Consider the following 115,343-nt stretch of genomic DNA (forward strand, 5'->3'; position numbering starts at 1 on the left):
TGGTCCATGTCAGCGAAGTTTCGTGGCAACCGCTCAACCCGGCTCGAGGTGATAAGGCACCGAAGGCGGGGACGCTGTGGGGCGATCAGACCAAACCAGGTAAGTCGGGGTTCCTCGTCAAATTCTTGGATGGTTTCTCGTCGCCTCCTCATATCCACAACATCACCTATCGCGGTGTGGTCATCTCGGGAGGCCTGCACAACGACGACCCAGACGCAGAACCGATGTGGATGCCCGTGACATCCTATTGGACTCAACCAGCCGGGGAGGTTCACGTCACGGCCGCTCGCGGAAGCAGTGTGGCTTACGTCGAAATTCAGGAAGGTCCCTATCTTGTCATGCCGCCTGAAAAAGCCTTCGGAAATCAAGAACGCCCGTTGAATGTGGATGCGTCCAACATCGTTTGGTTGACGGCATCGGAGTCGGAGTGGATCGACGAGGCATCATTCAATTCGTCAGCCAGTGCGCCCGCGATTGCCTATCTGTGGCAGATCGCCAGTCAAGAAAATGACGACACGCCACCGGTAAGTTGTTCATTGGTACGGCTGCCCGCCGGATTCGAGGGAACCTTCGTCAATGAACAGGGAGCATTTCGGTCGGTGGTGATCCAGGGTGATGTCTCACTCGAGGGACATGATGTTCAGGGGCCCGAAACGCTTTCACCGGGAGCCTATTTCGGGTTTGAAGGCAAAGCATTTCAAACGGTTTCGGCATCGAAAGATGCAGTGGTTTACGTTCGCTCGGAAGGACCGTTCCGAATCGTACGGTAGCCATCAGGCTCGTTGAGCTTTGCCAGTCAATGATGGTTCGGCTTTCGGTAGCCGCCGGTCACGTCAATTCAACGCGAAGTCGTTGTTCAATCACCAAACGAGAATTACCGAAATGACATTTCACATCCGAGACAGCGTTTTCCTGATTACCGGAGCCAACCGAGGAATTGGCAAAGTGATTTTGGAGGCTGCACTTCAGCGAGGCGCTAAGAAAGTTTATGCCGCGGTGCGTGACGTGCAGACCGCGGAAGACTTGGTCGAGACGCACGGCGATCAAGTGATCCCGGTGCGACTTGATTTGAACGATCCCGGTTCCATCCGAGAGGCCGCGTTGGTTGCGAAGGACGTCAACGTCGTGGTCAACAACGCGGGTGTGTTGCAAGTTTGTTCCGCGTTTGCGGATGAAACCATCGAAACGTTGCAATATGAAATGGAAGCAAATGTGTACGGATTGATTCGAGTTGCACAGGCGTTTGCCCCCGTTTTGAAAGCCAACGGAGGTGGCGTTTTTGTGCAACTGAACAGTGTTGCTTCGCTCAATGCATCTCCTGACTTCGCCACGTACTGCGCGTCCAAGGCGGCGAGCTATTCCATCACTTTGGGATTGAGGAAATCGTTGCAGGAACAGGGCACTTTGGTGGTCAGTGCTCATCCCGGACCCATTCAAACAGACATGGGGAGGTCAGCGGGCTTTGCCGAGTTTGCTTCGCATCCGGAAATCGTCGCACCAGCAATCTTCGACGCGATCGAGCAAGGATATTTTCATGCTTGGATCGGTCCCTTGGCTGAATTGATCAGTGAGCCGTATCAGCCGTTTGTCGAGCAAATTCTAAGCGGCGATATGAAGCAACTTCGGGAGCAAGCCTTTGGTCTGTAGTCAGATCGCGGTTTGGGTTGATGAGCAAGCTTGTGATGAATGGATTGCAGGCAAGATTTCGAGACAGTTTGCAATCAAGTCAGGGTTACGGAATGAGTGTCGGGAATCAGACGCACAATATGACGAGAGTTCAAGGTCACCAGAAGTCGTATGTCTTGGTCGCGGTGTTGGCTCTTGTTGGATGCTTGATATGCTTCGATCGCATGTTGGCTGCGGAGAACGTAGGTCAGGCGACCGCATTGGTCGAAAAGGTTTCTGCGACGAATGCGATGGAATCGACCTCATGGGCCTTGATCGGATTGGTCGCGGTGATTGCCTTCGTGGCTGGATTTGTCCACAGTGGGATTGGCTTCGGATTTGGCATCGTCGCGATTGGCTTGATGCCCTTTGTGATCGACGCTCGGCAAACACATTTGCTGGTCAGCCTTTGTGCGGTTCCGGTACAGCTTGGGACGGTTTGGGCTTACCGCCGAGGAATCGTCTGGAGGCCGTTGCTGATTGCGTTGGCGGGAGCAACGATCGGTTTGCCGTTGGGGCTGTGGTTGTTCCATTCCATCAATTTGGATTGGCTGACGCGTGGGACAGGATTGGCGTTGCTGCTGATGATCGCCTACTCCTTTCGCAATCGCAGTCTGGCTCGCAAGCGAGTGGATGAGGCTAAATCCGGCGTGGAATCGTGCGATGAAGATGTCATGGAGACTGATCGCAACGACACCGCCACCGCCGGAGTTGGGATCGCATCGGGATTTTTGATGGGCGCGGTCACTATGCCAGGACCACCTGTCGTTGCTTACGCCTTGCAACAGGATTGGGACCAGGATCACTTCAAGGCGTTCGTGAACCAGTTTTTGCTGGCGTTGTCGGTCTTCAAGACGCTGGCTCTCTTTTTGACAGCCGATGTCTCACAACAGTCCGTGGTGGAGGCGTCTTTGGTGTTTCCGATGGCGTTGATTGGAATCGCCGTTGGAAAACGATTCAGCCAACGACTTTCCACCGGCGGATTTCGCAACATGGTGGCGATTGGCTTGTTGGTGGTCGCGATTTTGTTGATCGTGAAGGGAGCCGGGTGAGACGAGTTCGGAAGCGGCCCGTTCGGTCGCGGACTGGTCGGTTGCGGCCGGTCTATGCGAAATGGCGTGCGAAGTGGCCATACGAGATGACCATCCGTTGGCCGAAGCACGTCATCTCATGCGACTCACGATTAAAATTTGAAGATCCGGTTCCACGTTTCCATTCAAAGACCGAATGACATGAAATCCGAAGAAAGTCTCTTTGCTGAAGCGATTGAACTGCCAACTCAAGAGCGGAAGGCATATTTGGATCGGGTTTGCGAGGCTGATTCGTCGTTGCGGGAACGGATGGAGCGGTTGTTGCTCGCGCACGAGCAGACCGACCCTTTGCTTGACTTCGAGGAGTCGGCGGAGGACGGCGCTTCGGATCGGTTGAATGTTGATGTCGGCCAAGACATCGGGCCCTATCGATTGCTGCAGAAGTTGGGTGAAGGTGGTTTCGGTGTCGTCTTCATGGCGGAACAGCGTGCTCCCGTTCGGCGGCAGGTGGCATTGAAGGTCATCAAACCGGGAATGGATTCTCGCTCCGTGGTTGCACGGTTCGAAGCGGAACGCCAAGCCTTGGCAATGATGGACCATCCGAACATCGCCAAAGTATTCGACGGTGGGACGGTCTCCGATAGCAATTCGGGTTCCTCAGTCCAACGCCCCTATTTTGTGATGGAGTTGGTTCGCGGCGTGCCCATCACCGAGTACTGCGACGCCAACTCGTTGTCTACCGCGGAACGCATGCAATTGTTTGTGTCCGTCTGCAATGCCGTTCATCATGCTCATCAAAAAGGCATCATTCACCGGGATATTAAACCGTCCAACGTGATGGTTACGCTTCACGATGGCGAGCCTGTCGTAAAAGTCATCGATTTCGGCATCGCGAAAGCACTGCATCAGCGATTGACCGAAAAAACTTTGTTCACTCAGTACGGGATGATGGTGGGAACGCCGCAGTACATGAGTCCGGAGCAAGCGGAATTCAGTGGGTTGGATGTTGACACTCGAAGCGACGTTTACTCGTTGGCCGTGTTGCTCTATGAGTTGATGACTGGTACCACGCCCTTGGAAGCGAAGTCGCTGCGGACGGCGGGGTATCAAGAGCTGCAGCGGATGATCCGTGAAGAGGAGCCACCAAAGCCAAGCCAACGAGTGAGTTCATCGGGGGCAAAGTTGACGGTGTTGGCAAAGCATCGCAGTGTCAGTCCGAGTCAGCTGCCGCGTGAGATCAGCGGGGATCTCGATTGGATCGTCATGAACGGCCTGGAAAAGGATCGTCGGCGACGTTACGACACGGCCAGTGATTTTGCAGCCGACATTCGGCGAGCTTTAAAAGATGAGCCGGTGCACGCGGGACCGCCTTCTGCTCTTTATCGTACCAAGAAGTTCTTGCTGCGACATCGTTCGCAAGTGTTTGCTGCCGCCTTGTTGTTGGCGGTTGTTGGTCTGGTCGGCGGTGCGGCTTGGCAAACCCAACGGCTGAGAAAGGCGACGCAGCAGCAAAACGATTCACAACTGTCGCGGGCCGTGGACGATGCAACCGCGATGTTGTTGTCAGTCAATGATTCGACTCCGACCGATGATCGTTGGGACGGCACGGACTTGTTGGTCTCTCGCGTACGCGAATTGTCGCTCACGACTCAGGTGAGTGCAGTGACCGCTCAACGAACACATCGGTTTTTGAAACGCTATGAAGCGGCACGTCGAGATCGCGAATTTGTTCTGGCGATGGAAGAGTTGCTGGTGCAGCGTGCCACGCAGAATGATCTTGCGAGTTGGACTGCCATGGAAACGGAGTTTCGAGAGGTTCTTCGTCAGCGAGGTTATGATGTGGATCGGGAGTCACCTGCGGACTTGGGAGAGCGTATCCATGATGATCCGACCAACGTCAAACTGACCGATGCATTGGAATTGTGGATCGGAACGCGACAGCATCTGGCGGATCTGGGAGGTCCCGCATTGACCTCGGAGGAGAAGCAGACTTGGATCGATGCGATGTGCGTTTCGGATCCTGACCCGCTGCGTGCCGTGATCCGGCAAATAGTTTATTCGACCGAGTCGAAAGAATTGGCTTCTTTGGACAATGCTGTTACCGAGAGTGATTTGACGCAGGCGTGCGCTCGCAAGCTGTCGTGGTTGTCGGAGTCGTATGCGAAGGTGGGGGATCCTTCGCGATCAGAAGAAGTCTTGCGTTTTGCGTTGGCTCGATACCCTGATGACCTGATGTTGAACTTCGAGCACGCCCAATCACTGATGGGTGAAGAACAATGGGAACGTGCCATTCGTTATCTGATGCGCTGCACCGCGATTCGACCGGAGATTCCGGGGGTGTGGGAAACGTTGGCGGAAGCTTTACGCCAAAATGGTGAACTGGATGCGGCGGAACATGCCTTGCAGGTTGCCGTCGATTGCCGATCGGATTCGTTTCCGTCCAGTCAGGCGATCTCAGTGCGTGATCAAGGTTAAACTGGTTCGGGGCGGTTGATGTTCGCTGTTTTGACGAGTGCATTGATGTGAATCAGATCACCGAAATTCTGGAAGCGTTGGAATCGGGAGATCAACAAGCCGCAACCGATTTGTTGCCGCTTGTGTACGACGAACTGCGACGACTCGCGGCGGCGAAGCTCCATCGTCAACGGCCTGACCACACGTTGCAGGCGACGGCATTGGTGCACGAAGCGTGGATGCGTTTGGTGGGGGACGATGAGGGAAACGCACACAAATGGAACTCACGGGGGCATTTCTTTGGTGCTGCCGCCGAAGCGATGCGGAGGATCCTGATCGATCACGCGCGAGCCAGTTCCGCCGACAAGCGTGGTGGAGGACGTCACGCGATTCAGTTGGAATCGTGGAATCATCCAGCGGCATCAGAACCCGAAAAACTGTTGATGCTTGATGAAGCGTTGGGCCGGTTGGAAGAGCAAGACGCGGTGAAAGCCGAGTTGGTCAAACTGCGTTTTTTCGCGGGCCTGACGATCAAAGAAGCCGCTGCCGCGTTGGATTTGTCGACCGCCAGTTGCGAGCGATATTGGGCTTACGCGCGGGCTTGGTTGAAAGCGGAGCTGGAAGATTGACGTCGTCGCGTCGAGCCTTCGCCTTTAAAAAATCACGGACGCTGTCCATCACGCGCTCGCTGCATTGCCCGTTGTTGATCAAGGATGGCTCGTTCGAATGGTGACACCCGATCGCTCGGGCGGTATTGTTGTTGCAGTTGTTCGTCTGGAACAATCGGTGTCACGCTGCCTTGATTTTGCATCGCACGGGCGGACTGAAAGACGTCGATGGTTTGGTCTCTCAGCTCGGGGCCAGGTGGCAAGAGGAACCGGCCGATGCCTTTGCCTTGCATATTGATGTCTTCGATCCGATTGTTGCCACGAGCAGTTCGGTCAATTGCGACGGATTGAACTCGCCATTCGTGAACAACGATTTCGTACCGCGGTTGCGCCGGGATCGAACGTCGGGTCTCTCGAGTGACCCATTGTCCGTCGGGTGAGAGAAGTTCGTAGGTTTCGACCCACTCGTACCCCGCATCGCGTCGTAGTTTGACGGACTCCGTTTCGCCAGGAGCCAAACGGAACGTCTTCGTCAGCCCGGCTTGACGCGAATCCGACAGTGTGACATTCACATCGCGTTCACTGCTATTCGTGAATTGTATGTTGGCGGGTGCCAAGTCCGGCAAAGGCACTCGGCGAGAGTCGACCGGGACGGGCCCGGGATTCAGTGGGATCGGCGACACGGGAACGGGACCAAGCGGCAAATCAAAGCCTGTCCATCCAAGCGACGGTGCCGGGCCAAACTGAGGCAAGCCAAATCCGCCATAGTTTGAATGCCCCCACACCACTCCATTGACCAGCGGACCTGCCCATTCCACGTAGCCGCCAGCCCAAGGGCCGTAGACGGGGCCAGCAATTGGGCCGAGACCCGCGGGACGCACGAACCGATACGACGATTGTGGGAAAGGAACGAAGTCATCCAGGTCGGCGTACAAGAAGTTCCCAAAACCACTGCGTGGGAATTTAAGGACTCTGGCCAAGAACGTGTTGTAGTAACCTAGGAAGCGCCGATCCGGCGTATCGAAACGTCGGTCCCTGGAGTAGACGATTTGCTGGCCGTCACCGTGACGGTAGATCAAACGGCCGCGGCGAAGGGAGATGCGACCCGTGACAACGCCGTTGGGTTCGACGAGGTCGTATTCATCCGATGGGTTGTCTCCTGGACGGCCACGATACGAATCACCTCGGCGATCGCCCGGTCGGAAAGGAGGTTGGCCAAAGACGTTGCTCGAAAGCGTCAACATCAGTAGAGTCGTCGCGATCCATGTGAACGACGCTCGTCGCTTCAGCAGTTCCGTCCCGCCGAGAGTTGTCGATTCCAACGTTTGTTGATGGAAGCTTCGCATCGTCATGTCCGCCGATTCAGAAGGTTCTGACCAGAAACGCGGTGTCCGACCGCCGGTTCATCGTACCAAGCGGAAGCGTTCGTGCGAGGCGGAAATTTGCAGACGAATCAGGCTTCGTCGCGGGCGTCCGATGTATCGAGCAACCGTCGGTAGACTCCGGCCACGCCATTGGCCATCGTGTGATCGCTGAAGTATTGATGGTGTCTCGTGACGGCCAAGTCCGACATGGATTGCCAATCATATTGCCCGGTGACCAAAGCTTCGATTTGTTCGGCGAGCGAGATGGGATCGCGAGGATTCGCGAGCAGACCTTCCTTGCCGTGGCGAATAGCTTCCGGCGTGCCTTCCACCGAAGTGGCGATGATCGGTGTTCCCGCAGCCATGGCTTCCAACACGACCATTGGCAACCCTTCTCCGTAGAGGCTGGGCAGCACCATCGCGTCCAATCGAGCGAGCTCGGACGGAACGTCTTCGGTGAACCCCACCCAATTGATCAAGTCTCCAACACCGAGGTCGCTGATTTGCGAGTCAATCTGTTGGCGATAGTCGTCTGTCTCGAATGGGCCGATGCACCGCAAAGTGACTTCGGTACCGCGACGGCGAAGTTCCGCCAGCGAATCCAAAACCACTTCCAAGCCTTTCCGCGGACGCATCAATGCGATCATCCCGATTGTCCATCGTGAGCCGACGGACGGAATGCTGTGATGCGGAGGATGGATCGCGGGGACTCCATTGTGCACGACCGTGACTTGGTCTGCGCCGAAACCTTGTTGAATGGTGTCTTCGCGAAGACTGTTGGAGACCGTGATCAGATGGGAGCAGTTGTTGAGCGATCGTCGTTCGATCCAGGCGTTGATGCGATTGGCCCAAGCTCGTTCGCAATCACGGCCGGCGGGACTGTGAACGTGGTAGACCCAAGGTTTGCCGGACCAGCGAGATGCCATGGACGCCAACATGGCCGTGCGAGGTGTGTGCGCATGTAGCAACTCATATTCGCCTTCAGCGATGACCCGGCAAAGTCGTTTCGCGGCGGTCCAATCCAAGCGATTCCGCATCGGCACTCGGTGGCATTGTCCCCAGGTTTCGCCGGGGATGCCCGATTGACGTTCCTCCAGCATGTCCGCGAAGCGACCAGGTTTGACGCATGCGAAGTCTGCCGTGACATTCAGTTCCGGCAAGCATCGCCCCAGGTGCGATTGCACGCGTTCGGCACCGGAGAAATGCTCGCCATTGACCAGATGCAGCACGCGGATGGCTCGAAGCTCTGGCGAACTGCCAGTCGCGGTGACGTGTGTCACCGGTGCTGCGGGAGCGACAGCCGACGGTTCCATGCCGGAGATGGAGGGAACCGGAGAAGGCACGGCGGTTGGAAATGCGTTGTCGGTGGAGGCTTGCATGGGGGCGTATCGGCGTTGTCGGTCGGTAATTCGCTGATGGCGGATCGAGACCTCACGTGACGATCTGGCACCTTGTCGCGATGGGCCTTCGCGGCGTTGGTTCCGGTCGTTTCGAACGTTGACCAAGGGGATCCGTCTTGGCCACATCCGATGGGGAAGTCTCGAAGCGAGCTTTTTCAATTTTGTGTCACGGACGAACCCCGTGACCCCAGCGAATGTTCGGGATCTTAAGCATTGCGCGGTACTTCGCCGGTTGTGCGGGTGGCGACGGTTGCGTGAGCAGGACCCTGGGGCAAACGGCGTGATTCGGCTAAGTTCTGTGCTGAAAATTCATCGTTTCATTCCCCGACCCCCACCCACTCAACCTCGCTGCTGTCCCCATGAATTCCTCCATCGTTTTGTTGCCCGGCGACGGGATCGGACCTGAAATTGTCGAACAAGCTCGTTTGGTTTTGGCCAAAGTTGCGGAACGATTCGGGCACACCTTCGATTTCAGCTCGCACCTGATCGGCGGAATTGCAATCGACGAGACCGGCGACCCACTTCCCCAAGCGACCGTGGACGCCTGCCGAGGTGCCGGAGCGATTTTGCTGGGAGCCGTCGGTGGCCCCAAATGGGACGACCCGTCCGCCAAGACGCGACCCGAAGCCGGTCTGTTGAAAATCCGCAAAGAACTGGGACTGTTCGCCAACCTACGTCCCATCAAGTTGTTCGATGAGCTGGCCGACGCATCGCCTTTGCGTGCGGACATCGTCAAAGGGACCGACATCCTATTCTTCCGCGAACTGACCGGCGGGATCTACTTCGGTGAGTCGGGGACCTCCGGCAGTGGCGAAGAAGAGTCTGCCTATCAGTCGATGACCTATTCGGTCGGCGAAGTGAAACGGATCGTGCGGATGGCAGCTCAAGCCGCACGAGGCCGATCGAACCGATTGACCAGTGTCGATAAAGCCAACGTGCTCGAACCCAGTCGTCTGTGGCGCCGCGTCGCCGCTGACGTGATGGCAAACGAGTTTCCTGACGTTCAGTACGACGTGGTTTTGGTCGACGCGATGGCCATGCACTTGATCAATCGTCCGTCAGAGTTCGATGTGGTGGTCACCGGCAACATGTTCGGCGACATTTTGACTGACGAAGCTTCTATGTTGCCCGGTTCGCTCGGGATGCTTCCAAGTGCATCGCTGGGTGATGATGGCCCAGGGTTGTATGAACCGATTCACGGATCGGCGCCGGACATTGCCGGCAAAGGCATCGCCAACCCGCTCGCGACGATTTTGGCCGCCGCGATGATGCTTCGTCATTCGTTGGGGCTGGCCGATGAAGCCGACGCGATTGAGAAAGCCGTTGCCGCCGTCATCACCGATGGGTTGCGAACACCCGATTTGGCTCGTGGTGACCAGTCCAAGAGCGTTTCGACCGAAGAAATGGGTGCCGCGGTCGTCGCGAAATTGGCGTCCTAGGTTCGTCGGGTAGCGAGTCGCCGGTGTAGGTCCGGTTCCACCGTACGCCTGCCTGCCGATGTAGGTCCGGTTCCACCGTAAGCCTGCCTGCCGATGTAGGTCCGGTTCCACCGGACTTCTACAAACCCACTCCAATACCAATTAAGTATCGCCAGCCAGCATTCACCCAGCTCGACTCCCTGGCTGGCGTCACAGGCTGGTATAGAATTGGGCAGCTTTCTCAGTCCAAGTCTCCTTCGATCGAAGTTCACCTTGCCTGATATCACCACCTTCATTCTGATCGCGGTCATCCTCGCGGCGCTTGGCATCGCAACATTGGTTGCGGCGCTCCTGGGTCGCACGGATTCCGTCTCGGTGGACGCCGCGATTGTGAAGCGTTTCCGTTCGAAGCTGCGTGTGTGGTGGACGATGGTCGCAATCTTTGTGATCGGATCCTTGATCCATCGCATTGGTTTGGTGGTTTTGTTTTCGATGGTGTCGTTTTGGGCGTTGCGAGAGTTCATCTCCATGACGCCCACGCGACGTGGTGACCATCGCACGTTGTTTTGGATCTTCTTCATCTTCACGCCGCTGCAGTACATCCTGATCGGGCTGGGAGATGACTACTATCCGTTCTACAGCATCATGATTCCCGTTTACGCCAGCCTATTCATTCCGGCTCGTGCCGCGATTGCTGGGGACGCGAAACGATTCTTGGAACGGTGCGCGAAGATCCAAGCCGGGTTGTTGGTGTGTGTGTACTCGCTGTCGCACGCACCGGCGCTGTTGGATCTGCAATTGGTGCGAACCGGCGGTGAAGCTTGGAAAGGCAGCAACGTGAACCTACTGATGTTCTTCGTTCTGATCGCTCAGTTGTCGCTGACGTTGGAACGTGTTTGGAGCAACGTTGCCGGCAAACATGTGATCGCGCCGGAGATCAATGCGTCGCGTACCTGGGAAGGCGTTCTGGGGTCGATGATGTCGACCGGAATCATCGCGGCGTTGTTGCGTTGGGCCACGCCATTCTTTTGGTGGGAAGCGTTGTTGATGGGCGTCGTTGTCACCGCGATGGCGAGCATGGGAACGTTGACGATGAGCGCGATCAAACGCGACCGGGGTGTGACGGATACCGGGACACTGGTCCAAGGCCATGCCGGTGTGCTGGACCAAATCGACAACATTTGCTTTGCGGCGCCGATCTTCTATCACGTCACCCGTTTCTTCTTCACTTGATTCCCGCGGCCGGGCAACGAACGCTCGTCGCCATATTTTGATTGAGCCAAGGCATGCAACTCGTCATCAGTTCCAGTCTTCATCCCACCAGTCGCAGTCGAATTCTGGCTCGCTCCGTCGCGGAACGTCTGCGTTCGCAAGACCGCGAAGTGGAGGTCTTTGATCTATCGCAGCAAGTGCTGCCACCTTGTGACGGTGCCACCGCCTATGGCGACGAGAACGTGATTGCTTTGGCGGAATTGATTCGCGAAGCCGACGCGATCTATGTGGCGTCGCCGGTCTACAACTACGACGTCAATGCTGCCATCAAAAACGCCGTCGAGCTGACCGGAAAGGCTTGGACCGGCAAGACCGTGGCGTTGTTGTTGGCCGCTGGTGGACAGGGAAGCTACATGTCCGCCATGGGATTGGCCAACAGTTTGATGCTGGATTTTCGCTGCGTGATTGTGCCGCGATTTGTGTACGCGACTGGCGAATCGTTTGAAGGTGACTCCTTGGCCGACGAAGAAATCGCCCGCCGAGTGGATACGCTGGTGGCCGAAACGCTGAAGCTCAGCGACGCATTGGCAAATTGATCAGCCGAACCGCAGTTCTTTGTCAGGCGTTTGCCCCGATTCGCGTTTACGCTGATAAATGCCCAGTTTCTGCAGCGTCAGCAACGACACGTAGGCTGGGTTGAGATAGAGGTAGCGTCGCCACAGACGGCCTGGTTCTCGCGTGAGTCGAAAGAACCACTCGAGCCCGTTTTTCTGCATCCACGGCGGCGCTTGTTCGAGCATCCCGGCGTGGAACGCAAAGGCGGCTCCCACGGCAATCAACGGCATGGAGAGATGTTCTCGCATCTCGTAGGCAAAGATCTCCTGCCGCGGGCAGCCCAAGCCAACGAAACACATCTGCGCGCCGCTTTCGCGAATTTCCGCTGCCAGTTCGTCGCGTTCCTGCTCGTTGATTTGTCGGAATGCCGAGGCTCGTTTGCCGACGATCCGCAGTCCCTCGAACCGCTCGCCGAGTCGTTCTGCGAATTGCGTCAACATCTCTTCGGTGGCACCGAACAAGAAGATTGGCACATCCTGTTTGGCCGCCTCTTTGCACAATCGCAACGTGAGTTCGGGGCCATAGACGCGATCCTGCAGCGGAGGTCCGTCGAAGCTTTTCTTGTGCAATCGGTTGAGCGCCCATCGCACGGGTTGCCCGTCCGGACACACCAAATCGAATTGGTTCAAACGATAGTGGTGTTCTCGATCGAGGACGCCCGTCATCACGCCGTGAACCGCCAACGCCGTGACGGCCATCGGAGAATGGTTCTTCGCGGCGGTGATGATCCGGTTCACGGCGGCTTCGTAGTCAATCGCATTGACGCCGATGCCCAAGACGTTGTGTTGTCCGTAGTCCAACATGGAATTCAAGTGGTTTCGGGTTGATGTGTTGCAGTTTGTGCCATCGCCAGCGTTTCGGTTTGTTCTTGCATGGTCAGCACGTTGAATTCGTTTGCAAATTTTCCGAGTGCCCAACGCATGAACGAGAGTTTCGCATCGCGAGACATCTTCATACCGGGGAAATAGGCCATGTCCGCATCGTCTTCGCATCCTAAGAAGTCAGGTGGATGCAGCAGCAACGATGGTGCGGTTCCGGTCCAGCGACAAAGGTTGAGTGCTGAGGCGAAATAGAGTTTGGCCAAGGTCACGCTGAACGTTGCGAGGAACGTGACGTAACTGAAGTGAATGGGAGTTCGCAGGAACGGAAGCGTCGAAACAGGGATTTCCCGCAGATGGTGCGTTTGGCCGTCGACTTGTTCCTGGCGAACGAACGGACGGTTGGGGTTTCGCATCGCATCGAAGCCACCATAGAGCTTCTTTGCTTTTTCCCGTTCCTCGCCTTGCAAGTTGGTTCGCGCCAAGAAGACCGCTCGAGCGATGGGAGCCATGGAGGTGGGGAAGATGGACGCGTCATACGAGTAATCGTTGCGAATCAAAACTCGCAGAACCTCCGTCGGGCAACTGAACCCTGGTCCTCGAAAGCCAACCGGGCGGGCGCCAAACCGAGATGAAATTCGATCGTGCGTGGTCATGATCTCCGATTGAATTTCGGAGTCGCTCATCGTGTGCATCCATGGCAAATGGTTCAGCGAATGGTTCGCCGGTTCCCAATGGCCCAGTTGGTCAAAATGGTGGATGGCATCGACATCGGTTTCATCGTCGAGATCGCGACCGACCAAGAACACGGTCAGCGGTAGATTCAATTCGCCAAGCAGATCCACGATCCTTTGCGTCGCCATCGGCAAATAGCTCGAGGCGGTCTTCCAGTCCGCATTGCCCGCGGCACGAAGGTACGCCCATTTGTTGTCGAGATCGATCGACAAGCTTCCAACAGGTTTGTTGCTCATTCGCCGTTCCCCGACATTTCGCGGGAGGCGGTGGGCTTGCGATTGCTAAGAGCGGATCGGATCGCTTGCAATGCACCGTCCGCGGAACGCTCGGGTGTGTAGTCACGAATGTCTTCCCGTGCTTGAACACGCATGTTCGCAATCGTTTCATCGCTCGCCGCGAGATAACGTTGCAGTGCACCGGAGAGACCGCTGATCGCATGCGCCGAGTTGGAATCGGATTCGTCAGCCAGCGGGTCGTATTGCCAACCGTTGCGACCGTCTTGAATCAGCGTGGTGACCGATTGGGCGTAGACGCTGCCAACAATCGGCATTCCCGCATGCATGCCTTCGTTAGTCACGAGCAGCCACTCATCGGCCAAGGTCGGAGCGATGATGGCACCGTGTTGACGCATCAATTCCGGCAATTCCGCGGCGGGGCGATTGCCCAAAACATGGATTGTGAGTTTGGGGTCCGGTTTGGCGATTGATTCGGTGGCCTGGCCGGAGGCGAGTCTTTCAAGTTCCGAACGACAGGGTCCGTCACCGACAAAGGTGATCTTCAGCGATTCGTTATAGGATGCGCAGAATTGGCTGGCTTGTTGAACCAGCGGCAGCACGCCTTTGCGTTGTGTCAGTTGCCCGATGCAAAGCAAACGCCGCCGCACGGAGCTTTCGTCACGCGGTGCGATTTCCTTGGCGATCGTTCGATCGTCCGCAGCGTATGGCAGGTGAAAAAGTTGTTCGGGACGTGCGCCCAGCGAAAGCAGATAGTCGCGGCATGACGGGCCGTTGTACGTGATGGCGTCCGCGGATCGGAGCAAACGTCGTCTGGCCCAACTTCTCATGCGACCACGACCTTGTTCGGTGTGTTCGCTCATGAAGGTTGCCAGCACCAGTCGTGCACCCGACCGTCGGCAATACCGGGCGGCCGCGAGCGAACGGGCACCGAGTTCGTGTGACACCACGACGTCCGGTGATAACCGTTTCAGTTGGCTGATCGTGTCATAGGGGACATGCACAAACAGTGGGTCATCAAAGCCCGCTTTGGCATGTCGCCAACGTCGACGAAGCGTGACCGTCTTTTGCACCTGCACCTGCAGTTCCGACCAATCCAATTCAAAGTTGCGATTGGGTTCGATCGGCGTGCTCAGCAAGATTTGAAAGTCACGGATGCGACGCGTGATCTCTTGCAGAACGCGAACCTGATACAGGGGAATGTAGTGCGTTAGAAAAACGACTTTCGCGTCGAGCCTGTCCGCTGAATTCAGAACTTCCGCAGGATGCGGTCGATCAGCCGAGGGCGATATGTCGCTGCCATCCATGACTGCATCCGTGGGAAGGTCACGTTTTGGAAAGGGCTGCGTTTCCTTCGGTGACGATGAATTGGAGTCTGAGTTGGATGGCAAAACGGCGGACATGTTTTGAATCTATTCGCCGCCACGCCCCGTAACGGGCACAACGACGGTTTGAGCGATGAGGCGTAGATCTTGGAACAAGCCCAATTGGTCGATGTAACGAAGATCCATCCGCATCCAATCGTCGAAGGTGACCGCTTTGGCTTTGTTGACTTGCCAAGTGCAAGTCAGGCCGGGGCGGACATCCAAGCGACGGCGATGCCATCGTTCACAGGCTCGGCTTTCATGCCACGGAAGTGGGCGCGGGCCCACCAATGACATGTCACCTTTCAACACATTAATTAGTTGCGGCAATTCGTCCAAACACGTTGCTCGCAAAAAGTGGCCAACGCGGGTGACACGAGGGTCTCGCGAAATTTTGAACGCTGGTCCATCGCGATGGCTTTCGGCTCGCAGTTCCGCCTGGAATTTCTCCGCATCCACGATCATCGTTCGTAACTTCAAGATCGTGAACGGTTGGCCGTTCATGCCCTCACGGGTTTGGCGGAAGAAGGCTGGGCCGCCATCGGTCATCTTGATGGCTGCCATGGCGGCCAGAATCGCGGGGCCGGTGAGCAGCAGACCCACGCCGGCACCGACGATGTCGATTCCGCGTTTGATCCACATGCCCGGTTGATCCGCGGGTTGCGAAGCAACGCTGAGCGCCACGTCATCAATCGCGGATTGCAGATGATTGTGGGTGAGTGAACTCGATTGCGTGGTATTGGAGGTTTCAGCCGATGTGGATGAGAGCCTTACCCAGTCTGCTTCCGAGTCGGCGGGGTCGTCTTTCCGGCGATTGCCGCTACGGCGATCGTTGGATGTGTCTTCGGCGTCTTGGTCGCTGTCGCCAAAACCGTTGGGGTCATGGACTTGAAGCTTCAAACGCACCTCTAAACCAGCCGCATTGGTCAAACGTGCCAAGCGGTCGAGGACAGCGCGGCCGCCCATTTCCGGGGTGTCAACCAGCAAGATGCCATAGCGGAACGTCGCCAGGATTCCTTTTTCGTCGGTGACCCGAAGGTTGCGGATTAGCAAATCGACCAGTTTGCGATTTTGCTTGGCCGTGTGGCGGCGAGTCGAACCGGCCTTGGTTAGCAGTTCGACCGTCAGCAGGCAGAACGGGATGGAACGACGCGTCGCACGCAATCGTTCGCGAGTCAATTCGCGATCAAATTGCCGCGACGACAGCAGCAGCATGCGGCGGCGGCCGAGCGACGTTTCGTCTCTCCATCGCAGCAAGCTTTCGCGTCGTTCTTTTCTAAAAATCGAAAACAAGTTGTCGTTCCTGGTTGCTCTTGTGACTGCCCCGTCGTGCTTCGTTTTGTTTGGGTGCATCCGGTGCAGATGACGGCGGTGTCGAGGGACTCGAGGTTTCTGGATCCGAGGTCTCTCTGTGAGCCACCGCTGGGGTGTCCGCATGGACGCGGCGGTCTAACGCGGGACGGGAGCGTTGTACGATCCCGAGGTGTCATTCATGGTGAGTGGGTTGGTTCCGGAGCCGGCTGGCACTGGTTCGCTGGATTCCGAATCATCGGTTTCGAATGAATCGGGTGCGTCCAACAGGTGGTCTGGCTCGGAGGTTTCGGCGGGGGAGTCGGAAGTGGTTGTTCGAGCGCGAGCCCGGTCTGCTTTGGAACGCGAAAAGTCTGCACGTGAACCGCCGGTGGATGTCACCGGAGAGTCGCGAAGGATGGCTTGGAGTAAGCCAAGGCTCAGTCCGAGCAGAAGGCCGACCACGGAGAGCAAGCCTCGCATGGGGCCTGATTTCTTTAGGTTCAGCGTGGCGTCTTGGATCACGCTGACGTCGGACATTTGCAGTTCATCCAGCTCCGAATTCACGCGAGCTTCTTCCAAAGATCGTGCATGATCGCGGTAGGTTTCTTCTGCCAATTCGGCTTCCCAGGTCAGTTCGGCCAGACGTGTGGAGTCCGCGTTCAGGCGTTTCAGGTCGGACTGCGTGGACGCCAGACGGTCATTGATCGCGTCGCGGCGGCTTTGCAAACCGACGGCTTTCGCGCGAACCGTTTGAAACTGTGTTTCGAGTTCTTGGTAGACCGGGTTGATGGCTTCGCGGCGTTCTTCCCGTTCGTCTCGCTCGGACTCTGCGAGTTGGGCGCTCTGCTGCATCTTGTCTTGCAGCAGTTTGTATCGAGGGTGGTTGGGGCTGACGCGGGCCAGCTCTTCGCCGTCTTTGATCTGAACGTCGTACAACTGGCTTCGCATTTGGTCACCGGCGGCATTGGCGATGCCCAAGGTGACTTCGATGGGGACCCATTCCTCCGTGCCGTCGAGTTGTCGACGCAGTTCTTCGGCTTGGCTGATCGCTTCCGCCAATTCGCTGTCCGCCGTGCTGAGTTTGGCTTCCAGATCGATGATGCGTTTCCGGAGGGTTTCTTCCGCCGAAGCGGCGCTGAGCCAACCCATCTCGTTGCGGGTTTCTTGAAGCGTGCGACGGGCGGTGAGTGCCGCATCGCGACTTTCTTGAGCTCGTTTTTCAAAGAAGGATTCCGATCCTTCGACGCTGTGAGCTTGAACGTGATAGCGTCCGTACTCGTCCATCACGGCTTGCACGATGGACTGGATGAGCAACGGGTCATCGCCTTTCCCGGCCACGGCGACCGTGTATCCGTTCTTGGCAATTTCCACATTGATCGCTTTGGAAACCTTTTTGATGGCCTGTTCGCGTTCGAGTTGTGCTTCGTATTGTTCCGCCGTCAGTTCGCCAACTGTTTTGCCTTCCGATTTTGGCAACCAAGACACCAGCGCGTGATCGGAGGCCAGGAACTCCTCGACGTCCTTTGCGGCCTGGTCCATCCAGGTTCGTGGTTGATTGATTTGTTCGACGCCAATCTTGTCGACCGCGCGTTCAGCGATTTCGCGGCTGCCAATCATTTCGCCGATGCTGACGACTTCCGCAGTGCGGCTTTCCTGCATCGAGACCGATTGGGTTGCTTTGGTGGTTGGATCCACGGCCAGTGCGCCGCGGCCCAAGCGGACATACATCAATCCTTCACTGCGGTACTGGTTCGGCCAAACAACCAGCAAGGCGACGACGGCAACGGTCACCAACAGGGTAGTGAACACGATCGAGGGCAGTCGGCGGCGAAAGGACCGCAGGACTTCGGCGGGAGTCACCATCGCCCAAGATTCAGCTGGGATCGACGGCGCCCAGTTGCCGGAAGAAAAGTTGGACGAACGGCCGTTCAGGCGGCTTGCTGAACTGTTCGAGTTGGGGTCAGGTTGAGATCGGCTCGCGGATCGGCTCACCATGCAACTCCAGGAACTCAGGGGGGATGGGCGATCAATCGGAGCCGCCCAATGATTAAAATGCTCCCAACCAGCGCAAATCCCCGAATCCTTTCAGCATGCGTAATCCGTTGTGTCGGCGGGGCATCTGACTCAAGTTTTAGTTGCCCGGGCCAAATTTGTGGGGTGGAATTTGGCTTATTTTGTGCAAAGTCTGGGTGGAATCCCCCAGGGCGGTTCTTGGGGAGCGGATTTGCACCCAATCGCGTTTTCGAATTTGCAACCCGATTTTTCCGAAAGTGTCCTGAACAGATGTTAGCTCGTGTCCTCGAACCGGAAGTCGAAGATTTCGCGGCTGATGCTGCGGCCTACCAAGCGATGGATCACCGGGAGGTGAACAGCAAGTTCGTCGACGATCTGCTCACCGGGGGGGCGGTTGGTCCGCGAGTGATCGATCTGGGTTGTGGGCCGGGGGGGATTGTCTTGGAATTGGCGGAGCGGTGGGAACGGGCGGCGGATCCGACCCTGATTGGTTTCGCTCCCGAGCAGCTGGAGATCATGGGCGTTGATTACAGCGTCGACATGCTGGGCATGGCTCAGATGGAAATTGAATTGGCAAGCGCCCAGCACTTGGTGTTTCTGCAGCAGATCGACCTAACAGATCCAGACTGTTTCCAGGAGGATTTGGCACAAACAATCATCAGCAATACGGTGCTGCACCATTTGCCGGACCCCGCGACCGCGTTGGCGGCTGCTTTGAAAGCGTTGATGCCTGGCGGGCGATTGTTCATTCGCGATTTGTATCGTCCCGAGACGGAAGCAGAGATCGAGCGATTGGTCGAACTGCACGCGGGCGATTCTGAATCCGCGGCGGCGGTCAGCGATTCCGGCGTCTCAATTCCGCCAGAGCTGGCACCCTCGCAATTGCTGCGTCAATCCTTGTGGGCTTCGCTCACGTTGGAAGAGGCTCGTCAGGTGGTGTCGAAGTTGGGGATTCCCGAGGATGCGGTGCAGATGACCAGCGATCGCCACTGGACGCTGGACTGGGTGCATGATGGTAAGATCGACAGTGGTGGAATCGAAGGCACCACGGGAAACGGTGGTTCAAAACTGGCGTGATCGCGCAGCCGCGTGAACAGCCAAACTGGTCCACGCAGGGGGGCCGCACTGGGATTTTGCATACGGAATTTTGCATGCGGGAATTTGCGATCGGATTCGTTGCCGTCTCTTTCTCGGATGGTGGGTGGGATGCTAACATCGCGGATCCGCGGGCGGTTCGTTGGCTGATCGGAAATTGCACACCATCGCAGCCAGTTCATTCAGGCTCGCCCGCCATCTGAAGAAACGAGACATTCATGCAAGGTTACCTGCAACTCCTCGACGAAGTCCTGCACAACGGGATCGATCGCGACGATCGAACGGGAGTTGGCACCCGCAGTCTCTTCGGACGCCAAATGCGGTTCGATTTGGCCGATGGGTTTCCGTTGTTGACCACGAAAAAACTGCACATTCGGTCAATTTTGCACGAGTTGTTGTGGTTCCTTCGCGGCGACACCAACATTGGGTATCTGCAAGAGAACAAGGTATCCATTTGGGACGAATGGGCTGACGAGTTTGGCGATCTCGGGCCCGTGTACGGACACCAATGGCGGAGCTGGGAAGGAGCCAACGGCGAGACGATTGACCAGATTGCTTGGGTCGAGAATGAGATCCGTACCAATCCTCGTTCCCGTCGGTTGGTGGTGTCGGCTTGGAATGTGGCCGACGTGCCAAAGATGAAGCTGCCCCCGTGTCATTTGCTGTTTCAGTTTTATGTGTCGGGTGGGCGGTTGTCCTGCCAGTTGTATCAGCGAAGTGCGGACTTGTTCCTGGGAGTGCCGTTCAACATTGCGAGCTATGCGATGTTGACATCGATGATGGCTCGCACGACGGGTTTAGAACCGGGTGAGTTCGTTCACACCTTGGGCGATGTCCATCTCTACAGCAACCATTTCGAGCAGGCTCGTGAGCAACTGAGTCGCACTCCCCGGTCGTTGCCGACTTTTAAAATCAAACGCGACGTTTCGACCGTCACAGAATTTCAGTTCGATGATTTTGAGCTTGAGAACTACGACCCGCACCCTCATATCAAGGCACCGGTTGCGGTCTAAGCGGACATGGCTGATGTGACAACTCGCACCGAACCTGATCCCTCGGGGGCATCCGACGAGACGCTTCGTCAAGGTTTGGAGCATGCGTCCACGGCATCACCGATTCCCGCCGGTGACGAAGCTGCCTCTGTCAACGAAGATTCTTCCGTCAACATTGCCAAGCAACTGCGTAGCCGAGATCTCTTGCCCGCCGATCATGGAGTGGGTTTGAGCATCACCGCCGTGATCGCGGCGACCCCGGATGGCGTCATCGGCGATGATCAAGACATGCCCTGGCGATTGTCGTCAGACCTTCGTCGGTTCAAACAATCGACGATGGGCGGGGCTTTGATCATGGGCCGCAAGACCTTTGAGTCGATCGGTCGTGTGCTGCCGGGCCGCCAAACCATCGTGCTGACTCGCCAAGGCAGTTGGCAATTTCCCGGAACACAAACGGCGTCGGGCAAGAGCGAAGCCATCGCGTTGGCCGCGGACCGCCGGATCTTTGTCGTCGGTGGTGGCCAGATCTATCAACAGTGGTTCCCGCTGTGCACAGAATTGTGGTGGACCAGGGTTTGGGCGAACTTGACAGGCGACACCCGGGTGGATCTGCCACTGGAAGACTTCGAATTGGTTTCGCAGACCAGTTTGCCGGCGACGGCGAAAGACGATTATCCAACCGATTGGCTGAGGATGCGTCGCAAGGCCAGCAGCCTACGTCGATTGGAGTGACCCGCGAAATTCCGGTCGCGAGGGAAAGATTGCCAGCGTCCCAGTTGATTGACAGCCTCCCGGGGATAAGTGCCCTGGGTAAAAGGCCAGTTGGCCACGGGAGTTCACTTCGGAAGACGCAGGATGCCAGAAAAGACGCAGGATTCTAGAAAAGAAGGATCGGGGTTCAGAAGTTGCGATTGAACGCCGATGCTAGCAATTTCAACTTCTGCGGGCTCCGTTCGCTGGCTCATTTTTCTTTGGAGTTGGAAGCTGCAAGTCACCCAGCGTTGAAGCGGGTTGTTAAGACTTAGCGACTTCCCCCAAAAAAATTCCGGATTGCTTTTGTCGCTTCCACTTGAGCAAAAAGGGGGCCGACTGCTATAGTCCGCGATCCGCTGGCGAAGACGCTCTTGCGTTCTGTCGCCAACCCATGTCTGCGTGACATGAAAACGCACAGAAATCTAACATCCTTCGCAGCTGCTCTCGGAGTATCGCCATGCCCCGTCTGATGGGCGTCGACATCCCCAACGACAAACAGATTCAATACTCGCTGACTTACCTGTACGGCCTGGGGCTGTATCGGGCTCGCGAGGTGTGTGAAAAGCTGGGCATCGACCCAGTGACACCTGCCAGCGACATCAGTGATGAAGATGTGGGTCGCATCGCAGCCCTTTTGGAGCGAGATTATCTCGTCGAGGGGCCGCTGCGTCGTCAAGTGACTCAAAACATCAGCCGCATGCGGGAAATCAAATCCTACCGCGGCATTCGGCACCGTGTCAGCTTGCCTGTTCGTGGGCAACGCACCAAGACCAACGCCCGGACCCGAAAAGGGCCTCGCAAGACGGTTGCCGGTAAGAAAGGCGTCAAGGATCTGCGTTGATCGCGGATTGTCCTTGAATCCTTTTATCTTCCTTCCCTCCCATTCATTGATCTGTTTGAGAAGTTTCGGTGGCAAAGACCAACAAGAAAAAACGCATCCGCAGAAATGTCAGCAACGGCGTGGCTCACGTGCACGCGACATTCAACAACACCACGGTGACCATCACGGACACCAAAGGGGACACGTTGTGCTGGGCGAGCGCCGGAACCAGTGGGTTCAAAGGCAGCCGCAAGAGCACCCCGTTCGCCGGCCAATGTGCTGCTCAGCAAGCCGCTGAAAAGGCGACCAAGTTTGGCATGCGTGACGTCGAAGTTCGTGTCAAAGGCCCCGGTTCGGGACGCGAAAGTGCGATCACTGCACTTCAAGCGGCCGGATTGAACGTCAAATTGATCGAGGAAGTGACTCCCATCCCGCACAACGGTTGTCGTCCTCGCAAGAAACGCCGCGTCTAATCCCGCTGACGCTGTTTCGTTTCTGATCAACCCCATCCCGCATCCATCCAAAGGCCCAACATGACCATGCACATCCGCTGGCGCGGCATGGAACTTCCCAGTTCGCTTGAAGTCGACCGCGACTCGCTGACCCAGACCTACGGCAAATTCTCCGCAGAGCCATTCGAACGTGGCTTTGGTGCGAGCATCGGCAACAGCATGCGTCGCGTGTTGTTGAGCAGTTTGATGGGCAGTGCCGTCACGCAGATCAAAATCCGTGGCGCTCAGCACGAATTCACGACGATCCCCGGCGTTTTGGAAGACGTCACCGACATCGTCCTGAACGTGAAAGCACTGGTCGTTAACAGCAACACCGATTCGACTCGAGTCATCACCGTTGAGCGTAACACCGCCGGCGTGGTCACCGGTGCTGACGTGCAAACCGACGCGGACGTTGAAATTGTCAACAAGGATCACGTGATCTGCACGTTGACCGACGACGTTCCTTTCATGATGGAAATGGTCGTCGAGACCGGTCGCGGTTATGTTCCCAGCACGGAACACAGCAGCGTCGATCATGAAATCGGCATCATTCCGATCGATGCCGTGTTCAGCCCCATTGTTCGCGTCCGCTACGAAGTGGAAGCGACCCGTGTTGGCCAGAAAACCAACTACGATCGTCTGATCCTCGAGATCTGGACCGACGGAACAATCAACCCCGAAATGGCGTTGACCGAAGCAGCGAAAATTCTTCGCAAGCACCTCAATCCATTCGTTCAGTATCGCGAATTGGGACCGAGCATCTTCTCCGCGGCCCGCGGTGGAGCTGGTTCCCCGGAAGCACAGTTGGAAGCCAAGCTGAACATGACGCTGGCCGATTTGCGTTTGTCGGTGCGAGCCAACAACTGCTTGGAAAGCGAAAACATCATGACGGTTCGCGATCTTGTGCAACGAACCGAAGATTCGTTGTTGGAAGTTCGCAACTTTGGCGACACAACTCTTAACGAAGTGCGAGAGAAACTTTCGCAGTACGGTTTGCACCTCGGCATGCGAGTGCCAAACCAACCACTGTTCTAGTTCGCATTGGGCTGCACCGCGGTCCGCGATCTCGACTTCAATTACCTTTCATTTCACTCCCATTCAATCTGACGGATTCGCGTCATGCGTCACCGCCGCAAAGGCCGTGTTCTCGGCCGCTCCCCAGCTCACCGCAAAGCTTTGTTGCGGAACTTGTCCAGCGCACTGTTCCTGACGGAGCGTGACGCTAGCTTGGACGACAACGCGCCGAAGGTTCCTGGCCGAATCGTTACCACGCTCGAAAAAGCCAAGGAAGTACGTCCTTTGGTCGAGAAGTGCATCACGATCGCGAAACGTTCGTTGCCAGCCCTCGAGGAAGCTCAGAAATATGAGACTTCCGCCGAGCGTGGTTCGGATGAGTACAAGAAATGGCGTAAGAGCGATGACTGGAAGAAATGGGCTGATGCCCGTGCTCCTTACGTCAACGCCCAACGTCGTGTGTTGCAGTTGATTGGCGATCGCGAAGCCGTTTCGGTTTTGTTCGATACCGTTGCTGAGCGTTACGTGGATCGTCCAGGTGGATACACCCGGATCATGCGTCTTGCAACGCCTCGATTGGGCGATGGTGGAACGCGTGCGATCTTGGAACTGGTTGGCAAGAACGACCGCGTCACCCGGTCGGCTCAGCGTCCTGCATTTGAGCAAGACGCTCCCGAGAGCGATGCGACTCCAGAAGCCGAAGCGACTTCGGAAGAAGAAGCCACTTCCGCTAGCTGAGCTTGCTCAGAATTTGACGCCTACTGATTACAATTGGGCAGTCCTTCGGGGCTGCCTTTTTTCGTGGATTCGCGGGCGTGAAGAGTCTTTCGCGATCCGCTCACTGGGTATGGGAGCTGCCTGCACAAGCACGTCGATACCGAGCGGTTCGGTTCGGAGTGCGGGAGGCAGATAGGTCGCTTGGGCTGAACGGTATTCGATGAGTCGTCCCGCGAAATTTGTCTTGGTCAAACTCGAGTCGTTTTGGCTTTTGCAGAGTTGATGGGATGTTCGGCGAGCTGTGAGACGGTGTTCGAGCACGGTCGGTGCTGGCAACAGGATGCCTCATTGAATCTTTGGCTGACTTGAGCGACGTTGTCGGTGGATTCGCCGCCCGTTTTTGCGGCTTCGACATGATCATTCGCGATTTTCGATTTCATTCATGAACGAACGTTGTCGTCACTCCTTCATACGCATCTTCGGCTTGTTGGGAGTCGCTGCTTCGATGCTGGGCCTGGGCGCAACGGTCGCGGATGAGCCCCCGGCTCGTGTTGCGACCACCGCAACTCGATCACTAAAGAATGTGAGGGTGTCTGGGGCATTTTCCGATGCGCCAATGGTTGAACCGCCGCTTGATGGGCGCGACGGACGAGATTTGTCGCTGCACCATTACAACCCTCAATCGCAATTGAAGACAACAGCGACGCAGTTGTCGCAAGCAGCGTTTCCAGTGGTCGATGTGCACACGCACTTCTTCTATCGATTGCGAATGAATCGCCAAGCGTTGAAGGACTACGTGGCGGCGATGGATCGCAACGGCATCGCGGTGTGTGTCTCGCTGGACGGGAAGCTTGGAAGTCAATTCCAAGAGCAGAAGGACTTCCTTTGGAAAGAGCATCGAGACCGATTCGTGTTTTATGCCAACATCGACTGGCGTGGCGATGGAGCGACCGATGATCCGGCAAGTTGGGCGTGTCATCGTCCGGGCTTTGCGGAGCGAACGGTTCAGCAATTGCGAGAGGCTGTGAAAGACGGTGCATCGGGATTGAAGCTATTCAAGCGTTTTGGGCTCTCGTATCGAAATCCCGATGGTTCGCTGGTTGAAATTGATGATCCGCGATGGGATCCGATCTGGGCCGCGTGCGGTGAGTTAGGGATCCCGATCATCATTCACACGGCGGATCCGGCGGCGTTCTTCGAGCCGATCAACGAACGGAATGAGCGGTGGGAAGAATTGTCTCGTCACCCGGATTGGAGTTTTCACGGAGAGGAGTTTCCAACACGCGACGAGTTGTTCGCGGCTCGAAATCGCATGGTCGCCAAGCATCCAAAAACACAATTCATTGGGGCTCACATCGCCAACAGTCCAGAGGATTTGGAACAGGTCAGCCAATGGATGGATTGTTATCCGAATCTTTGGGTCGAACCAGCTTCCCGGATCAACGAGCTTGGACGTCAGCCACGGGCGGCTCGAGAGTTTTTGATCCGCTATCAGGATCGATTGTTGTTTGGGACGGATGGCCCGTGGCCCGAACAGCGATTGAAGTACTATTGGCGATTCTTCGAGACGGCCGATGAGTCATTTCCGTACAGTGAGAAGGAACCGCCACCTCAGGGACTGTGGCGGATTGATGGGGTTGACCTTCCTCCCCAAGTTCTCCGGAAGCTGTATTATGAGAACGCCGTCAGATTGATTCCTGGCATTCGCGAAAGGATTGAGGCGTTTGCTGATTCGCATCCATTGAAGTGACACCTCCAATATGAGTACCGCCGCACCGGTTTCCCGTGAGATTCCATCGTTGGACGCCACGGATGCAGAAACCTTTTTTCGCGATTATTACGCCACGGAGCAGCCTGTTATCTTTCGTGGGGTCACGCACGCGGATGGTGGGGCGGAAGAGGTTTGCCGTGCGTTGTGCGACAAGATTGCCGTCGACACGTCGGTCACGGAACGGCTGCTTTGGTACGACGTCCGGCAGGAGATGATCGACGATGTCTGCACGACTCCGCCGGTGGTGACTCAGTCGATGGACCCCGACACGGCTTTTCTGCGTGACAACTGCGTCCGTGTTTGGTTTAACTCGGGCGGTCACACGACCCCATGGCACTACGACGGTCACTCATTACACGTCTTCAACCTTCAGTTGAAAGGCAAGAAGCGTTGGACCATCGTGGCCCCGGAAACGCCGCTGCCCAACATGCCGTTTTCCAAAACCTGTTTGTTTGAAGACAACTCGCTGGATGGCAAACGTGTTTATGAGTTTGATTTGAACGAAGGCGACATGGTTTTCTTGCCAAGGTATTGGTTCCACCATGTGCATTCGGTGGGCGAATTGAACGTCAACGTGAACTGGGTGTTGATGCCCAAACAGCAACCAGCGCCCACGAAGATTGCCGCTCGCGAATCCGAGATTCTTTGGTTGCTGCAGAAGACACGTTTTGTCATGCCGTCCGGTGTCAAATGGATGCTGGACAATTTCGCGGGAGCGGGGGAACCGGCTCTGAACACACTGACCAACGAAGTTTCGGTTGGTCGTGGGCTCAGTCGCGTGGCAAAGGAGGTGGTTCGCAGTCCGATGGTGATCTTGGCGATTCCGACGTTGATTCGGAAAGCGAAGACGGTCATGAAGGGGAAGAAAATTTTGAGCGGTCTTTTGCAAACGAGTCAGGCCACGCAAAAGGCAGCCTGAGATCGTTTGCTGATTGATGTGGCGAGCAAGTCAGATCAGTGCTCGTGTTCGAAGACTGGTTTTTTACCTTCGTAAGCTTCATAGAAAGCGAAGATCGATTCTTCCAGTGCTTTGGCCGTCGCGGGGTCGGCCGATTGTTTGGCTTTCATCGCGTTGACCATCACCTTGTGAGCCGCCATCAGTTTTTTGCCGTAGGCTGCGTCGTCCGTTTTGATCCGCTGGGCCATGAAGTAAGCGGCGATCGTGTTTTGGATCCGTGTCGCGTGCTCTTCTTTGGTGGTCACCCAGCGCACCGCTTGGTTGACGGACTGGGCATCTGACTTCCCGGCCAATGAGTTGATTTCAATCTGTGCTTTCGAGATGGTGTGCTCGTCTTCCAGCATCTCTTCAAAGCGGCGTTGGTCACCGTAGATCCCGCAGGGAACCTGGCAATGTGCCGAGGCAATGGTGGCAAACGCCAAAGTCAGAACGGTGCAAGCAAATAGTCGGTTCATGTTCAGTCCAACCTCGAACGGGGCAAATGGCAATCAGAAGACGTTGCTTTGTGGTACCACACCACGCAACACGTCGATTGTACCGTTTCGCTCGGCCCGATTGATTTTGCTTCGTCGCTAGTTGAAGACGCCGCTGAGTTCCACGTCGGAAAGTCGTGCGATGCGTTCGATGGCATCCGCATTCAGCCCGTAGTTGGCAACGGTGGACTGGACCTTTTGGTGGGATTTGGCGGGAGCGATCAACATTTCGAGTGCGACGGCAACCGGAGGAATCAGGCTGAGAGGGTCGTCTCGCCAACGCATCATCTCCGGTTCCGAATCGCGATACCCGGCTCGGTTGCAAATGCGGTCCAGGCATTCTTTCCAAACGGCCCGGCGCGAATGGGTTGTCATCGCCTGGTCGAGCAAAGCCGTCAGGAACTGATGCGTTTTTACACCAGAGCGGCCGGATTGAACTTCAGACGAAGTGTTTCGATTTCCAAGCGAGATCTCAACTAGATGTTGGCAAAGGTTGACGCCGGACAGCATCGCGTTGACCGTTTCACCGATGCGAGGGTTGGCTTCGATGAATTGGTGTTGACCGGTGGTTTCATCAAAGAAGTATTCGAGGAAAAGGGCTCCATGCCAGTTCAGTGCTTGTCCCAATTTTTCAACATCGCCAGCCACCGCTTCGCGATGGGTGCTGATTCGAACGATCGGCGCACCGCCAACGCCCCGTCGCAGGCCAGTGGCGTCGTGCCAAGCCACCAGTTCACCGCGATCGAAAACGGCTTGTAGGATGGACAGTTCGCCGGGTGCAGCGGATTGAACGATGATCTCCTGCCCTGGCAAGCTCGCTTCATTGGTGGTTTGCTCCGTGATCCATTCATGCCACTCCCGTTCGTCGGCGATGGCAACGACGCCCCGTCCGGCGGTGCCGTGGGCTGTTTTGACAAAGCACGGGAAATCGGTTTGCTGGAGACAAGCTTCGCGAAAATCGTGTGGGGTTGTCTCGTTGATGCACCGAGTCGCAGGTTGAGGCAGATTCAACTCCTGCATCACCCGCGCGAAGTTGCCCTTGTTCTGCAACCGGTCGATGGCTTCAAAGCTGGGAACCGCAATGCCGACATGTTGCGAAAGTTGTTCTCGAACACGAGCGAGCAAGTAGGCTTGCTCGTGCGTCGCGACAACAACGTCATAACCATGTTGGTGAATGAGTTGCATCATTCGCCGCAAGTAGGCAACTGGTTCGGCCGAGGAGAGCGGGCAGCGATGCCATTTGCGAACGTGGTTGCTGAACCGACATTGGCTCAATGCCGCCGAATCCATCACATCGATGGTGTGCGATCGGCAGAGACAATGCAGCGTTTGCCGAGCGGAAGTGCTGGAGCCTTCGGTCAGTAGAATTCGAAGTGACGAACTCATCGGCGTCGCTCAGCGAGTCGACAAGGATCGAAAACGCTGGATCACTTCTTCTCGTGTGAGGAATTGTCCCGCTCCGCGAGCTTCAATTTCTTTTGCGAGATCAATCACCATCTGATTGTAGGGGGCAGTGGTGCCGTTGCGTTCGGCAAGGCGTACGATCTCACCCAGGGTGTGGTCGACTTCGGTGCCTTTGCCTTTCAAGAGGTCTTGGTAAAGAGAAAACTGAATGGGCCGGCGATTGAAAATCAGTTTGGCCCCGGTGCTGACGAAAATGCCCAGCAGTGGCGAATCGAGTTTCTTCATGAACCCGTGAAATTTGCGGATGTCCGGCAGCTTTGGAATGTTTGCCAATTGGACGCCTGCCGTGTCGAAGACTCGCAAGCATTCTTCCGCCAAGGGTTTGCCTACGATGTTTCGCCATTCCTTGTGACAGACCGCTTCGGTGATGAAGTTGGATTGAGACAGCGATGCCGCGTATCCAGGTGAATTGATTGCGAGTTTGTTGTAGCGAACGCCTTCCACGTTGCTTTCTTCGAACACGCGGAAGCCGGTCTTTTCCAGCGTTTTGGTTGCTGCGGTTGCTGAGGCTGCGTTGGTGCCTTTTGAGTTGGGGCCAACCACGATCGTGCCTTTGAACTGCAGGCTGGCCGATCCTGGTTCGGGCACGGTCACGTTGGTGGCGGTGATGCCCATCACCAATCGTTCTTCGGCGACGTGTTTCAGCAGTGCTTCGTCGTTGAAACCATTCTGGACTGATACAACAATCGCGGAGCCTACATAGGGAGCCACCGAGGCGATGGCTTCTGCGGTGGCTTGGGATTTGACGGTCACGAGCACCATGTCCGAACCCACTAGGTCGGCCGGATTGTCCGTCGCTTCCACTGGAACTTCACGTGTTGGCCAGGGCCCATGCAGGTGAACGCGTCCGGAATCTTGGATGGTTTGAATGTGTTGGCCACGTCCGAACAACAAGACTTGGCAAGAGGGATCGTTGTCGCGAATCAATCCGCCGAGCATGGTGCCAATGGCTCCGGCGCCGAGAACACTGATTTTCATGGAAGCGTGAGAAGAGGCGGAAAGAGGGCAGGCAAAATCGAAGGCACATGATACGCCGCTTGATGGCGACGTCGAAGGTGTGCTCGGCGACCGCTCACGAGTGGGCGGATCGATGAGCGGATCATTGATGCAGTGTACGCAGGCGTTCGATGAACTTGGGATCGTTGGTCAGGCAGGGGTGTTTGTATTCTTCGAAGTTGCCGCGTTTGGACGTTTTATCGAGACGCAGCTTTTCCCATGTGCCGGATGGGACGCGAGTGACCTGCAATGGATCAATTCGGCCGCTGGCGCACTTGTCAGCGTACTCACAGTTGACACTGGCGAGTTGGTTTTGCATTTCACTGCTGAGTTGTTGGCACAGGTTGGGCAGTGAGTCCTCGTCGAGCACCAAGTGGTAGCGTGGGCGTTGCGACAGAGTCGGCGCCAATGTGAATGTGCAGGACTTCAACCCAAGCGATTGCAGGGTTTGCTGCATCGCCTGCATCACTTGGTGTTCGCTCAGTTTCTCGCCCGTGAAGCTGCAGAAGTTTTTGCCTTTGTTGAGGAACGACAACAGAGGCGTTTGGCCCTGAAAGCCATCGCAGCGAACGAGGTCGTGAATGTCGTAGCGATACAGTCCGCTCGCGGTCGAAAGCACGATGAAGTAGTTTTCGCCTTCGACCAAATCGCAGGCTTCGAGCACTGCAGGATCTGCTGCATCACGTTGCGATTCGGGAATGAATTCAAAGTGGTGACTGCTGTAGTCGAGCATGCCGGAAGGGGTGTTGTTTTGCAGCGGGACGGTCATGCGTCCTTCGCTTGCCGACAGGCCATGATCGCGAATTTGGACGTCGCCGTAATATTCGGGCAGTTGATTCAGGTAGATTCCCACCGACCCGCCCGTCCAAACCGCCAGCAACGTCAGGTCAGGCCACGCATCCTTGGGGTACAGGTGGCCGGTGCGGTCGGCAATTTGTTGCAGTTGTCTGGCTCGGCGAGGGTTGGCCTTCAAACGAGACCGAAGTTGTTGCCGGATCGCGTCGGGAATGGGCTGGTCGCCGGTGAGCGTCCCATCGTGGATGTCGCGAATCAGTGACTCTTTCATTGCGTCGGCGAATTTCGCGACTTCGATCAACGTGCTTGGATTCGCGGTGACGATCTTGCCGACTCGATCCGTCGCCAAGCTCAATCGCAAAGCGGTGTAGTGTTTTGCCAAATGCTCGGTGATCTGAATGACACACGCGGGCAACACGAACAGTGAACCGATGTAGAACGGTCGAGTTTCCGCGGCCAGTCCGCTGATGTTGCCACAGGGAGCACCCGAAGGAGTTTGCGTCACGTTCCAGTGGCTTGAAAACTGTAGCGACTTCATCTGCAACAGATGGGGATAGTCGCGATAGACGCCGGTGCCCCAGTACTGCCAGCCAGCTTTGTATTGCTGGTAGAATTCTTCCGTGACCGGAATCATTTTGGGATGAGCGGTCGTCCCCGACGTGGTCGCGAACATGACCACTTTGGTCTCTCGGGGGAACAGCGCCGTCGTCTCGCCTTGAATGACTCGGTCGACATAGGGCCGGATCGCATCGTAACCCGCGATGGGAACTTGGCGACGGTAGTCTTCCAACGTTCGGATTTCGGCGAACCCGTGATCTCGACCGAAGGCGGTGTCGGCGTGCCGGCGAATTCTTTCCAGCAGATTTTCACGCTGGATCCGACGAGCATCATTGGCTCCATCGAGATAGCGTTGCAGCCGCCCCATCTTGTATCGCAACATGGAGTGGCGAAGCATCGTCATCGGGTGAAGCGACATGATGAAGCGGGCTGCTGCGTGGAAGTGACCAAGGGCTGGGGCTCGTCAGCGTCCGGGCAGTGAGCTTCGCGGAGCTGGAAGAATCGAGGAATGATGGCTTTCCATGCCGCCTCCCGTTCTATCCCCTCTGACGGGCCGTGCCAAGATGGCAGGGGCGTATTCAATCAGAGACGAGTCTCGTGTGAATCGTCGTCAGCCTGATTGCTTCACCGGTCAATCGCAACTTTTCGGATGCGTTTCCGATCTTTCTCGCAGCCGAGGTGGGGGGACGCTGCAGAAGTCCTCGGCTGAATTTCGCGGTGAGGCCGCATTCTCATCGAACGTTTCCGACTGGCCGCGAACTGGTAGGTAGCGTCCTAGCGGCCGTGAGGTTTGAAGCGACGAGGGTTTTGTCAGAACGGCGCTTCGTCGTCGATTTCGCTGAACGCGTCGTTGGCGGCATCGACACCTTCACCGCCACCGGATCCGCCGATCACCTTGAACGACATTGCTTCCACGCTGACGAAGTATTTGACTTCGCTTTGCGGGTCACGTTGCCATTTGCGGCCGTTCAGTCGGTAGGCGACTTCGATTTCGTCGCCCATATTCAGTTCGTCAACGGTGTCGCAGTTGTCGCGCGTGAACTCAACGGGGATGTAGTTGCTGAAGCTGCCTTTGTCTTGTTCCAGCACCACCAAACGTTTGCGAAACCCTTTTTGACCGTAGGTCTTGGTCTCTTCGATCACGTTGACCACGCCCCGAACCGTTGAATCACTCATCTCGCCACTCGTCCGCACATGTCTTGCTAATTCGTTTGCGGGCGTCACTTGGGCCCAGCAATCACAGCGGCGAAGTGTAAACGTTGAGTCCGAAACGCTAAAGGTCTCCGTGGCGAGTTCGTCCTGTTTGTGCGAGGTCGCGAGGCACATGCACCGCCATTCACGACGGGCGCGTTTGCGGGCGAATGGCGGCCGATTGCTGCTGCAGGCGTTCGGATTGAGACTTCATCCGGTGGTTGAGCCGCCGGAGTTCTTCATCGAGGCGGGCGGCAGCCACCGGGGAGAACGAGATTTCGGGAGTCCCCAGCCGGACGGAATCCATGTCTGCGATTTTTCCGGGGGCTTCCGACAGTGATTGCGTGGTCATGGCGTCGACCAGCAAGCACTGCAAATTGCGTTCGTGGATGGGGACCACCGCGGGGGTGTTCCAGTGAAGAGACATCGCTGGCTGGGATCGTTGTGCCAATTGATCGATCTGTTCCATGCGGGCCGGCAGACTGTGGTCGTCCGCATCGAAAGCGCAGACCCAACTGCGTCGCGATGTTCGGTAGGCCAACTCAAACGTGGTCAGCTGATACTGCAGGGCTTGATCGAATCGGTCAGCCATCTCCATTGGGCATTCGTCGTCCGCGGTGACTCGGACCAACGACAAGCGATCCGCGCGGATGGGGCGAGTGGGGCCGCCATGCAACTCAACTTCGTTCCATGAAGTTCGGTTGATCAGCGATTCAATTCGAATGCGTTGTCCGTCGGTCAGTTCTCGTTGAGCCGAATCGGCTTGGCCTTCTTTCCATTGGCGAAGTGAGTGCGGACGTGAACGCTCGCCCCGAAGTTGCGATCGATAGCGAGCAAACGTGGTCGCAATTGCCGAGGGAGATGCAAGTGGCGTTTCGAAGACGGCATCGGTGCCGCTGCCGACTCGACTGCGTAGGGTCAACGAAGAAAAATGCAACGCGGCCATTTGCTGGGCGATCATCAGCCCCAATCCTTCGCCGCCACTGTCCGATGCAATTGCACCCGAACGACCGAGTTGTTTGAGCTTCGCTGGCGACATGCCGCGCCCGCGATCGATGACCGACCACACCGCCACGCCTCGCGCTGGGTTGTCTTCGACTCGAATGAGGATCGGTGACCCTTCTTGGCTGGCGCGTTGTGCGTTCACAATCAAATTGATCAACAATCGCGACAGGATATTCGGATCCACCATCACATCATTCGCGTTGGCGTCCGTGCCGCCCCAGAGCAATTCGATGCGGTGGTTGCTGAGCACCGGACGTGTCGCCAAATCGACCGCTTCTTGAATGGCACTTCGTTTGGTGGCCACCCGGCGCACGCGAGGGGAGCCCGAACGCAAACGTTCGGCTCGTGCCAGTTCGCTGACCAGCGTGTCGATGTATTGGCACTGGTTCATGGCCGCTTGCAGGAATTCGGCCTGCGATGGTGTCACGTCCCCGAGGCTGCCGTCGCGAATCGCTTCCATCGTCGCGGCAATCCCCGCCAGCGGCGATTTCAAATCATGAGCCGTTTCGCTGATCAATCGAACCGCGGCACCCACCGGATCGGAATCCGATCGGTGGTTGTGATTCGGCGGGCGGCGATGAAGGCGGCTGGGACGCGCGGTGCGATCAGCGGCCGATTGAGGGCTCGATGGGGACATAGCAATTCACTTTGGGGCACGACGGGGCAGGCGTGTTGGTGTCGCTTGGCAGGTTGGCGAAATTCTCCGATCAATTGCGGTGGTGATTGAGCCAGTTCGGGCATCGGGTTGGCTTCTTCACTGGGCGCATGCGCGGAGGCGAGATCGCCGGACTGATATCAAATCGACCAAACTTCACGGACGAAGCGGCCAATTCGGCATCAAGCCTCAAGGTGCAACCAAATGGTGCGACGATTAATCCATCGTCACGCTTTCTGACTGAAATAGCTCCTGTCAGAAAAATTGGTGTTTTGCCAGCAATTCATCCTGTGAGTGTCTGAAGGGCTGGTTCGGCCTGGTAAAGCCCACCGGTGCGGCGGATCAAACGGACTTGGCATCTCACTCGGCTCGGCCAATTTGTGAGGAAAGCCGGGGCTGTCTAGAAAGAATGCTCTGAAACGGTCTGTTTGTCTGGAGCAGGATTGCCGATAACACCAATCGAGCGTGCGCCGAAGGAGCGTCCCGGTTTCGGTTATCGCTGGAGACCGGGAACTGGGATGCGTGAGAATCGAGTGATGCAAAGAGACGGCGACGTCTCCTGCCGAGCTTGATTCGCATGCGACTGAACGGACCCGGGCTCGCTGAATTAAAGCCGTCATTTGAGTGTGTTGATTGCCATGTGTGGAATTGTTGGTTACGTCGGTTCGAGCCACGCGGCTGAGTTTCTCGTCGACGGGCTTCGGCGTTTGGAATACCGCGGCTACGACAGTGCCGGCGTTGCAATTCAAGACGGCGACAACATCTCCGTTACGCGATCGGTCGGGCGAATTCAATCGCTGGCGGATCGGTTGGGAACACCGCCCGAGGGAACGCTGGGATTGGGCCACACCCGGTGGGCGACGCACGGTCCCGCAACGGAAGAGAACGCTCACCCACACCTGGGCGGTGAAGGCGAAGTCGTTCTGGCGCACAACGGTGTCATCGAAAACTTTCAGGTTTTGAAAGACGAACTGACCGCCAAGGGTTACCAATTCAAATCCGCCACCGATAGCGAAGTCATCGCTCACTTGATCGCGGAAGGTTTGAAGAGCACGCCCGTCGATCCGTCGCAGCCCAACATGCGATACGTCACCGCGGTTCAATGGGCTGTGGGGCAACTGCGCGGAACCTACGGTTTGGCGGTCGCCTTTCGTGAGAAGCCAGGTTTGTTGATCGCGGCTCGATTCGGCAGCCCGTTGGTCTTAGGTGTTGGGCGCGGCGAGTACTTTGTCGCCAGCGATGCTTCACCCATCGCTGGACGCACCGATCGCATTGTTTATTTGGCCGATCACCAGATCGCGGTGCTGACTGCCGAAGGTTTCACCGTGCTGCATCGCGACAGCGGCAAGGTGCGCGTCAACATCCAACCGTTGGCCGAAGACACCGGCGAAGTCGGACTGAATGGTTATGAGCATTACATGCTCAAGGAAATTCACGAGCAGCCCGATTCGCTTCGCAATGCGATGCGAGGTCGACTGAACGACGAGGACGCGACCGCAGTCTTTGGTGGTTTGAATTTGACGCCTCAGCAGTTGCGAGGTGTGGAGCGGATCATCTTGACCGGATGCGGGACCAGTTGGCATTCCGCCTTGGTGGGCGAATACATGATCGAGGAATTCGCCAGGATTCCCGTTTGTGTGGAATACGCGAGCGAGCTTCGTTATCGAAACCCGCCGATTGAAAACAACACGTTGGTGTTTGGAATCACTCAAAGCGGTGAAACGGCGGACACGCTGGCCGCATTGAACGAGACCAAACGCAAAGGCCATCGCACGCTGGCAATTTGCAATGTGGTCGGAAGTTCGATCGCTCAAGCGGCCGATGGCGGCGTCTACTTGCACGCCGGTCCGGAGATCGGTGTCGCGAGCACCAAGGCTTACTCGAGTCAATGCTGCGTGCTAGCGATGTTGGCGTTGTACTTCGGTCGCATGCGTCACATGAGCTTTGAATCCGGCGGACGCATCATCGAAGAGCTGCGACGACTTCCCGCCGCGGTGGAACAAGCGTTGACCTGTGACTCGGAGGTGCGGCGAATTGCGTCGAAGTATGCCAACGCTTCGAACTTCCTCTACCTCGGGCGACGTTACAACTTCCCGACGGCATTGGAGGGGGCACTCAAGCTGAAAGAAATCAGCTACATCCACGCGGAGGGCTACCCCGCCGCCGAGATGAAACACGGCCCGATCGCACTGGTCGATGAGCAAACGCCCAGCGTCTTCATCATGCCTCGCGGAACCACGTACGACAAAGTGATGTCGAACATGGAAGAGGTCAAAGCTCGCGGCGGCCCGGTGATCGCCATTGCTAGCCACGAAGAGACTCAAATCCGCCGAATCGCGGACGAGGTGATCATGATTCCGGAGGTTCCGGAGTTTCTGCAGCCGATTGTCTCGGTCATTCCGCTTCAGTTGCTTTCCTACCATATTGCCGTTTTGCGGGGTTGTGACGTCGACAAACCGCGTAATTTGGCGAAAAGCGTGACGGTTGAGTAAATTTCGCGTTTGGTGATGCCTGGGCAATAACTAGGGTTTCATCGGAAGCCACCTCGCTTCTACCGTCAGAGCCGGGCTTCACTCGGACCGGGCTTCATTCGATCCGGGATTTCACTTCATTTCCTTTTACACTCGCAGCGGAGCATTCCTGAGATGAACGATCGGGGACTGAGCTACAACTCTCGCAAAGCACTGATGGTCCACATTGGCGAAAACGCCGGGGCGGAAATCGCCGACCTGCTGAACAGCCTGCTGGAGGAAGTCGAAGAGCTGCGTCGCACGAAAGTCAGCATCACCCGCATCGTTCCCGGGCGTCAGCCCGTTCAGGAATTCATCGAAGAGCCTGTTTGAGACGTCCTGAGGCGAGTCGACTGCTCCTCCGAGGCGGATTGAGTTCGCTGAAACAGTTCGGCGACTGGACTCGGTGGACTGACACCGCAATTCGGGCATCGCAACCCGGACACGGCCGCCAGGAAACAGCAAAAAGTCGCCACGAAGCGTTTCTGCCCACGCCGCTCGAGTAGCGTGATTGAGTTGACAGGTTGGCCTTTTGTGTCGACAGTGTCGGGTTCTCGGGAGAAGTCTCCCATGTTTCCCCACCCACGCTCGTCTCGCCATACATGTCTGACGCTTCCTCGACCGCCCCCAGCCAATCGGGGGCCGCTTCGCAATCCACCGGCAGCCGCACGTTGCTGGACAAAATTTGGGACCAGCACGTGGTCCACGCCCCTGAAACGGGCCCCGCGATTCTCTACATCGATTTGCACCTGGTCCACGAAGTGACCAGCCCCCAAGCGTTCGAAGGGCTGCGAATCAACAACCGCAAAGTGCGTCGTCCAGAACGCACCATCGCGACGCCCGACCACAACGTCCCCACGTCCGACCGCAGCCTTCCCATCGCCGACCCGATCAGCCGCAAGCAGATCGAAACGCTTCGCGACAACTGCAAAGAGTTTGGCGTTCCGCTGTTTGATATTCACGATGTCCGCCAAGGGATTGTCCACGTCATCGGGCCTGAAAACGGATACACCCAACCCGGCATGACCATCGTGTGTGGTGACTCGCACACCGCAACGCACGGTGCCTTTGGCTCGCTGGCATTCGGGATCGGAACCAGTGAGGTGGAACACGTTCTGGCCACGCAAACCTTGCTGCAGTTCAAACCCAAAACGTTTGAGCTTCGCGTCGATGGTGAGCTGGCTCGCGGAGTCACCGCGAAGGATTTGGTGCTCTACCTGATCGGCCAAATCGGAACGGCGGGCGGAACCGGTTACGTCTTGGAGTTCACCGGCGACGCGGTTCGAAATCTGACCATGGAAGAGCGAATGACGGTCTGCAACATGTCGATCGAGGCGGGAGCCCGGGCCGGCATGATCGCGCCTGACCAGACGACGTTTGACTACCTGCGTGGTCGTCCTGAGTGCCCGGCTGATTTCGATGCTGCCGTGGAACAATGGAAGCAGCTTCCATCGGATCCCGGTGCCACTTATGACCGCAGCAACGTGTATCGCGGTGAGGACATCCGTCCGCAAGTCACTTGGGGGACCAACCCGGGCCAGGTGTGCAGCGTGGATGCCGTGGTTCCATCTCCCGGCGACAGCACGGACGTCAACATTCAGAAGTCGACGGCTTCGGCACTGCAGTACATGGATTTGAAAGCCGGCACGCCGATCACGGACATTGGGATCGACCGGGTCTTCATCGGTTCGTGCACCAACGCTCGCATCGAAGATTTGCGTGCCGCTGCGGCCGTGATCAAAGGCCATCGCTGCAGCGACAAGGTCAACGCGATGATTGTCCCTGGTAGCGGCAAAGTGAAGTTGCAAGCGGAAGAAGAAGGCCTGCACAAGGTCTTCATCGAAGCTGGGTTCGATTGGCGTGAAGCCGGTTGCAGCATGTGCTTAGCGATGAACCCTGACAAGCTTGCACCCGGCGAGCGTTGTGCCAGCACCAGCAATCGCAACTTCGAAGGTCGTCAAGGAAAAGGCGGACGCACGCACTTGGTCAGCCCCGCCATGGCCGCCGCCGCGGCGATCGAAGGTCACTTTGTTGACATTCGCCAATGGGATTATCGCTGATTTGACAAAGGGCAATTCAGCCAGGATGCCGGCACTTGGTCACTCGTAACTGGTCATGCACTGCCGGATTTTGATTTTTGTCTTCGCGCTAACGATTGGCGTGGAGACTCTCAACTAACAAACCACCTCCCAAAAGCGAATAGCTTGAAAGTCACGAGCTAACAGCTGACGCCGAAGGTTTTCACCATGCAAAATTTCACTGTTCATCAGGGTGTCGTCGCGACGTTGGATCGCGCCAATGTCGATACCGATCAAATCATTCCCAAGCAATTTCTCAAACGCATTGAACGCACCGGATTCGGTCAGTTCCTGTTCTACGATTGGCGTTTTTTGGAAGACGGCGAAACGGAGAATCCCGATTTCGAACTGAACCGAGTGAACGTCAAAGGTGCGTCGATTCTCGTCACGCGTCAAAACTTCGGCAGCGGCAGTAGCCGTGAGCATGCGGTTTGGGCATTGGATGATTACGGCATCCGCGCCGTGATCGCACCGTCCTTTGCGGACATCTTTTTCAACAACTGCTTCAAGAACGGCGTGCTGCCGATTTCGTTGTCCGAGGAGGATGTCGAAGAGTTGTTCCAGCGTGCCGCGAAGGGCAATCCTTACCAGTTGACCGTGGACTTGGAGAAGCAAGTCATCACGGACGGCGAAGGTTTCGAAAAGTCATTCGAGGTGGATCAGAGCCGACGCCACAACCTGTTGCACGGGTTGGACGACATCGCGCAAACGCTGCAGCACGAAGAAAAAATCACAGCCTTCGAAGAAGCCCGCGGTTGAGCCGGCTTCCGCGGGAGTAGCAGTGCCGGTGATTTTGGTGTCACTGGTCGTCGAATCCGAATCAAACCCAAAAGTATAAAAGCCCAGCAGTCCGAGCGACTGCTGGGTTTTCTTTTGGGTGGCTCACGCAGCAGTCACCGCGTGATCGCTCTATCCTCGTTTTGAGGGCGTTAGGTATGACCGATGTGCGATTGGGAAGTTCGGTGCTTGTCCCAAGAATGTTGTAGCGTGCGGAGGTGAAGGATGCCTTGGTCGGACATGGATGCGGCGCGTGAAGGTTTGTCCCTGGCGGGGTCGCTTTTCGCCGTGCTTTCGACATTTTACTTCTGGTTGATCCGGGCGAACCGTGAGCGAGCCAAAGTGGAAGCGTGTGCGGTCAACGGGCTTCGCGGCACCATGCTGATGGCGATGGAGGACACCGCCACGTATCGAAGCGTTCAGCCTTCCGAAAACGAAATCGTGTTGAAGTACTGGTTGGATCTCGCGATCGTCAACAACAGCGAACTGCCCAATGCTTTGTTGGGCATCAAGGTCTGGATGAAATTCGCCGACGGTCGATGGCATGCGATGCAGGTCGGCGCGGTTGAATCCGGCGAGGATTTGTTTCCCATCAATGTGGATCCATTGACCACCGCGGCACTTCACTTAACGCTCGCAACCAAGATCCCGGGCGAAGTCTCCGGCGGTTTTCGTGAACGCGAATGTGCGGCTGGGGACGCGTTGCCATCGGAGGTGCCTATCCGCATCGAGATGCAGGCCTTACGTGACAAGGTCTTCGTCACCGAGTTGGTCGATGACGGTCGCCGTCTGTTGCGAACCGACGCGGAGTCGATGGCTGCTTCCAAGACTGCCGCCTGATTCGTTGCTCAAGGATTGCGGATTCGATTTGCTGCTTGGTCAGGCAAGCACCGCAGATTCGGTTGATCGTGTGGACGACGAGATCGAGCTTTCCACGATCGGGATATGACGTTGGTTGATCTCAGGATTGCGGCGCAAGTTCTCAATCATGGGTTGAGTCAAGCGTCGACCGCCAGTGACAACCTTTGGGCCATCGGAAATGCGAATGTCTTCGTAGGGAATCATGCCGGGACATAGTTCGTCGACCGGGACCATGGTGAGGCAGAGTGTGTCGTGGTTGTCATTCAAACATTCCATTGCACGGATCAGCTTGTCGGAAAGCTCGGGCATGATGGATTGAATGGTCGATGAAGTTGCTTCCACGCACAGGCCCTTCGCGGTCAGGAAGTTCCAGTAGAAGACGACTCGCAACAGCAGAGCCGAGATCTCAATGCGTCGGCCGGTTTCGTTGAGCCGTTGAGCTTTGGGAACGACCAGAAGAAGGTCAACGATCCAATCAAACCGAGGGATCTTTTTCAACATTCCCGCCGATGTTTTGCAGATCTTGCGGAACAGTTCTTGGTGTTCTTCGGTGGTTGGGTCGAGTTGGTCGAATCGTTTGGACTCTTCGGAGTTCAGCATCGCAATGCCAACCAGGAACACACGTGCGGCGATGCGTTCTTCCCAACCAAGTTGCAGCGAAAGATTACGTGAGAGGTCGGTGATGGCTTCGACCATTCGGCTTGTGTCGAGGTGTCGCCCATCCGGCATCTCGATCAAGTCGGTCATAAAGTCTAACGTTCCGGCGAAGGTTCCACTCAGCAGGTCCTTGGTTGAGACTTGCGTGTTGTGTTGTTGTTGAGCGGCTTCGATCGTTGCGATCATCTGATCCGGATCGCAGGGTTTGTTAAGGAACTTGAACACCTTGCCGTCGTTCACGGCTTGGATGGCGGTGTCGAGTTCTTTGTTGGCCGTCAGCATCACGAAGACCGCATGAGGCATCGTCTTTCGCAGTTCCGTGATCGTTTGAATGCCATTCATCTCCGGCATCTGCATGTCGATCACGACCACTGAGAAGTCGCCATTGATCTTGGATTGGGTGATGGCGGCCGCTCCGCCATCGGCGGAATGGATCTCGTAGCTGGGGTCCAGCTTCGTTTTGGCCATTTCCGTCAAGATGTTGAGAAGGACCGGATCGTCATCAACGAACAGAATGTTTTTAGCCATGTTGTGCCCCGTCTAGTTTCTTGGACGCCATCGGCGTCAGCCCGTTGTATCCGCTCGAGAGTCTGCTTTGTGTCGAGGTCGAGCGGTGAACGCCCCCGTTTTGCCCTTGGGGGAGTCTTGTTGCTGCGAACGAACTCAGCTTTTCGATTTCTGAGCAGCTCGTTCAGTGGAACGGTAGCATCCAATTGAGGATCTTTAGTGGAGTGTTCCGGCGCAATCCATTGACCAAGGCCTGTTTTCACGGTTGGGGTTGTTGGATTTGACGATTGTCCGGGGGGTGGGTGTATCTTGAGCGTGCAGAAAGACTGCTTTCTGTTGCGTTCGCTGAGGCGGTCCCTTGGTGAAGTCAGTGAGTGTTGTTTGCCTTATTAAGAATGTGCCGCAGCTCGTTGGTGACGCCGCCCGGATCAAGATTGCATTTCTGCAGACCCGATTGCAGGGACGCTCGACGCGGCAAAAGGCGGCATTTGAAATCCCCATGAGGCTGGGCCGACAATTCGTGGGAAATGAGATAGCATTCCCGCTGTTCAATCTTCAGCTTCCCCCAGGGTGACTTGATGACTTTTGCGACGCAGCTCAATGCGGCCATTTTGCGGACTGGATCGGTAACGTGTGTGGGCTTGGACCCTCGTTTGGAGCAGTTGCCCAAGCCGCTGCGAGAGTCGGTGGTGGAAGGCAAGGCAGATTCCGCCGCGGCCGCCTACACGCAGTTTTGTTGCGAAATCATCGATGCCGTCGCGGACCTAGTCCCATGTGTGAAGCCACAGGCGGCTTTTTTCGAGCAATTGGGCCCGGCGGGTATGGTCTCTCTCGGCGAAGTGATTGCTCACGCGAATCGAGCGGGCCTGTTGGTGATCACCGATGGGAAACGCAACGATATCGGCAGTACCGCCACGGCCTATGCCGACGCTTACTTAGGGTGCTCCGGCCCGGAGCGTTCGCCCTGGGGAAGCGATGCCTTGACCGTCAGCCCGTATTTGGGGCGTGACAGCCTGGAACCGTTTGTGGAGGTTTGCGATCGCCGGGCGGCCGGGATCTTCGTGCTGGTCAAGACATCCAATCCCGGCGGTGGATATCTGCAGGATTTGTCCGTCGATGGAAAGACCGTCTATCAATCCGTGGCGGAGTTGGTGACCGAGCTGAACTCGACGCGGCTGGACGCGGATGGCTATGGACCGGTCGGGGCGGTCGTTGGTGCGACCTATCCTGAGCAATTGGTTGAGTTGCGAAAGGCAATGCCTCACAGCATTCTCTTGGTCCCTGGATTTGGGGCTCAAGGCGGATCAGCCGAAGATGTACGGCCCGCTGTGGATGCAAACGGCGCGGGCGCGGTTGTGAATAGTTCACGGCACATCATCTTTGCCTACAAGCGTGCCGAGTTCTCTGTGGCCGCGGATGAAAGCAATTGGCAAGACGCCGTTCGCGAAGCAACGCTTCAGATGAATGAGCAACTCAAGTTCTGAGAGGTGACTCTGCCTTTCGTTAGCTTGCCTATTTGCCCCGTTTTGGTGTTTTGTCACACCGCTTTCGTGTCTCTGCGAAGCGGTGGATGGTCTTGCACGCGAGCACCGTTCCGGTCATGCCGGCGAAAGAGCAATTTGTTGTGCGACACAATGTCGCTGACGGCGCGCTGGCCTTGCGAGCGTAGGTACTTACGGCTGATAATCCCGGCCCGCGTCGGCAGGAGTTGCGCGGATGCTCTATTACTTTTTCTTGTCTCGTCGACGCGTTCTCGCCCTGTGGCTTGCTGATCGAACCAACGGTTTGCTCAGTGTGCACTTGGTATTTGGGAATGGTTATTTGTTGGCGAGTGATTTGGATCGATCATGAAACGTTTTTTGTTTCCACGTTGGGTCAATCCCTTCTTGGGCGTTCTGGGACTGGCCCTCGTTGGTGGAGGCGTCTTCGCCGCTGCCATGGGAGGTTTGGTCACGGACCCGCAAACACTCAACGTGGGCTACCAGCCGACTCAACCGGTCCCTTTCAGCCACGCGATTCACGCGGGGCAGTTGAAGATGGATTGTCGCTACTGCCACAACACCGTCTTTGATGCGGCTCACGCGGCGGTGCCTCCGACTGCGACCTGCGTGAACTGTCACTCGCCCGCCGGCGACAACGGCCAAACCGCTTTGGGCGCCGTTCATGTCGACAGCCCCAAGCTCGATCCCATTCACGAAAGTTGGAAGAGTGGTCGCAGTGTGGCTTGGAAACGCATTCACAACCTGCCCGAATTCGTTTACTTCAACCACGCAGCACACGTGAATTCCGGTGTCAGCTGCGTTTCGTGCCACGGTCGCATCGATCAGATGGAAGTGGTTTATCAACACGAGCAATTGTCGATGGCATGGTGCATCACCTGTCACCGAAATCCAAACGAACACCTTCGCCCGGTTGAGTTCGTCACCAAGTTGGATTGGACGCCGCCCGAAGATTGGGACCAAGAGGCGTTCGCCAAGGCTCATCGCGAAGAGAACAACATCAATCCACAAGTCCATTGCGCGGTTTGCCACCGATAGTTTCGCAAACCCAGGATTGCCTGCGGGCGATTCCGAGAACCCAGGCCTGCTGATCTGATCGGCTGACTCACCGCAAACTGAACTAAGAAGACTTTCCTCCATGACCACTTCGACCCAAGACGCCGGTTTCGATTCTTCCGAAGCCTCCCCATCGTCCGCTGCTGGCAAGCCGCAGTATTGGCGGAGCTTGTCGGAATTTCGTCAGGATGAGTCGTTCGTGAACGACTTTCTACACCGCGAATTTCCCGTCGCAGCGTCGGAGTTCCCCGAAGGCGTTTCGCGTCGTCGTTGGATGCAAATCATGGGTGCGTCGCTGGCGATGGCTGGAGCCGCTGGATGTCGTTACCCCGAGGAATTGATCGCTCCGTTCGTGTTGCGTCCCGCCAACCGAGCACCCGGTGAGCAGTATCAAGCCGCCACCAACTTCGAATTGGCTGGCGAAGTTCAGCACTTGCTGATCACCAGCGTCGACGGTCGACCAATCAAGGTCGAACCCAACACCAATCACCCAGCCGGTGGCGGCGCAGGAACCTATGCCCAAGCCAGCGTGTTGGGGCTGTACGATCCCGATCGCGCCCGCGGCGAAGCCGGTGTGCCGATCCGTTACGACGACACCGAGAAACGTCGTGTTGAGTCCGATTGGGACTCGTTTGCAAACTACGGACAAGCTTTGGTGCGTTCGGTTGGCAATGGCGAATCGGTTGCTTTGTTGATGTCGCCGACGACCTCACCAACCACGTTGCGATTGATCAGCGAACTGCAGTCGAAATTGCCCGCCGCGTCGGTCTGTGTTTACGATCCGATCGATGGTGGCTTGATGAACGAAGCCACCCAGCGTGCTTTCGGTCAACCTGCCGCACAAAAGTTTGACTTCAGCGAAGCGGAGTGCATCGTCGCTTTCCAGTCGGACTTCCTAGGTAGTGACGCTGGTAGCCAAAGCAACTCACGCACTTTCGCGGCCAAACGCGATCCGATGCGTGAGGAAACTAAGCTCGAGATGAGCCGTCTGTACGTCGCTGAAGGTGGATACACCACGACCGGTGCCGCCGCCGACGTTCGCATTGCGATTCGTCCTAGCCAGATGAAGGCCGTCTTGGCTGAACTCGGACGCCGAGTCGAAAAAGCCAAAGCTGGCGAAACGTTGGGCAAAGAGTACGACCTCGAACATCTGCCCGAAGAAGGCGACGCCTACAACGAAATCGACGCTGCGGCACGATTGGATCGATTCCTGAACGCCGCTGCCGCCGACTTGGCCGCTGCCGGTGACAAGGGCGTTGTCGTCGTTGGCGAAACGCTTGGCGCTGACGCCATCGTCGCCGGCATCGACATGAACTCGAAGTTCGGTTCACTGGGGTCGATCCAAAGCTTCCGTCCGTACGCCGGGCCAGAACTGAAGAATCAAATCTCGATCAAGGACGCCCTCGACGGTATTAACTCGGGCGAGTTGAGCACCGTGATCATCGTCGACGCGAATGTGGTGCACACCGCTCCTGGCGACATGGATTTCGCGAAGGCTTTGGAGCGTACTGAGCGTTCGATCTATTTGGGGATCTACGACGACGAGACCGCTGAAAAATGCGATTGGTCGTTGCCGATGAGTCACCCGCTGGAATCCTGGGGTGACTGCGTCGGAGCCGATGGGCACTACGGTGTTTGTCAGCCGCAGATTCTGCCGCTGCTCGGTGGTCGATCGGCCGCGGAAGTCTTGGCGTTGATGTTGGAACAAGACGAAACCGAAGGCGAGAAATTGGTGCGACGCACCGCCGATTCGGTGACCGGTTCGGCGATCAGCGATCGACAATGGCGAAAGCTTCTGCACGATGGATACGCCGACGACTTGGTCGTTTCGGTGGAGGAATTGTCCGCTGGGGATACCGCGGTTGAATTGCCTGGTGAGCTTCCTGAGATCACGATGGATGTGGACCAGGACAGCATCGAAGTGGTGTTCACCGCCTCGGAAGCCCTCTACGACGGGCGCTTTGCCAACAACGGTTGGTTGCAGGAAATGCCACAAGCCCTGACCAAATTGGTTTGGGACAACGCGGCGATCATGAGCCCCCGCACAGCGGAAGCCCTTGGCATCAAACACGGTTTGATGGTGGCGATTCGTCGCGGCGACACGACGGTGGAATTGCCCGTCTATGAAATGCCCGGATGTGCTCCTGGCGTGATCACCACCCAAATCGGTTACGGCCGAACTCGCGTGGGTGCTGTTGGCGGTTCGACCGAATTGGAAGTCGATCCCGTTGGCGTCAACGTTTCGCCGATTCGCACCATCGATTCCATGTTGCTGGCTCAACCCGTCGAGGCTCGCCCGCGTTACACCGAATACGACCTGGTCACGACCCAAGATCACTGGGCGATTGATGAGCTTGGTCGCGACGAAGCCGAAAGCCGCAGTTTCAGCCTGATCCGTGAAGGCACCTTGGAGTTGCTGAAGAAGCTTCCCGAGTTCACCGAAGCCAAAGGGCCACACGTTCCGAAGGTGGGTGAAAACGGTTCGCTTTGGAAAGAGCCGATCAATGAGATCGAAGAACGCAAAGAAGACGTGCCTCAATGGGGGATGTCGATCGATTTGACCAAGTGCCTGGGCTGCAACGGCTGCGTGATTGCTTGCCAAAGCGAAAATAACGTTCCGATCGTTGGCAAGGAACAAGTTGGCAACAGCCGCGAAATGCATTGGTTGCGAATCGACCGATACTTCCAAGGCGATCCTGATGTGGCGGACATCGTTCAAGAACCGGTGACGTGCATGCACTGCGAAACCGCACCGTGTGAACAGGTTTGTCCCGTCGCGGCAACGGTTCACACCAACGAAGGTCTTAACGCGATGACCTACAACCGTTGCATCGGGACTCGTTACTGTGCCAACAACTGTCCTTACAAAGTCCGTCGCTTCAATTACTTCAACTACAACAAAGAAGTGGGCGTGGGTTACGGCATCGACGCTTACCCAGGTTCGATCGAAAAGGCCAATCGCAAACTGCAGCAATTGGTGTTGAACCCCGATGTCACCGTTCGCGGTCGTGGGGTCATGGAAAAGTGCACCTACTGCGTGCAACGAATCGAGCACGCCAAAATTGACGCTCGCAAAGAAGGCCGTCGCATGGTGGAAGACGGTGCCGTCGTCACAGCTTGCCAAGCAGCTTGCCCGACCAACGCGATTGAGTTTGGCAACATCGCGGATCCTGAATCGGCTGTTTCGAAAGCCAAGGCGGACATTCGCAGCTACGGCATGTTGACTCAGCTCAACGTCAAGCCACGCACGACCTACAAGGCTCGAATTCGCAACACGCCATTCGCCTTGATGACGCGTTCACAGATCAACGATTTGTCGCTGGAGGCTCCTCATCACGGGCACGGTGACCACGGTCACGAAGATCATGGCGATCATGGGCACGGCGAAGAGCACGGCCACGATTCGCACGACGAACATGGTCATGGTGAAGAGGAACACGCCACGAACGCTCGTCGGCCCTTCCAGTTGCCGATTGTTTAGCGAAGTCCTCCGCACCGCATATCATCTACGAACTCAACCCTCCTTTCTCAGCCCTTTCCATGTCTCTCGCAATCCCAAACGGACTGGATAATTCGAACGACCGCCCCGGTCAGCGTGCACCGCTGGTCCTTGGCGATACGAATTATCACTCGATCACCGAAGCGGTCTGCAAGATCGCCGAGCAACCACCGTCTCGCGCGTGGGTGATCGGGTTCTTGGTTGCTGTTCACTTGGCGACCATGTTGGGATTGTGCATCGCTTACCTGATCTATACCGGGGTGGGTGTCTGGGGGAACCGGGCGCCGATCTTCTGGGGTTGGCCGATTGTCAACTTCGTGTTTTGGGTCGGGATTGGTCACGCCGGTACGTTGATCAGCGCGATTTTGTACTTGTTCCGCCAAGAATGGCGAACGAGTATCAACCGCACGGCAGAGGCCATGACGATTTTCGCGGTGGTTTGTGCGGGGACCTTCCCCGGCATCCACGTGGGACGTGCTTGGTTGGCATTTTGGTTGGCACCCTATCCAAGTTTGAACTTGTGGATGTGGCCTCAATTCCGCAGTCCGCTGCTGTGGGACGTTTTTGCGGTCTCGACCTACGCCACCGTTTCGCTGTTGTTCTGGTACATGGGGATGGTTCCCGATTTGGCGACCTTCCGCGACCGCAGTAAGAACCCTTTCCGCCGTGCGATCTACGGTGTGCTGGCCCTGGGGTGGAGCGGTTCATCGCGTCACTGGATGCGTTACGAAAAAGCTTACGCCTTGCTGGCGGCTTTCGCGGCTCCGCTGGTTTTGTCGGTGCACACGATCGTGTCCTTTGACTTCGCGGTCTCACAGGTTCCTGGTTGGCACACGACAATCTTCCCGCCTTACTTCGTCGCCGGTGCGATTTTTTCCGGTTTCGCGATGGTGATCACGTTGATGGTTCCCGCCCGGACGATCTTCAACATCGAGAAGCTGATCACGATTCGGCACCTCGAGAATATGTGCAAAATCATCCTGACGACCGGTTTGATCGTCGGTTTGGCATACGGCACCGAATTCTTCATCGCTTGGTACGGCCAAGTTCCCGAAGAGAAGTTCGCTTTCATCAACCGTGCCTTCGGGCCGTATTGGTGGGCGTACTGGACAATGATCGCCTGCAACGTGATCTCGCCCAATATCTTCTGGTCAAAGAAAGCTCGCACGACACCTTGGATCATGTTTGTCGTTTCGATCTTCGTGAACATCGGAATGTGGTTTGAACGTTTCGTGATCACGATCACCAGTCTTTCCCGCGACTATTTGCCAAGTGCTTGGGCTTACTTCAGCCCGACCTGGGTCGACTGGTGCATGTTGATTGGTTCGTTTGGTTTGTTCTTCACCCTGTTCCTGTTGTTCTGCCGTTTGATGCCGATCGTCAACATGGCAGAAACCAAAGCGACTCTCGCGAAAGAGTTGCACATGGCTCACGCCGACCATTCGCACGAGGGCGACCACTGAGGCCGGTTCGTTTGCCGAAACGTCCTCAGAAGTGCTGAATCCCGATCACTGATAACTGTTCACTGAAATCTTTCCCATGACTGAATCCCAACCCACACCGCAAACGGTCAAGGACGATCAAAAAGTCCACGGTGTTGTCGCCGAATTCACGGATGTTGATTCGTTGTTGGCGGCTTGTCGTCGCGTTCGCGATGCGGGCTACACCAAGGCGGATGCGTTCACGCCGTTCCCGGTGCACGGGATCGATACGGCGCTGGGGATCAAGCCAACGGTGTTGCCTTGGATCGCGTTGGCGGCTGGTTTGACCGGGACGACCATCGCGTTGGTGATGCAAACCTGGATGAACGGGATCGACTACCAATACATCATCTCGGGCAAGCCATTCATTTCGCTTCCGGCCTTCATCCCGGTCACGTTTGAATTGACGATCTTGCTCGCATCGTTCGGAACGTTCTTCGGAATGTGGGCACTCAACGGTTTGCCGAAGTTCAGCAACCCGATGTTCACCAGCCCTCGTTTTGACCGGGCGACCGACGACACGTTTTTCTTGTTCCTCGACGCCAAAGACGCTCGTTTTGACGAAGCCGGTGCCAAGGCGTTGCTATCGGAACTGGGTGGTGAATTTGTGGAGCCGGTGGTGGAGGATGAAACCTCCAAAGTGATTCCCAAGGGGCTGCTGATCGGTTTGGCGACAATCATTTTCTTGTCGTTCATTCCAGCATTGGCTGTTTTGCGGATGCGAGTGACCAAGAGTGGTTCGCCTCGTTTCCACATCTTCCCTGACATGGACTTCTCGCCATCCAAGGACGCTCAGCAAACAACGACATTGTTTGCCGATGGCCGTGCGATGCGACCTGACGTGCCCGGTACTGTTCGCCGTGGTGATCTGGATTGGGACGTCAACTTCAAGACCGGAATCGACATGGAGCAACTTGCCACGATTGACGCTCCGCGAGCTGCCCAGCTGGTCGCCCTGCAGGATGACGTTGCCGTCGACGAAGACGACGAGGTGGCGGAAGCCGACGCCGCATCGGAAGAATCGGCACCCGCCGCGGACGAAACTGGCGACAACACACCTTGGTTGACCCAAAATCCATTGGAACTGTCGGACGAAGTTCTGGCCCGTGGTCAACAACAATTCAATATCTACTGCTCCGTCTGCCATGGCATGAACGGCCGCGGCAATGGCTTGGTCAATCGCCGAGCACAGAAGATCCTGGCAACCACCTGGACGCCACCGTCGAATATGCACGACCCGACGCTGTATGCCGACGTTTACCCCGACGGCAAATTGTTCAGCACGATCACCAACGGCATCCGCAAAATGCCTGGTTACGCATCGCAAATCAAAGCCAAAGATCGCTGGGCCGTTGTCGCCTACGTGCGTGCTTTGCAAGCCAGCCAAAACGCATCGCTGGAGGACGTGCCGGAAGGCAAACGATCCGAGATCGAAAAGGAGCAAGCCGACGTGCAGGCTCAGTTGAAGGCGGCAGAGGAAGCGACAGCCGACTCGGCCGAAGAATCCAGCGAAGCAAGCAGCGACGAGAACAGCGAAGCAAGCAGCGACGAGAACAACGAGTAAGGCGATCCAGGAAGCTGGCTTCGCTGGAAGCCAGTCGCCTAACCGCCCGAAGCCGGTCAGCCCGGCAACCCCACAGTCATTTCATCACTTAGGTCTCAGCCCTCACATCTCCCATGTCACACAAAGCGGTCGCTATCAAGCCTGCCGATGACCCAGCGTTTCAGCTTCCCGCCTCCTTGGCCGGACTGTCGTTGCCCATGATCATCGTGGGCATCGTGGCACTCGTCGGTGGTGCGTTCTTCGCGAGTTCGTCCGTTGGCGGTCGATTTGGTATGTCGTCCTACCTGGTCGCATACATGTACTGCCTGACCTTGGCGATCGGCTCGCTGTTCTTCGTGTTGATTCAATACCTGTCACGAGCCGGATGGAGCGTGGTGGTGCGGCGAATTGCCGAGTTGATGATGATCATGGTCATTCCGCTCGCATTGCTGTTCATTCCCATTGCCGTCGCGGCTTACAGCGGGTCGTTGTACACCTGGTCGGTGGAAGGCTATCAAGCGGACCACGGGATTCCACTGGCTATCTGGGAGCAGAAAGAAAAGTGGTTGAACCCCAACTGGTTCCTGGTTCGTTCGCTCGTCTACTTGGGCGTGTGGTGCGGGATTGCGGCCTGGTACTACCGCGGTAGCCAGCAACAAGACGAAACCGGTGAGATCACCATCACCGAAAAACTGCAAGCTCGCAGCGGCCCCGCCGTGATCGCGTTTGCACTTTGCACCTCGTTCGCTGCATTTGATTGGGTGATGAGCCTGGCACCGATGTGGTTCTCCACAATGTTCGGGGTCTACATCTTCACCGGAAGCATCCTGTCGGCCCACTGTGCCATCTGCCTGTTCAGCTTCTTGCTACAGCGTGCCGGTGCCCTTCGCGACGAAGTCACGGTGGAGCACTACCACGACTTGGGCAAATACATCTTTGGATTCATTTGCTTCTGGGGCTACATCTCGTTCAGCCAATACATGCTGATTTGGTACGCGAATATTCCGGAAGAGACGCATTGGTTCTTCACCCGGTCATCGGACGGATGGTTCAACGTTTCCGTGTTCCTGATGATCTTCCACTGGGGATTGCCTTTGTTCGGCACGATGAGCCGCCACGTGCGTCGTCGTCCTTGGCTGATTTCCAGTTGGGCCGCCTACATTTTGGTGCTGCACCTGGTCGACTTGTACTGGATCATCATCCCCGAAGCGGGTGTGGGACTCGGCGGAGCCACCGGAATCATTTCGACGCTGATCTGCGTGTTGGGCATGGTCGCGTTGATGTTGGGATTGATGCTGAAATTGGCAGCCGGATCCCGCGTGTTGGCTGTTCGCGACCCACGCTTGGGCGAATCGCTGGCGTTTGAAAATTTCTGATCTGTTCGGCGTTTTGCGGCAATTTGCCGCTGGTCGGAACCCACCCGTCTCCTTTCTACTGAAACCTACACATGGCAGCCTACGACGACCTCAATGTGAAGCGAATCGCGGTCATTAGCGTGATCTCGATCCTGGTCACTGCGGTTACGGTCTTAGCCGTCCAAGTCCTGTATTTCGCGATGGCGGACATCGTCGACACTCGAAAGGTTCAAGCCGCGTCGTACTCGCGTCAAAACACCGTGTTGTCGGAGCAATCCGCTGAAATTTCGCGTTATGGCGTGGACCCAGAAACCGGGAATGTAATTGTGCCGGTCGAAGAAACCATGAAGAAGATGGTTGCCGAGGCTCATTCGCACGACGAAGCCTGAGACGAAACCTAGAACCCTGAATTGAACAGCTGACAGATTTTCATGACCACAACGCACTCCTCTCGACCGTCGCATCGCTCGCCTTTGGCGGGGCGTTTTGCGCTGGTGGGATTGCTTCTGGTCGTGACCCTTGTGTCGCAAAAGTCCGCGGTTGCTCAGCCGAGTACTGGGGCGATGGAGCAAGGGGCTCCAGTGTTGCTCAACGATGGAGTGCCCAAAGGCGTCGAGAACGTCACCGTCGAGCAACGTCTTGGCAATACGCTTCCCAAAGACATGCCGTTGGTGGATTCGATGGGACGCAAGTTCCGTTTGGACCATTATCTGGACGGCGAGCGTTCTCTGATTCTGACGTTGAACTACAGCAATTGTCCGATGCTGTGCAACGTTCAGTTGAACCAGTTGGCACAGTCGCTCGAGAAGATGGACGACTTGAAGATCGGTGAAGATTTTCAATTGCTGAGTGTGAGCATTGATCCATCTGAAACCGACCAACGACTGCGGGACACCAAGCAACGTTATGTCGAGCAGGTGCCATCGCATGGGAAGGCCAACGATGGTTGGTCGTTCACTCGCACGACCAAAGCCAACGTGGATCGTTTGGCAAAGGAGGTCGGATTCTCCTACAAGTACAACTCACGCACCAAAGAATATGCTCACCCGGCGATGCTGGCGTTCGTTTCGCCCGACGGTGTGATCACACGGTATTCGTTGGGCGTGGCATTCCCACCGGACCAGATGAAGTTGGCGTTGGTCGAAGCTGGCCAAGGTCAGGTTGGCGGCATCGTCGATCAATTTGTCTTGTGGTGTTACAGCTACGATCCGAACGAGAACAGTTATGTGCCGCAAGCTTGGAAGCTGATGCGGTTGGGCGGAGGATTGACGATCACCTTGCTGGGGCTGGCACTGTTGCCCTATTGGCTTGGCCGCAAGGGTTCGCCTTCGCAGCACCCAAACAACGACACAGAATCCGGCGGCGATGAAACGCCCGCCCTCGGTTCCGAAGGGGATTCGGAACCGGCACCTTTGAAACCGACTCAGTGGCATTTGTCCTAGGAACCTGCCCGTCACGCGAGCAAACGCATCCGCGGACAAAAGCAAGTTTCTGACAGATCACTGCGAAATCACCATCATTCACATTCATGTTTCCTGCAAACGAATCGCTTGCCATGACGTTCCCAACCTTGTTGGCCGACCTGAACGAGAGCTTTTGGTTCCCGATCCAAGGTTCGTCGTTCGCTGAAGAGGTCGATTGGGTTTATGACCTGATCCTGTACATCAGCTTGGCGTTTTTCATTCCGATGATGGCGTTCATGGCGTGGTGCTTGGTCAAATACATCAAAGCACGAGGAACGAAGGCTGAAAGCCAAACGTCGCACAACACGCCTCTGGAATTGACTTGGTCGATCGGGCCGTCCGTGTTGCTGGTTTGGATGTTCGTGCAGGGATCGATTTCCTTCCTCGACATGCGTACGCCCCCCGAAGGCTCGTACGACGTCGGCGTTCAGGCCTTCAAATGGGGCTGGACGATGGATTACGGCAACGGCGTCTTTCATCCTGAATTGCACATTGTCAAAGACGAACCGACCAAGTTGTCGATGCGAAGCACCGACGTCATTCACAGTCTGTTCATCCCGGCTTTCCGAGCGAAGAAAGACATCGTGCCGGGCCGCTACAACTACATGTGGTTCAAACCAACCGTTGCGAGCGAAAAGATCAGCGATGAAGAACTCGCAAAGCTGAAGAAACAGAGCGAAGGTGCGACCTGGGACTACGACATGCACCAGGTAACGCCCGAAGGCTACACGTTCTTCGATTTGTACTGCACGGAATACTGCGGGAAGAACCACTCGGAAATGCAAACGGTCGTTGTTGTTCACGAGACCCAGGCTGAACTGGATGCGTGGATCAAGGCCAACTCGGCCCGTGGATCGGACGTCTCGCAGGAAGCTTGGGGTGAGCTGCTTTACAACCGTCGCGGTTGTGCCGGTTGTCACTCGATCGACGGCACCAAATTGGTAGGACCGTCGTTCAAAGACCTCTACGGCAGCGAGCACCCGTTGGCCAGCGGTGACAATGTCTTGGTCGACGAAAACTACGTCCGCGAATCGATCATCGCTCCGAAGGCGAAGGTGGTTGCTGGATATCAGCCGGTCATGCCGAGCTACAAAGGCCAACTCAGCGACGATGACATTGATTCGATCATCGCTTTCCTGAAATCGATCAGCGAAAACGCGCCTTCCGAGCCAGCAGCGGAGGCTGAATCCGAAGAGGAATCCGCCGAATAATTCGTTTAGCGAACGCAACGGATTCGGTAAACTGACCGAAGCCGACCCAACACACCTATCACCGACACGTTTTTACGGTCTCCAGAAGGGACGCCAATATGTCCAACGCAACACTTCCAGCGGGCGCTCGCGACCCCGGTTACCCCACCGAACGCGAGAACTACCTGACCAATTCCTCGGGCATCCTTAGTTGGCTGTTCACGCTGGATCACAAACGCATCGGGTTGATGTACCTGGTCGGTGTGATGAGTGCCTTCGCCATTGGCGGTCTGTTGGCGCTCGCGATTCGGCTGCACTTGCTCGATCCCGAAGGATGGATGTTCTCGGGTGCGGAAGCGAACAATATTTACAACCAAGTGTTCACCCTTCACGGGGCGATCATGGTGTTCTTGTTCATCATTCCGAGTATCCCGGCGGCGCTAGGGAACTTCCTGGTTCCAGTGATGCTCGGTGCGAAAGACGTTGGCTTTCCCCGACTGAACCTCAGCAGTTTCTACTTGTGGTTGTTCGGAGCATTCTTCTTCGTCACCGCACTGTTCAGCAGCGGTTTGGACACGGGGTGGACGTTCTACACGCCGTACAGCACAACCACCGACACATCGGTGATTTTGGCGACATTGGGTGCGTTCATCCTGGGATTCAGCTCGATCTTCACCGGGTTGAACTTCATCGTGACGATCAACACGATGCGTCCGCCAGGAATGACTTGGTTCAAGATGCCGTTGTTTTTGTGGGCGACTTACGCAACCAGCATCATTCAGGTCCTGGCAACGCCCGTTCTCGGCATCACGCTGTTGTTGCTGATCGCGGAGCGAACCATGCACATCGGGATCTTCGATCCGGAATTCAATGGGGACCCCGTCACCTACCAGCACTTTTTCTGGTTCTACAGCCACCCGGCTGTGTACATCATGATTTTGCCAGCATTCGGCATCATCAGTGAGTTGATCAGCGTTCATAGTCATAAGCACATCTTTGGGTACCGCTTCATCGCTTACTCCTCGATCGCGATCGCCTTGCTCGGCTTCTTGGTCTGGGGACACCACATGTTCACCGCGGGCATGAGCTCGCTGACGACCATCGTCTTCTCCGCGTTGACGTTCACCGTTTCGGTGCCGTCGGCGATCAAGGTGTTCAACTGGCTGGCGACGATGTACAAGGGCTCGATTAGTCTGACCACACCGATGTGCTACGCGATTTCATTCGTGTTCCTGTTCACCATCGGTGGTTTGACCGGATTGTTCCTGGGAACGTTGGCGACTGACCTGCACTTGCACGACACCTACTTTGTGGTTGCTCACTTTCACTATGTGATGGTCGGCGGAACGCTGATCGCCTTCTTGGGCGGTGTGTTCCACTGGTGGCCGAAGATGGTTGGCAAGCTTTACAACGAAACGCATGGACGAATCGCCGCATTGCTGGTCTTCTTGGGCTTCAACGGAACGTTCTTGCCACAGTTCGTGCTCGGTAGCCGCGGCATGCCTCGCCGCTATGCGACTTACGATCCGGAGTTTGCCACTCTGCACCAGCTCAGCACCTTCGGTGCATTGTTGTTGGGTGTTGGTCTGCTCTACGCGTTCATCGTGTTGATGGTGTCATTGGTGAAAGGCCGCCGCGCTCCCGCCAACCCATGGGGCGGTGTGACGTTGGAATGGCAATGCACCAGCCCGCCACCGTACTACAACTTCGAGCGACCACCGGTCGTTGGCGACCCTTACGATTTCCATAACCTGGAATGGGACGCTGAGAATGAGCGTTACGTGACGACCGAGCCGGAACGCAAATTGGCTCCTGAATCGACACCGGAAGAAGTTCCCGCTCACGCTGGCGGACAAAAGTAGTTCAAAAGCCCTGCGTCGAATTGTCCGTCCTGACGGATCGTGCGGCGTATCAAGGCAATCGTTATAAATCCCGCGGCATCTGGTCGGTGCCGCTTCCCGTTTTGAAACAGTTCACACGTCGGCCCACCGCTCATGGCAACGATCGACTCCGTATCTTCTGAAACCGATGCTCACGCGCATGATTCGCACGGGCACGATCACCCATCTTGGCTGGCGCACCACTTCGACACGCCGGAGCAACAATTCGACAGCGGCAAGCTGGGCATTTGGTTGTTCCTGGTCACGGAAGTCTTGTTCTTCAGCGGCATGTTCTGTGCCTACGCGATCTTTCGGATGCTTCGACCCGAGGTCTTCGTCGGTTGCAGTGAGTTCCTGAATACCAAACTCGGCGCGATCAACACCGGCGTCCTGCTCTTCAGTTCGCTGACCATGGCTTGGGCGGTTCGTTGCTCCCAAACGGAAGAGCACAAGAAGTTGGTTGCTTTGATCGCAACCACGCTTTCCTGTGCGATGGTTTTCTTGGGTGTGAAATCGATCGAATATTCGCACAAATGGGGCATGGGCCTGTTGCCGCCGGGTTCGTACTTCTACAACGCCGCGAATGAGCATCCGACGCAGGAACAATTGGTCGAACTGCATGGCTTTTCCGACTCGATGGCGTACTTCCTGACGCACAGTTTGTATTTCCTTTGTGCACCGTTCGCATTGATTGCTGCGGGTGTCTTGGTGTGGCTGATCATCGCGAAGGTAACCGGTAAAGATTTCCAATACGCCTGTGCGAAACCTTTGTTGGTGGTGGCACTGAGCTTCTTCGGAGGCGTGGGGTTGGGAACCATCCTGGAATCCGGTGGTGAACACCACGGAGAAGGCCACGTTGCGATGGCCGGCGATCATGGACATGGCGAGGAACACGCCGAAGGCGACCATGACGATCACGCCCACGAAGGTGGTGATCATTCGCACGAAGGCGAAGTGGCTGATGCTGAAGGAACTGTTGGTGTGGTCGAGTCGCCCTTGGGCGAAGACTATGCAGCGGTGGAGTTGCTGGCCGAGAACGAAACCAACACTGGATTGAAAGATCTGGTTGCGGCAGAGAAGGCTCAACAATCACTCGCGAAAGGACAAGTCGTTGCTGATCCTGCGGCAAGCGATTTGGGAATCTCCACTTTGGATGGTGAAGTGAACACGCCAAAGCAGGCGGGCGTTTTCTTCGGCATCTACTACTGCATGACCGGGGTCCACGCGATTCACATCTTGGCGGGGATTGGTGTTTTGGTTTGGCTACTGATCCGAGCGATCCGCCAGGACTTCAATCGTCAGTACTTCGGTCCGGTTGACTACGTCGGTTTGTACTGGCACTTGGTCGACTTGATCTGGATCTATCTGTTCCCGTTGCTGTACTTGATTCGCTGATTCGATCTACCGAACGGCCACTCTCACTCGACAATTCATTTCACACGATCGATCGAAAGTTTCACTATGTCTGCTCACGGACATTCCACCGATGACGCTCACTCGCACGATGGGCACGCGGAGGGCGATTTCGCTCACCCAATGCCAATGGGGATGCTGTTCAGCGTCTTCTTCGCGTTGGTCTTTCTGACCGTCGTGACCGTGGCTCAATCGAACTACAACTTGGGCAGCTTTGATATTGCCGTGGTGATGTTCATCGCCACGATCAAGGCGTTGCTGGTTGGGTTGTTCTTCATGCACTTGGCCTTTGACAAGCCATTCAACCTGATCGTTTTCCTTTCATCATTCGTCTTTGTTGGGTTGTTCGTGGTCATCACACTGAGTGATGCGAAGATGACAGCACCTTCGTTCGAAAACATCACGGACGAGCCACCAGTGGCATCCGCCGAGTTGTGACGCCGAAGCAACGGTCGTCGACCAGTGATTGACATTTCAAAAGCCACGCGTGCCGTTCACGGCAAGCGTGGCTTTTTTAGTGGCTCGACCGGGCGTCACGGCTTCGGTTGTGGATTTTTTGGCACGAAGAGTGCTTTGCCAGCCTTCCTGGTCCGTTTTTTTGACCTAAGCTTTGCAAGTTCACTCGCAACCCGGAGATGTTTTCAGTGATGTGTGTTCGTTTCCCGTTCAATTCTGGTTTGTTGTCCAAATCGATGTTGCTGTCTGCGGCTTTCGTGGGAATGCATGCGTTGGGGCAATCGGGCTCGGCTGTCGCAGAGGAATGGAGCGCGGTGGTGTTGCCCACCGGTGCTTACCGAGACCAGATTCAAGCGACTCCCATCGAGCAGCGGCCAGGTCGCCTTTTTCACGTCTATGGAAATACGGTTCGGATGCTTGATCGTTCGAGCGAAGTGCCCGTGACCTATCGCCCGTTTCGCCGGGTGGTGATCGGCACGGATTCACTTGCCGGCACCCGTCGCTCTGGTTTCTCGCGAGGAAATCGCTGATTCGAAGTCGGCAGTCGCGAAAAATTCTGACGGCGCGTGAGAATCAAGTCGCGACGGCATCCTGCAATTCAACACGCGTGTGTCATTTCCGTTGACGCACGCGTTTCTTTTTGATGGTTGTTCACGAAACAATCGGGACGAATGACGCTCTCGCTCGGCTCGCGAGGTGACGCTCTGAACGTCGTGATCAGGTCGACTCGATTCGCGATGTGAATGCTCGGTAGTCTTCCAACGTATCGATCCCGGGCGCCGAATTAGCGACGGATGCAACGACGATCGTTTTGCCGGCCTCGATCGCTCGCAACTGTTCCAGCTTTTCGATCTGCTCCAGCGTTCCCGGTGGTTGGGTGGCAAACCAAAGCAAAAATTCGCGCCGATAGGCGTACAAACCGATGTGTTGCCAGTAATTGGGCGGATCAGCACTGAGCAAAGACGTGGTGAGACCATCGCGAGGATGTGGAACCGCGGCACGGCTGAATGTGACCGCCCGGTGTTCCTTGCCACGCACGACCTTCACGCAGTTGGGATCGTCGACACGTTCTCGGTCGCGAATGGGGCAAGCGGCCGTGGCGATGTCGGCATCGGGATGTTCCAGCAGCATTTTGGCAACCGCATCAATGGTGTCTGGATCGATTTCCGGTTCGTCACCTTGGACGTTGATGAAGATGTCAACGTCTTCGTGCAGCAAAGCAATCTCAGCGATCCGGTCGGTACCGCTTTGGCAGTCGACGCTTGTCAGTCTCGCTTGACCGCCGAATGAGTCGACCTCCGCCGCCAGTCTTGGATCATCGACCGCAACCAGGACCTCATCGGCGACGCTGGATCGCGAAGCTGCATCGTAGGTGTGTTGAAGGATTGATTTCCCACCCGCCTGCAGCAGCAATTTTTGACTCAATCGCGACGAGGCCAAGCGTGCTGGGATCACGATCATGCATTTCATAGGAACATCGATTTGCGAGGGAGTTGAGGAATGAAGGAATCGCGAGCAGCTTGATCCCTTGAACGGCGGGGCATCGAGATTCCGGCGGTGATACCAATTAGTAGCAAAAATGGAACCACAGGGCCCACCTCGGAGCGTGATTCTCGCACCGCGACCCATGCGTTCGTTCGATGCGGTTAGAACTAGGGCCGAAGCGATTGCATGCAGCGAAACGGGACAGGACCCGGGCGACGTTGGCAGGCACGTCATCAATTTTGTTGTTCAACACGGCTCGTAGGTTTCTCATGTCAGACGACGTGCAAACATCCAATCGACAATCCGCATCGATGTGGGCATTCACCTCGGGCGATTTGAATGCCTTCTTTGGGTTGATGCTGGACAACGTTGCCGGGCTGTTGTTGATGACCGCTTTGCTGGCCGGGTTCGGACTGCCGGCGGCGTTCACGGTGACTCACATGGTTCCCGGAACAGCGTTGGGGGTGATGCTGGGAGACATCGCGTTCTTCTTCATCGCGTTGCGGATGGCCAAAAGGGAAAATCGCAGTGACGTTACCGCGATGCCTTTGGGTTTGGACACGCCATCGACGTTCGGCATGATTTTGTTGGTGTTGGGGCCTGCTTTCTTAGCGGCGACGGCGAGTGGAATGTCCGAGTTGGAAGCCGCGCGTCATACCTGGCACATTGGAATTTGGTGCACGGTTTTGAGCGGTGTGTTGAAGCTGGTCCTGGCACCGTTTGGACAAATCGTTCGCGATGCAATTCCGCGGGCTGGTTTGCTTGGATCACTGGCGGCGATCGCATTGGTGTTGATCAGTTTCTTTCCGCTGACGCACATCCTCGGATCACCATTGCCGGGATTGTTGGCACTGGTGATCGTGTTGGGCACCTTGATCGGTCACCTGCCGCTTCCCGGACGGACTCCTGGAACTCTCGGGGCACTGATCGTTGCCGGAAGCCTGTACTACTTTCTTTGCTTGTTAGGTGTTGCGGGTTATGAGCTTCCCGATCGGATGGAAACGGTTTGGTTTCCGACCCAGTGGATGGAATCGTGGCAGGGAACGTGGTGGGGAGCGTTGCCGGACGCATTGCCGTTTCTGCCGTTTGTTTTGCCGTTCGCGTTGGCGACGGTCGTGGGAGGCATCGACTGCACCGAATCCGCCGCGTCGGCCGGCGATGAGTATGACGCGAGAACGGTGTTGGGAGTCGAGGCGGCCGCGACATTTTTAGCGGGGCTGTCGGGCGGTGTGATCCAGACGACGCCGTACATTGGACATCCGGCCTATAAAGCGATGGGCGGACGGGCGACTTACACCTTGGCCACGGCATTGCTGGTGGGCAGCGCCGGGATTGTTGGTTACTTTGCGATTCTAAACGCCTGGATTCCTGCTCCTGCGGTTTATCCCATCCTCGTTTTCGTGGGATTAGAAATCACGTCGCAAACGTTCTTGGCGACACCGCGAAAGCACTATGCGGCGGTGGTGATCGCATGTTTGCCGGCCTTGGCTTATCTGGCGATGAGTTTGCCTGACCGCGTGTTTGGCGATTCGTTGATGTTGGACAACGGATACACGATGGAATCGTTGGGGGGCGATGCACTGAAGCACGACCTGCAGACGCTGCGGATGATTAGCAACGGTTTCATTATCACTGGTTTGCTTTGGTCATGGGCGTTGGCGTCCATGATTGATCGCAAGCTGTTGCTGGCGGGCGGGCTGATGATTGGCGGAGCGGTGTTGACGTTCTTTGGCGTCATGCATTCGCCGATTGAAGGGAACCGAATGTTCGTCCCCTTCGCCATTGGCGATGAAAGTGCTCTTGGGTTGCCAGAACAGTATGTTGGCAGCGTGATGGAGTTTGTCGAGGGGTATCTCGTCACCGGACTGTTCTTGATCGGCTGGTCGTTCTTTGTGCCGAATTCAGAACCACGCGGCGAAGTCGCTGACCAACATTGAGGCTGGTCAAGGTTGAATCGTTGAGGCTGGCTATGACTGAATCCGCGACTCGGCCATGGAGCTAGCCGGACCGCGTAGCGAGGTCAAGCTGCGCGACGGGTTGAGGTGCGTTCGGGAACGATGTGACAACCCAGGGTTTCAATCTCCAACTGCAGCAGTCGTTGGACGACCTCTGAGGAACTGGGACGCTCCGAAGGCTCGGCGGCGACCATGCCTTCGATCAGCTCCGCGACCGGCTCCATCAGGCTGGAAGCGGTGGGTTGGGTGAGTGCCAGTGTTTCCCAGAGCACGCGGCCGAGTGAAAACACATCCATCGCAGGAATGGCGGCCGTGTTGCCACCGGCCAATTCCGGAGCGGCGTAGGCGGGGGTTCCGCGGAACAAGGGCTGAAGTGGTGAGTGGATCCGAGCGGCGTTGCCCATATCGATCAGCGTCGCGTGCCCTTGTGAATCGACCAGCACGTTGGCGGGCTGAATGTCACCGTGGATCCATCCATTTTGGTGCAGTGCTTCGGCAGCTTGTGCCAATTGCCGAGTCCACCACAGGGCGACAGGCAAAGCAAACTGGGCGATGCCGTCGATTCGCTCGGTGAGGTTGACCGCGTCCAATCGCGGCATCACGACGTAGGGAGCGGTTCCGCTGTCGGATTCGTCCAGAATTGCGATCAAATTGGGGTGTTTGATTCCCGCGGAGGCGATGATTTGCGAGATACGGCGGGTGGGGCCTGCCGACGGAACGCCCGATGTGGGTGTCTGAACGGTTTTCAGAACGTAGTCCCAACGTGGGCTGTCAGTGGTTTCAGCGGGCTGAGCCAGATAGAGTTCGGTGCCTTCCCCGTGGGCGATGTGGGTGCCGACTCGCCAAATTCCCAAAATTCGTTGGGAAAACGGGCTGTTCATCGAGCAAGTAGGCGTGTCGGCGGCGGAAGTCGGTTTCGATGACGCGCGTGATTTGCCAAACATGAGCGATCCAAGCTGAAGACGATGAGACCAGGAATCGGAAGAATCGGGATTCGACCGGAACCGAGAAAGACATCGTCTGGACCGATGGTTCCGGTCGAATCGAGTCCCGGCGACCCGAAAAGTCAGCCAATTCGGCACAAACAGCTCGGAATCCATCTGAAGTTTGGGGGTGTCAGGTGTGGGTTGTGCGGGTTGTGCAAAGAGGTCCGTTCATTCCGGGAACTTTGTGGATCCTGTTGACGTCACAAAGAAGGCATTTCGTTGACACCGCATCGCCCCTAACTAGACTCGCTGTCGCGGTTTGCTGTTTGTGGCCACTGCCGCATCGTCACGGAAAACGCCCCCGCGGCGTGTGACAGCACTGCTTCCCCCTTTTCTGGTCCCCAGGGGCCCATCCTGCCAGAGACCCTCGATGATTCATCGTCAGCCTTCTCAACCATTGTCGGATTGGACTTCTCAAACCGATTCGGAGCAAACATCCGACCGCGAAGCGGGCAAAGCACGCTCGAAACGCCGTCCGAGTCGACGTAGCAATCGCCTTCAGAAACGCCGCCTGATGATGGAAGGGCTGGAGAGTCGCCAACTGCTGGCCGCCGGCGGCGTGGTCCCCAGCGTTCCCGCTTTGGACGAATACGAAGGCCCACGCAACATTGGTGCCGTTGCCGCATTCCCAATGACCGAAGTCGAAGGTCGTGGTGATCTAGGCGAGAACGATTTTGCAAACATTCGTGACTCAGAGTTCTTGCCGTTAGGGAACGGGGCTGGAAAGCGTGACACGATCGACCTGTCGGGAACGGCTGGTTTTGTTTCAGCGTCCTCAACCAGCTTCGAGACTGACATCGACGTTTATCGCTTCGATCTGGAAGCAGGCGACATTCTGGACATCGCAACGCTCGGCGGCACTACATCTTTTACGGTGTATGGCCAAGCACGATTAGATGCCAATGGGAATGCCATCACTTATCCGGGTGAGGTATCTGTCTTTGGCAGCCGTGCTTCGATCTGGTACGGGGTCGACGAACCGCAAGATACCTATCCTGCAAACTCGCCGTTGCAAACTTTGGGCAACGCGTACTTTGCTCAAGTCGTTCCACAAACAGGTACCTACTACGTTGAGGTCGCGGCACAAGCGACCAATGTTGATTACACGCTTGGTCTTCGCACATACCGTCCGGTGACGGAAAGTTTGCCGGTCGGTCAGGCGCAAAAACTGTATCTGGACTTCGATGGCGGAACGTTCAACATCGATCGTTTCAACACGATTGCTGGTGGTGACGGTGCTTTGCCAATCGGAGGTGTCTATCGGGTCCCGACGTTGCAGCAGACGTTGTTTGATCAAGGGGTTCAGGTCACCCCGGCTGAATACGAAAACTTGATGCGAAACATCGTTGCCAATGTTGAGTCGCACTTCAACGCTGTCGCCAATGACGGCTTCAACGGTGACTATGAATCGACGGGAGTTCCCGGCGATTTCGGTATCGAAATTTTGAATAGCTTTGATCACGACGATCCAGGCAGTGATCCAAATGTGACTCGATTGGCTATTGGAGGAACGGAGGCCATCTTCAACTTTGTCGTGCCAGTCAATGGTGTGGCCGAGTCCGTTGATATCGGCAACTTCGACCTTCGTGAGACGGGCGTGTTGTTGCTCGACAACCTTCGTGCCACCGCGAACTTGTTCCAGCGTAGCCCGGCTCTGAGTGAGTTTGATGCATTCGCTGCATCGATCGCAGCGACCGCCAGTCACGAAGCTGGGCACTTGTTCGGCCTACGTCACACGAACAACGCCAACTTCACCGCGAACTTGATGGATTCGGGAGGGAACCTGCAAACGGTCTTTGATAGCCGAGTTGGAACCGGACCGGACCTGATCTTGGGTACGACTGATGATGTTCAAGTGAAGTTCGCGACGGATATCTTCGCACCAGCAGAAGGCATCTTTGGTGTGAACTACACCGGGCACGCGGCAGCATTCGCGTTGACAACGGGTACCGTTGGTACCTCCGCAACTGGGCGTGTTTTCAATGATGCGAATGGTAGCGGAACGTTCACCGGCGATTCGGGATTGGGTGGCGTCACCGTCTTCCTGGATGTCAACGGTGACGGTGTATTGAGCCCGGCGGATCCACGCAGTGTCACCGCTGCCGATGGAACGTACAGCCTGTTCGGTGCATCCGGTAGCTACAACGTGATCGCAGTCGCTCCGGATAACTTTGTGGCGACGACTTCGGTCAGCCGACCTGTCACATTGGGAAGCACCGGTGGCGTGTTGCCAAGCTTTGGTTTCCGACAAGTTCAGTCAGACGTTACCGGACGTAAGTTCGAAGACTTGAACGAGAACGGTTTCTACGACGCTGGTGAACCTGGCATCGAAGGTGCCTACATCTACGCTGACTTGGACGGCGATGACCGATTGGATTTGGGCGAACCGTTTGCCATCACTGATGAGAACGGTCTGTATTCACTGAACCTGCCCGACGTTTCTTATTCCTACGCCATTCGCGAAGTGGAAGAGGCTGGGTTTGAACGCACGGTGCCACTGACGGGCGAGTACATCGTCACGCCAGGCAGTGCACCTGCGGACGATTTCAACTTCGGCGGTCGCTCGTCACTCGATTACGGGGATGCCCCCGATAGTTATGGAACGCTCAGTGCATCCGGTGGTGCCAGCCACGGCATCTTGGATGGTTTGACGCTTGGTGCCACCATCGACAGCGAAAACGATGGTCAACCTTCTGCGGACGCCACCGGCGATGGTGCGGACGAAGACGGCATTCAGTTCACCGCTCCTTTGGTTCCCGGTACCACCAGCAGCGTTCAAGTCACCGTTAACAACTCGACAGGTGGGCAAGCCTATTTGCAAGGTTGGATCGACGTCGATGGCAGCGGGACCTTTGAGTCCGATGAGTTGTTCATCAGCAACGAGGCATTGGCGTCCGGTGTTCACTCGGTGCCGGTCACCCTGCCGAGTTTCGCGTTGCCAGTGAGCGGATTGCTGGACACATTCGCTCGATTCCGTTTGAGCCAATCGACCAACGTTCCAGCAACCGGATTTGCTGAAACCGGTGAAGTCGAAGACTACGCGGTTCGAATCCTGAACAACGGCGATTTGGCAAACGACGACTCGGTCTCGGTGCCGCGAAACAGCCAAGGCTTCCCGATCGATGTGTTGGCAAACGATTTCAACTCGGCCGCCAACCCGCTGACCATCACCACACAGGGCACGGCAGCGACCCAAGGTGTCGTGACCATTAGCTCGGCAGCACCTGGGCAACAAGTTTTGTTGTACACGCCGCCAAACAACTTCGTCGGCCAAGACACGATTCAGTACCGTGTCATCGACACCCAAGGAAATGTTGCGACGGCGACCGTCAGCGTGAACGTGACCTTCCAAACGGAAGACCCGATCGCATTGGATGACATCTATCGCATCCCCGCGAACGCGAATAGCAGCGGTGGTTTCCCACTGAACGTGTTGGACAACGACATCGCGTCGAGTGCTCCTGGTGGATTGACATTGGCGTCGGTCACCAATGGCACGGCTGGCGGCACCGTGGTGCTGACGCAGAACAACCAGTCGGTTCGCTACACACCGGCCCCTGGTTTCACCGGGTCTGAGCAGTTCATGTACACGGTTCAGGACAGTGAGAACAACTTCTCGACGGCGACGGTCACCGTTTCGATCAATCCTGACGCCGATGCTGACGACTTGGCATCGTTCACGTTGGAAATTTTGGACGAAGTCAACGACACGCAACGTCCAACATTGCAACAAGGCGATATCTTCCGCCTGCGAGTCAGCGTGGACGACCTGCGAGCTTTGAATGCGTTTGAAGCTCAAGGCCTCGCGTCAGCCTTCATGGACATCTTGTACTCCAGCGAGTTGGTGACGACTGTCGACACCGACCTCAGCGATGCGTTCCCGTTTGACATCACTTTCGGACCCAAGTTCGAGACTCCGGGTAGCTTCCAGCTTGGAAACTCGCTGACGCCTGGTTTGCTGGACGAGGTCGGAGCCGCTCAGTCGATTTCGAATCTTTCGACCGTCAATGGTCCTGGCGAAGACGTTGCTTCGCATGTCGGCCCGACGGAACTGTTCACCGTGACCTTGCAAGCCATCGGTTCGGGAATCGCGGTCTTCCAAGCGGATCCTGCTGATGCAGCGATCAGCGAAACGATCTTGATCGATGAGTCTTCGGCTTTGTCGTTCAGCCAAATTCGATACGGTTCGGTCGAGGTCTCGATCGCTCCCGCCGGTCCAGATTTCCCATCGGCATTGGACGATTCCTATCCACTCGGACTGGATAGCAATGGTGCCACCATTTCCAGCAACTTCGAATCGGAATTGGATGTTCTGAACAACGATTTGTTGGGAACCGGTGGCGAAGTCATCTCGTTCGAGATCAACCAAGGGGCAGCCAACGGTATCGCGATTGTTCGTGACAATGGCACTCCGAATGACCTGTCGGACGACTACATCGGCTACACAGCCGACATCGGGTTCAACGGCTTTGACAGCTTCACTTATGTGACCACGGTTTCGAGCCCAACCTACGGCATCGTGACCAGCATCGCAGAAGTCACCTTGGTCGTCGGAGCCAACCAGAGCCCGTTGGCCCAGTTCGATTTTGAACTGGTCGACGAGTCGGGCAATCCGATCAATTCGGTTGCCGTTGGACAGCGATTCGGTGTCCGCATCAACGCGGAAGACCTGACGCAGTTCGATCCATACCCCGTGTTTGCGGGCTACCTGGACGTGCTGTATGACTCCGCCCGCATCGTCCCCTCGAACACCATCACCACCGATGAGTTTGGTTTCGATGTTGAGTTCGCGGACCAATTCAATGAACAATCCGCCGTTGGTGTGAACACCCGAGCTGGTTTGATCGACGAGTTTGGAACGCTTCGCAACGATTCGGGACAACCGGATCCAGGCGATGGTCCATCGTTTGCGACCTTGTTCTTCGAAGCCATTGCACCGGGAACGGCGACGGTCACAGGTTCACCTGCGGATCGCTTCCCATTCCAAGACACCTTGTTGGATGATCGCGACGAGCGAGTGGATCCGGCCCAAATCGTTTACGACTCTCTGTCGTTCACCATCACCGGAAGCGGCGAGCCTCTGCAAAACGTGAACTTGCCAGCCGACGTGAACGGTGACAACTTGGTCACGGCCATCGACGCATTGCTGGTGATCAACGAATTGTCACGCTTGGATTCGGCCGCGGCCGGAGAACCTGGTGGAGCTGGAAATTCGGCCTTGTTCTATCACGACGTCAATGGTGACAAACGTGTCAGTGCGTTGGACGCCCTGCGAGTGATCAACTACCTGAACGGCGATTCGGCCGCTGGCGAGCCTGTGGCTCCTGCGGCGGGTGAGCCGTTAAGCGGTGGGATCGAAACGTTGGCATCGGACTCCGATCAAGCCATCAGTGAATTGACCGGCGAGTCCAAAGTCCAGGGCGGAGCCTCAGCAACTCAAGACGCTGCCAATACAGGTGGCGTGGTGGTCAACGACTCGGATTCTGATTCCGAAGAAGACGATCTGTTGGATCTGCTGGCTGACGATGTCGCCGGTTTGTGGAGCTGAGTCTCCGGCGAACCCATCCTTTGAATATTGAAAAAGCGTGCCTGCGTCGTTGGACTCAGACACGCCTTTTTTTTATCGACGGGGCTCTTTCAGCCTTCGAAATTACTCAGCGGACTTTGCACTGGAACTCGATGGTGACGGTCTCGCCGACAGCCAACTCTTCGCTCAAGGTCCAGACCAACTGATCCGAGCCCGCTTGGTTGGGTTTCTTTTCGAAGTCGGCTTTCATCGAGGCCGATTGAGAATCCGCAACGTACTCCAGACGCGTGGTCAGGTTGTCGGTTACCACGATGCCACTGACCGGTGAGTCACCAACATTCTGTAGTCGCAGAGCAAACGTGACCGTGTCTCCAATGGGAGCGTGTTGTCTGTCCGCCAACTTGATTAGGTTCAGACGACCCGCCTCGGGGAAGTCATAGACGACCAATGCGTCGACTTTCTCATCGCGAGTCAGCGTTGGTGGCAAGACATCTTGGATTTCAACTTCGACGGATTCGTCGATCGCCCATTCCACGGCCGCGTTGGCGAATCGCTCGATCAAAGCCAATTGCGACTCATCCAGTTGCGAGAGGCTGAGTCGGCGAATATTGGCCAGCAGTGCAAGCACGTCCTCGGCAACTTCGATCTGCTGAACGTTCTCAACGGGCACACCGCGATTGCGGTCACGCATCGCATCCACACGCCGCGTCAGTTCGCTGTGACCAAGTTCGGTGGTGTCGGTCATGACCAACCCCGGCAGGTCCAGGTCGACGCCCTTGGGCCCGACGGGTTGAAAGGTACCGCCGACGGTGATGGAGCGATCGTTTTGGATGGCTCCCGTGATACGTCGGACCGATGCGAAACGTGGTGAGTAAACGCACACACGGTTGGAGGCGGCAAATTCGATGTCGCCGGCTTCCGTGGTGTAGTGAGTCACGGTGTCTTCGGGTTGCAATCCAGCGATCACATCGCCGCGTGTCAGAACGGCTTCTGGATCGTGGTCGCCCCCGTCGCAAAGAAACTCCTGCGGATCGACTCCCCACGGTGCCCGCATCATGGGCACCATCGGTGCGGGCTGACACGCCACACAATCACCCGCGGAGACATTGCAGTCACCGCCGCATGCCGCGCTGCCGCAACCGCAGGCGATTCGGTCGCGAAAACCGACTTGGGCGACCGAGCTTTCGGCAACGTTGAGCATCGGGTTCTTTGTTTGATTGATCGCCGGATGAGTGTTCTCGTACAGCGAATGCAAATCGAGTGAATCCGTCTTTGGCGATCCAGTCACGCTGGCCGGCGAAGGCAGGCTTGATTGCGGCGCATGCATGTTGGCGGCTTGTGAGTTGGCCACCGGATTCGCCGGAGCGACGGGTGGAACCACAGGTGTCGCGCACCCAAACGTGGTGAAAGCAATCACCACCATCAACGCCCAGGCAACAACGTCAGTGCACGTTGAGGTTTGCGGCGATCGATTCGCGGTGAGTGCGATGTCAGCGAGTTGTTTCATGATTCTGGCTTGAAGATGGGAGCCCACGTGGGGTAGCCAAAGAAGAACTGAGGTGCGAGTTCTGGCGAGCGAGGCGGTGCCAGCGAACCAATGCGAAGGATCGCGACGACTCGTCCCAGACGATCAGCCACTTGCAACGGATCTTGGAACTGGGACACGTCGATCGGCGTTTCGCCACCCACATCGGATTTGGTCGTTGGCTCTTGAGCCAAAGGCACGGCGGTTTGCGGATCTTCCAGGTAGATCACGCGAGTGACCAGTTGACCGTCGAGAGCCGCCTGCAGATCTTCTTCATCGATGGTGACGATGATGGGGTACTGCGTGGCAAGTCCTGGAGGCGGATAGGTTCGGTCCACCATTTCCAGCGTTGGAAACAGTTCCGCACCTTCGGCACCGCGGATGCCTGAAATTTGAAAGCGGTAGACCTGTCCGACGAGCAAGCCCGCCATCAATCCAGGTTGAGGATCCTGGAAAGCACCCATTTGCGGCAAGGCAAACCGTACACCTTGCGGGCCGCGAATTTGAACGGGTTGGTAATAAGGAGCCTGCACATCCATGGCGGCGGTTCCGCCGGGGCCAGCCATTTGTCGCGTGGCGGCGATGACTCCGGGAGGCATCGCGCCGTTGAACAAACGGTGCTGACCGTTGGACGAGAGATACTGCGACGGATCGGCGGCGGTGGCCAATGAGTTCGTCAGCAGCAGGCCGGCGATGGCGAGCGATGACAGGCACGCTCGAGCGGTCAGCCGTTTGCCGGGCGAAAGGTTGCGAGTGATCGCCATGGGATCCATCCAGTTGCAACGTTGATTCATCAGGGCTGTAACGATGCGGTGCTTTGCCGAAACAAAGCACCGCGTCGCGAATTCAACAGGACCGATCGAGGCGGACGTCCGGGTAACGAGTCGCCGTCGATCGGTCGCTAGTCATGACTGACTTTCCAAAGAAACGTTTCTGATCAGCGAGGCTGAGATCAGTAGACGCCTTGGCTGGCCTTGTCGTAGTGAGGACGGCCGTTTGGAATGCCAGGGTTGATGTTCTGCTCGGTGATCCGGATACGGCTGACCGGGTTGGGGTAGCTCATGCCGGGTTGTTGGCGAACATCGATTTTCAATTTCTCGACAGGTCGTGGAATGTTCATGTGAGTGTGGTTGCGAATCACATGCTTCTTCAGACCGGCTGGAGCACCCAATGGAATGTGAGGTGGTCCGGGCAATCCGATGGGCGTGCCGGTGTGAGGCATGCCGTACTGAGGAGCATTCACTCCCGCGATCATTCCGGGCAGTCCCATGGGAGTGCCTGCCTTGCCGTTGGCTGGTCCGCCGCATCCGTCGGTCATGGCGGGGGCGAAAGGAGCGGGCAATCCAGCGATGGGTGGGCTCATCATGCCGCCCATGGCCATGCCACCAGCCATCTCGATGTCTTTGTCACCCAAGCGGATGATGGCCAGGATGCTTCCGCGACGATCGGCTTCGACGATTGGGTCGATGCCTGGATCGAGGCGAGTGCTGACCAAGGTATCGATACCGGCCAAAGCGGGGCCTTGGAACTCGGGATCTGGTAGGTAAATGACTTTGGTCACGAAGTTGCCGGTCAAGACTTGGTCGAAGTCTTCTTCGGTGAATTGAACAGGCACCGAGTTGTGAGCCAAGTAAGCACCGGTCCGTGGGTTGGCATAAGCCAGTTCAACGGTTGGGTACAATTCCACACCGGGACGGCTAGGAATGTTGGTCAACTTCAAGCGATACAGACCGCCCTGAGGGAAGTTCTGACGAGCGGGAACCACGAGTGGCTCGCTGTCAAACATGCCTGCACCGGAGGAGTCATATCGCACTTGCATGCCGTCGGGGTTGCCGAAGGTGACTTGCGCGGTGGAAACCATGCCGGGCATCATTCCCGCGGGCGGCATCATGGTGACGCCACCGCCAGGAGGAATGTTGGATCCGCCACCGAGGCAACCATCGTTGCATCCGCCGCCGATGGGTTGGCGGAATCCAACTTGTTGAATGGCTGGGTTGTCTTGACCAGCCTTGGCAATCTTCGAAGGAACTTCACCCATGACACCATCGATGGCGCCTTCGGTGATCATGCCTTCGGTGCCAGCTGCGGCGGCGGGAGCGTTGGCTCCCATCATGCCATAGGCCGGTGGTCCCAAAACGCCGGGGCCGGGGCCACCAACGCCAGGGCCAGGTTGCATCATCCGCTGTTCCGGTGGCAGGTTGTGGCGAACCGGCACACATCCGGTGGCGAGGATCGCCGTGGCCGCCGCGAGCGCCAAATGAGTGACGATTCGTTTCATCTTTTCCCCCGTCTTGGGTCGCTGGGTTCGTGTCTCGTTGGAACGGTGAAGACGCCAAGGTCGAAACCAAATGACGTTTCACGCCTGTGAAACAAGAACTGGTTGTGATTCAGTCGTTGAATCAAATCAAAATGGAAAGTCAGTGCTGTTCAGTCGTGAGCAATCTGGGTGGACTTGAGCGAGGCAAACGGCCTAGGATCGGCCATCCTTCCCCGCAACTGTCCGCTCAGGATCAGTCACTGCTCAGCTCATCGGCACGCGAGGGGGCAATTCTTTGGCAAAATCGTCATAACCTTCCCATGAAGATCCACCTGCACGAACGGTTTGACTCGGCGGACCGGCACGACTGGCCCCGTTCCGACGTGTCCAATCAGCAGCGGAGAAGTCGCAGTTCAGCCAGTTCGGTTTGGTTTCGCTTGGTTTCTGGCCTTTTGCTGGTCGGCTGGACGGCTTCCGCAATGGCGGATGGAGCGTCGCCACAATCCACTCCGCTGCCCCAATCGACCGCGGTCCAACCGAAGACTGAAGGCCCGGCCGATCGTCTGATTGCACAAACGATCCAAAGAATTGCTCATGGTCCCGCGTTTGACGCGAAAGTTCGCCAGCGAGTTTGGGTCAGCGGACGAGAGATTTTGGGTGTGGGAACCTATGAACAAGCCGGACAAGGAACTGGCCAGTTCAATCTGCAAGTCACCATGTTGGACGGCGACGGAAAACACACGTTGCAACAAGTCAGCGACGGTCGATTGGCTTGGACCCGCGAACAGATTGGCGAACAGATCTCTCTGCGGCGCGTTGATGTCGGTCGGTTGGATCAATGGGTGAATGATTCGCTGGCGTCTTTGTTCGCCCGTGGCAATCCCAGTGCAGACACGGCACCTCTCAAGCCAAGTGTGCGAGTGGGTGGGTGGACCGAAATGATGGACACCATCTCGGCCGAGCATGACTTGACGCTGCAGTCCGGCCAACTGGAAGGGCGTGATGTTTGGATCGTGAAGGGAACGCTGCGTGATGACGTTCGTGCTCAACGGATGAAAGAGTGGGGAAGGCAAGATTGGCCGCAGCTTTGTCCAACGCAGGTGGTCGTGCTGATCGCTCGCAAGGACGATCCCGAGGCAAGCTTTGGCAAAGGTTTGCCGCTGCGAATCGAGTACTGGGGCGATCCCGTTCACACACCTAAAAGCGATGATGCGGAGCAGGAGCCTGAAAGTGCCGTGGCCAACGCCCACGATTCCCTCACCACCGAAAATTCGCGACTGGTTGACGAGGCACCCTCTCGGCAGCGACCATCGAGTCAACGGATGCTGAATTGTCCTTTGATCAGCCTGATCGAGTTGTATTCGCTGCGTCCGATTTCGCCTCCACCCATCGGCCGTTTTCGTTTCGAGAATCAAGACTTGGATGTCGACTTCACGAACGAAACGGACCGCTACCTATCACGCTACGGCATCGCGATCACGGAACGACAAAGTCGCATGCTCCGTCGCTGAGCCATGAAGCACGCACGACTTTGAATTCTGCATCCTCGACCGATACTGATCTTCCGCTTTCCGCACGTCTCTTTGTGTGGGCCAAACTGGTTCGGCTTCCCAATGCGTTCACGGTGATCGCGGATGTGTCGGCTGCTTTTCTGCTGGTGCTCGGTGCCAGTGGATGGTTGCGTTCCGGGGATGATGCGGTGGCTTCCGTTTGGGGATCGCTCGCATTGGTGATCGGTTCGGGCGTCGCTCTGTATTGGGGCGGAATGGTTCTGAACGATGTGTTCGACGTGCGTGCGGACCGTCGTGCACGAAGCGGACGGCCGCTGCCACAACGCGAAATTCGATTGGCGGACGCGCGACGTGCCGGTTGGGGATTTTTGTTGATCGGCTGCGGTTTGGCGTTCTTTGTCGACTTGGTGCCGGGTGCGATTGCCTTGCTGCTCAGCGGATGCATCGTTGCTTATGACGGACCTTTCAAACGGACCAGGATTGCTCCGGTGTTGATGGGAGGTTGCCGTGTGCTGAGTTTTCTATTGGGCGCCACGTCGGCACACGCGATCATCCCCGAAGCCGTTTGGCAGGGCCGACTGCTTGTTTTGGGTGAGCCTATCGGTTGGCACATCACGCCGGTGACGTTGGCGTTTGCATTCGGGATGGGGCTCTACATCACGGGAGTCACCACGTTTGCCCGACGAGAAGCGATCGGGGATCGAAGTTTCCACCTGCCGCTGGGGTGGTTCGAGATGGCGGCAGGAGGCGTGTTGTTGGCATTCGCACCGCGTGCCGCCGTTTGGTTCGCCGAGCAAGACATAGCGATACGTTGGACGGAAGGATGGCAGATCGATCCGGTCGTGATCTTCCCCTTGACGATCGCATTGATGATCGTGCCAACGTTGGTGCGAGGTTGGAACGCATGGCAGTCGCCGTCGCCCAAACGCATTCAGTTCACGATCAAGTCGGCGATCATGGCCATCATTCCACTGATGGCAGCGATCACAATGCTCGGAGCGGGCGCGATCCCATCGCTCTGCATCTTCGCACTCATCCTCCCATCCATGCGTCTCGCCCGCCGTTTCCGCGTGACCTAACCGGTCACCTGCCCGCTTGTGATCTTCGCAGCAACGGTTCTCGCGGGAAGCGATTCTGCCAATACTGCAACGCCAGCTCGAGACGATTAGCCAACTTCAAAAGCCAAGGTTTCTCGCGTCCATAATTCGACAAGGTTGTGTAGTGAATCTTGGTTGGCTTGCAACCAATTCGAAAGAAGTTGACGACGTTCCGGACCAGTCGCTCCCGCCATCTCCGCGGTGCGGACTTTGGGTTGGCCGCCGGCCTCGTTACGCCAAAAGCGTGCTGCGGATTCGCTGGCAAGGTGGTCGCCAAAACGAACGGTGAAGTCGGAAGTTTCTCCGACGAACAACACGGAACCGTCTTGGGCAAGCACTTGGTACAAGCCCCCGTTGGCGGAGCCGCTTTTCGATGTCGGCCCGGATGTGGTCGTCCAGTTTTTTGCGGCTGAGAACTTCGGGGACGATCGTTCGGGTTCGTCCGCGTTGGGTTGGTGCTCTCGGGCGGTGGTCGCCCATGACCGCAGTTGCGTCGCACACCACCGAAGTGTCAAAGGATCGGCATCGGCCGCATGCAGCAACGCTTCTCGATCGTATTCGATAAGCAACTTCGGATCGATGAAGATATCGTCCAAGCTGTGTTCTGGATAACGTTGCGCCAAAGTTGCCCATGACAATTCAGCGGCGTAACTGAACCGTTCCAGTGTGGTCGTCGGGATCGTCGTGAGACGCTCGGGATGAATGCCTTCCGCGGTCAGGGCGCCGGACGCGCGAAGTTCAATCAGTCGCTGACGTCGGGAAGCAGCGGGTTCGTGTTCGGAGATTCGGCGGCAGGCGGATTCCAGGCGATCACTGAGGACCGGATCGAGCAGTACCCGATCGACGGAGTGGCCATCATGAATATCGCGAAAGGCGTTGATCAGTTCGCCATCTGTCATGGCACGCATGGTTTCAAACTGGAATTCCATTTGAGGCCCAACCTGTTGAGTTGCCCAGCGTTGTCTTTCTTCCTCCTCACGAGCTTGCTTCTCAGCCTTGCTTTCGTTCTTCTTGCCTCGTGTGGCCGGGGCACTTCGTAGCGGATCCGCGGCACCGACCAAGGGATCGCCAACACGGATTTGTTTCAGACGTTCCGTGCCCAGGCTTACGTACTCCTTGCTCATCTCAAAGCTGATGAATTTGCGTCCAAGCTTCTTCGCCACTGCGACGGTGGTGGCACTGCCGCTGAACGGGTCCATGACAACGTCGCCCTGATCGCTGCAGGACCGGATGATCCGTCCCAGCAATTGCTCTGGCATTTGGCAGCCGTGGAACCCGGCTCGCTCTTTGAACGTGCCCGCGACGCGGGGGAAGTACCACATGTCTTCGCTGGCGGTGAACCCGCAGGGCAGGTCCTGAGGACGTAGGATCCAGGTGTCGTCGGGCAAGCGGCCTTTACTGTTTGCACGCCGGTCGTTGTAAACCAACTGACGGGCCGATGGGATTCGAAGTGCCGGATCGTCCGCGTTGAATTTGAACTTCTCGGGATCTTTGACGAAGTGGAACAGATGAGCGTGTGAACGGGTGAACTTGAATTTGCAGTTCACGCCAAACGTGTAGTACCAAATCACCCAGCTTCGACAATGAAAGCCGATCTGCTGAGACAGCACCTTCAGCTCGGCGGCATATTCATCGCCAATCGCGAGCCAGAACGCTCCTTCATCCGACAGCGCTCGGTGGACACCCCGAATCCATTCCTCGGACCACTTGAGGTACTCGTCGGATTCCAGCCGGTCGTTGTAAACGTCGTAGTCAAAGCCGATGTTGAACGGCGGATCGGCGAAGGCCAAATCGATGCAGCCCTCAGGCAGCAACGACATTCCCTCCACGCAATCGGCCACGTGGATCTGTCCGAATGCGAGAGAGGTCATGAAACATTCGGTCCGCGAAGAGATGGGGCAGGTCAGCTACGAGGCTGAATGATCCACCATAAGCGTTCGTAGATCAACGCCTCGTTGTCGCCGGCTTCGCGAGCCTGCAACGCCAATTCTTTTTCCGCGTCGGAGAGCTTCAAACGTCCCGCCAGATGAGCGACGTGGTTCAACCGGCTGTCGAAATCAGGCAGTCGTTCCAGCCAAGCCGGAACAATCATCGATTCACGCATGGGGTAACCCGCCGCAGCGATCTGCAATCGCTCCTCTCGCGAACGACTTTCATTGGGGCGTCGTTGTTGGCGGTCCTTCGGGGTTCCGTCGGCGTTCAGTTCACTGCCCAGCGGCTGTGCCAGCAACGCTTCGCGGCCCTTCTCATCGGGCCAATTGGGTTTCGCGTCCAAACGAGCCAACTGCAATCGGCGTTGAACACTTTCCGGCCGTTGGAACGGCGATCGAGCGGCCATCGCATGCACCGACGCGACCGCGTTCTGCCATTGGTCGTCGTTTGCGAGCAAGATGCCTTGAGGCGTCATCGCATCAGGGACGGAACGCTGACTGGCGACATCCGAGACAAGTATCGACAGCGTTCGCAAAACATCGAAATCGCTGGCCAGCAGGTCCTCCGCCAGCGGTCGCAGCATCTCCGGCGGAGGAGCCACCGCACCGGCGACCGACAAATCAAAGGGGCCCGTCATGGCGGACGTGCCATGAACCATTGCGAACAGATTGGAGACAATGCCTTCGGCGAGGCGGCGAGAGCCAACCAAGTCACGAGCCCAACGCTGCATGGAAGCGGGTGATGGTTTGGTCGCCATCCGCTGACGTCCGTCCGCCGTGTCATAAAACACGTCTTGCTTTGCACGCGATGGTTGTTTCCAAGCCGACAGACCAGCAGCGAACGACCAATAGTCGGACTGCGTTGGAACCTTGTCGCCGGCATTGGGAACTTCGTGACATCGTTGGCAACGCAAGTCTTGGTGGGCGGTCAACGAGGCCGTCTTGACCGTCACTTCGTGCAGGTTGGCCGGTTCCAGCAATCGCAACCATGGGTTGGCTGCTTTGGAATTCTTGCCTTCGTCCGCCGAGTCCGATGGACTGTTTGATGTCGGCAGCATCCAACCCGAGATCAATTGGTCGAGTCCCGTGCCACGCTGTAGAACGCCACTGAGTTGCTCGGCCGCTTGGTCATTTGCTTTGCCAAGAAAAGCCATCACAAGACGTTCCGAGATCACGGATCGGTTGGCTTCCGATTGCAAGGCTCGGCGGGTCGCTTCCACATCGCCGATGACTTCTGCGGGAATTGCAACACCCAGGCGATCGGCGAATTCTTTTTGTTGAGCTTCGTGAGAACGCTCTGCGGTTGGCTGGACGCCGAGTCGCTTCCAATGAGACTGCCAGCGGTCGTCCAGTTGCCGCGAAACCAGCGTGATGGGCTGAGGAGCGGGACGCGGACGGACGGATTGCCTCTCGCGATCCGTGTTTGATTGCTCACCGGATGGAACGGATTCGGCGTTTTCGGTCAACGGAAACGCGGGTGCGAGTTCCGATGGGCTACCCGCCAATTCAATTGGTTTCGATCTAGGGCGAGTCTTGGGTGGTGTCGTCGTCGGATCCGCTGGAGCGGATGGCCGACCGGTACTGGTCCCGGAGGCGATTGCCGAACCAGGACGATTCGTGTCGGAGTCCGATGATCCGGAACCACCGGGAGTGGCGGTGCCGCCGGAGGAGCCTTCCGTCGTGTTGGCCAGAGCGGCACGGTCGAGTCGATATTTGACGCCGACCCCAATGCCCACGCAAAGCAGCAACGCAGCGGCGGTCCCGATGATCACGATCGCGGGGGAAAGCTTTTTCGATGCCCCGGACGATCGTTTACCGGCCGCATTTTTCCTGGAAGTTCGGGACGCGGATTCTTCCAGCGACAAACGCCCCAGGATCAGGCGGGTTTGGTCAGGCGGGGCTGGACCGCCAAGGGCTTCCTGCAACAGCAGGTCCAGCATGGCGTCATCGCGAGCGGATTCTGAACCCTGATGCTCAGGGCCATCGTCGTGCGAGTCGGCGGGTGATGGGGTGGTATTCATGACGATTGTGAAACGGCGCGGAGTTTTTCTTCCACGCACTGGCGAAGTTGTGCCTTGGCACGTTGCATCAAATTGCGGGCACCGTGGTCGGAAATCCCTAGGTTTTCACCGATTTGGACACGAGGCGTGTTGTGGACAAAACGCATGGCCAATGCCTCGCGAGCCCGGTCGGTGAGGTTCTCCATACAATCTCGGAGAGCTTCGACGGTTTCGTTTCCTGTCAAATCCTTGCCCGCCCAACGTTGCCAGCTTTCGTCCAACAACTCCGGCGACTCGGAAAGATGGATCCGTCCAAACTTTCGGTGGTAGGAAACCAGCAGGTTGTATGCGGTTCGCCGGAGGTATTCCGAAGTGGCTTCGTCTGAATGTTGAACGAAGTTTTCACGCCGAAGTACACGCAGAAACGTCTCCTGCGTCAAATCGTCCGCCGTGGCGGCATCGCATCCGAGCAGTCGCAGGTACCGCCAAATTCCGTCTTGGTGGCGGACAACCAATTCAGCTGGTGAAAGTTCACTCACACATCCACTGGCCTGGTTCTCAGGCCACCAATTCTCGAATGAGCTTCCCACCACCCGCAATTTTCATCGGTCGTCCGTTGTTGCTAGTGAAGGTGGTTTCGGTCGAAATGCCCAGGCCTTTGCAGACCGTCGTCATCAGATCTTCGCTGCTGTAGGGCTCCGTCTCAACCGCTGTTCCGTCGAAATTCGTCTCTCCGACAGCCAAACCACCGTTGATTCCGGCACCGCCGACCACGCAGGACCAGGCTCGGGCAAAGTGGTCTCGGCCCGCATTGGCGTTGATTCGAGGCGTGCGGCCGAATTCGCCCATCCACATCACCACGGTGTCTTGGATCAGTTCCCGTTGTGCCAGATCTTCGATCAATGCACTCATGGCACGGTCCAGGTTCGGCAACTTGGTGTCTTTCAGCGTCGCGTGCACGTTGTTGTGCAGATCCCAGCCACCCAAATCGACTTCGACAAATGGCACACCGGCTTCGACCAAACGACGAGCCAGCAAACAGCCTTGGCCGAAATTGTCGGTGCCGTAGCGTTCTTTGACTTCGTCCGGTTCCTTCTCAACACGGAAAGCTTCCATTTGTTCGCTGGTCATCAGATCCAGCGTTTTGCCCAGCACCTTGGCGTGTTCCGACGCCGGGGTGTCACGGGTGCGCTTTGCAAAGCCACTTTCAATCATGTTGAGCGCCGCCATCCGTTGCAGCAATCGTTGGTCATCCAGCTTCATCTGCAAGTTCCGGATACGACCGTTGCTGGTCACGGCAAAGGGAGACCAGGCCATTCCCAGGAACCCCGGTCCGGCACCTGCGCCGCCGACCGAAACGAATGGCGGAATCTCAAGCTCCGGACGTTGATCCATCAACTCATGAGCGACCACGCTGCCGTAGCTGGGGTGCTCGATGTTTGGGTTAGGAACATAGCCCGTGTGCATGTAGTAACTGCCGCGGCTGTGGTCCGCCTCTCGAGTGGACATGCTGCGGACCACGGACATGTGTTTCATCTGCTGAGCCATCATCGGCATGTGTTCGCAGATTTGTGCGTTGCCCGTGGTGGAGATCGGACGGAACGGTCCGCCGGTTGGTGCACCAGGTTTCAGGTCCCAAATGTCGATCGTTGGTGGGCCGCCGCCCATCCACAACAAGATGGCTGATTTGCGATTGCGACGCATTTCGTCGGCTTGTGCCGCGATGTTACCGCCCAGAGTCCACGCTGCCGCGGCGGCTGCGGATGACCCAGCCAAGTGGCTCATGAAGTGACGTCGCGTCATGCCGTTTGGGGTGGAAAGATCCATGGTGAACTCCAAGGGAAGAAAAGTTGATCGTTGAGAGCGGACGAGTCCGCGGAGTGTGTGAAAGAGCGAAATTGGTATTCGCTCGAAAGAAATTGGCGAGCAGGAATAACAGCGTCAGTGCTGCATGATGAATTCGTTGCTGTTGAGAATCGCCCACCACATGTCTTGCAACATTTCGGCTTCGTTCCCTTTCCGAGCAACCAACAATTTGCTGGCGATCGCCATTTCGTTCTTTGTTGGGCGACGAGCCAGACCCGCCAGGAACAATCGCGTGATTCGGTCTTTAGGCGAGCGTCCTGTTTGGCTGAGCTGCTTCAAAAACGAACCGGGTTCCAAACTGGTCGCGTTCTTCGTCAAGTCGCCGTTGAACAACATCAATGCCTGCGGAATCGAACCGTTGAACGTGGTGGCTTCGGTTCCCTCGTCGTTGCCAAAGGCGACCACGAATTGTGACAGCCAACGACGACGTTCGGCTTCCTGTTCTTCGTAGCTGCCTTTGGATTGTGCGTTGCTGGCGGTAACCATCGATGCGTATAGCTGTTCCGCACTCATCTGGCGCAGATAGAACCGCGAAAATTTTGGTGACTCGCCGATCGTGGGATCGTCCAGTTCGTTGTTCGTTCCCAGGGTGGAAGCAAGCTGGTAAGGACGGCTGAGCGTGATCCAGGTGATGAGCTTCTTCAGGTCGTAACTGGATTGGCGGAATTCTTTGCCGAGATTTTCCAACAGCTCCGGATGCGATGATGGGTTGTGTGGTCCCAAGTCATCGATTGGACGAGTGAACCCGTAGCCCATGAACAACGACCACATTCGGTTGACGATCATTTTGTCCAAGTACTCGCTTTGCAGCATCAACCGGCCCAACTCCTCGCGGCGATTGACGTCCTCCACAAATCCACTTCGTTCAATTTCGGTTCCGTCGGTGAAGACCGGATACGCGACTTTTTGAAGACCGTTGCGAAGTTCATAAAAGACCAAAGCATCTTCTGGGTCGTTGGCTTCCCCACCGAAGTCTTGGTTGACCAGTTCCGCGGACTCGATGTCACGGGTTCCATCGACAAAGCGACGCAGGGCACGCGTTTGACGGAAGAACGCGTTGAACTCCCAGAACTTCTGTTGCTTCCACTGATTGAACGGGTGGTTGTGGCATTGGGTGCACTGAACCTGTTGCCCCAAGAAAATTCGCGACACGCTGCTGGTCGCCAGCGTGCCTTTTTCCTGGTTCACTTTGTCGACCAAGAAGTTCACGGCCCCGTTGAAGTTTGGATTGCCGGGCGTGGTGGATCCTTCCGCGGTCACCAATTCGTACGCCAGTTGGTCGTAGGTCTTGTTGGCCGCGAAACTGTCACGCAGGTACTTCTGCATGCCGGTTCGATTGGTCAAGTCACGACGATCGGTTCCGCCACTGCGTCCGATCAACAAGTTCGTCCAAACGGTGGACCAGTGGTTGGCATATTCTTCGGTGTAGCGATCGTCGTTGAGCAGACGGTCGACCAAGTTGGCTCGTTTGTTCGAATCGCGATCGCCCATGAACTCGCCGAGTTCCTCGAACGATGGGATTCGCCCAATCACGTCCAAGTAAACGCGGCGACACCAAGTCGCATCGTCAACTTCCGATGCGGGCCGAATCGAAAAGTCTCTCCACACCTGTTCGATGGAATCGTTGATCATCACCACCTGAGGCGGTACCGCAGGTTCAGCCGCCGCGGCGCTGGACGACAACGGCGAAGTGACGAGTGATCCCGTGATCAGCAGTCCGGCAATGGACAAAGCGATCGATTTCATGAAAACGCTCGGAGATAGGATTCGAAAAGGACCCGCGGGGCCAATTACCGTGAAGTCAGCCAGCCGATCACTGGAACGCTGTCCAGCGTTGGCGAGCGGCCAATCTTGGTTGCGGCCGATCATGACAGGCAGCCAAACACGGCAGAGTGGTTCTGCGGGCGAGGTAAGAAAAGAACGCCTGGAGCGGTTGAATGTACCCGTCATTGGGCAAATCACCGCGAAAGCGTCCAAACCCCATTCTAATCGAATCCCCAGCGATTTCGTTCATTTCACGGGGGGTGAGAGGCCGGGTTCTGATCCACCCGGCCGCACAATCGGACATTTCGATGGTCATGGATGCCGCGGACAGTTCGCTCGTGTCTGGCGGTCCGTGGCTGAATTCAAAACGTGACCGAAGCGTGAATCAGTTTCGTAGCTGAATCCGGCACAGTTTGTCGTCGGCGGTCATGTATAGCCAGCCTTCGTCGGAATCGAAGGTACAGTTGCTGGTGCGGCCTCCGGTGATGATGCGTCCCAGTCGTTTGCCTTCCGGCGTCATCACGTAGATGCCTCCCGGTCCGCTGGCGAACAAGGTTCCGTCACTGTGAATCGCCATGCCATCGGGAAGGCCGGGGAACTGCTTCATGGCGTCGGATGCATTGCCAAGCACACGACCTTCGCCAAGAGTCCCATTGGACTTCAACGGAAAGGCCATCCAGACCGGGTTCTGAGGATCGCTCTGTGCGACGTACAACGTTTGCTCGTCGGGTGACAATCCAATGCCGTTGGGACGAGCGATCGAATCCGTTAGCAGCGTTGTGTCGCCGGATGGTGTGACACGGTAAACGCCGCAGAAGTCCAATTCGCGTCGCTTGTCTTCGGCCCGTTCGGGCAAGCCGTAGGGTGGATCCGTGAAAAACAAGTTGCCGTTTTTGTCAAAGACCAGATCGTTGGGGCTGTTCAGACGTTTGCCTTGATAGTTGTCGACCAAGGTTTGCTTGCCACCGTCGACGGTCAATACGGACACGCGTCGGTCACCGTGTTCACACATCACCAAACGACCTTTGGCGTCCAGCATCAAACCGTTGCTGCCAGGTTCCAAACCGTAATAGGTGTTGCCCGTGTAGCCGCTGGGCTTGAGGAACAGTTCCACGCCACCACTTTCGGTCCATTTGAAAATGCTGTTGCGAGGAATGTCGCTGAACAGCAACGCGCCTTCATCGCCATCCTTTTTCGCGGGAACCCAAACCGGGCCTTCGGTCCAAGTGAATCCCGATGCCAGAACTTCGATCTTCGCGTCGTCGCTGAGGTACTTTCCGATCCCATCGTCCAGTCGTTCAACGCGACCGATGGTTGAGGGAGTTTGAGCTTGCGAGGTGGTGGTGACGCCGGCGGCGATGAGCACCGCAGTCATGGCGAGCATGCGGTGCAGTCGGTTGATCAACATCATGGTGGGGTTCTCGATGCGGAAGGTGTGGGGGCGGAAGGTGTGGGGGCGGAAGGTGTGGGGAGGGCGGATCGCGAAGCCTCAACGTGAGCCCACTATGGTGAGCTCGCGAATTACGCGAGGCGGCATTTTACTTCATCGTGACAGCGAGAGGTCTTGATGGGACTCTCGCTGCGATCGAACACGAATGGTTGTTCACTCAGCGTCGCTGTAGCGGATGTCACCACGGCGCAGTCGGGATTGCCACTTCTTGATGTCGCTGTTTCGCCGGGCGACGTTTTCTTGGTCCGGACGATAGCCCAACGTGTCGCCGACGATGTCGCGAAGATTTTCGATGGCGAGCACGCGAACCGACATCGAACTGGAACCCAGGTGTTCAATCAGTTCCGCGTCCTTGCCGGCTTCCAATTGTTCGTTGTTGTATCCGACCAGCAATTCGAACAACGTGTCTCCGTCGGCTTGTTCAGCTTTTTGAATTGCTTCATCCAACGCCTTAGCGGCTTCCGCGTCGGATGCCATGTGTTGGCGAAGTTGCTGGAAGTGCTCGGTGAAATAAAGTCGGTGACGCGGGGTGCTGAGAATTCCGTTGGCACCGAAGTAAACATCGGCTCGCCCGATCAGCAACAGAGTCTGTGCCGCGAGAGCTGAGACTTCGACACGCCGGAATGCCATGGCTTCACGCAGTTCCTTTTCGAGTTCGTCGTCGTCGACACCGCCATCGTGGCTGACGAATTCCAACAAACCTTCGCGAGCCGAGGTGACCAACAAGTCGGCTTTTTCGGGCGGGTCGATCCAGTTCGGCAATCGTTCCATGTCGCTGATTTCCGCCGCGGCGTTGCCGCTGGCTCGCCACTGTTGCCCTTCTTCCAATGTCACCGCATCAGCGTTGTCGTCCGATGTGGTGTCGGTGACGGTCAATTGGACGCTGCCCTGAACGGCGATCACTCGGTACACCAACCTGCGGTTGCGCGGCACGCGAGGGTCCATGCCCAAGGGGCGAACGGCGGCCAGTTCAATCGCCAGCACGGTTTGTGATTCTGGGATGGACAACTGGATTTGTTTCGGCCCCAGTTGCAGCTTGGTGGAAACGTCTGGTTCCGTGGATGCGAGCAAGAGGCGTCCGTTATGAAGGGACGTGATCGTTTGAGCCGTTTGATTTGTCTCCTCGGAAGCTTCCGTCGTTTCTTCCTCGGCGTCCGTTTCGGCGTCGACGTCTTCCGTCTCCGACTTCGCGAGAGTCACTCGAGTTGGTCCGGCCAACGTCCATTCGATTCCGTGGTCGCTTTGAAGGATGGGGCGATAGAGCGAAGGGGCCAAAATCATTTGCCCCGATCCAACCGCACGCACGTGCTCGTCCGTCGTGGCATCGGCAGCTTCGTCACCTTCCGCTGGTTGGATGGCCGGCCAGAGTCGCCGCCATGCTTGCGATGTACCGGGAGTGTTCTCGTCCGCATTGGAAGCTTGCTGGATCAACACAACCGCTTGAGCGTTGACCAGCTTCGCAACGGTTTCGCCGGTTGCGGCAGGTGCTTCCACAACGGGCGCCGCCGCGTCTGCGGTGGGATCTGTTTCGGTGGTGTCTGATGCAGCCGCCGATGTTTCTTTCGGAGTGGAATCGTTTGCGTCCATGCCGGGTGGAACGGGCGGTGCCATCTCGACTGGTTGCGGCTCGCTGACATCCGCCGGCTCTGGTTCGTTTGGCGACGGCTGTTTTGGCTCAGTCGTTTCGGCTGGCATGTCCTCCGTGTTTGCTTCCGAGTCGGCGACGGTTTCCGTTGCGGTGTCGTCCGGGACGGGGGCGGGAGCAGGCGAAGTTGAATCAGCGTCCGTCGATGAATCGGTAGGCGTTGGTGGCTTGGGAACCTGTGAGTTGGGAGTCGGGGGCTTGGGTGCTGGGGTCTCCGTGTCGTTTTGTGTCGTGATCGATTCTGCGGGCGAAGATGTGAGATCGTCGCTGGATTGTGCAGCGGAATCGTTTTCGGCTTCGTTGCGTTCGGCGACTCGGCGGTCGATCAGCGGTGCAAAGATTTGTCCGAGAGCATAGAGCAGCACGGCGACCAAGCCCAACGAAACCAACCACGGGGTGATTCGCGAAGGACGCACCATCCCGCCGTAACCTTCTTCTCGCATCATGGCTCGTGTGGTGCGAGCGACCAGCTCGGCTTCGGAGCGAGATGATGTGACTTCGTGGCCGACCGGGTTCCGCAGTCGCGTTGGTGCGTCCGCCACGCCCGAGTCGCTTGGGCCAACGGGCGTGATCGGTTCAGGAGACTGCGTGTCGCTTTGGGCGATTGTCGCCGCATTGGGCGAAGCGACCTCCGCATCGACCACGTCGTCCGCATTGCCATCGGCGGGAATGTCGAGCGACGAATACGACGCGGTTTCAGCGCTGGCGATTGTCTTGGACGGATTCGCGTCGGGGGCACGCTCGGTTTGCTGTTCCATCCGGCGAAGAGCGTCGCTGGCGGGCAACGCGTAGATCCGTTCCTTGAGTCCATCGCTGACGCGAGCCGGTTGACCCAGGGCCATCGTCAGAATTTGGTGACACGCGGCGGCTTCGGCCAGGGTGGTGTCCGACTCCAAACACACGCGTTCAATCTCGGCGATCTGTTCCGCCGACAGGGTGCTGTCGAGGTATTCGCTGATGACATTGGCGTTTTCCAGCGGGCCGACCGCGTCGGGGGACAAAGCGGTGAGTTGCGGGTGATCCATCGCGGCCTGGATACGTGCCACCAACGAGGTCGCGTAGCTGCTCTCCTCGATTTTCTGTTTCAGGATTTGGGTGTCCTGTTCTTCGAGCATGTCGTCGAGGTAGGCCAGCAGGGTTCGCAGGGTCAAACGCATGGTTGGTGTCCGCCGATGTCAGGTCGCGGGAGAAACGTGTCTCGAAAAAACGCTCGGAATAGTCGAGCGGCGGCCGGCACCCGCGGGGCGAAATTCGAATGAGATCGCCCGGTGAGATTGCTCGGCTACCCTGATTAGTGACGTGGCGGCGGACCTTCCGTGCAAGAAACCACGAAAATGAGATGGTTTTTTGCCGTGGCCTCGTCATTGAGGCGGATCGCGGTCATGATTGGGCGTTTTCCAGCCCGAACTCCCCGTCATTTTTCCCGTTCATGGCTTCGACTTACAAAGACGCCGGCGTCGATTTGGACGTGTATGCCGAATCGATGAGCCGTTTGCCCCGGCTGATGCACCGTACTTTCAGCCCTCGCGTGATGCCCAGCGATGGTGGTTTTGCGGGGCTTTTCCGGCTCGATTTCGCCGGAAAACTGTTCGCTCGGAACTACGAAGAACCGGTCTTGGTCAGCGGGACCGATGGGGTCGGAACGAAGCTGAAAATCGCTCAGACGATGAACCAGCACGAGACCGTTGGCATCGACCTGGTCGCCATGTGCGTGAACGATTTGATTTGCACCGGTGCCGAGCCTTTGTTCTTCCTCGATTATGTTGCGATGGGACGCGACGATCCCGCGCGGCTCGAACGGATCGTGCAAGGGATCAGCGATGGTTGCGTCGCTGGCGATCTTGCATTGCTCGGTGGCGAAACGGCGATCATGCCTGACATGTACGGCACCGACGATTATGACTTGGCCGGATTCGCCGTCGGAGTGGTGGAACGCAAACGTTTGGTCGACGGGCATTTGATCGCACCGGGTGATGTCGTGCTCGGGTTGCAGGCGACTGGTTTGCACAGCAATGGATTCTCGCTGGTGCGAAAGATCATCGCGGATCATGGGCATCAGTGGACCGATGTGATCGACGAGTTGAACGAGGACACGGGATCGTCACAAACTTTGGCGGAAGTTTGCCTACGTCCAACGCAGATCTACGTTTCCGCGATTCGTTCGATTCAATCGCACTATCGCGTCAAGCAAGTCCTGCATGGGATCGCTCACATCACTGGCGGCGGCATCGAAGAAAACTTGGATCGCATTTTGCCTGCGGGTGTGAATGCGGAAATCGATCCCAACGCGTGGACGCCCAACCCCATTTTCCAATGGCTGCAGAAGACCGGTGAAGTCGCGACGTCGGAAATGCGTCGCGTGTTCAACATGGGCATCGGAATGGCGGTCGTCGTGAACGAGTACTACGCCGCCAGCGTTGCTGCGCAAGTCGAGAAGGCGGGCATTCAGTGCCAACCCATCGGACGCATCGTCGAAGGATCGTCCAAGGTTGTCTATCAAGACGCCTAGTTGGACTCGGGACTACTCACTGGTGGCATTATGGAGTCATGATTCGGTCTCGGTGGCAGGCGTCACCGGAGGTCGGATCCACCAAGCGGCCAACGCAAGCGGCAGCATCAACGCGGTGAAGATCCAGATCGCCGGAACGTAAGTCCCGCTGAGGTCTTTCACTGATCCCATGATCAGCGGCCCGCAACCGCTGCCCGCCACGGTCGCGCACCACACGGCACCGCGGATGCTCCCCAGGTGCTCGCGGCCGTAGTAGCGAACCCAAACCACGCCGGTGGTGGCAATCAGCACGCCTTGGCCGCCACCAAACAGGAACGAATAGACGTGCATGGCAAACGTCGATTGTGCGGGCGCCAACACGACCAATCCGGCGGTCAACATGGTCGCTCCCAATCCGAGCAACCAGTTCAGCTTCAAGTGGTCCGCCGCCAAGCTGCCGGCGAACTGGAATCCCAACATGGTCAATCCGAAGGTCTTCATCAGGTCCGCGGCGGTGGAGCTTTCGAAACCTCGGTCCGCACACAAGGTGAACAAGTAAAAGACGACGCCCGTGCCGATCATGGCCCAGACCGCACTCGTCAGACCGATCACGTAGTAGGACTTGGTGCGGCATACTTCTTTCAGTGTCCAAGAACGTTCTTCGGTGACAACCGAATCAACATCGCTGCGTCGGTCGGCATCGGACCAACCATCGAGTTGTTGCCCGATGTCTTCCGGCCGATTGCAGAAGAAAATCGCGATGAGCGGCAACAAACCAATTGCCAAAATCCCCGCAAGCGTTTGATAAGTGCTCCGCCAACCATTGGCTTCAATCGCATTGGCCAGCATGCCGGGAACGTAAGCGAATGCGAACGAGGTGCCGATGCTGATGATGGCGGAAACTCGGCCAATGCGACGGCGGAACCACATCGAGGTCGTGTTGCCCGACAGCAGTGTCAGCGAACCCTGACCTAAAAAGCGAAGCAGGAAAAACGCCACGAGCAAGGTCGCGAATCCGCTGACCATCGACGCGTACCAGCAAGTCGCCGAGAGTGCGGCGATGATGATCAGCGATGACCAACGCAAACCAATGCGATCCGAAATTGGACCCACCGTGGAAAGCGGGATCGCCGCCAGCAACGTTCCCAGCATGTAGGCGAGTGCCAGTCGGCTTTCCGATAGTTGCAAGGATTCCAAGAGCGCCGGCGTGAAGGCGCTGACGGCAAACGTCTGTCCCGGGCTGGTTCCGACTTGCATTGCCATCGCCAAGGGAAGCATCCAGTAGCCGTAATAAAACGGAAGTCGAGGAGCCAGTTTGGCCGCGATGGCTGACATGCAGGACAATTCGGGTGGGAGCGATGGCTGGTTGGGGTGAATCCAGCATTGTCACGTTCACCAGCGATCCGCAAAGCCCCGTCGCCAGTTGGCCGCCGTAGCGGACGCTCCCCTGCCATCATGAGCGAATGACGTGAGACACGATCGCGGCGGGGCACGTTGGACATGCCGCTACACTGCTCCAAATCGATTCCGTCACACTCGAACTCAATCCATGCCCGAAGGTCACAAAACACACTATTTGTCGCATCAGCATGACCAAACTTTTGCGGGTCAGTCGCTCGATGTGACCAGCCCTCAAGGTCGATTTGCAGACGGAGCACGGAAGGTCAACGGACGGGTTTTGGAATCCGTTCGAGCCGCGGGGAAGCATCTGTTTTTTGAGTTTGAGGGCAACCGTGTCGTTCATGTTCATTTGGGACGTTACGGAAGCTTTGCCGAGCAGGCATCTCCGCCCGAGGAGCCACGCGGTCAGGTTCGCGTGCGGATGGTCGGGAAAGAACGCACGCTGGATCTCCGCGGGCCGACTCAGTGCCGAGTGATCGACATGGAAACGCAAGCTTCCATCGAAGAGTCGCTTGGGCCGGATCCGTTGGCGGGCGGAAAGAAAGCCGACGTTTGGAACAATTTCCGTTCGCGTTCCAAACCCATCGGTGGGTTGTTGCTCGACCAGTCTTTGATCGCTGGGGTGGGCAACATCTTCCGCGCCGAAGTGCTGTTTGAAATCGGCATGAACCCGCATCTTCATGGGGACGCGATGAGCCAAGCGGACTTCGATCGCCTTTGGAAATCACTGAGCAAGATGATGAAGCTGGGGCTCAAGCACGGCCGCATCATCAGCGTGACTGCGAAAGAAGCTGGCAAGCCGCTGAAGGAACTCGCCAATCACGAACGCTTTCGCGTTTATGGGAAAGACGAATGCCCACGATGCGGTGGGCCAATCGCGATTGATTCCGTCGCATCGCGAAAGATGCATTGGTGTCCGAGTTGCCAGGCTTGAGCGAGCAAAGCTCAACCGCGCAAAGAAAAACCCTCGCACTTGAAACCGAAGTTTCAAATGCGAGGGCAATCGGAATCTCAAGTCGATCTCACGCCGTGGCTTCGTACACGACGTGGGACCTTTGATTCAGGGTTGGACGCGACGAATCAGTGTCCGCATCCGCAAGCTGGTGCTTCGAAGCCGCAAGAAGGCTCAACCACTTCGCAACCGCAAGTTGGCTCAACGATGTCGCAGCAGCCGGTGTCGCAGCAAGAGTGCTTCTTGTTGAAGAGCTTCTTGAACAGGCCCAAGACGGGGCGATCGCAGCAAGGAGCAGCGTCGCAGCAAGGATCGACAACTTCGCAACCGCAAGCTGGCTCAACCACTTCGCAACCGCAAACAGGTTCACAAACTGGCTCGCAGCAAGCGTCGCAACCGTGCTTCTTGGCGAACAAGCGAGCGAGCAGGCCTTTCTTAGGTGCACAGCAAGGATCGACAACTTCGCAACCGCAAGCTGGTTCAACAACTTCGCAGCCACAAACTGGTTCGCAGATCGGCTCGCAACCACAAGTTGGTTCGCAAGCGACGTCGCAACCACTGTCACATCCGCCGAACAATGACTTCAGGTGTCCGAAAGCGTTTGCTTCTTGAACGTTACAAGCGGCCACGGCCAAAGCCAAAACGGCAGGTACGAGGAAACGGCTCATAGGGAATCTCCATGGAAGGTTTGTTTAAATTGGTCGTCCGTGGAACCATTTGTTTGCGTTGGGCAAACCTTGCTGGGAGGCAATCGGTCTCCGGGACACACCTAGATATCGGACATTCCACAAGACCATGCGGTGGATTCTTGCCGCAAAGTCGCCAAGTCGTGGTTTTGGCATTCGGAACAGCAGGGTTGCTCCGGCTGAAGCCAACGCAACGGATGCACGAACGGTCGCTGGCGACTTCTGAGAATTTTTGCCCGTTTCTGTTTGACGGGTGCGGACCTGCGCGCAGCAAGTCTAGGTCGAAAACGCATGGGAAGCCGCCAAAATGCTCCCCCGCTCGAAATTGCTCCGCGAAGGTGGCTGGATCATCCGGAATAAGCCTCTTGATCGAACGTTCACGGCTCGTCTGACTCCCCCCGGGGAATGGGGCGGCCGAAAAATGTTACCGACTCGGTTCGTCGGGTCGCTACAATCAAACGGCATTTCGAAAGCACCCCCTTTCGACTGGGACAGACTTTGATTCGTTCCCGCTGGTGCGACGGGCTCAGTTTTTGGATCGAGCCTTCACGTCGGCCGAGGGACGTTGTTCACCTGGGAATTTTGGCCATGCATCGCAAAAAGCCATCCGAAGAACCGATGTCGCTCGATGGGATCACACCCATTCCGATGCCATCGCCGTTTCAACCGGAGGGCTCAATGCCAGCGAAGCAGACGGAGACGCAGCCAAAAGAGGAATCGCTTCCGGATGAGTTGCCGGTTGCACCAGGGTCTCTTCGTCATCGATTGGAAATGGGACACGCCACGCTGCCAACCTGTGAGCCGCCATCGATGGCGGGGCAGTCAGTTGCATCTGATAGCCGCGAACGTGATCAATCGAATGAGTACACGGAATCCGTGCCATCGGACGAAGAGGTGGACGCATCGCTTTCTCGTGAACGCACTGGTCGCTCGCCGCAGCCTCACCCAGTTCTGCAGAGCCTGACTCTGCTGGCCACGATGGGATTGATGTTGTTGCTCGCTCGCTACACCGTGCCGCACATCGTTGAGGAAATCCGTTACGGATGGCACCGCGGGGAATTGCGAGCGGAATACGAAATCGGAAATGAAGGGCTGCGAAATGTCTCGCTGGACTCGCTCAGCCGTGCCTACCAAATGGTGACTTCCGCCGTTGGGCCCACCGTGGTCCACATTGATGTCGAGCGGTCGGTGTCAGAGGAAGATCGAAGCCTGCAACGATTGCTGGGTGAGGATGCCTACACGTTGTCCGATCAAGGCAGCGGTGTCGTGATCGACGAGGACGGTTACATCCTGACCAACCGACACGTGATCGCAGATGGCGTCGCGATCAGCGTGACACTCAGTGACGGTCGTCGACTGCCGGCCGCATTGGTCGGCAGTGACATGCCGACTGATTTGGCTGTGCTGAAGGTGGACGCGGATGGACTGATTCCGATTCAGTGGGGCGACAGCGATGAGCTTCGCGTTGGTTCACCGGTTTGGGCGGTTGGCAGTCCGTTTGGTTTGGATCGTACAATCACGTTTGGCATTCTCAGCGGCAAGCACCGCGTTGTTCGCGCCGGTGTGCAACATGGTTCTAGCTCTCGCTACCAAGATTTCATGCAGAGCGATGTTGCTGTGAATCCAGGCAACAGTGGCGGGCCGCTGGTGGATGCTCGAGGCCATTTGGTCGGCATCAACACAGCGATTGTCGGCGATACTTATCAGGGTGTTAGTTTTTCAATCCCTAGCAATGTCACGCGACAGATCTACGAACGTTTGCGTGAGACCGGGCGTGTGGAGCGTGGTTGGTTGGGCGTCTTGTTGTCGGAAGTTCCCGATTCGATGCATCGCGGCGATGATCTTCGCGTCCGCGGGGCCTTGGTTTCCGGAGTCACGGGAGACAACTCACCGGCGGCCATCGCGGGGCTGGAAGTCGGCGACATCGTGCTGAAAATCGACGATGTTCGCGTCAGCGATGTCGGGCACCTGATGCGTCTGATTGCCAATCTTGGCGAAGGAACGCTCTTGAAGATCGATGCCCTTCGCGATGGTGACCCCATGACGTTCGACGTTCGTTTGAGCCGCCGACCAGAAAATCTGGATCGCTAATCAGCCCGAGACCAGCGATGTCGCTGGTTGGGCGTGCGATAACTGATTGGGTGTGCAATCAAAAAGGCCGCACCATGAAGTGCGGCCTGAATGCGTTGGATTGCTAGCGAGCGATCACGCTTTGGCAAGTTGATCGCGAACGCGCTCGAGCAGTTTCTTGCTGGCGAGAATTCCTTCGGCTTCGCTCAGTCCGCCGCCTTCGTATTCGATGCCCACGTAGCCGTGGTAACCGAAGTCGGTGACGATCTTCATCATCTTGAGGTAGTCGGTGTGCTTCTCGTTGCCTTCCTCGTCGAAGTCATGCGTCTTGGCACTGACCGCTTTCGCGTATGGCATCAACGCTTGGACACCGTGGTAACGATTGAATTCCTCACCGTTCTTGCCGCGCGAGATATGGAAGTTGCCAAAGTCAGGCAGCGTTCCACAGTTGTCCATGCCAACGCGTTCCATCACAACGGCCAGCCAAGCACCGTTGCTGCTCAAGCCGCCGTGATTTTCGACGATCACGTTGATGTCTTGCTTGGCGGCATATTCGCTGAGGGATCGCAGGCCATCCGCGGCGTAGTTGATTTGATCCAAATAGGATCCGCCGCTTGCGGCGTTGACGCGAATCGAGTGGCAGCCGAGGAACTTGGCCGCGTCGACCCATTGGTGATGGTTTTCGACCGCTTTCGCTCGGCCTTCTTTGTTGGGATCACCCAATCGACCTTCGCCGTCGACCATGATCAACACGCTTTTGACGCCGTTGTCGTCGCAGCGTTTCTGGAGTTCCTTCAGATAGTTCTCGTCGCGAGCTTTGTCCTTGAAGAATTGATTAACGTATTCAACCGCATCAATCCCGAATTGCTCCTTGGCGATCTTGGGGAAGTCCAAGTTGGTCACGCCAACTGATTGATCACGAAGCGTGCGGTGAAGCGACCATTCCGCCAAGGAAATTTTGAAAGCGTCGTGACTGTGGTCGTGTCCTTCATGGGCATGAGCCAAAACCCGTGAGCCAGCCATTCCGGCGACGGCGGTGGTGGCAGCGAGAGATTGCAAGAAGTGACGGCGTGGCAGCATGGCAGGCTCTTTCAAGGTGGGGAGGGGGATCAATGGGTGGTGGCCGTGGTCCGTTGCGATGACGGAGCGGCATTGCCGAGGCAAGATGCGACGGCAAGAGAAAATGCCCGATCAGTTTAGCTGAACGGAACCCAAGTGTGGTGTGAATCCATCGACTTCACTGAAGTCAAGTTGGCGTAACGAGTCGGCCGCTCGGGAACGAGTTAATAGGTGACTTCAACTGACCGCGCAGCAAAAAGACCGCGAACCCAAAAAGATGAATTCGCGATCTTTGACTGATTTGACCGATGTCCGAACGAACCAATCCGGTTTCGAACTACTTGAGTTCGATCGAACCGCCAGCTTCTTCGACTTCGGCTTTGATCTTTTCGGCTTCTTCTTTCGAAGCAGCTTCTTTGAGGGTCGCAGGCACGCCTTCGACCATCTTTTTGGCGTCCATCAGCGAAGCGCCGGTGATGTTCTTGACGACCTTCACGACGTTCAGTTTCTTTTCGCCGAAACCGGTCAGAACGACGTCGAATTCGGTCTTTTCAGCAGCGGCTTCACCGCCACCGTCGCCGGCTGGGCCAGCCATCATGACAGCGCCACCGCCAGCGGCAGGCTCGATGCCGTGCTCTTCCTTCAGGTAGTCGCTCAGTTCTTTGGCTTGCTTCAGGGTCATGTTGGCGATCTTGTCGCCCAGTTCTTTTGCTTCTGCGCTGAATTCTGCGACAGCGGTTGCTTCATCGGACATAGTCAAACTACCTCAAAAACGAAAAAGGTGATTCGGAAATGGTTCAGGGGAAATGCCGGGGCACGGACACAGGCACCGGCGATGTGAGCGGCAGCGATTACTCTTCGCCTTCGCCCTTGGACTTGATCTGACTGTTGAGGGTCTTTCCGGGGCCGAGCATTGCTGCGCTGAGCGTTGCCCCTGGGCCGAGGATTTGACCAACCAACATCGAGATTTGTTCTTCACGGCTGGGCCATTTGCTGACCGCTTTGATGGCATCTGGATCGAGCTTTTCGCCGTCCAGAACGCCGCCCGTGGTGACGAACTTTTCGAACTTCTCGTCGTCCTTGTCCAGTCGGACGGCTTCCTTTACCAGACTAACGAAGTCGCTCGAGCCCCAAAGCACGGCCACTTGACCGTTTGTTCCTTCGAACGCGGGGTGCAAGGACGTGCCTTCAGTGGCGCGTCGGGCGAGCGAGTTTTTGACAACCATCATCTGGATGTCTTTGCCACTCAATTCGCCACGTAGCTCGTTGGTCGTGTTTGCGTCCATGCCGGAGCAATTGACCAACACGGCATCCTCCACGCCTTCAAGCCGACGCTTGAGATCGCGAGTCACCAGTTCTTTGACGTATTTACTCATCGGATTATTTCACTCGAAAGAGCCAAGCCTTGGCCGCAGTTGGATGTGATCGTTTGGGGGTGGACCAATCAGATTGATCCGCCAGCATCCGTGGAAGTCATCGCTTCGGGATCAGATGCTGACTGGTCGGCGGCACCGGTGATGAATCAACCGGCGAGCCTATGCAGCTAGGTGGCAACGCGGACGCTGGGGGTCATCGTTGCACAGATCGCCACGCCTTTGATGTACGTGCCTTTGATCGACTGAGGCTTCATGGCCGTCACGAAGTCAACGAACGACTTGATGTTTTCTTCCAGCTTGTTGGGCTCGAAGCTCATCTTGCCGACCATCGCGTGAACGTTGCCACCCTTGTCGTTGCGGAACTCAACCTTACCGGCTTTGTACTCGCCGACGACTTTGCCGACGTCCGGGGTCACCGTTCCGGCACGCGGGCTGGGCATCAAACCACGAGGACCGAGGACACGTCCCAAAGGACCGACCAAGCCCATCATGTCGGGAGCCGCGATGCAGACGTCAAAGTCGGTCCAGCCGTCTTTGATCTTTTTGGCCAAGTCTTCTTGACCGACTTCATCGGCTCCGGCTTCTTCAGCGGCTTTGGCTGCGTCGCCTTTGGCGAACACAACCACGCGTTGGGTCTTTCCGATCCCGTGTGGAAGCACGAGCGAACCGCGGATGATTTGATCCGCTTGGTTCGGGTCAACGCCCAAACGCATGTGAATTTCAACCGTTTGGTCGAACTTCGTGGCGTCGTATGTTTTTAGAACCTCGACGGCCTTGTCCAGCGGAAGGGTTTCCTTCGGCTGTTTTTCGAGGGCGGCGCGATACCGCTTGGATTTCTTTCCCATTTAGTCACGACTCATTTGTGTCGGGTGGTATGGCGATTCCACGCTGACCCGGTCAGAAAGCGACGTCAAACCGAGCTGCAAACGCGTTGGCGAGGGGCCCAGTTTGGTCGATTTGCCGGCGGCAGAATCTCCCACTTGTTAAACGATTGCTCCCCAATGCAAGGACCGGGTCGCGATCGAAGCGGGGGAGTTTGGCGAAGGCTGCTAGCATCGTCAACCTCATTTAGCCGAAGCTTTTGGGTTTTTTTGCTGTTTTTGAGAAGCTAGCCTTTACCAAGGCACATCGGTTGCAATCGTACAACCGCTGGATCAAGAACTGCCACAAACGGGCAAAAATTCGAGCGTCGGAAGCCCCGTGTTGTCACACGGAGCTGGTGTCTCGACGGGACGTCTTGGCGGAATCTTGTCGCCGGGTTGCATTTCACTTGCGTGGCAGAAGGGCGAGGCATTTGATTGACCCGACGCGGGTGAATGACTTGGCGGGACCGGATGCTGCTGGTGGCGGCGGGCTTGATTTCGCGGAGATTATCCAGCCTGTTCGGAGCTTTCCTGGAAGCTTGGGTGCCTGACGCCGGAAATTTGGGTCCGAAGACGATGCGAGCCAGCAAGGCGAGCAGAGGACAATGTGTACGGTCGCTTCAGGTCAGCTTTGCTGAGCCGAGCGATTTTGATGAGAAACAATTGAGAGGAATTTGAATGTCTGATTCATGGCTGACCGCGCTTCCGGTTTTCAACGAAGTCAATTACGTCGATGAAGTCTTGGAAAACGTGCTGAAGTACGCGGATCACGTGCTGGTTGTTGACGACGGCAGCAGTGATGGGACCGCGGAGCGACTGGACGGTTGGGCCAACCGGCGACCGGAATCGGTTTCGGTGGTTCATCATGCTGAAAACCGTGGCTACGGAGCCGCATTGCAAACGCTGTTTGCTTATGCGGTGGAGCATGGTTTCGAGGGAGTCGTCACGCTGGACTGCGATGGTCAGCATCAGCCTTGCCGGATTCCTGAGTTCATCGAGGCGGGCCGAGAGGCTGACATTGTTTCTGGTAGTCGTTACTTGAAGCAATTCGACGGCGACGACGAGCCTCCGCAGGAGCGAATGTTTATCAATCGTCGCATCACGGCGGACATCAACCGCCGTTTGGGGTTTGAACTGACGGATGCATTTTGTGGGTTCAAGGCTTATCGCACCGACGGGCTTCGTCAGATGAAGATCACGGACGATGGCTACGCGATGCCGCTGCAGTTGTGGGTCGAAGCCGCCGCGGCGGGTTTGAAAGTGACGGAATTGCCCGTTCCGTTGATCTACTTGGATCTCGAGCGTTCCTTCGGCGGGTCGCTCGATCACGCTGAGACTCGGTTGAAGTATTACAACCGAGTGCTCGATGACGCGATCGACACCGCTTGCAAAGAAGGTCGATTCCGATCAGCCGCTGCCGACAAACAGTCTACCGGTAATCAGTCTGTCGGTAATCAGCTTGGTGAGTCTCCCTGCGGGCAGCGATCGAAACGTGCGAGCTGAGTCGGCTGTCTCAACTGAGTCGGCTGCCTCAACGAGGCAGCTTTCGGCTGGACGCGGCTGCCAATGTTGTTGTGTCACACGTTTCCCGCGTCGCAGTCGCTAATTGGCGAATCGGCCGTGATGCCAATCCGGCCGCCATCATCAATCGGGCCAGTCCGACCATGGTTTGGTGCCACTGGTGCACCATGTCGGGCGTGCCGAACGATTGTGCGTCGCTGCGATGGAAGCCGATCTCGCTGACTCGGATCTCTGTGCCCATGTGCAGTAGGGCTTCCAGCATCACGTGGCCGTGACGGTCCGAATCGGTCAGGCCTTCGTCGTCGTAGATCCACAAATGAGGCTGCATCGCCAGGTCCACCAGGTGCATCGCGGCGGCATCCGCATCCATCGCGTCGATGACCAGCGAGCGGGGACCACACTGAACGTAAAACTTGGCCATGGTTGTTCTCTTCCGTGATAGGGGGCTTTTGCGGGAATTTGTCGCCGGAGGTGATGTCCCCCGGCGACACCTCTAAGATCGCAGCCGCCGTGACACGTTTGGTCATGGGAAGAGGGAAAGAGGAAAAGGGCCGCAGGGGCTCAGTGGGGAGGGCTGAGGGCTGAGGGCTGAGGGCTGAGGGCTGAGGGCTGAGGGCTGAGGGCTGAGGGCTGAGGGCTGAGGGCTGAGGGCTGGCGATTGTCGCGGATCGCTCCGTCGGTCCGCGCCACAGAGTAGGTTGGCCACTCCTGGCCGACCGCTGATTGCGATCCGTTTGGGTGGTGAGCTCGGTTGTTTGGTAGAAGCTCGATGCCGAAACTCCGCATCGGCCCAAGTTGTCGAGCGACTTGGCGAGGTCAAGCGTGTGCAACCGATCGCCAGCGAGCATCCGATCAACAAGAGGCAAGCAATGAAGAGGCAATACCAGCGGCCGATATCGGATCGCTCAAGCGAAGTCCCCCCGCACCTCTCTTCCCTCTCCGCACTCAGCCCTCCCTGCCTCAGCCCTCCGTCCTCAGCCCTCCGTCCTCAGCACTCGTCTCCTCTGCACTTCCACTCTCAAAAAACCCGTTTCTCTCCATTTACAAAACAGCAGCGTCCTGGATAAACTGCCGGGCTTTCCTGGAAAAACCGCTTTTCGCCCGCCCCCGTTCGACACGTGTTCGACTCCCTCTCCGAAGGTCTGCAGTCCGCTTTCAAAAGCTTGTCTGGAAAAGGCAAGCTGACCGAAGGCAATATGCGCGATGGCCTGAAGATCGTGGAGCAATCGCTGCTGGAAGCCGACGTTAGCTACAGCGTCGTCCAGCAATTCATGGAACACGTGACGCAGCAAGCACTTGGGAAGCGAGTGCTGCTTTCGCTGCGTCCACAAGAAGAGCTGGTTCGAATCGTCTATGACGAGTTGGTGGAGACGCTCGGGCCCGTTGATTCCTCGCTGAATCTGAAAGCCGACGGCCCCACGATCATCATGCTCTGCGGGTTGCAGGGGAGCGGTAAAACGACGACCTGCGGCAAGCTGACCAAGCTGTTGCAAGAACAGAACATCACTCCGTTGCTGGTGGCTGCTGACTTGCAGCGTCCCGCCGCCATCGAGCAGCTGAAAGTCATCGGCTCGCAACTGAACGTGCCTGTCCACGCGGAAGTGGATCACAAGGACCCCGTCAAAGTTTGCCAGAACGGCGTCGAGATGGCTCGTCGCGACGGAAATCGCGTGGTCATTTTGGACACGGCTGGCCGCTTGGCCATCGACGAAGAATTGATGGCGGAGCTGAAGAAAATCGATCGCAAGGTCGGCCCCGATCAAGTCTACCTGGTGGTTGACGGGATGACCGGGCAAGACGCGGTCAACAGTGCCGGGGCTTTCAACGATGCGTTGGAGCTGGACGGCGTGGTGATGACCAAGCTGGACGGTGACGCACGCGGTGGTGCGTTGTTGTCGGTCAAGCAGGTCACTGGTGTTCCGATCAAGTTCATGGGGACCGGCGAGCACTTCGATGCGTTGGAGCCGTTTCGTCCCGAGGGCATGGCCAGCCGCATTTTGCAGATGGGCGACATTGTCGCCGCGGCACGCGAAGCTCACCGTATTGTCGACGAGAAAGAACGGGAAGAGCTGGAAGCCAAGATGGCCAGCGGCGATTTCTCGCTCGACGATTTCAAAAACATGCTTCAAAAGGTGGCTCAGCCCGGTCTGATGGGCCGCATGATGGGTTTGATGCCCGGCATGAGCCAATTTAAAGAAGCGATGGAGTCGGAAGAGGCCGGGGGCCAAATTCGGCAAATTATCGGAGCCATCAACTCGATGACTCCCAGTGAACGCAAAAACCCCAAGCTGATCGATGCGACTCGTCGCACGCGAATCGCCAAGGGTGCCGGCGTTCAATCCCCCGTTGTCACGCAATTGATCAAACAATTCGACGTGATGAAGCCGATGATGCAAGCCATGTCCGGAAAGGGTTCCGGGGATCGTATGGCCATGATGCGGCAGATTCAAGCCAACGCGATGTCGGGTGATCCGCGTCTGGGAGGTTTGAAAACCAAGCAAAGCACCGGAAAGCGACTGACTCCGGCTCAGAAGGCTCAGCAACGCAAGGAACGCGAAAAGCTGAAGCGAAAACTAAAACGAAAAAAACGCTGAGTGAGATGCAGTGGGCGAGACCTGAGTTGGTACAGCCCTCAGTCTTCAGCCCCTCAAATCACCTCAATCCTTTGGAGAAACGACCGACATGGCAGTAAGAATTCGCATGAAAAAGATGGGACGCACGCACCGTCCTTTCTTTCGTGTTTGTGCAGTGGATCAACGCAACCCACGCGATGGCCGCGTGATCGAAGAACTCGGCACCTACGACCCAATGTGCCCAGAAACCGATGCACGCACCTCGCTGAAGACCGAGCGTGTTGATTACTGGCTTGGTGTTGGGGCTCAGCCCAGCGACAAAGTGGCTGTGTTGATCAAGAAGTACGGCACCGAAGGCACCCACTTGGAAGCTCAAAAGGCTGCCGTGGAGCGTTTGGGACGCCGCAAGGATTACACCCCACCACCAGAAGCTCCCGCTCCGAAGCCAGCTCCTGCTGCCGAAGCTCCCGCCGAGGAAGCACCTGCGGAAGAGCCAGCCGCAGAAGCTGCTTCGGAAGATGCCGCAGCGGAAGCCACCACCGAGTGAGATTCGACGTTGTCACCCTGTTTCCGGCGATCTTTGACGGTTATCTGACCCAAAGTTTGCTGGACAAGGCGATTGTTCGAGGTTTGGTTGAGATCCAACGACATAACCTCCGAGATTGGGCCGAAGACACTCCTCACCGCAAAGTCGATGATCGACCGTTCGGTGGCGGCCCCGGAATGTTGTTGCAAGTCGAACCAACCGTGAAGTGTGTTCGAGACGTGGACGCGATGTGCGACGTTCCGGCTCGAAAGATTTTGTTGACCCCGCAAGGTCGACGGCTGGACCAAAGGTTGGCCGAAGACCTCGCCACCAGCGACCGCATCATGTTGATGTGTGGTCGTTACGAAGGATTTGATCAACGCGTGTTGGATATCCTCCAACCCGAAGAGATCAGCATTGGTGATTTCGTCCTCAACGGGGGCGAGGTCGCTGCCATGACCATCATTGACGCTGTCGTCCGGTTGCTGCCCGGCGTGCTTGGCGATGAACAAAGCAGCCTGGATGATTCGTTCAGCCGTGGTAATCGGATGCTCGAGTTTCCCCAGTACACCCGGCCGCGAGAATTCGAAGGCCATACCGTGCCTGACGTTTTGCTCAGCGGTGACCATGCGGCGATCGCCAAATGGCGAGCCGAGCAGAGTCGGGTGAAAACGATTGATCGTCGCCGCGATTTGCTGCCCGAGAATTCGAAACCCAACCACGAACACCCCAACCAACGCTCCTGAACAGCACAGAGGTTTTCCAATGAACAACGCCATCATGGAATTGGTCGACAAGGCCAATCAGAAAGAAGACGCCCCGCAATTCGAAATCGGCGACACCGTCGACGTGCACTCCAAGATTCTGGAAGGCAACAAAGAGCGGATCCAGGTGTTCACCGGCGTCGTGATCGCTCGCAGCGGCAAGGGTGCTCAAGAGATGTTCACCGTTCGTCGCATCGTGGCTGGCGAAGGCGTGGAGCGTAAGTTCCCCGTGCACAGCCCGCGCATCGAAAAGGTTGAAGTCAAACGCAGTGGCGTGACCCGTCGTGCCAAGCTTTACTTCCTTCGCGACCGCGTCGGAAAAGCTGTTCGCTTGAAAGAGCGTCGCCGCGTCTGATCGCGGGGAGCGTTTCGTTCATATGCATCGCCAAGCTGCTCGGGTTTCTCGAGCAGCTTGTTTGCTGCGCGTAAAGTGGAAAGGGAAGCAGAGGCTCAGGGCCACAGGAGGACAGTGGGTGAATCTACCATCGCGTAGGTCGTGTCTCACATGGCGCCCCGACCGATGCTTTGGAACAAAGCGAGGTCACACCCGGTTGGCGACTCACCCCCTCGGGCGACGACAAGCAGTGATTCACACACCAGGGCATTGGTGGATGTAGTCGGTAGTGCGTTGGGCGAGACTTGTACCGGCGGTGTGCAGGAGGGTGTCGGCCAAGAGTGGCCAACCTACGAGGGAGCGTGGGTCGGCGGCGAATCTGCCATCGCGTAGGTCATGTCTCACATGACGGCCCGGCCGATGCTTTGGAACAAAGCGAGGTCACAACCGGTTTGCGGCTCGCTAATCCTGCCCGCGGCGCCAGCCAGTGAGTCACGCACTAGGACATTGGTGAACGCAGTCGGTAGTGAGCGTGGGCAAGGCTCGTGTCGGCGGTGTGCAGGCGGGCGTCGGCCAGGAGTGGCCAACCTACGAGCGAGGTAGACCTTCGGTCGTCAGTCCTTTCAAGGCTTCGCGGAGCGGATCATCGTCGGGGCCGCAGAATCCCCAGTGCTCGCGTCGCCGCCAGCCTTCCGCGTGTTCAAATTTGCCGCTCATCCGGCCAACCATTCGAGACAGGTCGCGCATCGTTTCCAGGTAGCTGTCCATGCCCTGGCTTTCGTCCAACCATTGCTTTTGGCTGGCGTGGCATGCCAAGGCGGTGGTCTTTTGTTCCATCACATCGGACGTGTTCACGTAGAAATGCGGCGTGACCAGCTCGCCCGTCGGTTGTCGGCAGCCAACGGGTTGAGCGTGATAGACCGTCACGGGGTCCATGAAGACTTCCGTCGGCGGATCGCTCGGATAGTTTGGCATCCCGTGGCAAAACGCGGCGCTGACGCCCAATCGGCAAGCCGTTTCGTGATCTTCCATGTAATCGACGGGTGAGTGCACGAGAACGATGGACGGTTTGCATTGCCGGACCACCGCCACGACCTTTTGCAGGTTCGCATCGTTGTAGGTGACCTCCATGTCCGGGCAGATCGGCGGGTAGAAGGTCGCTCCCAGTAACGCCGCCGCCTGCTTGGCTTCTTCCAGTCGCGTCGCCGCGCATTCGGATTGGTTGAGCGTGGTGCTGCCGCGGGAACCGTCGGCGAGGTTCATGTAGTGCAAGTCCCATCCTCGTTGGGCCAGCAGCAACATGGTTCCGGCGTAGAGAAATTCAATGTCGTCAGGATGAGCAGCGATGGCGAGCGCGGAGGGCATTCAGGAACTTCATTTCGAGGAGACGAGCCGGAGTTTCTCAAGGGGCACATAATACCGCACGTAGCGTTCGCCGTTCCTGAACAGTTCGCCTTTGGGGTCGTTCACCAAAACAGTCGCTCGCCGAGTGATGCGGTTGACGCGTCCGACAATGCGTTGCGATCCGTTCTGGAACATCACCTGGTCACCCACTCGAATGTTGAACTTGGTGGCCGCGCGTTCGCGTTGCGTGATTAGATCGTGCTGGTAGTCGGTGTGTCCGAAGAAGCTTCGGGCGATCGACTGAAAGCGTTTCTGATTGCAGTTGCCCGCGTTCCAAATCAGCATCTCAATCAGGTGCGTCATCTCGTGTTCGGCGACCCGCTGCATCGCTTCCAGGCGATCCTTGCACTTGCGTCCGGTGACGGTCACCGGACGGTTCACGTCCTCGAAGGTTTGAAACAGCAACGTCGAAGACAGGATCATCTCGAACTTTCGCGGTCCATTGCGGTTGCCGTTGGGGTAGTGGGTCACCAGCTTGCCGGCCGCACTGGTCATGCGTGAAGAGAATCCAAATTCCAGTCCTTCCGCCTTTGCGACCGGTAGCACGCGGCCCTCGAAAAAGGCCTCGTCGAGCAAGTGAATGAGTCGAACCAAGTCATCGCGTCCCACCCGAGCGAAGTTGGGGCGGTCGATGGTGCGGCTGAGGCTAAGGACTTCGTTGTGAATCCGCTTTTGCAGTTCAGGGATCCGCTTTGGATCTGGACGACGTTTCTGCAGAAACTCGGCCAGGGCAAACAGCGTGTCGCGGTCTCTTGGCGGGATCACTCCGACGGGCGGCTGCGTTGGCGTTGGTTGTTGCTTGGCGGGTGCCGCATGCGGATCGCGTTCTGTGACCGCTTTGCCGCGACTTTTGGCGGCGGTTTTGTTGGGCGATGACGGTCGCGCGGGTTCCAGGTCGGTGATGGGACGACGCTTGGACGCGGGGCGGCGGTGCGGGGTGGCTGACATCCGCGTGTCTACGCCTTGGCCTCAGCGGCACGCATCGTTTTGGCGGCTTCTTGCCGAGCCAGCAAATTCTTCTGGTATCTGCCTTGAACCACGTCGACCACGATCAAAATCGCGAGCACAAAATAGAAGGTGCTCTTGGCCATCGGGTGAACTTCGTGACCGAACAGCGAAACGTGAGCCAGGTGCCCGCCTTCGCTAACCAGCATCACGCCGACGATGAACAGCACGAACAGTCCCAGCACTTCATACATCCGGTTCTTTTTCAAAAACTCCGAAACCTTGTCGGCCAAAAAGATCATCAGTGCACCACTGATGACGATGGCGGTGGCCATGATCCAGAAGTTCTTGGTCAGTGCCATCGCGCTGAGAATCGAGTCGAACGAGAAGACCAGGTTCATCAGCACGATCAGTCCGATGGTCTTGCCAACACTGGCTTTGGGGGTGTCCTCGGAGTGGCCGAGTTCCGGTTCGGCGAGCAGGTGGTAAATCTCTTTCAGTGCGGTCCACAGAATGAACGCACCTCCAAACAGAACGATCAGGCTGTGGCCGCTGATCGCACCATCGATGTAGCCGTTGTGGAATTCGACGAACGGTTCCTCCAAGAGTGCGATGACTTTCACGACGACGAATAGCAGCACGATCCGCAGGATGACCGCCAATCCGATGCCCAGTTTGCGGACCATCGACTGTTTGTCTTGTTCGACCCGTTTGCTTTCGATTGAGATGTAAAGCAGGTTGTCGAACCCAAGAACGGCTTGAAGCAGCACGAGCATCCCGAGCGTGAACAAGCCGGAGATTGAAAACAGTTCAGCCATGGCGACGAGATTCCGTGCGGTTTAGGAAGGCGAGTCGTTGGACAACAGGTCGAGAACGGATTGCATGTCGGGAGGGAGCGGCGCGGTCAGCGTCATTTCCTTGCCCGTCTGCGGATTGGTGAACGTCAGTGATTTCGCGTGCAACGCTTGGCGGCCGAGGATGACTTCGTCGCCTTCCGCGGTCGGTTTCGCGCCGGGCGTTGCTTCTTCGATCCCCGCCAAGCGTCGAATTTGCGAGCGTGTCAGTTCGGAGTGCCCGCCATACAGTCGGTCGCAAAGAATCGGGCAACCGATGTGTGCCAAGTGCACTCGAATTTGGTGGGTGCGTCCGGTCTTGGGGTGCACGTCGACACGGGTGACTCGTCCGTGGCGTTCAACGACTTCGTAAAACGTCGAGGCTGATTTGCTGGTCGAGTGGCCTTCGCGGATGGCTTGTTTGTCACGTTGGTAAGGGTGCCGACCGATCGACGCGTGGATCCAGTCGCGGTCGCGGTCCAGTCGTCCGGACGTGATCGCCGTGTATTGTTTCTTCACTTCGCGATCGTGCCACTGAGCCGCCAGGTTCAGGTGCACGGCGTTGTTTTTCGCCACCACGATGACGCCGCTGGTGTCCCGGTCCAACCGGTGGACAATGCCGGGGCGTGTGGGGCCGCCGACATCGGAAAGCGATTGAAAGCGAAAGGCCAACGCACTGGTCAGCGTTCCGGTCCAGTTGCCTCGCGCGGGGTGGACGACCATTCCCGCGGGTTTGTTGATGACGACCAGTCCGTCGTCTTCGTACAAAATGTCCAGCGGGATGTTCTCCGGCACCGTGTCATCCGAAGCCGGTGGCGGAACACGAAAGCGGACCACTTGGCCGGCTTTCACTTTGTAGCTGGGCCGAATGACGCGACCGTCGACTTCCGCACCGTCGTTCTGAACCGCATCGCGAATTTGCGAGCGGCTGTATCCGTCGCAGGATTGGGTCAAGAACAGATCGATTCGAAACCCGTGGGCGGATTCAGGAACGACAAATTCTCGCATCACTCGTCGGATGCGGCGGGGTCGTCGGCAGGCGGTTCCACGGTGGGAGCTTCCTCGGCAGAGATTTCATCAGTGGCGGTTTCTTCCACCGATTTTTCTTCCACAGCTTCCTCCGTTTCAGCGGGCTTTTCTTCGGAGGCTTCTTCGCTGGCGGTTTCTTCCTTCATCTCTTCCGCGGGTTGCTCTTCCGGCTCAGCGGGCTCGGTCGTTTCCGTTTTTGCCGCGTCCGATGCTTCTTCAGCGGGCTCCTCGGTCTCGTCGGCTGAGTCATCCATTGGCAAATCCAATGGTGGTAGGTCCAAGTCTGGCAGGTCTGGCAGTTCGCCGGCTCCCGGCAGCGATGGTGGCAAGCTTGGGTCCGCTGGCGAGAAGTCTTGCTCATCGAACCAAGCGAGGAATTCTTTTGATTGCGGCGACGAGAGAACTTCGACGCGTGCTTTGGCTTCTTCGATCATGGCGGCCGATTCGCCAACCGCCATCGCGGCTTCGTATTGCTCGATGGCACCTTCGATATCACCGCGAGCTTCGGCGATCTGCGCCAATCCGTAGCGGGCTCGCGATTGAATCATCGCGTCTTTGCTCAACTGCATGGCTTGCTGGTAAGCGTCGACGGCATCGTCGAGCAATGTTTCGGCTTCGTCGCGACTCGTGTACAACGAAGAAATTCCAGCTCCCATTTGTTGTCCGCCCTGGTACAACCGTGCCCAGGCCGCTGCCGAAGTGTTGGGGTATTGAGCGGCGATGGTCGCCAAGCTTTCGGTATCGCCGGTGATCGAAGCGTCGATCAATTGCAGTGTCGCATCGCTGCGATTGTCCGATTGAGTGCTGGAATAAAACCCGTATCCCAACACGGCCACGAAGAATGCAGCCACGCCCAGTGCGATGGGTTTGGAGTAAGGCTCGATCGAGTGATTCAACTTCCCGAGGGCTCCGGCAAGTTCATTCTCGTTCAGCTGATGACGTCGCTCGCTGTTCATACAATCGCAGGGGTGGGGAGATTCGGATCCGTGAGCCCGAAGTATAGAAATCGCCGGAACTTAACGTCAAGAGAAGCAAGAAGCACCCATCCCCATGACTGCTCCTGAAAACCAACCTTCCGAATCCAAGCCTGCCAGCGCGAAGACGAGGGTGTTGATCGCCGAAGACGACCCGGTGCTGCGGCATTTGTTGCAATTCACCATCCAGCGAGCGGAAATGGATGTCACCGCCGTGGCGGACGGCCAACTCGCTTGGGAGACCATTCAATCCGGCGAAAAGTTTGATGTGATGGTCACCGATCACGAAATGCCCTCGCTCAGCGGCATGGAACTCATCCGCCGTGTCATGGAAACGTCGCCGATCTCCGTGATCGTTCTCTGCACCGCCAAAGGGTTCGAAATCGATCCCGATCAAATTTGCGATCGCCCAGGTGTGGTGTCGTTGATGAGTAAACCGTTCAGTCCACGGCAATTGGTCCACATCATCCAGCAACGTTTGGCTGGCAACGCCGCCGAGTGAAACCTCAACCGGAGTGGTCTAGAATCGAAGGATGAGGGGGCTCGTCTGGTCAGTGGTTGATGCCTGGTGGACGATGCCGATTCGTTCACAACACCATCGGAGGCGAGGCGATGAAGCGGAATCGTTCGGGGCTGAGTTTGTTGGAGGTGGTGGTCGTGTTGGGGTGCGCGCTGATTGTGTTCGCGCTGCTGATACCGGCAGTCTCTACGCCTCGGGAGTGGCCGCGCCGCAACCAGTGCTCAACACAACTGAAGAATTTTTCGCTCGCCGCGATCCAGTACGAGAACGCAAGGGGGCGATTTCCCGGTTGGGTGATGGACTTCGGGAATTTTGGTTGGGACCCGGAAACCGAAACCGTGCTCGAGCAATTGAATGATCCCAGTTCAGCACCGTCTGGTCCGCTCGAACGTGCGGCAGAGGGCTTGGTGCCGCACCGCAAGGTCGGCACGTGGGCGGTGGCGTTGTTGCCCTGGTTGGATGCTCAACCGACCTACGAACACTGGACCGAAGATCGCTACCCGATTTTGACGCGTGGCGAAGGTGCGACACAGGAACAAAGTGGCACGGGGTTTCATCCTTTGGCCGCGCCGCAGTTTGCGATCTTTCAGTGTCCAAGCGATCCGAATAACGATGGCGAAGACAATGGTCGCAGCAGCTACATCGCCAACACGGGTGTCTACTTTCCGCCGAGCGATTTGATCGCGGGAACCCATTCGATCTTTCATCCGGACGGCACCGTGAAGGAAATTGGCTTTGAGGAGTCGATGTCGGTCGAGTTTGGTGTGTTCGGCAACCGGCTCTCGGCTCGGGCGGCCAACTGGGACGAGGATCTGCGAGTGCCAGTCGCGGAGCCGATTGGTTTGGATGATTTCAAGGACGGAGCAAGCAACACCGTTTTGTTTTCGGAGTCGCTGCATGCGATGCCGTGGCATCGTGCGGGCTTCGTCAACGATGTCGATTTGATGTTTGAGCGGCATCCAGACGAAGTGGTGTTTCCGCCGTTGAGTCGATTCACCAATGGGATGGTTTGGCACGGGGTGGACTGGAGCAACGGCAAGCAGCCACGTGAGATTCATTTGATCAACGGCAATCGGTCGCTCACGGAATCGATGCAGATGGATCCTGGCAACGCGACCGACTTGGCCCGGCCGTCGTCGGCTCACACGGACGGTATCAACGTGTCAATGGCGGATGGCGGGACGCGGTATGTTTCGGATTCAATCGATCCGAGAGTCTGGCAAGCCCTGATGACCCCCCGAGGCCGAGAAGAGATCCCCGAAGACGCGTTGTATTGATGTGGTTGGTGGTTGGTGGTTGGTGGTTGGTGGTTGGTGATTGGTGATTGGTGATTGGTGATTGGTGATTGGTGATTGGTGATTGGTGATTGGTGATTGGTGATTGGTGATTGGTGATTGGTGATTGGTGATTGGTGATTGGTGTTCAATTATCTCGGCATGAGTCGTCGCGGAATCAATGTCGACACCGGGCGGCTCGCGCCGCATCCGCTAAGATTGTCGCGGATCACTCCGTGGTCCGCTGCTGCGCCGTTGTTGGCCACGACGTAGGTCCGGTTCCACCGGACGTTTGCGAGGAATGCATGTTGCGAATTTCGGTTCTCGCGAATTGATTCGCGGTGGTGCGTGGGAACCGCGGCTAACGCCGATCGGCTGTTTGGTCTTTCGAAACATCTGGCGTGAATTGCTAGGGTCACGTGTTGTTTGGCGTTTCACCTTTCGCCATACAGGGCATGGCCTACACGGGGATCCTGATCACTGTGTCCCTGTGGTCCTTTCTACTTCCCACCCGGCATTCCTCGCATGCGTTTGCGGCGGCAGCAGTGTTTGAACTTTTTGCCGCTATCGCAGGGGCAAGGATCATTGCGTTGCACGCGGCCTTTTCGACGCGGGCGTTTGCTGAACAGTCGCTTGGGGTCTTGGTGGTACATCTTCCGAAGCATGTTGTAGAGCTGCGGATCTTTGGTTTGCAGTTGGGCCGGTTTCTCGAAGAAGTACTCCGACAGCACCGCGAAGTACTCGGCCTCGTTGGTGTAGGCGTAGTCATCGATGCCGGAACGGGTGCCTTCGGACCGGAGTTCTTCGCCGACCCATTTCACCCAAGGCTCGGTGACCTCCGCGGTCGCGGACACGGGAATGCCATCCACGTCTCCGTCGGCTTTGTCGACCAAGTGAGCGAACTCATGAATGCCGACGTTTCGCTTGTCGCCTGAGTTGGAAAAACCTGCCAGCAACGATGGTTTGGAGAGAATCATCACGCCGCTTAAGTGGGCAACGCCGATCATCCCCAACGTGTTTTTGTCGCCTTCGCCTTCCGTTTGATAATCCTCGCCGAACGATCCGGGGTAGATCAGCACTTCGCCCAAACCGGAATACTCAAAATCATCCAGACCCATGATGGGGATCACGGCACTGGCTCCCACCAGAGCACGAGTGGTTTCGTCGACGTCGGTACGAATGCCGGTGACGGTGACTTCGTCCAGGAAGACCTTCATCCGATTTTGGAAATCGATGCGACGATCTTCCGCGAGCATGCGGTAGTACTCGACATATTGTTGCAGCGCCAATTCCCAAACATCGGGGAAAGGCGTCGCGATGACTTGAAGTCGTCGTTTGGTTTTGCGTCGCACGAACCAATGAGCGACCCAAGCGATCGGCAACGCCAGCAACGTCCATGGCTGGAGGAATGCGAACCCGATGATCAATGCGCCGACTGCGAATGAAATCGCAAACGCGAGCCGGCGATTGGATCGGTCCATTTCAGGAGTGACAAGCAACGAGAGGCAGCCCAAAGGAGAAGGTGAGATTCAAGAGCGAAGTCATCATAGACGCGGGGCGGGTTGTTTCGGACAGGCGTTCAAACTTCTGGCCGAGCGGCATGCGCGTCGCGGTCTCGATCGAGGCATGGTCCTCCGTGAGTGCGACTTTATCTGCCCTCCCGACGGTCGACTTCATCCGTCAGTAGGCGAAGACGGGCCGGGCAGTTATTCTCGTGGCTCCGTCGGCAGATTGTCTGGCTGACCCATCCCACCCTTTTGCTGTTTTCGGCCACCCCGTGCACCGTTTCGATTCCATTTCCGTTGCCCCGCCCGATGCCATTTTGGGTTTGACCGAAGCGTTCAAAGCGGATGAACGCGAAACGAAAATGAACCTCTCCGTCGGCGTTTACCAAGACGCGACCGGAACCACGCCCGTGCTGCGTTGCGTGAAAGAGGCCGAAAAACGGTTGGTGGAAACCGAATCGACCAAAGGCTACTTGTCGATCGATGGTCTTCCCGACTATCGCCAAGCCGCTCGCGAGCTGGTCTTTGGCGACCAAGTCGAAGCCGCCCGAGTCGCCGCGGTTCAGTCGCCCGGCGGAACTGGTGCGCTGCGAGTCGCTGCGGAATTCCTCGCCAGCCAATGCGGTCCGCTGCGGATTTTCCTGCCCACACCAACTTGGGCCAACCACAACGCCATCATGGCGGCGGCTGGATTGCCGGTTGAAAACTACTCGTACTTGGCGGCTGATAAAAAGACGTTGGACTTCGACGCGATGATCGAAGACCTGAAGTCCAAAACCAAAGCCGGCGACGCCGTGTTGTTGCACGCTTGTTGTCACAACCCCACCGGAGTCGATCCGACGCCCGAGCAATGGGAACAGATTGGGGCTGTCGTCGCCGAAAAGAATTTGTTGCCGCTGCTGGACTTCGCTTACCAAGGGTTCGGCGAAGGTTTGGAAGAGGACGCCGCGGGTGTTCGCACGATCTTGCGTCATGTGGACGAAGCCTTGGTGTGCTCCTCGTTCAGCAAGAACTTCGGGCTGTACAGTGAGCGAGTCGGGACCGTGTGCTTGGTTTCGGGGTCAGCCGACACGACCAAGGCCGCGCTCAGCCAACTCAAACGCCTCGTCCGAGCCAACTACAGCAACCCACCACGTCACGGCGGAGCCATCGTTGCCACCGTTTTGGCCGATGCGGGGCTGACCAAAATGTGGCATGAAGAGCTGGCCGAAATGCGAACCCGCATCGCCTCGCTTCGCCAACAATTCGTCGATGGAATGGCCGCAACGGGAGTCGACCAAGATTTCTCGTTCCTGCTGGATCAAAAGGGCATGTTCTCGTTCAGCGGATTGACTCCCATGCAAGTCGATCAGTTGCGGACCGAGCACGGCGTGTACTTGGTCGGCAGCGGACGGATCAACGTTGCGGGCATGAATGAATCCAGGATGGGATGGTTGTGCGACGCCGTGGCGGCGGTCTTGCGATAGCCCTTTCATTCTTTGTCCAATGCATCCGCGGCGGACAATTGGCGACCCCGAGTCGTCCGCGACGGTTGTGTGTTCCCTGCGACGTCCTGTTTCTAACCACCATGATCAACCGCCATGCCATTAGAACTTCGTCGAGCGTTTTTGATTTTGGCTGCCGTCGTGATGGTGGTGGCCGTGGTCTGGGCGTCGCGATTCGACGCGATGCCGCCCGCGGAATTCAGTTTCCAAAACGGGACGGACCCGAAAACGCTCGACCCGCACCGAGCCACCGGCCAACCGGAAAGCCGGATTCTGTTCAACATCTTCACCGGGTTGTTGGAGGAGTTGCCTGAGGGCGACCCCGATCCGGAAACGGGCGTCCAGCCGATGACGCCGCAACCGGGCATCGCCACGTCCTACGACGTTTCGCCCGACAACATGACCTACACGTTCACTCTTCGTGATGACGTGACATGGAGCGACGGCGTCCCCATCACCTCCGCCGACTTCGTGTGGTCGTGGACCCGCATGCTGCATCCTGAAACGGCGTGCGAATACAACTTCCAACTCTTCGGCGTCAAGAACGCGGAAGCCTACGCGACGGGCGAGGTGAAACCCGGCGACAAAGTTGAAATTGAATTGTGGGATCGCCCGGGCGAAACCATCGACGGTGAGCCGGCGCAGCAAACCTTCCCTCGGGGCACAATCGTCCACGGCACGCTGACAGCTCTCGACAAACCGCCAATGCCCAACTTCCCGGAAGGTGCGTCGAAGGAAGAAAAGTCAAAGATCACCGCCGACTGGCAATCCGAATGGCTTTACACGGTGGATTTAGCGACGGTCAACGGTGACGAGATCCTATGGGACGAAGTCACCCAAACCGTCACCTACACCAAGAACCTGCAAACGCCGCTGGCGGATGAAAACACCCAGCGGACTCACGCGGTGTTGGTGGCATTCGATCGGTTGGGAGGCGTCGAGGCGCCCGACGAAACCACGCTGATCGTGCGTCTTCGCGACCCGCTGCCCTACTTCCCAAACTTGGTCGCTTATTACCCGCTGTTCCCAGTGCCGCGACACTGCATCGAGGAACATGGCAAACCAATGTGGACGCGGCCCGAGAATATTGTCACCTGCGGTCCTTACAAAGTCGGCCTGCGAAAGCTGCGTGACCGAGTCCGTTTGGTCAAAGACGAAAAGTGGTACGACGCGGACAACGTGCAAGTCGAATCCATCGACGCGATGTCAATCGAAAGTCAGAACACCGCTCTCAATATGTACGAGACCGGTGAACTCGATTGGGTCACGGATCCGCCAGTGACCTTGATCGAAGAGCTCAAGAAACGCGACGACTACATCGGGGCGCCGTATCTTTCGGTTTACTACTACGAACTGAACACCAAACGACCACCGCTTGATGACGTTCGCGTTCGCAAAGCGTTGTCGATGGCCATCAACCGCGAACAGATCGTTCGCGAAGTCACCAAAGCGGGCCAGCAACCGGCGTTCGCGTTGGTGCCGCCAGGCATCGCGGGGTACACCCACGAAAAGGGCAACCGCGGATCACTGGAAGAAGCCAAGGAACTGCTTCGCGAAGCGGGGTATCCCGGCGGTCGAGGCTTTCCCAAGTTCACGATTCTTTACAACACCAGCGAAAGTCACCGTGCGATCGCCGAGGTGATCCAGCAACAGTGGCAAAACAATCTGAATATCAAGGCTGACCTGCAGAATATGGAGTGGGGCAGTTTTCTCGACAAGCGTCAGCAACAACGTTACGACATTTCACGAGCGGCATGGAACGCGGACTACCCCGACCCGAACACGTTCTTGGATCTGTTCCTCAGCGAAAGCCCGCAGAACAACACGGCTTGGGACAATCCCCGCTACGACGAATTGCTCTCACTGGCCGCATCAGAATCCGACAAAACCAAACGCATGGAACTGCTTGCTGAAGCCGAGGCAATCTGGGCCGATGAGCTTCCCGCCATTCCGATTTATTACTACGTCGGTTTGAACATCATCAAACCCTACGTCAAAGGTTTGCACCCGACGCCGCAAGACACGCACCCGTTTCAAACGATTCGATTGGAGGGCAAGCCATGAAAGACTTGCTCGGTTTCCTTGTCCGACGACTTGGCTGGATGGCCATCACGCTGTGGGCGGTCTACACCGTTTCGTTCGTGTTGATGCGAGCCGCCCCCGGCAGTCCTTTCAGTGCCGAACGCGCGATGCCTCCCGCGATCGAGCAGCAGATGCGAGCCCGTTACAACTTGGATGCTCCGCCGCTGCAGCAATACTGGGACTACATGTGGGGCATCATCAGCCGCGGTGATTTGAGTTGGTCCATCAAACTGGAAGACTACAGCGTCAATCAAGTCATCGCGGAAGGCTTTCCGGTGTCAGCATCGCTGGCGATCTTCGCTTTGGTGTTTGCCATCATCTTGGGTGTCTCCGCAGGAGTCATCTCGGCGGTTTATCGAGGCAGCTTTGCTGATGTGGCGATGATGGCCACCGCCGTTTTGGGCATCGCCATTCCCAACTTTGTGTTGGCGTCGATTGCGATTTTGCTGTTTGTGTTTTTGATCCCGTTGTTCCCCGCGGCGGGTTGGGGGACGCTTCGGCAAGTCGCCTTGCCCGCGTTGTGTTTGGGTTTGCCCGTTGCCGCGTACATCGCCCGGTTAACGCGAGCCGGCATGTTGGAATCGCTCAGCCGTGAACATGTTCGCACCGCGTTCGCAAAAGGATTGCCCAAACGCACTGTGATCTTAAAACACGTTTTGCCCGGTGCACTACTGCCGGTGGTCAGTTATCTGGGGCCAGCCACCGCGGGCGTGCTGACCGGTTCATTGGTGCTGGAAAATATCTTTGCTTTGCCGGGCATGGGCAGCCACTTCATCTACGCGGCGACTCAGCGTGACACGACGCTGGCCACCGGAATGGTGCTGACCTACACGGTGTTGCTGTTTGTGATGAACACGATTGTCGACTTGGCATACGCTGTCATTGACCCACGGGTGGACCTGGAATGAACCTTCCCGATTCAACCAAGAACGAAGAAACGCTGACGAAGTTGCTGGAGGAATCTCGCAACATTCGTGGCGTGTCGCTTTGGAAAGACGCTTGGCGTCGTCTGCGTCGAAACCGTCCCGCGATGACTTCGCTGGTGTTTCTGATTGGCTTGGGGTTGGTCGCGTTTCTAACGCCGATGTTGCCGCTGCAGAGTCCGCTCGACAAAGATCTCAATAACCGACGTTTTTTGCCGCCATCGACTGAGCCCATTGTCATGGGATCGCGAGAAGGACTGAAGTTCGCCGATGGAAGATTGACCAGCCAGCTGGCACTCTTTGAAGCCGAAATCGAGGAGGAAACGTCGCAGGCCATGGCCACGTCGGATCCCGTTCAAAGAGCCAAACAGTTGATCGCGATCAACGATCGCATTCGAGTCGAACATCCATTCAATCAACTGTGGAACCAGCTCGGTGGAGTCAGCTTCGCCATGGTGCGCATGCGAGTGGCAATCTTTGGCGACTATGCCGTGCCGTCGTTGTTCGGCACCGACAAGCTCGGGCGTGATTTGCTCGCTCGTGTGTTTTGGGGCGCGCG

Annotated in this window: 91 protein-coding genes (2 of these 91 running past the window's edge); 53 read left to right on the forward strand and 38 right to left on the reverse strand. The window is 57.0% G+C overall.

Annotation, left to right across the window (positions count from 1 at the left end):
• The 5 genes from LOC70_RS08030 to LOC70_RS08050 form a co-directional block, all read left to right on the forward strand.
• A protein-coding gene (locus LOC70_RS08030) for a DUF4437 domain-containing protein (protein WP_230253090.1) crosses the window boundary here: on the forward strand, positions 1–770 show its 3' portion. Its footprint begins 127 nt before the window's first position; only the last 770 of its 897 coding nucleotides appear in the window; its start codon lies off the left edge, out of view; the stop codon is at positions 768–770.
• A gap of 112 nt (positions 771–882) precedes the next feature.
• The gene (locus LOC70_RS08035; RefSeq protein ID WP_230253091.1) at positions 883–1,647 is read left to right on the forward strand and encodes an SDR family oxidoreductase; all 765 of its coding nucleotides are present in this window, start codon (positions 883–885) and stop codon (positions 1,645–1,647) included.
• A 119-nt stretch (positions 1,648–1,766) separates the two neighbouring features.
• Positions 1,767–2,717: a sulfite exporter TauE/SafE family protein gene (locus LOC70_RS08040; protein WP_230253092.1), complete on the forward strand. Its 951-nt coding sequence runs from the start codon at positions 1,767–1,769 to the stop codon at positions 2,715–2,717.
• 180 nt (positions 2,718–2,897) lie between these two features.
• Positions 2,898–5,171: a serine/threonine-protein kinase gene (locus LOC70_RS08045; RefSeq protein ID WP_230253093.1), complete on the forward strand. Its 2,274-nt coding sequence runs from the start codon at positions 2,898–2,900 to the stop codon at positions 5,169–5,171.
• Between the two features lie 47 nt (positions 5,172–5,218).
• Positions 5,219–5,779 (forward strand): ECF-type sigma factor, encoded by a 561-nt coding sequence (locus LOC70_RS08050; RefSeq protein ID WP_230253094.1) that lies wholly within the window; start codon positions 5,219–5,221, stop codon positions 5,777–5,779.
• 32 nt (positions 5,780–5,811) lie between these two features.
• Here LOC70_RS08050 and LOC70_RS08055 read toward each other — a convergent pair whose 3' ends face one another.
• Both LOC70_RS08055 and LOC70_RS08060 read right to left on the reverse strand, forming a co-directional pair.
• A complete protein-coding gene (locus LOC70_RS08055) occupies positions 5,812–7,110 on the reverse strand; it encodes a hypothetical protein (RefSeq protein ID WP_230253095.1) in 1,299 nt (432 codons plus the stop codon).
• A 101-nt stretch (positions 7,111–7,211) separates the two neighbouring features.
• Positions 7,212–8,501, reverse strand: a complete 1,290-nt coding sequence (locus LOC70_RS08060; protein WP_230253096.1) for a glycosyltransferase family 4 protein — start codon at positions 8,499–8,501, stop codon at positions 7,212–7,214.
• Positions 8,502–8,881: 380 nt separating this feature from the next.
• On the opposite strand from LOC70_RS08060, the gene leuB reads away from it, so the two are divergent.
• The 3 genes from leuB to LOC70_RS08075 all read left to right on the forward strand — a co-directional run bounded on the left by leuB (position 8,882) and on the right by LOC70_RS08075 (position 11,748).
• Positions 8,882–9,961 (forward strand): 3-isopropylmalate dehydrogenase, encoded by a 1,080-nt coding sequence (leuB, locus tag LOC70_RS08065; protein ID WP_230253097.1) that lies wholly within the window; start codon positions 8,882–8,884, stop codon positions 9,959–9,961.
• 252 nt (positions 9,962–10,213) lie between these two features.
• The gene (locus LOC70_RS08070) at positions 10,214–11,173 is read left to right on the forward strand and encodes a phosphatidate cytidylyltransferase (protein WP_230253098.1); all 960 of its coding nucleotides are present in this window, start codon (positions 10,214–10,216) and stop codon (positions 11,171–11,173) included.
• Positions 11,174–11,214: 41 nt separating this feature from the next.
• A complete protein-coding gene (locus LOC70_RS08075; protein WP_315857217.1) occupies positions 11,215–11,748 on the forward strand; it encodes an NADPH-dependent FMN reductase in 534 nt (177 codons plus the stop codon).
• On the opposite strand, the gene LOC70_RS08080 is transcribed toward LOC70_RS08075, so the two are convergent.
• The 5 genes from LOC70_RS08080 to LOC70_RS08100 all read right to left on the reverse strand — a co-directional run bounded on the left by LOC70_RS08080 (position 11,749) and on the right by LOC70_RS08100 (position 18,205).
• The gene (locus LOC70_RS08080) at positions 11,749–12,570 is read right to left on the reverse strand and encodes a WecB/TagA/CpsF family glycosyltransferase (protein ID WP_230253194.1); all 822 of its coding nucleotides are present in this window, start codon (positions 12,568–12,570) and stop codon (positions 11,749–11,751) included.
• 5 nt (positions 12,571–12,575) lie between these two features.
• Positions 12,576–13,556 carry a polysaccharide deacetylase family protein gene (locus LOC70_RS08085; RefSeq protein WP_230253100.1) on the reverse strand — a complete coding sequence of 327 codons (981 nt, stop codon included), beginning with the start codon at positions 13,554–13,556 and terminating at the stop codon, positions 12,576–12,578.
• On the reverse strand, positions 13,553–14,956 hold the full coding sequence (locus LOC70_RS08090) for a glycosyltransferase family 4 protein (RefSeq protein ID WP_230253101.1): 1,404 nt from the start codon (positions 14,954–14,956) through the stop codon (positions 13,553–13,555). The genes LOC70_RS08085 and LOC70_RS08090 overlap by 4 nt, the downstream gene beginning before the upstream one ends.
• Positions 14,957–14,965: 9 nt before the next feature.
• Positions 14,966–16,210: a sugar transferase gene (locus LOC70_RS08095; RefSeq protein WP_230253102.1), complete on the reverse strand. Its 1,245-nt coding sequence runs from the start codon at positions 16,208–16,210 to the stop codon at positions 14,966–14,968.
• 156 nt (positions 16,211–16,366) lie between these two features.
• Entirely contained in the window at positions 16,367–18,205 is a 1,839-nt protein-coding gene (locus LOC70_RS08100) for a GumC family protein (RefSeq protein WP_315857218.1), read from the reverse strand.
• Positions 18,206–18,493: 288 nt separating this feature from the next.
• Here LOC70_RS08100 and LOC70_RS08105 point away from each other — a divergent pair, with 288 nt between their 5' ends.
• From LOC70_RS08105 to LOC70_RS08145, 9 genes are all read left to right on the forward strand, one after another.
• Complete coding sequence (locus tag LOC70_RS08105) at positions 18,494–19,300, forward strand: class I SAM-dependent methyltransferase (protein WP_230253104.1); 807 nt, start codon at positions 18,494–18,496, stop codon at positions 19,298–19,300.
• 236 nt (positions 19,301–19,536) lie between these two features.
• On the forward strand, positions 19,537–20,331 hold the full coding sequence (locus tag LOC70_RS08110; RefSeq protein WP_230253105.1) for a thymidylate synthase: 795 nt from the start codon (positions 19,537–19,539) through the stop codon (positions 20,329–20,331).
• 6 nt (positions 20,332–20,337) lie between these two features.
• On the forward strand, positions 20,338–21,042 hold the full coding sequence (locus tag LOC70_RS08115) for a dihydrofolate reductase (RefSeq protein ID WP_230253106.1): 705 nt from the start codon (positions 20,338–20,340) through the stop codon (positions 21,040–21,042).
• A 490-nt stretch (positions 21,043–21,532) separates the two neighbouring features.
• Positions 21,533–21,904, forward strand: coding sequence for a 30S ribosomal protein S13 (gene rpsM / locus LOC70_RS08120; RefSeq protein ID WP_438811213.1), 372 nt, complete (start codon positions 21,533–21,535; stop codon positions 21,902–21,904).
• 68 nt (positions 21,905–21,972) lie between these two features.
• On the forward strand, positions 21,973–22,356 hold the full coding sequence (gene rpsK / locus LOC70_RS08125; protein WP_008657585.1) for a 30S ribosomal protein S11: 384 nt from the start codon (positions 21,973–21,975) through the stop codon (positions 22,354–22,356).
• Positions 22,357–22,416: 60 nt separating this feature from the next.
• Positions 22,417–23,412, forward strand: coding sequence for a DNA-directed RNA polymerase subunit alpha (locus tag LOC70_RS08130; protein ID WP_230253108.1), 996 nt, complete (start codon positions 22,417–22,419; stop codon positions 23,410–23,412).
• 84 nt (positions 23,413–23,496) lie between these two features.
• Positions 23,497–24,129: a bL17 family ribosomal protein gene (locus tag LOC70_RS08135; protein ID WP_230253109.1), complete on the forward strand. Its 633-nt coding sequence runs from the start codon at positions 23,497–23,499 to the stop codon at positions 24,127–24,129.
• 421 nt (positions 24,130–24,550) lie between these two features.
• On the forward strand, positions 24,551–25,858 hold the full coding sequence (locus LOC70_RS08140) for an amidohydrolase family protein (protein WP_315857219.1): 1,308 nt from the start codon (positions 24,551–24,553) through the stop codon (positions 25,856–25,858).
• A gap of 10 nt (positions 25,859–25,868) precedes the next feature.
• The gene (locus LOC70_RS08145) at positions 25,869–26,798 is read left to right on the forward strand and encodes a cupin-like domain-containing protein (RefSeq protein ID WP_230253110.1); all 930 of its coding nucleotides are present in this window, start codon (positions 25,869–25,871) and stop codon (positions 26,796–26,798) included.
• 35 nt (positions 26,799–26,833) lie between these two features.
• Here LOC70_RS08145 and LOC70_RS08150 read toward each other — a convergent pair whose 3' ends face one another.
• The 6 genes from LOC70_RS08150 to LOC70_RS08175 form a co-directional block, all read right to left on the reverse strand.
• Positions 26,834–27,292: a superoxide dismutase, Ni gene (locus LOC70_RS08150; RefSeq protein WP_230253111.1), complete on the reverse strand. Its 459-nt coding sequence runs from the start codon at positions 27,290–27,292 to the stop codon at positions 26,834–26,836.
• Between the two features lie 117 nt (positions 27,293–27,409).
• Positions 27,410–28,696, reverse strand: coding sequence for a hypothetical protein (locus LOC70_RS08155; RefSeq protein ID WP_230253112.1), 1,287 nt, complete (start codon positions 28,694–28,696; stop codon positions 27,410–27,412).
• Positions 28,697–28,705: 9 nt separating this feature from the next.
• Entirely contained in the window at positions 28,706–29,752 is a 1,047-nt protein-coding gene (locus LOC70_RS08160; protein ID WP_230253113.1) for a ketopantoate reductase family protein, read from the reverse strand.
• Positions 29,753–29,873: 121 nt separating this feature from the next.
• Positions 29,874–31,541 carry a GH3 auxin-responsive promoter family protein gene (locus tag LOC70_RS08165; protein WP_230253114.1) on the reverse strand — a complete coding sequence of 556 codons (1,668 nt, stop codon included), beginning with the start codon at positions 31,539–31,541 and terminating at the stop codon, positions 29,874–29,876.
• A 392-nt stretch (positions 31,542–31,933) separates the two neighbouring features.
• Positions 31,934–32,299, reverse strand: coding sequence for a DUF3127 domain-containing protein (locus LOC70_RS08170; RefSeq protein ID WP_230253115.1), 366 nt, complete (start codon positions 32,297–32,299; stop codon positions 31,934–31,936).
• A 160-nt stretch (positions 32,300–32,459) separates the two neighbouring features.
• The gene (locus LOC70_RS08175; RefSeq protein ID WP_230253116.1) at positions 32,460–33,956 is read right to left on the reverse strand and encodes a sensor histidine kinase; all 1,497 of its coding nucleotides are present in this window, start codon (positions 33,954–33,956) and stop codon (positions 32,460–32,462) included.
• A 656-nt stretch (positions 33,957–34,612) separates the two neighbouring features.
• On the opposite strand from LOC70_RS08175, the gene glmS reads away from it, so the two are divergent.
• The 5 genes from glmS to LOC70_RS08200 all read left to right on the forward strand — a co-directional run bounded on the left by glmS (position 34,613) and on the right by LOC70_RS08200 (position 40,179).
• Positions 34,613–36,466 (forward strand): glutamine--fructose-6-phosphate transaminase (isomerizing), encoded by a 1,854-nt coding sequence (glmS, locus tag LOC70_RS08180; protein ID WP_230253117.1) that lies wholly within the window; start codon positions 34,613–34,615, stop codon positions 36,464–36,466.
• Between the two features lie 153 nt (positions 36,467–36,619).
• Complete coding sequence (locus tag LOC70_RS08185; protein WP_230253118.1) at positions 36,620–36,817, forward strand: hypothetical protein; 198 nt, start codon at positions 36,620–36,622, stop codon at positions 36,815–36,817.
• A gap of 269 nt (positions 36,818–37,086) precedes the next feature.
• Positions 37,087–38,544: a 3-isopropylmalate dehydratase large subunit gene (gene leuC, locus LOC70_RS08190; protein ID WP_230253119.1), complete on the forward strand. Its 1,458-nt coding sequence runs from the start codon at positions 37,087–37,089 to the stop codon at positions 38,542–38,544.
• A gap of 186 nt (positions 38,545–38,730) precedes the next feature.
• Positions 38,731–39,321 carry a 3-isopropylmalate dehydratase small subunit gene (gene leuD, locus LOC70_RS08195; RefSeq protein WP_230253120.1) on the forward strand — a complete coding sequence of 197 codons (591 nt, stop codon included), beginning with the start codon at positions 38,731–38,733 and terminating at the stop codon, positions 39,319–39,321.
• 243 nt (positions 39,322–39,564) lie between these two features.
• The gene (locus LOC70_RS08200; RefSeq protein ID WP_230253121.1) at positions 39,565–40,179 is read left to right on the forward strand and encodes a hypothetical protein; all 615 of its coding nucleotides are present in this window, start codon (positions 39,565–39,567) and stop codon (positions 40,177–40,179) included.
• A 39-nt stretch (positions 40,180–40,218) separates the two neighbouring features.
• On the opposite strand, the gene LOC70_RS08205 is transcribed toward LOC70_RS08200, so the two are convergent.
• A complete protein-coding gene (locus LOC70_RS08205) occupies positions 40,219–41,385 on the reverse strand; it encodes a response regulator (protein WP_230253122.1) in 1,167 nt (388 codons plus the stop codon).
• A gap of 557 nt (positions 41,386–41,942) precedes the next feature.
• Here LOC70_RS08205 and pyrF point away from each other — a divergent pair.
• The 13 genes from pyrF to LOC70_RS08270 all read left to right on the forward strand — a co-directional run bounded on the left by pyrF (position 41,943) and on the right by LOC70_RS08270 (position 58,729).
• The gene (pyrF, locus tag LOC70_RS08210) at positions 41,943–42,848 is read left to right on the forward strand and encodes an orotidine-5'-phosphate decarboxylase (protein ID WP_230253123.1); all 906 of its coding nucleotides are present in this window, start codon (positions 41,943–41,945) and stop codon (positions 42,846–42,848) included.
• 363 nt (positions 42,849–43,211) lie between these two features.
• Positions 43,212–43,901: a cytochrome c3 family protein gene (locus tag LOC70_RS08215; protein ID WP_230253124.1), complete on the forward strand. Its 690-nt coding sequence runs from the start codon at positions 43,212–43,214 to the stop codon at positions 43,899–43,901.
• Positions 43,902–44,001: 100 nt separating this feature from the next.
• Positions 44,002–47,400 carry a TAT-variant-translocated molybdopterin oxidoreductase gene (locus LOC70_RS08220; RefSeq protein ID WP_230253125.1) on the forward strand — a complete coding sequence of 1,133 codons (3,399 nt, stop codon included), beginning with the start codon at positions 44,002–44,004 and terminating at the stop codon, positions 47,398–47,400.
• Positions 47,401–47,459: 59 nt separating this feature from the next.
• Positions 47,460–48,881 carry an NrfD/PsrC family molybdoenzyme membrane anchor subunit gene (nrfD, locus tag LOC70_RS08225; RefSeq protein WP_230253126.1) on the forward strand — a complete coding sequence of 474 codons (1,422 nt, stop codon included), beginning with the start codon at positions 47,460–47,462 and terminating at the stop codon, positions 48,879–48,881.
• Between the two features lie 76 nt (positions 48,882–48,957).
• Complete coding sequence (locus LOC70_RS08230; RefSeq protein WP_230253127.1) at positions 48,958–50,463, forward strand: quinol:electron acceptor oxidoreductase subunit ActD; 1,506 nt, start codon at positions 48,958–48,960, stop codon at positions 50,461–50,463.
• A gap of 113 nt (positions 50,464–50,576) precedes the next feature.
• Positions 50,577–51,818: a hypothetical protein gene (locus LOC70_RS08235; RefSeq protein ID WP_230253128.1), complete on the forward strand. Its 1,242-nt coding sequence runs from the start codon at positions 50,577–50,579 to the stop codon at positions 51,816–51,818.
• A 71-nt stretch (positions 51,819–51,889) separates the two neighbouring features.
• Entirely contained in the window at positions 51,890–52,186 is a 297-nt protein-coding gene (locus tag LOC70_RS08240; RefSeq protein WP_230253129.1) for a hypothetical protein, read from the forward strand.
• A 42-nt stretch (positions 52,187–52,228) separates the two neighbouring features.
• Positions 52,229–53,239 carry an SCO family protein gene (locus LOC70_RS08245; protein ID WP_230253130.1) on the forward strand — a complete coding sequence of 337 codons (1,011 nt, stop codon included), beginning with the start codon at positions 52,229–52,231 and terminating at the stop codon, positions 53,237–53,239.
• A gap of 86 nt (positions 53,240–53,325) precedes the next feature.
• On the forward strand, positions 53,326–54,471 hold the full coding sequence (locus LOC70_RS08250; protein WP_315857220.1) for a cytochrome c oxidase subunit II: 1,146 nt from the start codon (positions 53,326–53,328) through the stop codon (positions 54,469–54,471).
• A gap of 98 nt (positions 54,472–54,569) precedes the next feature.
• Positions 54,570–56,312 (forward strand): cytochrome c oxidase subunit I, encoded by a 1,743-nt coding sequence (locus LOC70_RS08255; RefSeq protein ID WP_230253132.1) that lies wholly within the window; start codon positions 54,570–54,572, stop codon positions 56,310–56,312.
• A gap of 132 nt (positions 56,313–56,444) precedes the next feature.
• Positions 56,445–57,725 (forward strand): cytochrome c oxidase subunit 3, encoded by a 1,281-nt coding sequence (locus LOC70_RS08260; RefSeq protein ID WP_230253133.1) that lies wholly within the window; start codon positions 56,445–56,447, stop codon positions 57,723–57,725.
• 66 nt (positions 57,726–57,791) lie between these two features.
• Entirely contained in the window at positions 57,792–58,181 is a 390-nt protein-coding gene (locus LOC70_RS08265; protein WP_230253134.1) for a cytochrome C oxidase subunit IV family protein, read from the forward strand.
• Positions 58,182–58,390: 209 nt separating this feature from the next.
• Entirely contained in the window at positions 58,391–58,729 is a 339-nt protein-coding gene (locus tag LOC70_RS08270; RefSeq protein WP_230253135.1) for a hypothetical protein, read from the forward strand.
• A gap of 187 nt (positions 58,730–58,916) precedes the next feature.
• On the opposite strand, the gene kdsB is transcribed toward LOC70_RS08270, so the two are convergent.
• On the reverse strand, positions 58,917–59,669 hold the full coding sequence (gene kdsB, locus LOC70_RS08275) for a 3-deoxy-manno-octulosonate cytidylyltransferase (protein ID WP_230253136.1): 753 nt from the start codon (positions 59,667–59,669) through the stop codon (positions 58,917–58,919).
• A 326-nt stretch (positions 59,670–59,995) separates the two neighbouring features.
• Here kdsB and LOC70_RS08280 point away from each other — a divergent pair, with 326 nt between their 5' ends.
• Positions 59,996–61,621, forward strand: a complete 1,626-nt coding sequence (locus LOC70_RS08280) for a permease (protein ID WP_230253196.1) — start codon at positions 59,996–59,998, stop codon at positions 61,619–61,621.
• Positions 61,622–61,704: 83 nt separating this feature from the next.
• Here the strand turns inward: LOC70_RS08280 and LOC70_RS08285 are convergent, their stop codons facing one another.
• Positions 61,705–62,520, reverse strand: coding sequence for a protein kinase family protein (locus LOC70_RS08285; RefSeq protein WP_230253137.1), 816 nt, complete (start codon positions 62,518–62,520; stop codon positions 61,705–61,707).
• A 475-nt stretch (positions 62,521–62,995) separates the two neighbouring features.
• Between LOC70_RS08285 and LOC70_RS08290 the strand changes: the two genes are divergently transcribed.
• A complete protein-coding gene (locus LOC70_RS08290; protein ID WP_230253138.1) occupies positions 62,996–68,173 on the forward strand; it encodes an Ig-like domain-containing protein in 5,178 nt (1,725 codons plus the stop codon).
• Positions 68,174–68,279: 106 nt separating this feature from the next.
• Here the strand turns inward: LOC70_RS08290 and LOC70_RS08295 are convergent, their stop codons facing one another.
• From LOC70_RS08295 to LOC70_RS08305, 3 genes are all read right to left on the reverse strand, one after another.
• Entirely contained in the window at positions 68,280–69,659 is a 1,380-nt protein-coding gene (locus LOC70_RS08295; protein WP_230253139.1) for a DUF11 domain-containing protein, read from the reverse strand.
• Positions 69,656–70,441, reverse strand: coding sequence for a hypothetical protein (locus tag LOC70_RS08300; RefSeq protein ID WP_315857223.1), 786 nt, complete (start codon positions 70,439–70,441; stop codon positions 69,656–69,658). Before LOC70_RS08300 ends, LOC70_RS08295 begins: the two co-directional genes overlap by 4 nt.
• A gap of 188 nt (positions 70,442–70,629) precedes the next feature.
• On the reverse strand, positions 70,630–71,955 hold the full coding sequence (locus LOC70_RS08305; protein ID WP_230253141.1) for a hypothetical protein: 1,326 nt from the start codon (positions 71,953–71,955) through the stop codon (positions 70,630–70,632).
• A gap of 458 nt (positions 71,956–72,413) precedes the next feature.
• Between LOC70_RS08305 and LOC70_RS08310 the strand changes: the two genes are divergently transcribed.
• Together LOC70_RS08310 and LOC70_RS08315 are read left to right on the forward strand one after the other, a co-directional pair.
• Positions 72,414–73,445, forward strand: a complete 1,032-nt coding sequence (locus tag LOC70_RS08310; protein WP_315857224.1) for a hypothetical protein — start codon at positions 72,414–72,416, stop codon at positions 73,443–73,445.
• Positions 73,446–73,465: 20 nt separating this feature from the next.
• Positions 73,466–74,524, forward strand: a complete 1,059-nt coding sequence (locus tag LOC70_RS08315; RefSeq protein WP_230253143.1) for a UbiA family prenyltransferase — start codon at positions 73,466–73,468, stop codon at positions 74,522–74,524.
• Positions 74,525–74,610: 86 nt separating this feature from the next.
• On the opposite strand, the gene LOC70_RS08320 is transcribed toward LOC70_RS08315, so the two are convergent.
• The 7 genes from LOC70_RS08320 to LOC70_RS08350 form a co-directional block, all read right to left on the reverse strand.
• Positions 74,611–76,413, reverse strand: coding sequence for a DNA methyltransferase (locus LOC70_RS08320; RefSeq protein ID WP_230253144.1), 1,803 nt, complete (start codon positions 76,411–76,413; stop codon positions 74,611–74,613).
• 32 nt (positions 76,414–76,445) lie between these two features.
• A complete protein-coding gene (locus LOC70_RS08325) occupies positions 76,446–78,494 on the reverse strand; it encodes a hypothetical protein (protein WP_230253145.1) in 2,049 nt (682 codons plus the stop codon).
• Entirely contained in the window at positions 78,491–79,012 is a 522-nt protein-coding gene (locus LOC70_RS08330) for an RNA polymerase sigma factor (protein ID WP_230253146.1), read from the reverse strand. Before LOC70_RS08330 ends, LOC70_RS08325 begins: the two co-directional genes overlap by 4 nt.
• 19 nt (positions 79,013–79,031) lie before the next feature.
• Positions 79,032–80,300: a DUF1501 domain-containing protein gene (locus tag LOC70_RS08335; RefSeq protein WP_230253147.1), complete on the reverse strand. Its 1,269-nt coding sequence runs from the start codon at positions 80,298–80,300 to the stop codon at positions 79,032–79,034.
• A 114-nt stretch (positions 80,301–80,414) separates the two neighbouring features.
• Entirely contained in the window at positions 80,415–81,971 is a 1,557-nt protein-coding gene (locus LOC70_RS08340; protein ID WP_230253197.1) for a DUF1549 domain-containing protein, read from the reverse strand.
• 517 nt (positions 81,972–82,488) lie between these two features.
• On the reverse strand, positions 82,489–83,487 hold the full coding sequence (locus tag LOC70_RS08345) for an SMP-30/gluconolactonase/LRE family protein (protein WP_390889019.1): 999 nt from the start codon (positions 83,485–83,487) through the stop codon (positions 82,489–82,491).
• Between the two features lie 219 nt (positions 83,488–83,706).
• Positions 83,707–86,355 (reverse strand): hypothetical protein, encoded by a 2,649-nt coding sequence (locus LOC70_RS08350; RefSeq protein ID WP_230253149.1) that lies wholly within the window; start codon positions 86,353–86,355, stop codon positions 83,707–83,709.
• Between the two features lie 272 nt (positions 86,356–86,627).
• Between LOC70_RS08350 and purM the strand changes: the two genes are divergently transcribed.
• Positions 86,628–87,707, forward strand: a complete 1,080-nt coding sequence (gene purM, locus LOC70_RS08355) for a phosphoribosylformylglycinamidine cyclo-ligase (protein ID WP_230253150.1) — start codon at positions 86,628–86,630, stop codon at positions 87,705–87,707.
• Between the two features lie 36 nt (positions 87,708–87,743).
• On the opposite strand, the gene LOC70_RS08360 is transcribed toward purM, so the two are convergent.
• Positions 87,744–89,021 carry an MFS transporter gene (locus LOC70_RS08360; RefSeq protein ID WP_230253151.1) on the reverse strand — a complete coding sequence of 426 codons (1,278 nt, stop codon included), beginning with the start codon at positions 89,019–89,021 and terminating at the stop codon, positions 87,744–87,746.
• 214 nt (positions 89,022–89,235) lie between these two features.
• Here LOC70_RS08360 and LOC70_RS08365 point away from each other — a divergent pair, with 214 nt between their 5' ends.
• Both LOC70_RS08365 and LOC70_RS08370 read left to right on the forward strand, forming a co-directional pair.
• Positions 89,236–90,021, forward strand: coding sequence for an Fpg/Nei family DNA glycosylase (locus LOC70_RS08365; protein WP_230253152.1), 786 nt, complete (start codon positions 89,236–89,238; stop codon positions 90,019–90,021).
• Between the two features lie 1,292 nt (positions 90,022–91,313).
• Positions 91,314–92,816: a S1C family serine protease gene (locus LOC70_RS08370; protein ID WP_230253153.1), complete on the forward strand. Its 1,503-nt coding sequence runs from the start codon at positions 91,314–91,316 to the stop codon at positions 92,814–92,816.
• 114 nt (positions 92,817–92,930) lie between these two features.
• Here the strand turns inward: LOC70_RS08370 and LOC70_RS08375 are convergent, their stop codons facing one another.
• The 4 genes from LOC70_RS08375 to rplA form a co-directional block, all read right to left on the reverse strand.
• Positions 92,931–93,875 (reverse strand): sugar phosphate isomerase/epimerase family protein, encoded by a 945-nt coding sequence (locus LOC70_RS08375; protein ID WP_230253154.1) that lies wholly within the window; start codon positions 93,873–93,875, stop codon positions 92,931–92,933.
• A gap of 316 nt (positions 93,876–94,191) precedes the next feature.
• Complete coding sequence (gene rplL, locus LOC70_RS08380; protein ID WP_230253155.1) at positions 94,192–94,608, reverse strand: 50S ribosomal protein L7/L12; 417 nt, start codon at positions 94,606–94,608, stop codon at positions 94,192–94,194.
• 97 nt (positions 94,609–94,705) lie between these two features.
• A complete protein-coding gene (gene rplJ / locus LOC70_RS08385; RefSeq protein ID WP_230253156.1) occupies positions 94,706–95,230 on the reverse strand; it encodes a 50S ribosomal protein L10 in 525 nt (174 codons plus the stop codon).
• A 167-nt stretch (positions 95,231–95,397) separates the two neighbouring features.
• Positions 95,398–96,075 (reverse strand): 50S ribosomal protein L1, encoded by a 678-nt coding sequence (gene rplA, locus LOC70_RS08390; RefSeq protein ID WP_230253157.1) that lies wholly within the window; start codon positions 96,073–96,075, stop codon positions 95,398–95,400.
• 696 nt (positions 96,076–96,771) lie between these two features.
• Between rplA and LOC70_RS08395 the strand changes: the two genes are divergently transcribed.
• Positions 96,772–97,596, forward strand: coding sequence for a glycosyltransferase family 2 protein (locus LOC70_RS08395; RefSeq protein WP_230253158.1), 825 nt, complete (start codon positions 96,772–96,774; stop codon positions 97,594–97,596).
• A gap of 28 nt (positions 97,597–97,624) precedes the next feature.
• On the opposite strand, the gene LOC70_RS08400 is transcribed toward LOC70_RS08395, so the two are convergent.
• Complete coding sequence (locus LOC70_RS08400) at positions 97,625–98,035, reverse strand: hypothetical protein (RefSeq protein ID WP_230253159.1); 411 nt, start codon at positions 98,033–98,035, stop codon at positions 97,625–97,627.
• A gap of 697 nt (positions 98,036–98,732) precedes the next feature.
• Here LOC70_RS08400 and ffh point away from each other — a divergent pair.
• The 4 genes from ffh to rplS all read left to right on the forward strand — a co-directional run bounded on the left by ffh (position 98,733) and on the right by rplS (position 101,832).
• Positions 98,733–100,208: a signal recognition particle protein gene (gene ffh / locus LOC70_RS08405; protein WP_230253160.1), complete on the forward strand. Its 1,476-nt coding sequence runs from the start codon at positions 98,733–98,735 to the stop codon at positions 100,206–100,208.
• 106 nt (positions 100,209–100,314) lie between these two features.
• Positions 100,315–100,734, forward strand: coding sequence for a 30S ribosomal protein S16 (gene rpsP, locus LOC70_RS08410; RefSeq protein ID WP_306796847.1), 420 nt, complete (start codon positions 100,315–100,317; stop codon positions 100,732–100,734).
• Complete coding sequence (trmD, locus tag LOC70_RS08415; protein ID WP_230253162.1) at positions 100,731–101,459, forward strand: tRNA (guanosine(37)-N1)-methyltransferase TrmD; 729 nt, start codon at positions 100,731–100,733, stop codon at positions 101,457–101,459. The genes rpsP and trmD overlap by 4 nt, the downstream gene beginning before the upstream one ends.
• A 19-nt stretch (positions 101,460–101,478) precedes the next feature.
• Entirely contained in the window at positions 101,479–101,832 is a 354-nt protein-coding gene (rplS, locus tag LOC70_RS08420) for a 50S ribosomal protein L19 (RefSeq protein ID WP_390889015.1), read from the forward strand.
• A 567-nt stretch (positions 101,833–102,399) separates the two neighbouring features.
• Here the strand turns inward: rplS and LOC70_RS08425 are convergent.
• From LOC70_RS08425 to LOC70_RS08445, 5 genes are read right to left on the reverse strand one after another with little or no spacing between them, the layout of a single operon-like run.
• Positions 102,400–103,176 carry a PIG-L deacetylase family protein gene (locus LOC70_RS08425; RefSeq protein WP_230253163.1) on the reverse strand — a complete coding sequence of 259 codons (777 nt, stop codon included), beginning with the start codon at positions 103,174–103,176 and terminating at the stop codon, positions 102,400–102,402.
• Positions 103,177–103,185: 9 nt separating this feature from the next.
• Positions 103,186–104,163, reverse strand: coding sequence for a hypothetical protein (locus LOC70_RS08430; RefSeq protein WP_230253164.1), 978 nt, complete (start codon positions 104,161–104,163; stop codon positions 103,186–103,188).
• Between the two features lie 8 nt (positions 104,164–104,171).
• Positions 104,172–104,978 carry a TerC family protein gene (locus LOC70_RS08435; protein ID WP_230253165.1) on the reverse strand — a complete coding sequence of 269 codons (807 nt, stop codon included), beginning with the start codon at positions 104,976–104,978 and terminating at the stop codon, positions 104,172–104,174.
• Positions 104,979–104,999: 21 nt separating this feature from the next.
• Complete coding sequence (locus LOC70_RS08440; protein ID WP_230253166.1) at positions 105,000–106,001, reverse strand: RluA family pseudouridine synthase; 1,002 nt, start codon at positions 105,999–106,001, stop codon at positions 105,000–105,002.
• Entirely contained in the window at positions 106,001–106,978 is a 978-nt protein-coding gene (locus LOC70_RS08445) for a tetratricopeptide repeat protein (RefSeq protein WP_315857221.1), read from the reverse strand. The genes LOC70_RS08440 and LOC70_RS08445 overlap by 1 nt, the downstream gene beginning before the upstream one ends.
• Positions 106,979–107,072: 94 nt before the next feature.
• On the opposite strand from LOC70_RS08445, the gene LOC70_RS08450 reads away from it, so the two are divergent.
• Together LOC70_RS08450 and LOC70_RS08455 are read left to right on the forward strand one after the other, a co-directional pair.
• Positions 107,073–107,498 carry a response regulator gene (locus tag LOC70_RS08450; protein ID WP_230253168.1) on the forward strand — a complete coding sequence of 142 codons (426 nt, stop codon included), beginning with the start codon at positions 107,073–107,075 and terminating at the stop codon, positions 107,496–107,498.
• 110 nt (positions 107,499–107,608) lie between these two features.
• The gene (locus LOC70_RS08455) at positions 107,609–108,793 is read left to right on the forward strand and encodes a DUF1559 domain-containing protein (RefSeq protein ID WP_230253169.1); all 1,185 of its coding nucleotides are present in this window, start codon (positions 107,609–107,611) and stop codon (positions 108,791–108,793) included.
• Positions 108,794–109,290: 497 nt separating this feature from the next.
• On the opposite strand, the gene LOC70_RS08460 is transcribed toward LOC70_RS08455, so the two are convergent.
• A complete protein-coding gene (locus tag LOC70_RS08460; RefSeq protein ID WP_230253170.1) occupies positions 109,291–110,271 on the reverse strand; it encodes a zinc-dependent peptidase in 981 nt (326 codons plus the stop codon).
• A 296-nt stretch (positions 110,272–110,567) separates the two neighbouring features.
• On the opposite strand from LOC70_RS08460, the gene LOC70_RS08465 reads away from it, so the two are divergent.
• The 4 genes from LOC70_RS08465 to LOC70_RS08480 form a co-directional block, all read left to right on the forward strand.
• Positions 110,568–111,761 carry an amino acid aminotransferase gene (locus tag LOC70_RS08465; RefSeq protein WP_230253171.1) on the forward strand — a complete coding sequence of 398 codons (1,194 nt, stop codon included), beginning with the start codon at positions 110,568–110,570 and terminating at the stop codon, positions 111,759–111,761.
• A gap of 114 nt (positions 111,762–111,875) precedes the next feature.
• On the forward strand, positions 111,876–113,843 hold the full coding sequence (locus LOC70_RS08470; protein WP_230253172.1) for a peptide ABC transporter substrate-binding protein: 1,968 nt from the start codon (positions 111,876–111,878) through the stop codon (positions 113,841–113,843).
• A complete protein-coding gene (locus LOC70_RS08475) occupies positions 113,840–114,769 on the forward strand; it encodes an ABC transporter permease (protein WP_230253173.1) in 930 nt (309 codons plus the stop codon). Before LOC70_RS08470 ends, LOC70_RS08475 begins: the two co-directional genes overlap by 4 nt.
• Positions 114,766–115,343: the start of an ABC transporter permease gene (locus LOC70_RS08480; RefSeq protein WP_230253174.1), read on the forward strand. 658 nt of this gene lie beyond the right edge of the window; only the first 578 of its 1,236 coding nucleotides appear in the window; its start codon is at positions 114,766–114,768; its stop codon lies off the right edge, out of view. The genes LOC70_RS08475 and LOC70_RS08480 overlap by 4 nt, the downstream gene beginning before the upstream one ends.

The sequence above is a fragment of the Rhodopirellula halodulae genome (assembly GCF_020966775.1).
GTDB lineage: Bacteria > Planctomycetota > Planctomycetia > Pirellulales > Pirellulaceae > Rhodopirellula > Rhodopirellula halodulae.

Bases quoted from the DNA above. Each gene is read 5' to 3' on its own strand.
- LOC70_RS08350 (WP_230253149.1), bottom strand. From the start codon at position 86,355: ATGCGTTTGACCCTGCGAACCCTGCTGGCCTACCTCGACGACATGCTC.
- LOC70_RS08440 (WP_230253166.1), bottom strand. From the start codon at position 106,001: ATGCGAGAATTTGTCGTTCCTGAATCCGCCCACGGGTTTCGAATCGAT.
- LOC70_RS08170 (WP_230253115.1), bottom strand. From the start codon at position 32,299: ATGAGTGATTCAACGGTTCGGGGCGTGGTCAACGTGATCGAAGAGACC.
- LOC70_RS08135 (WP_230253109.1), top strand. From the start codon at position 23,497: ATGCGTCACCGCCGCAAAGGCCGTGTTCTCGGCCGCTCCCCAGCTCAC.
- LOC70_RS08300 (WP_315857223.1), bottom strand. From the start codon at position 70,441: ATGGCGATCACTCGCAACCTTTCGCCCGGCAAACGGCTGACCGCTCGA.
- LOC70_RS08215 (WP_230253124.1), top strand. From the start codon at position 43,212: ATGAAACGTTTTTTGTTTCCACGTTGGGTCAATCCCTTCTTGGGCGTT.
- LOC70_RS08365 (WP_230253152.1), top strand. From the start codon at position 89,236: ATGCCCGAAGGTCACAAAACACACTATTTGTCGCATCAGCATGACCAA.
- LOC70_RS08400 (WP_230253159.1), bottom strand. From the start codon at position 98,035: ATGGCCAAGTTTTACGTTCAGTGTGGTCCCCGCTCGCTGGTCATCGAC.
- LOC70_RS08220 (WP_230253125.1), top strand. From the start codon at position 44,002: ATGACCACTTCGACCCAAGACGCCGGTTTCGATTCTTCCGAAGCCTCC.
- LOC70_RS08235 (WP_230253128.1), top strand. From the start codon at position 50,577: ATGTCACACAAAGCGGTCGCTATCAAGCCTGCCGATGACCCAGCGTTT.
- LOC70_RS08165 (WP_230253114.1), bottom strand. From the start codon at position 31,541: ATGTCGCTTCACCCGATGACGATGCTTCGCCACTCCATGTTGCGATAC.
- glmS (WP_230253117.1), top strand. From the start codon at position 34,613: ATGTGTGGAATTGTTGGTTACGTCGGTTCGAGCCACGCGGCTGAGTTT.
- LOC70_RS08345 (WP_390889019.1), bottom strand. From the start codon at position 83,487: ATGCTCGCCATGACTGCGGTGCTCATCGCCGCCGGCGTCACCACCACC.
- LOC70_RS08205 (WP_230253122.1), bottom strand. From the start codon at position 41,385: ATGGCTAAAAACATTCTGTTCGTTGATGACGATCCGGTCCTTCTCAAC.
- LOC70_RS08090 (WP_230253101.1), bottom strand. From the start codon at position 14,956: ATGTCCGCCGTTTTGCCATCCAACTCAGACTCCAATTCATCGTCACCG.
- LOC70_RS08110 (WP_230253105.1), top strand. From the start codon at position 19,537: ATGCAAGGTTACCTGCAACTCCTCGACGAAGTCCTGCACAACGGGATC.
- LOC70_RS08295 (WP_230253139.1), bottom strand. From the start codon at position 69,659: ATGAAACAACTCGCTGACATCGCACTCACCGCGAATCGATCGCCGCAA.
- nrfD (WP_230253126.1), top strand. From the start codon at position 47,460: ATGTCTCTCGCAATCCCAAACGGACTGGATAATTCGAACGACCGCCCC.
- LOC70_RS08435 (WP_230253165.1), bottom strand. From the start codon at position 104,978: ATGGCTGAACTGTTTTCAATCTCCGGCTTGTTCACGCTCGGGATGCTC.
- LOC70_RS08100 (WP_315857218.1), bottom strand. From the start codon at position 18,205: ATGGTGAGCCGATCCGCGAGCCGATCTCAACCTGACCCCAACTCGAAC.
- LOC70_RS08430 (WP_230253164.1), bottom strand. From the start codon at position 104,163: ATGTCAGCCACCCCGCACCGCCGCCCCGCGTCCAAGCGTCGTCCCATC.
- rpsP (WP_306796847.1), top strand. From the start codon at position 100,315: ATGAAAAAGATGGGACGCACGCACCGTCCTTTCTTTCGTGTTTGTGCA.
- LOC70_RS08270 (WP_230253135.1), top strand. From the start codon at position 58,391: ATGTGTGTTCGTTTCCCGTTCAATTCTGGTTTGTTGTCCAAATCGATG.
- rplJ (WP_230253156.1), bottom strand. From the start codon at position 95,230: ATGAGTAAATACGTCAAAGAACTGGTGACTCGCGATCTCAAGCGTCGG.
- LOC70_RS08080 (WP_230253194.1), bottom strand. From the start codon at position 12,570: ATGTTGGACTACGGACAACACAACGTCTTGGGCATCGGCGTCAATGCG.
- LOC70_RS08360 (WP_230253151.1), bottom strand. From the start codon at position 89,021: ATGTCAGCCATCGCGGCCAAACTGGCTCCTCGACTTCCGTTTTATTAC.
- LOC70_RS08130 (WP_230253108.1), top strand. From the start codon at position 22,417: ATGACCATGCACATCCGCTGGCGCGGCATGGAACTTCCCAGTTCGCTT.
- kdsB (WP_230253136.1), bottom strand. From the start codon at position 59,669: ATGAAATGCATGATCGTGATCCCAGCACGCTTGGCCTCGTCGCGATTG.
- LOC70_RS08310 (WP_315857224.1), top strand. From the start codon at position 72,414: ATGGCGGATGGAGCGTCGCCACAATCCACTCCGCTGCCCCAATCGACC.
- leuC (WP_230253119.1), top strand. From the start codon at position 37,087: ATGTCTGACGCTTCCTCGACCGCCCCCAGCCAATCGGGGGCCGCTTCG.
- LOC70_RS08245 (WP_230253130.1), top strand. From the start codon at position 52,229: ATGACCACAACGCACTCCTCTCGACCGTCGCATCGCTCGCCTTTGGCG.
- LOC70_RS08450 (WP_230253168.1), top strand. From the start codon at position 107,073: ATGACTGCTCCTGAAAACCAACCTTCCGAATCCAAGCCTGCCAGCGCG.
- LOC70_RS08320 (WP_230253144.1), bottom strand. From the start codon at position 76,413: ATGACCTCTCTCGCATTCGGACAGATCCACGTGGCCGATTGCGTGGAG.
- LOC70_RS08290 (WP_230253138.1), top strand. From the start codon at position 62,996: ATGATTCATCGTCAGCCTTCTCAACCATTGTCGGATTGGACTTCTCAA.
- pyrF (WP_230253123.1), top strand. From the start codon at position 41,943: ATGACTTTTGCGACGCAGCTCAATGCGGCCATTTTGCGGACTGGATCG.
- LOC70_RS08160 (WP_230253113.1), bottom strand. From the start codon at position 29,752: ATGAAAATCAGTGTTCTCGGCGCCGGAGCCATTGGCACCATGCTCGGC.
- LOC70_RS08250 (WP_315857220.1), top strand. From the start codon at position 53,326: ATGTTTCCTGCAAACGAATCGCTTGCCATGACGTTCCCAACCTTGTTG.
- LOC70_RS08260 (WP_230253133.1), top strand. From the start codon at position 56,445: ATGGCAACGATCGACTCCGTATCTTCTGAAACCGATGCTCACGCGCAT.
- rplA (WP_230253157.1), bottom strand. From the start codon at position 96,075: ATGGGAAAGAAATCCAAGCGGTATCGCGCCGCCCTCGAAAAACAGCCG.
- LOC70_RS08045 (WP_230253093.1), top strand. From the start codon at position 2,898: ATGAAATCCGAAGAAAGTCTCTTTGCTGAAGCGATTGAACTGCCAACT.
- LOC70_RS08370 (WP_230253153.1), top strand. From the start codon at position 91,314: ATGCATCGCAAAAAGCCATCCGAAGAACCGATGTCGCTCGATGGGATC.
- LOC70_RS08140 (WP_315857219.1), top strand. From the start codon at position 24,551: ATGAACGAACGTTGTCGTCACTCCTTCATACGCATCTTCGGCTTGTTG.
- LOC70_RS08035 (WP_230253091.1), top strand. From the start codon at position 883: ATGACATTTCACATCCGAGACAGCGTTTTCCTGATTACCGGAGCCAAC.
- LOC70_RS08340 (WP_230253197.1), bottom strand. From the start codon at position 81,971: ATGATCAACGATTCCATCGAACAGGTGTGGAGAGACTTTTCGATTCGG.
- LOC70_RS08455 (WP_230253169.1), top strand. From the start codon at position 107,609: ATGAAGCGGAATCGTTCGGGGCTGAGTTTGTTGGAGGTGGTGGTCGTG.
- rpsM (WP_438811213.1), top strand. From the start codon at position 21,533: ATGGGCGTCGACATCCCCAACGACAAACAGATTCAATACTCGCTGACT.
- leuB (WP_230253097.1), top strand. From the start codon at position 8,882: ATGAATTCCTCCATCGTTTTGTTGCCCGGCGACGGGATCGGACCTGAA.
- LOC70_RS08285 (WP_230253137.1), bottom strand. From the start codon at position 62,520: ATGAACAGCCCGTTTTCCCAACGAATTTTGGGAATTTGGCGAGTCGGC.
- LOC70_RS08335 (WP_230253147.1), bottom strand. From the start codon at position 80,300: ATGGATCTTTCCACCCCAAACGGCATGACGCGACGTCACTTCATGAGC.
- LOC70_RS08115 (WP_230253106.1), top strand. From the start codon at position 20,338: ATGGCTGATGTGACAACTCGCACCGAACCTGATCCCTCGGGGGCATCC.
- LOC70_RS08150 (WP_230253111.1), bottom strand. From the start codon at position 27,292: ATGAACCGACTATTTGCTTGCACCGTTCTGACTTTGGCGTTTGCCACC.
- LOC70_RS08460 (WP_230253170.1), bottom strand. From the start codon at position 110,271: ATGGACCGATCCAATCGCCGGCTCGCGTTTGCGATTTCATTCGCAGTC.
- LOC70_RS08475 (WP_230253173.1), top strand. From the start codon at position 113,840: ATGAAAGACTTGCTCGGTTTCCTTGTCCGACGACTTGGCTGGATGGCC.
- LOC70_RS08255 (WP_230253132.1), top strand. From the start codon at position 54,570: ATGTCCAACGCAACACTTCCAGCGGGCGCTCGCGACCCCGGTTACCCC.
- LOC70_RS08085 (WP_230253100.1), bottom strand. From the start codon at position 13,556: ATGAGCAACAAACCTGTTGGAAGCTTGTCGATCGATCTCGACAACAAA.
- LOC70_RS08470 (WP_230253172.1), top strand. From the start codon at position 111,876: ATGCCATTAGAACTTCGTCGAGCGTTTTTGATTTTGGCTGCCGTCGTG.
- LOC70_RS08395 (WP_230253158.1), top strand. From the start codon at position 96,772: ATGTCTGATTCATGGCTGACCGCGCTTCCGGTTTTCAACGAAGTCAAT.
- LOC70_RS08230 (WP_230253127.1), top strand. From the start codon at position 48,958: ATGACTGAATCCCAACCCACACCGCAAACGGTCAAGGACGATCAAAAA.
- LOC70_RS08305 (WP_230253141.1), bottom strand. From the start codon at position 71,955: ATGAAACGAATCGTCACTCATTTGGCGCTCGCGGCGGCCACGGCGATC.
- LOC70_RS08325 (WP_230253145.1), bottom strand. From the start codon at position 78,494: ATGAATACCACCCCATCACCCGCCGACTCGCACGACGATGGCCCTGAG.
- LOC70_RS08040 (WP_230253092.1), top strand. From the start codon at position 1,767: ATGACGAGAGTTCAAGGTCACCAGAAGTCGTATGTCTTGGTCGCGGTG.
- LOC70_RS08445 (WP_315857221.1), bottom strand. From the start codon at position 106,978: ATGAACAGCGAGCGACGTCATCAGCTGAACGAGAATGAACTTGCCGGA.
- LOC70_RS08425 (WP_230253163.1), bottom strand. From the start codon at position 103,176: ATGCCCTCCGCGCTCGCCATCGCTGCTCATCCTGACGACATTGAATTT.
- rplL (WP_230253155.1), bottom strand. From the start codon at position 94,608: ATGTCCGATGAAGCAACCGCTGTCGCAGAATTCAGCGCAGAAGCAAAA.
- purM (WP_230253150.1), top strand. From the start codon at position 86,628: ATGGCTTCGACTTACAAAGACGCCGGCGTCGATTTGGACGTGTATGCC.
- LOC70_RS08185 (WP_230253118.1), top strand. From the start codon at position 36,620: ATGAACGATCGGGGACTGAGCTACAACTCTCGCAAAGCACTGATGGTC.
- LOC70_RS08055 (WP_230253095.1), bottom strand. From the start codon at position 7,110: ATGACGATGCGAAGCTTCCATCAACAAACGTTGGAATCGACAACTCTC.
- LOC70_RS08240 (WP_230253129.1), top strand. From the start codon at position 51,890: ATGGCAGCCTACGACGACCTCAATGTGAAGCGAATCGCGGTCATTAGC.
- LOC70_RS08375 (WP_230253154.1), bottom strand. From the start codon at position 93,875: ATGCTGCCACGCCGTCACTTCTTGCAATCTCTCGCTGCCACCACCGCC.
- LOC70_RS08105 (WP_230253104.1), top strand. From the start codon at position 18,494: ATGTTAGCTCGTGTCCTCGAACCGGAAGTCGAAGATTTCGCGGCTGAT.
- LOC70_RS08200 (WP_230253121.1), top strand. From the start codon at position 39,565: ATGCCTTGGTCGGACATGGATGCGGCGCGTGAAGGTTTGTCCCTGGCG.
- LOC70_RS08060 (WP_230253096.1), bottom strand. From the start codon at position 8,501: ATGCAAGCCTCCACCGACAACGCATTTCCAACCGCCGTGCCTTCTCCG.
- leuD (WP_230253120.1), top strand. From the start codon at position 38,731: ATGCAAAATTTCACTGTTCATCAGGGTGTCGTCGCGACGTTGGATCGC.
- LOC70_RS08175 (WP_230253116.1), bottom strand. From the start codon at position 33,956: ATGTCCCCATCGAGCCCTCAATCGGCCGCTGATCGCACCGCGCGTCCC.
- rplS (WP_390889015.1), top strand. From the start codon at position 101,479: ATGAACAACGCCATCATGGAATTGGTCGACAAGGCCAATCAGAAAGAA.
- LOC70_RS08145 (WP_230253110.1), top strand. From the start codon at position 25,869: ATGAGTACCGCCGCACCGGTTTCCCGTGAGATTCCATCGTTGGACGCC.
- LOC70_RS08280 (WP_230253196.1), top strand. From the start codon at position 59,996: ATGTGGGCATTCACCTCGGGCGATTTGAATGCCTTCTTTGGGTTGATG.
- LOC70_RS08265 (WP_230253134.1), top strand. From the start codon at position 57,792: ATGTCTGCTCACGGACATTCCACCGATGACGCTCACTCGCACGATGGG.
- LOC70_RS08155 (WP_230253112.1), bottom strand. From the start codon at position 28,696: ATGAGTTCGTCACTTCGAATTCTACTGACCGAAGGCTCCAGCACTTCC.